The organism is Alloalcanivorax sp. C16-1 (assembly GCF_046507805.1).
GTDB lineage: Bacteria > Pseudomonadota > Gammaproteobacteria > Pseudomonadales > Alcanivoracaceae > Alloalcanivorax.
Genome location: NZ_JBKFTK010000002.1, coordinates 224,450 through 336,654 on the forward strand (window position 1 = coordinate 224,450; position 112,205 = coordinate 336,654).

107 protein-coding genes, 1 tRNA gene and 1 pseudogene (2 of these 109 running past the window's edge) are annotated in these 112,205 nt (G+C 66.8%); 65 read left to right on the forward strand and 44 right to left on the reverse strand.

What is annotated here, in order from left to right; translation table 11 throughout:
* On the forward strand, positions 1–1,238 hold the 3' portion of the coding sequence (locus ACLD0W_RS08225; RefSeq protein WP_410307004.1) for an AmpG family muropeptide MFS transporter. 103 nt of this gene lie to the left of the window's left edge; only the last 1,238 of its 1,341 coding nucleotides appear in the window; its start codon lies beyond the left edge, outside the window; it ends in the stop codon at positions 1,236–1,238.
* Positions 1,239–1,261: 23 nt separating this feature from the next.
* On the opposite strand, the gene ACLD0W_RS08230 is transcribed toward ACLD0W_RS08225, so the two are convergent.
* Complete coding sequence (locus ACLD0W_RS08230) at positions 1,262–1,564, reverse strand: MGMT family protein (RefSeq protein WP_410307005.1); 303 nt, start codon at positions 1,562–1,564, stop codon at positions 1,262–1,264.
* A 26-nt stretch (positions 1,565–1,590) separates the two neighbouring features.
* Positions 1,591–2,352: an SDR family oxidoreductase gene (locus ACLD0W_RS08235; RefSeq protein WP_410307006.1), complete on the reverse strand. Its 762-nt coding sequence runs from the start codon at positions 2,350–2,352 to the stop codon at positions 1,591–1,593.
* 285 nt (positions 2,353–2,637) lie between these two features.
* Between ACLD0W_RS08235 and ACLD0W_RS08240 the strand changes: the two genes are divergently transcribed.
* A complete protein-coding gene (locus tag ACLD0W_RS08240; protein ID WP_138774085.1) occupies positions 2,638–2,928 on the forward strand; it encodes a co-chaperone GroES in 291 nt (96 codons plus the stop codon).
* Positions 2,929–3,019: 91 nt separating this feature from the next.
* Positions 3,020–4,663 carry a chaperonin GroEL gene (gene groL / locus ACLD0W_RS08245; RefSeq protein ID WP_410307007.1) on the forward strand — a complete coding sequence of 548 codons (1,644 nt, stop codon included), beginning with the start codon at positions 3,020–3,022 and terminating at the stop codon, positions 4,661–4,663.
* Positions 4,664–4,736: 73 nt separating this feature from the next.
* Here the strand turns inward: groL and ACLD0W_RS08250 are convergent, their stop codons facing one another.
* Complete coding sequence (locus tag ACLD0W_RS08250; RefSeq protein ID WP_410307008.1) at positions 4,737–6,179, reverse strand: SLC13 family permease; 1,443 nt, start codon at positions 6,177–6,179, stop codon at positions 4,737–4,739.
* A 151-nt stretch (positions 6,180–6,330) separates the two neighbouring features.
* On the opposite strand from ACLD0W_RS08250, the gene rrtA reads away from it, so the two are divergent.
* The 3 genes from rrtA to rimI are packed head-to-tail and all read left to right on the forward strand — an operon-like array spanning position 6,331 to position 8,292.
* Entirely contained in the window at positions 6,331–6,945 is a 615-nt protein-coding gene (rrtA, locus tag ACLD0W_RS08255) for a rhombosortase (RefSeq protein ID WP_410307009.1), read from the forward strand.
* Between the two features lie 43 nt (positions 6,946–6,988).
* Entirely contained in the window at positions 6,989–7,819 is an 831-nt protein-coding gene (locus tag ACLD0W_RS08260; RefSeq protein ID WP_410307010.1) for a hypothetical protein, read from the forward strand.
* Complete coding sequence (gene rimI / locus ACLD0W_RS08265) at positions 7,816–8,292, forward strand: ribosomal protein S18-alanine N-acetyltransferase (protein ID WP_410307011.1); 477 nt, start codon at positions 7,816–7,818, stop codon at positions 8,290–8,292. The genes ACLD0W_RS08260 and rimI overlap by 4 nt, the downstream gene beginning before the upstream one ends.
* Positions 8,293–8,306: 14 nt before the next feature.
* Here the strand turns inward: rimI and ACLD0W_RS08270 are convergent, their stop codons facing one another.
* The 5 genes from ACLD0W_RS08270 to flgA form a co-directional block, all read right to left on the reverse strand.
* Complete coding sequence (locus ACLD0W_RS08270; RefSeq protein WP_410307012.1) at positions 8,307–8,732, reverse strand: hypothetical protein; 426 nt, start codon at positions 8,730–8,732, stop codon at positions 8,307–8,309.
* A gap of 117 nt (positions 8,733–8,849) precedes the next feature.
* Positions 8,850–10,094: an EAL and HDOD domain-containing protein gene (locus ACLD0W_RS08275; protein ID WP_410307013.1), complete on the reverse strand. Its 1,245-nt coding sequence runs from the start codon at positions 10,092–10,094 to the stop codon at positions 8,850–8,852.
* Between the two features lie 25 nt (positions 10,095–10,119).
* Positions 10,120–10,569 carry a flagella synthesis protein FlgN gene (locus ACLD0W_RS08280; protein ID WP_410307014.1) on the reverse strand — a complete coding sequence of 150 codons (450 nt, stop codon included), beginning with the start codon at positions 10,567–10,569 and terminating at the stop codon, positions 10,120–10,122.
* 1 nt (position 10,570) lies between these two features.
* Entirely contained in the window at positions 10,571–10,855 is a 285-nt protein-coding gene (gene flgM / locus ACLD0W_RS08285) for a flagellar biosynthesis anti-sigma factor FlgM (RefSeq protein WP_410307015.1), read from the reverse strand.
* A gap of 110 nt (positions 10,856–10,965) precedes the next feature.
* Entirely contained in the window at positions 10,966–11,661 is a 696-nt protein-coding gene (gene flgA, locus ACLD0W_RS08290) for a flagellar basal body P-ring formation chaperone FlgA (RefSeq protein ID WP_410307016.1), read from the reverse strand.
* A 167-nt stretch (positions 11,662–11,828) separates the two neighbouring features.
* Between flgA and flgB the strand changes: the two genes are divergently transcribed.
* The 11 genes from flgB to flgL are packed head-to-tail and all read left to right on the forward strand — an operon-like array spanning position 11,829 to position 21,836.
* Positions 11,829–12,242: a flagellar basal body rod protein FlgB gene (gene flgB / locus ACLD0W_RS08295; RefSeq protein ID WP_410307017.1), complete on the forward strand. Its 414-nt coding sequence runs from the start codon at positions 11,829–11,831 to the stop codon at positions 12,240–12,242.
* A gap of 24 nt (positions 12,243–12,266) precedes the next feature.
* Positions 12,267–12,674: a flagellar basal body rod protein FlgC gene (gene flgC, locus ACLD0W_RS08300; protein WP_410307018.1), complete on the forward strand. Its 408-nt coding sequence runs from the start codon at positions 12,267–12,269 to the stop codon at positions 12,672–12,674.
* Positions 12,674–13,348 (forward strand): flagellar hook assembly protein FlgD, encoded by a 675-nt coding sequence (flgD, locus tag ACLD0W_RS08305; RefSeq protein ID WP_410307019.1) that lies wholly within the window; start codon positions 12,674–12,676, stop codon positions 13,346–13,348. Before flgC ends, flgD begins: the two co-directional genes overlap by 1 nt.
* A 31-nt stretch (positions 13,349–13,379) precedes the next feature.
* Entirely contained in the window at positions 13,380–14,570 is a 1,191-nt protein-coding gene (gene flgE / locus ACLD0W_RS08310; RefSeq protein ID WP_410307020.1) for a flagellar hook protein FlgE, read from the forward strand.
* 4 nt (positions 14,571–14,574) lie between these two features.
* Positions 14,575–15,315: a flagellar basal body rod protein FlgF gene (locus ACLD0W_RS08315; RefSeq protein WP_410307021.1), complete on the forward strand. Its 741-nt coding sequence runs from the start codon at positions 14,575–14,577 to the stop codon at positions 15,313–15,315.
* 19 nt (positions 15,316–15,334) lie between these two features.
* Positions 15,335–16,117, forward strand: a complete 783-nt coding sequence (gene flgG, locus ACLD0W_RS08320; RefSeq protein WP_410307022.1) for a flagellar basal-body rod protein FlgG — start codon at positions 15,335–15,337, stop codon at positions 16,115–16,117.
* 9 nt (positions 16,118–16,126) lie between these two features.
* Positions 16,127–16,801: a flagellar basal body L-ring protein FlgH gene (locus ACLD0W_RS08325; RefSeq protein ID WP_410307023.1), complete on the forward strand. Its 675-nt coding sequence runs from the start codon at positions 16,127–16,129 to the stop codon at positions 16,799–16,801.
* 51 nt (positions 16,802–16,852) lie between these two features.
* Positions 16,853–17,941, forward strand: coding sequence for a flagellar basal body P-ring protein FlgI (locus ACLD0W_RS08330; protein WP_410307480.1), 1,089 nt, complete (start codon positions 16,853–16,855; stop codon positions 17,939–17,941).
* Positions 17,941–18,924: a flagellar assembly peptidoglycan hydrolase FlgJ gene (gene flgJ / locus ACLD0W_RS08335; protein ID WP_410307024.1), complete on the forward strand. Its 984-nt coding sequence runs from the start codon at positions 17,941–17,943 to the stop codon at positions 18,922–18,924. Before ACLD0W_RS08330 ends, flgJ begins: the two co-directional genes overlap by 1 nt.
* A 52-nt stretch (positions 18,925–18,976) precedes the next feature.
* Positions 18,977–20,596, forward strand: coding sequence for a flagellar hook-associated protein FlgK (gene flgK, locus ACLD0W_RS08340; protein ID WP_410307025.1), 1,620 nt, complete (start codon positions 18,977–18,979; stop codon positions 20,594–20,596).
* A gap of 28 nt (positions 20,597–20,624) precedes the next feature.
* Entirely contained in the window at positions 20,625–21,836 is a 1,212-nt protein-coding gene (gene flgL / locus ACLD0W_RS08345) for a flagellar hook-associated protein FlgL (protein ID WP_410307026.1), read from the forward strand.
* A gap of 6 nt (positions 21,837–21,842) precedes the next feature.
* On the opposite strand, the gene fliR is transcribed toward flgL, so the two are convergent.
* The 13 genes from fliR to fliF form a co-directional block, all read right to left on the reverse strand.
* Entirely contained in the window at positions 21,843–22,628 is a 786-nt protein-coding gene (gene fliR, locus ACLD0W_RS08350; RefSeq protein ID WP_410307027.1) for a flagellar biosynthetic protein FliR, read from the reverse strand.
* Positions 22,625–22,894, reverse strand: coding sequence for a flagellar biosynthesis protein FliQ (gene fliQ / locus ACLD0W_RS08355; RefSeq protein ID WP_410307028.1), 270 nt, complete (start codon positions 22,892–22,894; stop codon positions 22,625–22,627). Before fliQ ends, fliR begins: the two co-directional genes overlap by 4 nt.
* Entirely contained in the window at positions 22,891–23,643 is a 753-nt protein-coding gene (fliP, locus tag ACLD0W_RS08360) for a flagellar type III secretion system pore protein FliP (protein ID WP_410307029.1), read from the reverse strand. Before fliP ends, fliQ begins: the two co-directional genes overlap by 4 nt.
* The gene (fliO, locus tag ACLD0W_RS08365; protein ID WP_410307030.1) at positions 23,640–24,062 is read right to left on the reverse strand and encodes a flagellar biosynthetic protein FliO; all 423 of its coding nucleotides are present in this window, start codon (positions 24,060–24,062) and stop codon (positions 23,640–23,642) included. Before fliO ends, fliP begins: the two co-directional genes overlap by 4 nt.
* Positions 24,059–24,517 (reverse strand): flagellar motor switch protein FliN, encoded by a 459-nt coding sequence (gene fliN, locus ACLD0W_RS08370; RefSeq protein ID WP_410307031.1) that lies wholly within the window; start codon positions 24,515–24,517, stop codon positions 24,059–24,061. Before fliN ends, fliO begins: the two co-directional genes overlap by 4 nt.
* Complete coding sequence (fliM, locus tag ACLD0W_RS08375) at positions 24,510–25,535, reverse strand: flagellar motor switch protein FliM (RefSeq protein WP_410307032.1); 1,026 nt, start codon at positions 25,533–25,535, stop codon at positions 24,510–24,512. Before fliM ends, fliN begins: the two co-directional genes overlap by 8 nt.
* Before the next feature lie 13 nt (positions 25,536–25,548).
* The gene (gene fliL, locus ACLD0W_RS08380; RefSeq protein ID WP_410307033.1) at positions 25,549–26,022 is read right to left on the reverse strand and encodes a flagellar basal body-associated protein FliL; all 474 of its coding nucleotides are present in this window, start codon (positions 26,020–26,022) and stop codon (positions 25,549–25,551) included.
* A gap of 126 nt (positions 26,023–26,148) precedes the next feature.
* Complete coding sequence (locus ACLD0W_RS08385; RefSeq protein ID WP_410307034.1) at positions 26,149–27,297, reverse strand: flagellar hook-length control protein FliK; 1,149 nt, start codon at positions 27,295–27,297, stop codon at positions 26,149–26,151.
* A 21-nt stretch (positions 27,298–27,318) separates the two neighbouring features.
* Positions 27,319–27,762 (reverse strand): flagellar export protein FliJ, encoded by a 444-nt coding sequence (gene fliJ / locus ACLD0W_RS08390; protein WP_410307035.1) that lies wholly within the window; start codon positions 27,760–27,762, stop codon positions 27,319–27,321.
* The gene (gene fliI / locus ACLD0W_RS08395; RefSeq protein ID WP_410307036.1) at positions 27,759–29,135 is read right to left on the reverse strand and encodes a flagellar protein export ATPase FliI; all 1,377 of its coding nucleotides are present in this window, start codon (positions 29,133–29,135) and stop codon (positions 27,759–27,761) included. Before fliI ends, fliJ begins: the two co-directional genes overlap by 4 nt.
* Entirely contained in the window at positions 29,132–29,851 is a 720-nt protein-coding gene (locus ACLD0W_RS08400; protein ID WP_410307037.1) for a flagellar assembly protein FliH, read from the reverse strand. Before ACLD0W_RS08400 ends, fliI begins: the two co-directional genes overlap by 4 nt.
* Entirely contained in the window at positions 29,844–30,839 is a 996-nt protein-coding gene (fliG, locus tag ACLD0W_RS08405; RefSeq protein ID WP_410307038.1) for a flagellar motor switch protein FliG, read from the reverse strand. The genes ACLD0W_RS08400 and fliG overlap by 8 nt, the downstream gene beginning before the upstream one ends.
* The gene (fliF, locus tag ACLD0W_RS08410; RefSeq protein ID WP_410307039.1) at positions 30,832–32,538 is read right to left on the reverse strand and encodes a flagellar basal-body MS-ring/collar protein FliF; all 1,707 of its coding nucleotides are present in this window, start codon (positions 32,536–32,538) and stop codon (positions 30,832–30,834) included. The genes fliG and fliF overlap by 8 nt, the downstream gene beginning before the upstream one ends.
* A gap of 210 nt (positions 32,539–32,748) precedes the next feature.
* Here fliF and fliE point away from each other — a divergent pair, with 210 nt between their 5' ends.
* The gene (fliE, locus tag ACLD0W_RS08415) at positions 32,749–33,090 is read left to right on the forward strand and encodes a flagellar hook-basal body complex protein FliE (protein ID WP_410307040.1); all 342 of its coding nucleotides are present in this window, start codon (positions 32,749–32,751) and stop codon (positions 33,088–33,090) included.
* Positions 33,091–33,111: 21 nt separating this feature from the next.
* Here the strand turns inward: fliE and ACLD0W_RS08420 are convergent, their stop codons facing one another.
* Together ACLD0W_RS08420 and ACLD0W_RS08425 are read right to left on the reverse strand one after the other, a co-directional pair.
* Positions 33,112–33,480: a flagellar protein FlaG gene (locus ACLD0W_RS08420; protein ID WP_410307041.1), complete on the reverse strand. Its 369-nt coding sequence runs from the start codon at positions 33,478–33,480 to the stop codon at positions 33,112–33,114.
* 699 nt (positions 33,481–34,179) lie between these two features.
* Positions 34,180–35,283: a FliC/FljB family flagellin gene (locus ACLD0W_RS08425; protein WP_410307042.1), complete on the reverse strand. Its 1,104-nt coding sequence runs from the start codon at positions 35,281–35,283 to the stop codon at positions 34,180–34,182.
* 210 nt (positions 35,284–35,493) lie between these two features.
* On the opposite strand from ACLD0W_RS08425, the gene ACLD0W_RS08430 reads away from it, so the two are divergent.
* From ACLD0W_RS08430 to ACLD0W_RS08560, 27 genes are all read left to right on the forward strand, one after another.
* Entirely contained in the window at positions 35,494–37,158 is a 1,665-nt protein-coding gene (locus ACLD0W_RS08430) for an HD domain-containing phosphohydrolase (RefSeq protein ID WP_410307043.1), read from the forward strand.
* A gap of 170 nt (positions 37,159–37,328) precedes the next feature.
* Positions 37,329–38,693: a flagellar filament capping protein FliD gene (gene fliD, locus ACLD0W_RS08435; protein ID WP_410307044.1), complete on the forward strand. Its 1,365-nt coding sequence runs from the start codon at positions 37,329–37,331 to the stop codon at positions 38,691–38,693.
* A 24-nt stretch (positions 38,694–38,717) separates the two neighbouring features.
* Positions 38,718–39,143: a flagellar export chaperone FliS gene (fliS, locus tag ACLD0W_RS08440; RefSeq protein ID WP_410307045.1), complete on the forward strand. Its 426-nt coding sequence runs from the start codon at positions 38,718–38,720 to the stop codon at positions 39,141–39,143.
* A complete protein-coding gene (locus tag ACLD0W_RS08445) occupies positions 39,140–39,529 on the forward strand; it encodes a flagellar protein FliT (RefSeq protein ID WP_410307046.1) in 390 nt (129 codons plus the stop codon). The genes fliS and ACLD0W_RS08445 overlap by 4 nt, the downstream gene beginning before the upstream one ends.
* Positions 39,526–40,695, forward strand: coding sequence for a flagellar hook-length control protein FliK (locus ACLD0W_RS08450; RefSeq protein ID WP_410307047.1), 1,170 nt, complete (start codon positions 39,526–39,528; stop codon positions 40,693–40,695). Before ACLD0W_RS08445 ends, ACLD0W_RS08450 begins: the two co-directional genes overlap by 4 nt.
* A complete protein-coding gene (locus ACLD0W_RS08455) occupies positions 40,688–40,984 on the forward strand; it encodes an EscU/YscU/HrcU family type III secretion system export apparatus switch protein (RefSeq protein WP_410307048.1) in 297 nt (98 codons plus the stop codon). Before ACLD0W_RS08450 ends, ACLD0W_RS08455 begins: the two co-directional genes overlap by 8 nt.
* 356 nt (positions 40,985–41,340) lie before the next feature.
* Positions 41,341–41,646, forward strand: coding sequence for a flagellar transcriptional regulator FlhD (gene flhD / locus ACLD0W_RS08460; RefSeq protein ID WP_410307049.1), 306 nt, complete (start codon positions 41,341–41,343; stop codon positions 41,644–41,646).
* 9 nt (positions 41,647–41,655) lie between these two features.
* Complete coding sequence (gene flhC, locus ACLD0W_RS08465; RefSeq protein WP_410307050.1) at positions 41,656–42,201, forward strand: flagellar transcriptional regulator FlhC; 546 nt, start codon at positions 41,656–41,658, stop codon at positions 42,199–42,201.
* 123 nt (positions 42,202–42,324) lie between these two features.
* On the forward strand, positions 42,325–43,200 hold the full coding sequence (motA, locus tag ACLD0W_RS08470) for a flagellar motor stator protein MotA (RefSeq protein ID WP_410307051.1): 876 nt from the start codon (positions 42,325–42,327) through the stop codon (positions 43,198–43,200).
* Complete coding sequence (gene motB, locus ACLD0W_RS08475) at positions 43,197–44,069, forward strand: flagellar motor protein MotB (RefSeq protein WP_410307052.1); 873 nt, start codon at positions 43,197–43,199, stop codon at positions 44,067–44,069. The genes motA and motB overlap by 4 nt, the downstream gene beginning before the upstream one ends.
* A gap of 2 nt (positions 44,070–44,071) precedes the next feature.
* The gene (cheA, locus tag ACLD0W_RS08480; RefSeq protein ID WP_410307053.1) at positions 44,072–46,165 is read left to right on the forward strand and encodes a chemotaxis protein CheA; all 2,094 of its coding nucleotides are present in this window, start codon (positions 44,072–44,074) and stop codon (positions 46,163–46,165) included.
* A complete protein-coding gene (locus ACLD0W_RS08485) occupies positions 46,162–46,659 on the forward strand; it encodes a chemotaxis protein CheW (protein ID WP_410307054.1) in 498 nt (165 codons plus the stop codon). Before cheA ends, ACLD0W_RS08485 begins: the two co-directional genes overlap by 4 nt.
* Positions 46,660–46,672: 13 nt before the next feature.
* Complete coding sequence (locus tag ACLD0W_RS08490) at positions 46,673–48,343, forward strand: methyl-accepting chemotaxis protein (protein WP_410307055.1); 1,671 nt, start codon at positions 46,673–46,675, stop codon at positions 48,341–48,343.
* A 34-nt stretch (positions 48,344–48,377) separates the two neighbouring features.
* Positions 48,378–49,229 carry a CheR family methyltransferase gene (locus ACLD0W_RS08495; RefSeq protein WP_410307481.1) on the forward strand — a complete coding sequence of 284 codons (852 nt, stop codon included), beginning with the start codon at positions 48,378–48,380 and terminating at the stop codon, positions 49,227–49,229.
* An 84-nt stretch (positions 49,230–49,313) separates the two neighbouring features.
* Positions 49,314–50,375: a chemotaxis response regulator protein-glutamate methylesterase gene (locus ACLD0W_RS08500; protein ID WP_410307056.1), complete on the forward strand. Its 1,062-nt coding sequence runs from the start codon at positions 49,314–49,316 to the stop codon at positions 50,373–50,375.
* A gap of 39 nt (positions 50,376–50,414) precedes the next feature.
* The gene (locus ACLD0W_RS08505; RefSeq protein ID WP_410307057.1) at positions 50,415–52,160 is read left to right on the forward strand and encodes a methyl-accepting chemotaxis protein; all 1,746 of its coding nucleotides are present in this window, start codon (positions 50,415–50,417) and stop codon (positions 52,158–52,160) included.
* A 57-nt stretch (positions 52,161–52,217) separates the two neighbouring features.
* Complete coding sequence (gene cheY, locus ACLD0W_RS08510; RefSeq protein WP_262731156.1) at positions 52,218–52,604, forward strand: chemotaxis response regulator CheY; 387 nt, start codon at positions 52,218–52,220, stop codon at positions 52,602–52,604.
* A 33-nt stretch (positions 52,605–52,637) separates the two neighbouring features.
* Entirely contained in the window at positions 52,638–53,330 is a 693-nt protein-coding gene (gene cheZ / locus ACLD0W_RS08515) for a protein phosphatase CheZ (RefSeq protein ID WP_228234729.1), read from the forward strand.
* A gap of 101 nt (positions 53,331–53,431) precedes the next feature.
* Positions 53,432–54,568 carry a flagellar biosynthesis protein FlhB gene (gene flhB, locus ACLD0W_RS08520; RefSeq protein WP_410307058.1) on the forward strand — a complete coding sequence of 379 codons (1,137 nt, stop codon included), beginning with the start codon at positions 53,432–53,434 and terminating at the stop codon, positions 54,566–54,568.
* Complete coding sequence (flhA, locus tag ACLD0W_RS08525; RefSeq protein ID WP_410307059.1) at positions 54,565–56,649, forward strand: flagellar biosynthesis protein FlhA; 2,085 nt, start codon at positions 54,565–54,567, stop codon at positions 56,647–56,649. The genes flhB and flhA overlap by 4 nt, the downstream gene beginning before the upstream one ends.
* A complete protein-coding gene (locus tag ACLD0W_RS08530; protein WP_410307060.1) occupies positions 56,650–58,554 on the forward strand; it encodes a hypothetical protein in 1,905 nt (634 codons plus the stop codon). It begins immediately after the preceding gene.
* Positions 58,551–58,973, forward strand: coding sequence for a flagellar protein FlhE (locus ACLD0W_RS08535; RefSeq protein ID WP_410307061.1), 423 nt, complete (start codon positions 58,551–58,553; stop codon positions 58,971–58,973). Before ACLD0W_RS08530 ends, ACLD0W_RS08535 begins: the two co-directional genes overlap by 4 nt.
* 103 nt (positions 58,974–59,076) lie before the next feature.
* Positions 59,077–59,775: an RNA polymerase sigma factor FliA gene (locus ACLD0W_RS08540; protein WP_410307062.1), complete on the forward strand. Its 699-nt coding sequence runs from the start codon at positions 59,077–59,079 to the stop codon at positions 59,773–59,775.
* Between the two features lie 62 nt (positions 59,776–59,837).
* On the forward strand, positions 59,838–61,418 hold the full coding sequence (locus ACLD0W_RS08545) for a peptide chain release factor 3 (protein WP_410307063.1): 1,581 nt from the start codon (positions 59,838–59,840) through the stop codon (positions 61,416–61,418).
* 278 nt (positions 61,419–61,696) lie between these two features.
* Complete coding sequence (locus tag ACLD0W_RS08550) at positions 61,697–63,175, forward strand: SulP family inorganic anion transporter (protein WP_410307064.1); 1,479 nt, start codon at positions 61,697–61,699, stop codon at positions 63,173–63,175.
* Positions 63,176–63,201: 26 nt separating this feature from the next.
* Positions 63,202–64,047: a universal stress protein gene (locus tag ACLD0W_RS08555; protein WP_410307065.1), complete on the forward strand. Its 846-nt coding sequence runs from the start codon at positions 63,202–63,204 to the stop codon at positions 64,045–64,047.
* A gap of 219 nt (positions 64,048–64,266) precedes the next feature.
* Positions 64,267–65,862 carry an isocitrate lyase gene (locus ACLD0W_RS08560; RefSeq protein WP_410307066.1) on the forward strand — a complete coding sequence of 532 codons (1,596 nt, stop codon included), beginning with the start codon at positions 64,267–64,269 and terminating at the stop codon, positions 65,860–65,862.
* Between the two features lie 73 nt (positions 65,863–65,935).
* Here ACLD0W_RS08560 and ACLD0W_RS08565 read toward each other — a convergent pair whose 3' ends face one another.
* Entirely contained in the window at positions 65,936–66,133 is a 198-nt protein-coding gene (locus ACLD0W_RS08565) for a CsbD family protein (protein WP_410307067.1), read from the reverse strand.
* Between the two features lie 167 nt (positions 66,134–66,300).
* Here ACLD0W_RS08565 and ACLD0W_RS08570 point away from each other — a divergent pair, with 167 nt between their 5' ends.
* On the forward strand, positions 66,301–66,618 hold the full coding sequence (locus tag ACLD0W_RS08570; protein WP_410307068.1) for a hypothetical protein: 318 nt from the start codon (positions 66,301–66,303) through the stop codon (positions 66,616–66,618).
* Here ACLD0W_RS08570 and ACLD0W_RS08575 read toward each other — a convergent pair.
* Together ACLD0W_RS08575 and ACLD0W_RS08580 are read right to left on the reverse strand one after the other, a co-directional pair.
* Positions 66,596–68,056 carry a phospholipase D-like domain-containing protein gene (locus tag ACLD0W_RS08575; protein WP_410307069.1) on the reverse strand — a complete coding sequence of 487 codons (1,461 nt, stop codon included), beginning with the start codon at positions 68,054–68,056 and terminating at the stop codon, positions 66,596–66,598. The two genes, ACLD0W_RS08570 and ACLD0W_RS08575, sit on opposite strands and share 23 nt — an antisense overlap.
* Positions 68,057–68,261: 205 nt before the next feature.
* Positions 68,262–70,805 carry a membrane-bound PQQ-dependent dehydrogenase, glucose/quinate/shikimate family gene (locus ACLD0W_RS08580; RefSeq protein WP_410307070.1) on the reverse strand — a complete coding sequence of 848 codons (2,544 nt, stop codon included), beginning with the start codon at positions 70,803–70,805 and terminating at the stop codon, positions 68,262–68,264.
* A gap of 242 nt (positions 70,806–71,047) precedes the next feature.
* Here ACLD0W_RS08580 and ACLD0W_RS08585 point away from each other — a divergent pair, with 242 nt between their 5' ends.
* Positions 71,048–73,714 (forward strand): DUF6351 family protein, encoded by a 2,667-nt coding sequence (locus ACLD0W_RS08585; RefSeq protein WP_410307071.1) that lies wholly within the window; start codon positions 71,048–71,050, stop codon positions 73,712–73,714.
* A 60-nt stretch (positions 73,715–73,774) separates the two neighbouring features.
* Here ACLD0W_RS08585 and ACLD0W_RS08590 read toward each other — a convergent pair whose 3' ends face one another.
* Together ACLD0W_RS08590 and ACLD0W_RS08595 are read right to left on the reverse strand one after the other, a co-directional pair.
* Positions 73,775–75,577, reverse strand: a complete 1,803-nt coding sequence (locus tag ACLD0W_RS08590; protein WP_410307072.1) for a beta-ketoacyl synthase — start codon at positions 75,575–75,577, stop codon at positions 73,775–73,777.
* A gap of 101 nt (positions 75,578–75,678) precedes the next feature.
* The gene (locus tag ACLD0W_RS08595; RefSeq protein ID WP_410307073.1) at positions 75,679–76,860 is read right to left on the reverse strand and encodes an acetyl-CoA C-acyltransferase; all 1,182 of its coding nucleotides are present in this window, start codon (positions 76,858–76,860) and stop codon (positions 75,679–75,681) included.
* A 267-nt stretch (positions 76,861–77,127) separates the two neighbouring features.
* Between ACLD0W_RS08595 and ACLD0W_RS08600 the strand changes: the two genes are divergently transcribed.
* From ACLD0W_RS08600 to ACLD0W_RS08610, 3 genes are all read left to right on the forward strand, one after another.
* Positions 77,128–77,712, forward strand: coding sequence for a superoxide dismutase (locus ACLD0W_RS08600; RefSeq protein WP_410307074.1), 585 nt, complete (start codon positions 77,128–77,130; stop codon positions 77,710–77,712).
* A gap of 168 nt (positions 77,713–77,880) precedes the next feature.
* Complete coding sequence (locus tag ACLD0W_RS08605) at positions 77,881–78,804, forward strand: hypothetical protein (protein WP_410307075.1); 924 nt, start codon at positions 77,881–77,883, stop codon at positions 78,802–78,804.
* 61 nt (positions 78,805–78,865) lie between these two features.
* Positions 78,866–78,950: transfer RNA gene (locus ACLD0W_RS08610), tRNA-Leu, on the forward strand.
* Positions 78,951–78,956: 6 nt separating this feature from the next.
* Here ACLD0W_RS08610 and ACLD0W_RS08615 read toward each other — a convergent pair.
* Complete coding sequence (locus tag ACLD0W_RS08615; RefSeq protein ID WP_410307076.1) at positions 78,957–79,769, reverse strand: SDR family NAD(P)-dependent oxidoreductase; 813 nt, start codon at positions 79,767–79,769, stop codon at positions 78,957–78,959.
* A 157-nt stretch (positions 79,770–79,926) separates the two neighbouring features.
* Here ACLD0W_RS08615 and zigA point away from each other — a divergent pair, with 157 nt between their 5' ends.
* Positions 79,927–81,138 carry a zinc metallochaperone GTPase ZigA gene (zigA, locus tag ACLD0W_RS08620; RefSeq protein ID WP_410307077.1) on the forward strand — a complete coding sequence of 404 codons (1,212 nt, stop codon included), beginning with the start codon at positions 79,927–79,929 and terminating at the stop codon, positions 81,136–81,138.
* A gap of 86 nt (positions 81,139–81,224) precedes the next feature.
* Complete coding sequence (locus tag ACLD0W_RS08625; RefSeq protein WP_410307078.1) at positions 81,225–81,680, forward strand: transcriptional repressor; 456 nt, start codon at positions 81,225–81,227, stop codon at positions 81,678–81,680.
* On the opposite strand, the gene ACLD0W_RS08630 is transcribed toward ACLD0W_RS08625, so the two are convergent.
* From ACLD0W_RS08630 to egtB, 4 genes are all read right to left on the reverse strand, one after another.
* A complete protein-coding gene (locus ACLD0W_RS08630; RefSeq protein WP_410307079.1) occupies positions 81,681–82,181 on the reverse strand; it encodes a DUF1289 domain-containing protein in 501 nt (166 codons plus the stop codon).
* A gap of 71 nt (positions 82,182–82,252) precedes the next feature.
* Complete coding sequence (locus tag ACLD0W_RS08635; RefSeq protein ID WP_410307080.1) at positions 82,253–82,795, reverse strand: thioesterase family protein; 543 nt, start codon at positions 82,793–82,795, stop codon at positions 82,253–82,255.
* A gap of 63 nt (positions 82,796–82,858) precedes the next feature.
* Complete coding sequence (gene egtD / locus ACLD0W_RS08640; RefSeq protein WP_410307081.1) at positions 82,859–83,845, reverse strand: L-histidine N(alpha)-methyltransferase; 987 nt, start codon at positions 83,843–83,845, stop codon at positions 82,859–82,861.
* Positions 83,817–85,115, reverse strand: coding sequence for an ergothioneine biosynthesis protein EgtB (gene egtB / locus ACLD0W_RS08645; protein ID WP_410307082.1), 1,299 nt, complete (start codon positions 85,113–85,115; stop codon positions 83,817–83,819). Before egtB ends, egtD begins: the two co-directional genes overlap by 29 nt.
* Positions 85,116–85,245: 130 nt before the next feature.
* On the opposite strand from egtB, the gene ACLD0W_RS08650 reads away from it, so the two are divergent.
* Positions 85,246–86,016, forward strand: coding sequence for a 3-hydroxyacyl-CoA dehydrogenase (locus tag ACLD0W_RS08650; RefSeq protein WP_410307083.1), 771 nt, complete (start codon positions 85,246–85,248; stop codon positions 86,014–86,016).
* On the opposite strand, the gene ppnN is transcribed toward ACLD0W_RS08650, so the two are convergent.
* Entirely contained in the window at positions 86,017–87,381 is a 1,365-nt protein-coding gene (gene ppnN, locus ACLD0W_RS08655; protein WP_410307084.1) for a nucleotide 5'-monophosphate nucleosidase PpnN, read from the reverse strand.
* Positions 87,382–87,705: 324 nt separating this feature from the next.
* Entirely contained in the window at positions 87,706–88,809 is a 1,104-nt protein-coding gene (gene dinB / locus ACLD0W_RS08660) for a DNA polymerase IV (RefSeq protein ID WP_410307085.1), read from the reverse strand.
* Positions 88,810–88,942: 133 nt separating this feature from the next.
* On the opposite strand from dinB, the gene ACLD0W_RS08665 reads away from it, so the two are divergent.
* A complete protein-coding gene (locus ACLD0W_RS08665; protein ID WP_410307086.1) occupies positions 88,943–90,601 on the forward strand; it encodes an FAD-dependent monooxygenase in 1,659 nt (552 codons plus the stop codon).
* A 15-nt stretch (positions 90,602–90,616) separates the two neighbouring features.
* Here ACLD0W_RS08665 and ACLD0W_RS08670 read toward each other — a convergent pair whose 3' ends face one another.
* Both ACLD0W_RS08670 and ACLD0W_RS08675 read right to left on the reverse strand, forming a co-directional pair.
* Complete coding sequence (locus ACLD0W_RS08670) at positions 90,617–92,293, reverse strand: trypsin-like serine protease (protein WP_410307087.1); 1,677 nt, start codon at positions 92,291–92,293, stop codon at positions 90,617–90,619.
* Between the two features lie 104 nt (positions 92,294–92,397).
* Positions 92,398–93,354: a GGDEF domain-containing protein gene (locus ACLD0W_RS08675; RefSeq protein ID WP_410307088.1), complete on the reverse strand. Its 957-nt coding sequence runs from the start codon at positions 93,352–93,354 to the stop codon at positions 92,398–92,400.
* 197 nt (positions 93,355–93,551) lie between these two features.
* Here ACLD0W_RS08675 and ppc point away from each other — a divergent pair, with 197 nt between their 5' ends.
* The 4 genes from ppc to ACLD0W_RS08695 all read left to right on the forward strand — a co-directional run bounded on the left by ppc (position 93,552) and on the right by ACLD0W_RS08695 (position 99,092).
* Positions 93,552–96,215, forward strand: a complete 2,664-nt coding sequence (gene ppc / locus ACLD0W_RS08680) for a phosphoenolpyruvate carboxylase (protein ID WP_410307089.1) — start codon at positions 93,552–93,554, stop codon at positions 96,213–96,215.
* Positions 96,216–96,328: 113 nt separating this feature from the next.
* Complete coding sequence (locus ACLD0W_RS08685; RefSeq protein ID WP_410307090.1) at positions 96,329–97,072, forward strand: dienelactone hydrolase family protein; 744 nt, start codon at positions 96,329–96,331, stop codon at positions 97,070–97,072.
* A 268-nt stretch (positions 97,073–97,340) separates the two neighbouring features.
* A complete protein-coding gene (locus tag ACLD0W_RS08690; protein ID WP_410307091.1) occupies positions 97,341–98,033 on the forward strand; it encodes a transposase in 693 nt (230 codons plus the stop codon).
* Positions 98,034–98,393: 360 nt separating this feature from the next.
* Positions 98,394–99,092, forward strand: a complete 699-nt coding sequence (locus ACLD0W_RS08695; protein WP_410307092.1) for a transposase — start codon at positions 98,394–98,396, stop codon at positions 99,090–99,092.
* 53 nt (positions 99,093–99,145) lie between these two features.
* On the opposite strand, the gene ACLD0W_RS08700 is transcribed toward ACLD0W_RS08695, so the two are convergent.
* The 3 genes from ACLD0W_RS08700 to ACLD0W_RS08710 all read right to left on the reverse strand — a co-directional run bounded on the left by ACLD0W_RS08700 (position 99,146) and on the right by ACLD0W_RS08710 (position 100,921).
* Positions 99,146–100,114, reverse strand: coding sequence for an Rpn family recombination-promoting nuclease/putative transposase (locus tag ACLD0W_RS08700; protein ID WP_410307093.1), 969 nt, complete (start codon positions 100,112–100,114; stop codon positions 99,146–99,148).
* Positions 100,115–100,315: 201 nt separating this feature from the next.
* The gene (locus tag ACLD0W_RS08705; RefSeq protein WP_410307094.1) at positions 100,316–100,672 is read right to left on the reverse strand and encodes a type II toxin-antitoxin system HicB family antitoxin; all 357 of its coding nucleotides are present in this window, start codon (positions 100,670–100,672) and stop codon (positions 100,316–100,318) included.
* On the reverse strand, positions 100,673–100,921 hold the full coding sequence (locus ACLD0W_RS08710) for a type II toxin-antitoxin system HicA family toxin (RefSeq protein ID WP_410307095.1): 249 nt from the start codon (positions 100,919–100,921) through the stop codon (positions 100,673–100,675).
* Between the two features lie 592 nt (positions 100,922–101,513).
* Between ACLD0W_RS08710 and ACLD0W_RS08715 the strand changes: the two genes are divergently transcribed.
* Positions 101,514–102,059, forward strand: coding sequence for a hypothetical protein (locus ACLD0W_RS08715; protein ID WP_410307096.1), 546 nt, complete (start codon positions 101,514–101,516; stop codon positions 102,057–102,059).
* Positions 102,060–102,185: 126 nt separating this feature from the next.
* On the forward strand, positions 102,186–102,728 hold the full coding sequence (locus ACLD0W_RS08720; RefSeq protein ID WP_410307097.1) for a hypothetical protein: 543 nt from the start codon (positions 102,186–102,188) through the stop codon (positions 102,726–102,728).
* A gap of 93 nt (positions 102,729–102,821) precedes the next feature.
* Here ACLD0W_RS08720 and ACLD0W_RS08725 read toward each other — a convergent pair whose 3' ends face one another.
* Positions 102,822–106,445: an Ig-like domain-containing protein gene (locus ACLD0W_RS08725; protein ID WP_410307098.1), complete on the reverse strand. Its 3,624-nt coding sequence runs from the start codon at positions 106,443–106,445 to the stop codon at positions 102,822–102,824.
* A 600-nt stretch (positions 106,446–107,045) separates the two neighbouring features.
* On the opposite strand from ACLD0W_RS08725, the gene ACLD0W_RS08730 reads away from it, so the two are divergent.
* Positions 107,046–108,038 carry an Rpn family recombination-promoting nuclease/putative transposase gene (locus ACLD0W_RS08730; RefSeq protein WP_410307099.1) on the forward strand — a complete coding sequence of 331 codons (993 nt, stop codon included), beginning with the start codon at positions 107,046–107,048 and terminating at the stop codon, positions 108,036–108,038.
* Between the two features lie 21 nt (positions 108,039–108,059).
* Here the strand turns inward: ACLD0W_RS08730 and ACLD0W_RS08735 are convergent, their stop codons facing one another.
* The 3 genes and pseudogenes from ACLD0W_RS08735 to ACLD0W_RS08745 form a co-directional block, all read right to left on the reverse strand.
* A complete protein-coding gene (locus ACLD0W_RS08735) occupies positions 108,060–108,359 on the reverse strand; it encodes a hypothetical protein (protein WP_410307100.1) in 300 nt (99 codons plus the stop codon).
* A gap of 17 nt (positions 108,360–108,376) precedes the next feature.
* Entirely contained in the window at positions 108,377–108,715 is a 339-nt protein-coding gene (locus ACLD0W_RS08740; protein WP_204428484.1) for an addiction module antidote protein, read from the reverse strand.
* Positions 108,712–108,975: pseudogene (locus ACLD0W_RS08745) on the reverse strand (type II toxin-antitoxin system RelE/ParE family toxin); the annotation flags it as partial. The gene ACLD0W_RS08740 and the pseudogene ACLD0W_RS08745, both read right to left, overlap by 4 nt.
* A gap of 308 nt (positions 108,976–109,283) precedes the next feature.
* On the opposite strand from ACLD0W_RS08745, the gene ACLD0W_RS08750 reads away from it, so the two are divergent.
* The 4 genes from ACLD0W_RS08750 to ACLD0W_RS08765 form a co-directional block, all read left to right on the forward strand.
* Positions 109,284–110,102: a GNAT family N-acetyltransferase gene (locus ACLD0W_RS08750; RefSeq protein WP_410307101.1), complete on the forward strand. Its 819-nt coding sequence runs from the start codon at positions 109,284–109,286 to the stop codon at positions 110,100–110,102.
* Complete coding sequence (locus ACLD0W_RS08755) at positions 110,099–110,866, forward strand: lysophospholipid acyltransferase family protein (RefSeq protein ID WP_410307102.1); 768 nt, start codon at positions 110,099–110,101, stop codon at positions 110,864–110,866. Before ACLD0W_RS08750 ends, ACLD0W_RS08755 begins: the two co-directional genes overlap by 4 nt.
* A gap of 65 nt (positions 110,867–110,931) precedes the next feature.
* Positions 110,932–111,498 carry an elongation factor P-like protein YeiP gene (yeiP, locus tag ACLD0W_RS08760; protein ID WP_204428478.1) on the forward strand — a complete coding sequence of 189 codons (567 nt, stop codon included), beginning with the start codon at positions 110,932–110,934 and terminating at the stop codon, positions 111,496–111,498.
* Between the two features lie 55 nt (positions 111,499–111,553).
* Positions 111,554–112,205, forward strand: the 5' portion of a protein-coding gene (locus ACLD0W_RS08765) for an aminopeptidase (RefSeq protein WP_410307103.1). The gene runs 344 nt beyond the window's last position; 652 of the gene's 996 nt are visible here — the first part of the coding sequence; its start codon is at positions 111,554–111,556; its stop codon lies beyond the right edge, outside the window.

Genomic DNA, 112,205 nt, shown 5'->3' on the forward strand with positions numbered 1-112,205 from the left:
TGCTGGTGTTCTCCACCCTGTCCGCCTGGCTGGCGGACTCGGACGTGGACCGCGCCGCCATCGGCTACTTCAGCTGGGTGGGGATTCTGTTCTCGATCAAGGTGTTCTGGGCGCCGGTGGTGGACCGCCTCAAGCTGCCGTTGCTGGGGCGCCTGCTGGGGCAGCGGCGCAGCTGGCTGTTGCTGGCCCAGGTGGGCATCGGCCTGTCCCTGTCGGCGATGGCCCTGGTGGAGCCGGTGGGGCACCTGGAACGGTTCGCTCAGCTGGCGTTGCTGGTGGCGTTCTGCTCCGCCACCCAGGACATCTGCATCGACGCCTACCGCATCGACTCCGCCGACCAATCCTTCCAGGGGGCCATGGCGGCCACCTACATTCTTGGCTACCGGGTGGCCATGCTGGTGGCCGGCGCCGGCGCCTTCTACATCGCCAGCTACGATTCCTGGAACGGCGCCTACCAGGTGATGGCCTGGCTGATGGGCGTGGGCGTGCTCACCACCCTGGTGATCCGCGAGCCGGACACCCCGCCCCGGCAAAGCTTCGGGCGCGCCCCGGGCCAGTGGCTGGAAACCGCCCTGATCGCCCCGTTTCGCGACTTCTTCAGCCGCTATGGGATGCTTGCCCTGGGCCTGCTGGCGCTGGTGGCGGTATACCGCATCAGCGACATCACCATGGGCGTGATGGCCAACCCCTTCTACCTGGACATTGGCTACACCAAGAACGAAATCGCCACCGTGGCCAAGTTCTTCGGGTTCTTCATGACCATCCTGGGCTCCGCGGTGGGCGGTCTGGCGGTGCTGCGCTGGGGGCTGGGCCGCTCGATGCTGGTGGGCGCGGTGGGCGTGGCCGCCACCAATGTGCTGTTCGCGGTGATGGCCACCTATTCGCCGGTGACTCAGGTCGCCGTGGAACCCGAGCAGGTGCGCTGGCTGGCGCTGACCTGGCTGGCGGCGGTGATCAGCGCCGACAATCTGTTCGGCGGCTTCGCCAACGTGGCGCTGATCGCCTTTATGTCGAGCCTCACCAACCGCAACTTCAGCGCCACCCAGTTCGCCCTGTTCAGCTCACTGATGACCCTGCCGGGCAAGTTCATCGGCGGCTTTTCCGGCGAGGTGGTCAAGGCCGCCGGCTACCCGACCTTCTTCAACTACGCGGCCCTGCTGGGGGTGCCGGCGATTTTGCTGACCCTGTGGTGGCTGCAACGGCGCCGTTTGGCGGCGGCGGAGCCGGACCGCGGCTGATCCGTTTCAGTCGCGATCCGCTTTCAAGGCACCCAGAAGCAGCGCTTCGGCACCCGATTGCCGACCACCGCCACGCCTTCCTCGGCAAGGCGGCGCAACTGCACCTCGCCGCTGGGCGTGCCGGCCAGCGGCAGGCCGCCGTCGCCGCGGATCACCCGGTGCCAGGGCAGGGTGGAGCCCGCCGGCAGGTTGCCCATCAACCGGCCCACGAACCGTGCGTGGCGCGGCCAGCCCGCCAGCGCCGCCACCTGGCCGTAGCTGGCCACGGTGCCGGCGGGGATGGCGCCGACGATCTGGTACACCGCGTCGCGGAATTCCTGGTTCACAGCAGCACCTGTCCGGCCCGACGCTTCTACCGCAAGCCGCCGTCGGTTTCGATCACCCGGCCGGTGAAGTAGTCGTTCTCGAAGATAAACCGCACCGACAGGGCGATGTGCTCCGGCTCGCCCAGGCGCTTGAGGGGCACGCCGGCCACCAGCCGGTCGCGGGCCTCCGGTTTCATGGCGGCGATCATGTCAGTATTGATGGTGCCCGGCGCCACCACCCCGGTGCGGATGTTGTAGCGCGCCAGCTCCCGGGCCCAGACCTCGGCCATGGCCACCACCCCGGCCTTGGCGGCGGCGTAGTTGGTCTGCCCGAAGCTGCCGTGGCGGGCAATGGACGAGATATTGACGATCACGCCCTCGTCGGCGCCGGTCTCGATCATGTGGCGGGCGGCTTCCCGGCCGCACAGGAACACCCCGGTCAGGTTCACGTCGATCACCGCCTGCCACTGCTGCAGGCTCATGCTGGATTGCAGTTCGCCGTCCTTGTACTTCACCAGCAGGCCGTCGCGGGTGATGCCGGCGTTGTTGACCACCCCGTGCAGGGCGCCGGAATCCGCCACCACCTGCTCGAACAGGGCCACCACCTCTTCCTCCCGGGCCACATTGGCCAGGTAGGCCCGGGCCGCGCCGCCGGCGCGTTCGCACCGGGCCAGGGTCTCGTCCAGGTCGTCTTGGTTCAGGTCCACGCAGGCCAGCCGCGCGCCCCGGGCCGCCAGATTCATGGCGATGGCGCGGCCCAGCCCGCGTCCGGCGCCGGTCACCACCACCACTTTGTTGTTCAGATCCATGGGTCGTTGCTCCTCCGCAAAAGACGGCAGTATGCCTGCGCCGCCGGTGGCGGCCAATGACACCGCCGGCCGCCCTTGAAAGCGACCTTCACGTCCCCCATCTCGCGGGGCACGGTGGCGAGCACCTTTCGGTGCGCCGCCTATTGACTGGCAAGTCGCGGTCACTATGATTAGCACTCAAACCGAGAGAGTGCTAAGGAGCCTCCGGGCAACGCCGCGCAAGCTCCTTTCCGGTTTTCGGGTAATCCCGCTGACCTTTGATTACGACGTTGGAGAATGGAGACCATGAAAATCCGTCCTTTGCATGATCGCGTGCTGGTGCGCCGCGAGGAGGAAGAGACCAAGACCGCCGGTGGTATCGTGCTGCCCGGCTCCGCCGCCGAAAAACCGTCCCGTGGCGAAGTGATCGCCGCCGGCAACGGCAAGATCCAGGACAGCGGCGAAGTGCGCCCCCTGGACGTGAAGGTGGGCGACAAGGTGATCTTCGGTCAGTACTCCGGCAACACCGTGAAGGTGGATGGCGAAGAGCTGCTGATCATGAGCGAAGCCGAGATTCTGGCCGTTATCGAAGGCTGATCGGCCGTCGAAACGAGGCCGCCGGACCGGTTCCGGCCGCGCCGGTGATCAATTGGTACCGGTGACAACGAATTTGCAGAGGTAAGACATAATGGCTAAAGAAGTATTGTTCCGTGATGCCGCCCGCCAACGCATGGCCAAGGGCGTCAACACCCTGGCCGACGCGGTCAAGGTAACCCTGGGCCCGAAAGGCCGTAACGTGGTGCTGGAGAAATCCTTCGGCGCGCCCACCATCACCAAGGACGGCGTGTCCGTGGCCAAGGAAATCGAACTGGAAGACAAGTTCGAGAACATGGGCGCCCAGCTGGTGAAGGAAGTGGCTTCCAAGGCCAACGACGAAGCCGGTGACGGCACCACCACCGCCACCGTACTGGCCCAGTCCATCGTCAACGAAGGTCTGAAGGCGGTTGCCGCCGGCATGAACCCGATGGACCTGAAGCGCGGCATCGACAAGGCCACCGACGCCATCGTCGAGCAGATCAAGTCCCTGTCCACCCCGTGTGACACCACCAAGAGCATCGAGCAGGTGGGCACCATCTCCGCCAACTCCGACAAGTCCGTGGGCGAGATCATTGCCCAGGCCATGGAGAAAGTGGGTCAGGAAGGCGTGATCACCGTCGAGGAAGGCCAGTCCCTGGTCAACGAACTGGAAGTCGTGGAAGGCATGCAGTTCGACCGTGGCTACCTGAGCCCGTACTTCATCAACAACCAGGAAAAGATGCAGGTCGAGCTGGAAGACCCCTACATCCTGCTGGTTGACAAGAAAATCTCCAACATCCGCGAACTGCTGCCGGTACTGGAGAACGTGGCCAAGGCCGGTCGTCCGCTGATGATCATCGCCGAGGACATCGAAGGCGAAGCGCTGGCCACCCTGGTGGTCAACAACATGCGCGGCATCATCAAGTGCGCCGCCGTGAAAGCGCCCGGCTTCGGCGACCGCCGTAAAGCCATGCTGCAGGATCTGGCGATCCTCAGCGGCGGCACCGTGATTTCCGAAGAAGTCGGTCTGAGCCTGGAAAACGTGGCCCTGGAAGACCTGGGTTCCGCCAAGAAGGTCAACATCGACAAGGAAAACACCACCGTGGTGGGCGGTAAAGGCGAGCAGGGCGACATCGACGCCCGTGTCGAGCAAATCCGCAAGGAAATCGACAACTCCTCTTCCGACTACGACCGCGAGAAACTGCAAGAACGCGTGGCCAAACTGGCCGGCGGCGTGGCCGTGATCAAGATCGGTGCCGCCACCGAAGTGGAAATGAAAGAGAAGAAAGCCCGCGTCGACGACGCCCTGCACGCCACCCGTGCGGCCGTTGAAGAAGGCGTGGTGCCCGGCGGCGGCGTGGCCCTGGTGCGCGCCCTGACCAGCATCGGCGACCTGAAAGGTGACAACGAAGAGCAGAACGCCGGCATCGCGCTGGTGATCCGTGCCCTCGAGTCTCCGCTGCGCCAGATCGTCCACAACGCCGGCGGCGAGCCGTCCGTGGTGGTACAGGAAGTCAAGAACGGTTCCGGCAACTACGGCTACAACGCCGCCACCGGCGAGTACGGTGACATGCTGGAAATGGGCATCCTGGACCCCGCCAAGGTAACCCGCTCCGCGCTGCAGGCGGCGGCTTCCATCGCCGGCCTGATGATCACCACCGAAGCCATGGTGGCCGACAAGCCGGAAGAAAACGGCGGCGGCGCCCCGGACATGGGTGGCATGGGCGGTATGGGTGGCATGGGCGGCATGATGTAAGCCTCCCCGGTCACACCGACCCCAATAAAAAACCCCGCTTCGGCGGGGTTTTTTTATGCCTGCCCGTCCGTACCTACATCAACTTCATCAACGGCAGCGCCAGCAGGGTGATCAGTACCGCCGCCACCAGGTTGAGCACGAAGCCGGCGCGGATCATCGACTGGATGCGCATATGGCCGGCGGCGAACACGATGGCGTTGGGGGGCGTGGCCACCGGCATCATAAAGGCGCAGCTGGCGGCCAGGGCCGCCGGCACCGTGGCCAGCAGCGGCGAGATGTCCTGGGACACCGCCAGGGCGCCCAGCAGCGGCAGGAAGGCGGCGGCGGTGGCGGTGTTGGAGGTGACCTCGGTGAGGAACAGGATCACCAGCACCACCAGCCCGATCAATACCAGGATCGGGAAGCCCTCCAGCACCTGCAATTGCTCGGCGATCCATTGCGCCAGGCCGGAGCCGGAGATCGCCGCCGCCAGGGACAGGCCGCCGCCGAACAGCAGCAGCACGCCCCAGGGCAGATTACGGGCCGCTTCCCAGGTGAGCAGGCGTTCGCCGCGGCGGCCGCCGCTGGGCACCAGGAACATCAGCAGGCCGGCGGCGATGGCGATGCCGGTGTCGCTGAGCCAGTCCAGCCCGTAGCGGTTGACCAGCAGGGGGCGGGCGATCCAGGTCAGCGCCGCCAGGGCGAAGATGATCGCCACTCGCTTTTCCGCGCGGCTGATCGGCCCCATTTTGGCCAGTTCGTCGCGGATCATGGTGCCGCTGTCGTCGTTGTCCAGCTTGAAGCCGCCCCGGGTCAGCCACCACCAGGCGATCAGCATCATGGTGACGCTGATCGGCACGCCCACGATCATCCATTGCGCGAAGCCCAGCTCGATGCCCTGATTGTCGCTGAGGTAACCGGCCAGCAGCGAGTTGGGCGGCGTGCCGATCAGGGTGGCCACGCCGCCGATGCTGGCGGCGTAGGCGATGGCCAGCAGCAGGGCGGTGGCGTAGCGGTTCACCTCACGCTCGTCGCCACCGTCCAGCAGGCTGATCACCGACATGCCGATGGGCAGCATCATGATGGCGGTGGCGGTGTTCGACACCCACATGCTGAGAAAGCCGGTGGCGATCATGAAGCCGCCGATCTGCCGGCGCGGCTTGGCGCCGACCAGGCGCAACACGTGCAGGGCGAGGCGCCGGTGCAGGTGCCAGTGCTGCATGGCCAGGCCCAGCAGGAAGCCGCCGAAAAACAGAAACACCACCGGGTTGGCATAGGCGCCGGCGGTGCCGGACATGCCGGCGATGCCCAGCGGCGGCGCCAGGGCCAGCGGCAACAGGGCGGTGGCGGGGATCGGCAGGGCTTCGGTGGCCCACCAGGTGGCCATCAGCAACGCCAGGCCGACACAGTGCCAGGCCGGGTCGGACAGGCCCGCCGGCGCCGGGGCCAGCAGGGTGATCAGCAACCAAAGCGGGCCCAGCCACAGGCCGATGCGGGCGGCCTTGCCGGCGGGGGCGGGGGAGGAATCAGAAGACATGGGAAAATCCGGTTGGCGGTACGGTGTGCCCGGCCGGAACCGGGCGAAGGGCGGGATTTTACCCAAGCCGCGCCGGCAGGTGCAGGGGGGCGTGTCGCGAAATGGGCGGTCGACGCTGCCGACCGGGCAAAAAACCGCGTATCCTGCGGCCATGACGCTACTTGCCCCTCGAGACCCCAAGCTGTGGCCGCACGCGGTCCTGTTCGCCGCGCTGGTGCTGGCGCTGGGGCTGGCCCATGGCTGGGTGAACCCCTGGCTGCGCTACGACCGGGCGGCGCTGTTGGACGGGCAGTTGTGGCGGCTGTTCACCGGCCATCTGGTGCATCTGAATCACTGGCACACGCTGATGAATCTGGCCGGCCTGGGGCTGATCCTGTGGTTTTTCCGGGACCTGCTGGATCGCCGCCGTTTCTGGCTGTGGTTGCTGGTGTGCGCGCCGCTCAGTAGCCTGGCCCTGTTGCTGCTGGACCCCCGGCTGGACTGGTACGTGGGCCTGTCCGGCCTGCTGCAGGGGCTGCTGGTGCTGTGCCTGCTGCTCGGCTGGCGCGGGCACCCGGGGCTGCATTCGCTGGTGCTGGCGGTGGTGGTGGGCCGGCTGATCTGGGAGCAGACGCCGGGCTACGACCTGGATTATCTGCGTGCCTGGATTCACGGCCGGGTGTACGTCAACGCCCATCTCTACGGGGCGCTCAGCGGCGCGCTGCTGGCGGCGGCCATCGGGCTGCGCGCCCGCTTTGCGGGTTCCGCGATACAGCCGCCGGCGTGAATTTGCTAAGCTGCGCGTCTTTCCTTTTTTCGTCGAGCCGACCATGAACGAAGCGCAACGCCAAAGCTACCTGCGGGCCCTGGGGCTGACCCCCTGGGTGGCGCGGGTGCCGCTGCCCGGCGCGGCGCCCAGCGAAGCGCTGGACTGGGAGGCGGAGACCGACCACCGGCCCACGCCCATGGCCGACGCGGTGCCGGCCAGCGCGGTGCCCCGGCCGGCCCGCCAGGAAAGCGCCCCGGCGGAGGTGGCGGAAGCCCCTTCCGCTTTCCGGACGGCTTTGGAAGAGCCCTCAGCGAGTGGAGCGCCCTCAGCGGGTAAAGAGCCCTCAGCGGAACGACAAGCCCCCTCAACGACGAACCCGGAGCCCGCCTCGCGGGACCGGGAGACCGCGCCGGCGAAGCCCGCCGCCGCGGCCGGTGGCGCCCTGGTGTTCACCCTGGAAGTGCATCTGGCCGGCGATACCTGGGTGGCGTTTCAGCAAGAGGACGCCCAGGCGCCGGAGCTGGGCCGGCACACCGGCGCCCTGGCGACGGCGTTGCTGGCGGTGTTCCGGGGCACCCCGGAGCGGCCCCGGCGGTTCTACTGCCCGCTGGCCGGCCAGCCCACGGCGGCGGCGGAAGCCGGCCAGGCCCTGCGTGCCTTCGTCGAGGGGCTGGCCGGCCGTTACGGCGGTGAGCGGGTGCTGCTGTGCCTCGACGAACCGCTGGCCGAGGCGCTGTTCGGCACCGCCCGCTACCAGGGCTTCCGCCTTGGCGAGCGGCCGGCGCTGGTGGTGAGCAGTCTGGAGGAGATGCTCGCCGATCCGGTGCGCCACAAGAGCGCCAGCTGGCGCGCCATGCGCGGCGAGGGCTTCGGCGGAGCCGGCCAGCAATGACCGACGGCCCCTGGGGCGCGCGCCTGCGCGCCCTGACCAGCATTGATCTGGAGCCGGTGCTGGCCATCGAGGCGGCCAGCCAGCCCACCCCCTGGACCCTGGGCAATTTCCGCGACTGTCTGCACAGCGGCTATCGCTGTCAGCTGGCCACCGTGGACGGTGAGCCGGTGGCCTTCATGATCCTCTCCAGCGTGCTCGATGAGAGCCATCTCCTGAACATCGCCGTGACCCCCGCCTGGCAACGGCGCGGCCTGGCCCGCTGGATGCTGCGCCGGGCGCTGGCCGAGGCGGACGCCGCCGGCCATTCGCTGATGTTTCTGGAAGTGCGCGCCGGCAACCGGGCGGCGCGGCGGCTGTACGCGGAACTGGGCTTCGTGGAGACCGGGCGGCGCAAGGGCTACTACCGTACCCCGGGCGAAGAGCGGGAAGACGCGGTGCTGATGATGGTGGAGATCGGCGGCGGCCATAAATAACGCCGCCGGGGGCGTTAGCGGTCCGGGCGGGGGATGCGCCAGCCGTTTTCGCCGCGCTGCAGGTCCAGGCGCCGTTCCTGGCGAAAGGTGTCGCCGGCTTCGAAATTACCGAATTCAATGCGCACCGCGGACAACGCCATCACCATGGCGAACCGGTCCACGGCGTTGCGCGAGTCGTCCTGCTTCACCGCCTTGCTGTAGTCGGAGAGCCCCTGGCGGGCCTCCAGGGTATAGAGCACGTCCAGGGTATACTGGTCTTCATTTTCCTGGGGGTAGGCGTTGACGATCTCCACCTCGGTAACTTCCAGCAGCTCGTCCAGGTGCGCGGTGCGCAGTTCCTGATTGAGGGCCTCGCGGACGGTGCCGTTATCCGGGGTATCGCTGCAGGCGGCCAGCAGGGTCAGCAGCGCCAGCAGGCCGGCGAGAGAAAGCGCGCGCATCGGGCATCCTTGTTATCGCTGTCTTATTATCGGCGCTACTGTAGCACGGCGCCGATGGCCGCACATGGCCCGCCGGCCGGGCCGCCGGCGGCCTGACGGACAACGGCGTCCCGACCGTTATTCCGGAAAGCTCATCGCCTGCTGCACCTGGCGGGCCCAGGCCACGCTGTGCCGGTAGGCCACCTCGTAATAGGCGGGCTCCTTGAGCAGGCGCAGATCGTCGAAGCGGCCGGCCTGGTACGCCTCCACCTCGGTGAGGATTTCCCCGAGCCCACCCTCGCGGGTGAGCAGCGCCGCCTTCACCGGCTGGCTCAGCGGCACCTGCTCCATCAGGTCGTGCATGCTCATGTCCAGCAGGGTGTCCAGCTGGGACAGCAGGCCGACGATAAAATGGTCCACCGGGCTGGATCGGTCGCACAGTTCCGACAGCGTTTCGCACATGCGGCCGCGTACCAGCATGTCCCGGGCCAGGGCCTCCGGTTTATCGGGCACGCCTTCCACCAGAAACAGATTCGCCCAGCGGCGAATTTCGTCCAGGCCGAGCATGGCGATGGCGTGGGAAATGGTGCTCACTTCCCGGCGCAGGCCCACGGCGGCGGAATTGACGGTCTTGAGAATGCGCCAGGTGAGCTGGGCGTCCTTGATGGCGATTTCTTCCAGCCGCGCCGGGGAGGCATCCGGGTTGTGCAGCTCGGACAGCAGTTGCAGCAGCAGCAGTTTGTTGCCGGCGATCTTCTTGCCCTTGACCGGTTCCGGCTTGCTGAGGAAGTCCCCCTGGTAGTAATCGAAGCCCAGTTCCAGGCAGCGCCGGAAGGCGTCCCGGTCGTCCAGATGGTCGGCCAGTTTTTCCACGCCATGGCGGCGCAGGCGCTCGGCGGCGCGTTCCACGGCGGCGGCGTCCAGGGCGCGGGTGTTGACCTTGACGATGTGCATGATGTCGAGCAGCACGTCCAGCTCGTCGTCGTCCGGATCGTAGTCGGCCAGGGCCAGCCGGTAGCCGCGCCGCGCCAGCGCGCGCAGCCGTTCCACCAGGTCCGAGGTCAGCAGCAGCTCGCCGGGTACCTCGAGGATGTACTGCTTGCGAGGCAGCGCCGGCAGGTGCGGCGCCAGCAGCATCTCCTCGGTGACCCGCAAAAAGCTGGGCACCGACTGGATGCGGCCCTTCTGGAACAGGGAGGTGTAGGTGCCGAGAATCACCGGCCCGCTGTGCTCCAGGTCGGCCAGGGAAGCGCCCTGGCCGTTCTCGCCCTGCACCAGCAGTTGCAGCGCGGCCACGTCGTGGCCCCGGGTGTAGACCGGGCGGCACGCCAGCAGCACCTCCAGTTTTTCTTCACTCTCCAGAAGGTCGCGGGTTTTGCTCACGAAAGGGGATTCCTGATGGTCGGGGTCAGGCCCGCTGGTCGAGCCGGCGGCGGTTGCCGCGGGCCTGGCCATCGGGGCCGTACAGGCGTTGCCCGGCCTGCTCCTGAAGCACGTTGAGCAGGCGCTGATTATGTTCCATGCGCACACCGATGACGGTGCCGTTGTCCCGGTTGAGACGGGCCGCCCGCCGGGCGGTGTCGAGAATGCCATGCCAGAGGGCGGCGCAGCCGGCGTCGGCGGCGGCGCGCTGGTCGCCGTCCTGGTCGTCCGGGTAGCCGAGCCGCTGCTGCACCTGTCGCCGCTGCTGCTCGAAGCGTTCCAGCTCCGCCAGGCGCTCCCCCTTGCGGGCGGCCACCCGCGCCAGTTGCTCGCCGTCCACGCGGCCGGCGGCCAGCAGCCGCCGCTCCTGATCAAGCAGCGCCACCAGGTCATCCAGGCGGGCGCGATGGTCGCGCAGGCGCGCCGCCAGGCTCATATCACTGCCCGCCACCGTCGGCGTCGAGCAGATCGCGAACACTGGCGATCAGGCCATCGGCGATGCGGTCGGCGCGGATTTCCAGGGTGCCGTCGGCGATCGCCTGGCGCAGTTCTTCCACCCGGGCGGTGTCGATATCCTGGCCGTCACCGGTGGGCGGGCGCAGATGGGCGATCTCGCCGGCGCCCGGCGCGGCGCGGGTGCCCGCCGCGTCCACCTTGTCGCCGGCCTTGCCCGGCGTTACCGAACCGGGTGAGGTGAGCGGGGAAATATTGTCGATTTTCAAGGGAAAGCCTCCATCACGCGTTCCTCCCGGGTATCGGCCGGTCGCGCCTCAACTTTAACGGTCGCGGGTGACCCGCTTCACATTTTTGCCTGTTCATCGGGTGGTGGCCATCAGTACGACACCCGCGCTTCGCCGGGGCCGGTGACCCGGGCGGTGATCACCCGCCGGTCCGGCAACCGCACCCGCACCTGGCCGCCCAGGCCGGCGTTGTCCAGGGCCTGGCCTTCGCGGGTGATGCGGAAACCGCCACCGCCGGCCACCAGGGTCACCGGCTGGCGCCGTTCGATCAATGGTGGCCGTCGCACCTGGTGGCTCTGCGGGACCACGCCGGCGGCCAGCGGCCGGCGGGTTTCCCACCCCAGCAGCTGGTCCCGGCGCAGCACCGCCTGGTCGGGCAGGGCGGCCAGATCCCCCCGGCGGCGCGCCAGCATGTCGGCGCCGATCACGGTGCCCGCCTCCAGCGGCCGGGCGGTTACCCAATAGTCACCGGTCACCGATACCCGGGCGCGACGATAGCGCACGCTGGCGCCGGCGTCCTGGCAACGCACTCCCACGGTGACCCGGCCGACCAGCGGCTGGCCATGGCCGGGCAGAAAGGCCCGCGCCGCCGGGCAGGGCGGCAGGGTGGCGGTGGCAGGCGCCACCGTGACCTGGACGGTGCCGTCCAGGGGCGCGGCGCGCTGTTCCAGAAACGCCAGCACCACCTCCGCCACCGGATCGCCCGCCGTTGACGGCGGCGCGCACAGCGCCGGCCCGGACAGCAGGCACAGCAGCAGCGTCAGAAAGCGCGGCAGGGAGCAGGGCATGGTCGAACCTCCAGAGGGTGTGCCGATCATCGCTCCATTCTAGAAGCGGGCGGCGCGGGCGAAGAGTCGAAATGGGGGACAAATCGGGGTCTGTTTTCGCCTTTGCCCTGGCGGGCTTGTTGAGACTATGTCAGCGATTCATTCCTTATCCACCGAGGAGACCCGCCATGATCGACCGGCTCACCGCCGCCCTGAACTACGACCAGCAGGCGCTGGGGCTGCGCAATGAACGGCAGAAGGTCCTGGCCAACAACATCGCCAACGCCGACACGCCGGGTTTCAAGGCGCGGGACTTTGATTTCGGCCGGGAACTGTCGCGGGCGATGGGTCCGGGCGGCGCCGGCGACCAGGGTCTGGCGTTGCGTACCACCGCCGCCGGACACCTGGGCGGCCACGGCCCGGCCCGGGCGGTGGACGATCTGCTCTACCGGGTGCCGGACCAGCCGAGCCTGGACGGCAACACCGTGAACATGGACGTGGAGCGGGTGCAGTTCGCCGACAACTCGGTGCGTTACCAGACCGCCCTGACCCTGCTCAACAGCCGCATCCAGGGGCTCAAGTCGGCGATGCAGCCGGAATAACCGGCCACGGCCGAGGAGACCATCATGTCCATGTTTTCGATTTTCGATATTTCCGGCTCGGCGATGAGCGCCCAGGGCCAGCGCATGAACGTCACCGCCAGCAATCTGGCCAACGCGGACAGCGTGGCGGGGCCGGACGGCCAGGCCTATCGCGCCAAGCAGGTGATGTTCGAGGCCCGCGAGCAGAACGGCAGTGGCGTCGGCGGCGTGGCGGTGCGCGGCGTGGTGGAGGACACCTCGCCCATGCGCCTTGAGTACCGTCCGGAGCATCCGCTCGCCGACGACCAGGGCTACGTCACCCTGCCCAACGTGGAACCGGTGCACGAGATGGTCAACATGATCTCTGCGTCGCGTTCCTATCAGGCCAACGTGGAGGTCCTCAACACCAGCAAGCAGCTGATGATGAAGACCCTGACCCTGGGAGAGAACTGATGAGCACCATCGACGCCGCCACCCTGAATACGCTCAACGGCGGCGCGGCCGCCGCCAACCGCGCCTCCGGCGCCGACGACCTGCAGGACAGCTTCATGACCCTGCTGGTGACGCAGCTGCGCAACCAGGACCCCATGAACCCCATGGAAAACGCGGAGATGACCTCCCAGCTGGCGCAGATCAACACGGTCAGCGGCATCCAGGAACTCAACACCACCCTGGCGGCGATCACCGGGCAACTGGACGCCGGCCAGGCGATCCAGGCCGCCGGCCTGATCGGCAAGGGCGTGCTGGTACCCGGCGAACGGGTGCTGGTGGGCGAGGACGGTTCCACCACCCCGTTCGGCGTGGAGCTGGGCCAGGCCGCCGAGGAAGTGCAAATCACCATCCGCAACGAAAACGGCGAGGTGGTGCGCCGCTTCGAACCCTTCGCCCTGGATGCCGGGGTGGAGTCGTTCACCTGGAACGGCGAAATGGACAACGGCGAAACCGCGCCCAAGGGCGCCTACCGGGTGTCCGTGGAAGCGAGCATGGACGGCGAAGCCGTGGACGTCACGCAGCTCAACTATGCCCTGGTGAACGGCGTCAGCCTGGATGCCAAGGGCGGCCCGCGCCTGGATCTGGGCGGTATTTCCGAACCGGTGAGTCTGGCGGACATCCGCCAGATTCTCTGACCCGCATAGCGCAACTCCGAGGAGCAGACAGATGGGTTTTTCACAGGCACTGAGCGGCCTTAACGCCGCCGCCACCAACCTGGACGTGGTCGGCAACAACATCGCCAACTCTCAAACCGTGGGTTTCAAGGGCTCCGGCGCCCAGTTCGCCGACGTCTACACCGGCGCCCTGGCCGGCCAGGGCGTGCGGGTGGCGGCGGTGCTGCAGGATTTCTCCAACGGCACCCTGGAATCCACCGGCCGTAACCTGGATCTGGGCATCAACGGCGGCGGCTTCTTCCGCTTCCAGCAGGGCGAGCAGATCGTCTATTCCCGCAACGGTCAGTTCTCACTGACCGCCGACGGTTATCTGGAAAATGCCCAGGGCGCGCGCCTCACCGGCTTCCCCGCCGGCGTTGGCAGCGGCGGCCAGCCGGAGGTGCTGCAGGTACCCGCCGGATCCATGCCGGCCATGCCCACCAGCGCGGTGCAGGCGTCGTTCAATCTCGACGCCACCAGCGACAGCGTTGATCGCGCCACCGTGCCGTTCGACGCCGCCGACGCCGACAGCTACACCTACGCCAACACCGGTACCGCCTACGATTCCCTGGGCGTGCAGCGCACCATGACCACCTACTTCACCAAGACCGGCGACAACACCTGGGAAGTGCGCGTCTCCGTGGACGGCAACCCGGACAACGCCAACGTGGGGCAGCTGGTGTTCAACGGCAACGGCACCCTGGACGAAGCGGCCAGCGACTACGGCAACTACGGCTTCACCCCGGGCGGCGGCGCCGACGCGCTGAACTTCAGCCTGGACTTCGACGGCACCACCCAGTTCGGCCAGGATTTCGCCCTCGATTCCCTGACCCAGAACGGCTACACCGCCGGTGCCCTGGTGGGCGTCACCTTCGATGAGGTGGGCAACATCATCGGCAACTACTCCAACGAAAAATCCCAGGTGCTGGGCACCATCGCGCTGGCCAATTTCCGCAACCCGGAAGGGCTGGACATGGTCGGCGACAACGCCTGGGTGGAAAGCGGCGCGTCCGGACAGGCGCTGCTGGGCCTGGCCGGTGAAGGGCAATTCGGCAGCCTGGAACCCGGCACCCTGGAAAATTCCAACGTGGATCTGACCTCCGAGCTGGTGGATCTGATCGTTGCCCAGCGCAACTACCAGGCCAACACCCAGACCATCAAGGTGCAGGACGAAGTGCTGCAGAGCGCCGTCAACCTGAGGTAATCCCATGGACCGCATCCTCTACACCGCCATGAGCGGCGCCAAGCAGACCATGGACCGCCAGGCGGTGGTCAGCAACAACCTGGCCAACGCCAGCACCGCCGGCTTCCGCGCCCAGTTGCACGCGCTGCGCGCGGTGCCGGTGCAGGGCGACGGGCTGCTGCCCACGCGCACCTCGGTGATGGCCTCCACGCCGGGGTCGGACTTCAGCACCGGGCCGGTCAATGCCACCGGCCGCGACCTGGACGTGGCGCTGCAGGGCAATGCCTGGCTGGCGGTGCAGGCGGACGGCGGCGGCGAAGCCTATACCCGCCGGGGCGATCTGCAGGTGGACGGCGACGGCGTGCTGAACAGCGCCGGCCGGCCGGTGATCGGCGAGAACGGCCCGATCCTGGTGCCGCTGGGCGCCGCGCTCTCAATGGGCGCCGACGGCACCGTCAGCGCCATCGGCGCCGGCGAGGATCCGGACGCGCTGGTGCGCATCGGCCGCGTCAAGCTGGTGGACGCCGGCGACGCCGGCCTGAGCCGGGGCGAGGACGGCCTGTTCCGCGCCGTCAACGGCAACCCCCTGGGCCGCGACGAAAACGCGCGGCTGGTGTCCGGTGCCCTGGAGGGCAGCAATGTAAGCCCCATCGAAAGCATGGTGGCGATGATCGACAACGGGCGCCGCTACGAAATGCAGATGAAGGTGATCGAGAGCGCCGACCAGAACGACCAGCGGGCCAACAGCCTGCTGTCGATGAACTGAGTAAGCACGAGGAAACGCCATGATCAAATCACTGTGGACGGCGAAAACCGGTCTTGAATCCCAACAGGTGAAGATGGACGTGATCGCCAACAACCTGGCCAACGTCAGCACCAACGGTTTCAAGAAAACCCGCGCCGTGTTCGAGGATCTGCTGTATCAGAACCTGCGTCAGCCCGGCGGCGCCAACGACGTGCAGAACACCCTGCCGTCCGGCATGCAGGTGGGCTCCGGGGTACGCCCGGTGGCCACCGAGCGGTTGCACAGCCAGGGCGGTCTGGAAAACACCGGCAATTCCCGGGACCTGGCCATCAACGGCAAGGGCTTTTTCCAGGTGCGCCTGCCCGACGGCAATATCGCCTACACCCGCGACGGCAGCTTCCAGCTCGACCAGAACGGGCAGATGGTGACCTCCAGCGGTTACCCGCTGGAACCGGCGGTGATCATCCCGGACAACGCCCTGTCGGTGACGGTGGGCAAGGACGGGCTGGTGACCATCACCGAGCCGGGTTCCAACCAGAGCAACGAAGTGGGCCAGCTGACCCTCTCCACCTTCGTCAATCCGGCCGGTCTGGAAAGCGTCGGCGAGAACCTGTACCTGGAAACCACCGCTTCCGGCATGCGCACGGAAACCACCCCGGGCCTGAACGGCGCCGGCAGTCTCTACCAGGCCTATGTGGAAACCTCCAACGTCAATGTGGTGGAGGAGATGGTCAACATGATCCAGACCCAGCGCGCTTACGAGATCAACAGCAAGGCGGTGCAGACCTCCGACGAAATGCTGTCGCGTCTGGCGCAGCTTTGACGGTGACCGATGAAAAGCGTCGTTAGCCTTATCGTCCCGGCCCTGGTCGCGTTGCTGGTGCTGCCCGGCTGCGCCCAGCTGCCACGGCCGTCGGTGGTGGGGGAGCAGGAAAAGGTCGCCATCCCGCAGCCGCCGCCGCCGCAGCCCAACGGTTCCCTGTTCCAGGCCCGGCGCGGTTACCGGCCGCTGTTCGAGGACCGCCAGCCGGTGATGATCGGTGACGTGCTCACCGTGGTGCTCGACGAACAGGTGAGCGCCTCGAAAAATTCGCGCAGCAACGCGAACCGCAACGGCTCGGCGGCGCTCACCCCCACGGCGGTGCCCAAGGGCCTGGAAGACCTGAGCGACTATGGCTTCGACATCGCCGGCGAGAACACCTTCCAGGGCGGCGGTGGCTCCCAGGCGGGCAACACCTTCAGCGGCACCATCACGGTGACCGTGCTGGAGGTGCTCGGCAACGGCAACCTGCGGGTGCGCGGCGAGAAGCAGATTCTGATCAACCAGGGCACCGAGTTCATCCGCTTCTCCGGCGTGGTGGACCCGCTGGAAATCACCGCCGGCAACCGGGTGCTGTCCACCCAGGTGGCGGACGCGCGCATCGAGTACGTGGGCGACGGCTACATCAACGAGGCCCAGACCATGGGTTGGTTGCAGCGCTTCTTCCTGAACATTTCCCCCTTCTGACGGCGAGGCCCGGGCACCATGGCATTTTTCGCGAAACGGTTAGGCCGCTTGATGATGTTCGCCGCCGCCCTGTTGTCGCTGGCGGTGCCGGCGGCGCGCGCCGAATCCCTGCGTGAACTGGCCGACTTCGCCGGTGTGCGCGACAACGTGCTGGTGGGCTACGGCCTGGTGGTGGGGCTCGACGGCAGCGGCGACCAGACCATGCAGACGCCGTTCACCACCCAGAGCCTGAACAACATGTTCAAGCAGCTCGGCATCAGCATTCCGCCGGGCACCAACATGCAGCTGCGCAACGTGGCCGGCGTCATGGTGACCGCCAATCTGCCGCCGTTCGCGGCGCCGGGGCAGCGCATCGACGTGGTGGTGTCCTCGATCGGCAACGCCCGCAGCCTGCGTGGCGGCACCCTGCTGATGACGCCGCTGAAGGGCGCCGACGGCGGCACCTATGCGCTGGCCCAGGGCAACCTGCTGGTGGGCGGGGCCGGCGCCGAGGCCGGCGGCAGCAGCGTGCAGATCAACCAGCAGGCCAGCGGCCGCATCGCCAACGGCGCCCTGGTGGAACGGGAGGTGCCGCTGGCCCTGGGCGAGGCCAACGGCATTCTGGAACTGCAGCTTCGGGACGCGGACTTCGGCACCGCCGAGCGCACCGTGCGCGCCATCAACGCGGAATTCGGCCGCGCCGTGGCCAGCGCCGCCAACGCCCGCACCATCCGTTTGCAAGGTCCCACCAGCGCCGATGAACGGGTGTCGTTCATGGCCCGGGTGGAACGGGTCTATGTGACGCCCACGGAAGCGCCGGCGCGGGTGATCATCAACGCGCGCACCGGCTCGGTGGTGCTGAACGGCCGCGTCACCCTGAAACCGGCGGCGGTGGCCCACGGCAGCCTGTCGGTGGTGATCGATACCCGCTTCGGCGTCAGCCAGCCGGCCCCGTTCGGCGACGGCGACACCGTGGTGGTGCCGGACAGCGACATCAGCATCCGCCAGCAGCCCGGCACCCTGCGCCTGGTGGAAGGCGCCGACCTGATGCAGGTGGTGGATGCCCTCAACGCCCTGGGCGCCACGCCGCAGGACCTGATGTCGATTCTCGAAGCGCTGAAGGCCGCCGGCGCCCTGCGCGCGGAACTGGAGATCATCTGATGATGGGTGGCGATCCGATGCAGGCGCGTTTCGCGCTGGATGTGCAGGGCCTGGAGCGCCTCAAGCAGGGCGCCGCCCGGGACCCGGGCGGTCAGCTGCGCGAGGCCGCCAATCAGTTCGAAGGGCTGTTTCTGCACCGCATGATCCAGGCCATGCGCGACGCGGTGCCCCGTTCCGGGCTCACCGACAGCTCGCAAATGCGCTTCTACGAATCGCTCTACGACCAGCAGTTGTCCCAGCACCTGGCCGGGCGCGGCGTGGGGCTGGCGGATCAGCTGGTGGCGCAACTTTCCAAATACGTGGACAACGGCGACATCGCCCGGGGCACGCCGCGGGCCCTGCCCGGGGTGCCCGCCGCCGCTTCGCCGGCGCCGCCCGCCGCGGCACCGGCGAACGTCACCTCCGCCGGGGAACGCACCGCCGTGGACGCGCCGCGCCCGCCGCTGCGCGCCGCCGCCAATGCGACGGCACCGGCGGGCCGCTCCGCGCCGGAGGCGTTTATCGATGAGCTGCTGACGCCGGCCCGGGACGCGGCCCGTCGCACCGGGGTACCGGCGCCGTTGATCCTGGCCCAGGCGGCTCTGGAAACCGGCTGGGGCCGGCACCGCATCACCACCGAGGACGGTGCCGACAGCCATAACCTGTTCGGCATCAAGGCCGGCGCCGACTGGCGTGGCCGCACCACCGACGTGACCACCCACGAATACATCGACGGCCAGCGGGTCCGGCGCGTGGAACGCTTCCGGGTGTACGACTCCTACCAGGACGCCTTCGCCGACCACGGCCGTCTGCTCACCGGCAACGACCGCTATGCCGGCGTACTGCGCGCCGGCGATAACGGACAGGCCGCCCGCGCCCTGCAGGACGGCGGCTACGCCACCGACCCGGCCTACGCGGACAAGCTGGTGCGGCTGATGGATCAGATCGGCGGCATGACCGGCGATCAGCGCCGGATCGCCGGCGACGCCGCGCCGGCGCGCTAAAGAAACGCCGCCCGCCGCCGATAACGGGCTTAACGGTTAAAGGAAGACGGACATGAGTCTTTTCTCGATTGGTCTGAGCGGTCTCAATGCCGCGCAGAACGCGCTCAACACCACCAGCAACAACATCAGCAATGTCTATACCCCGGGCTACAACCGGGAGCTGACCCTGCTCGGTGAGCGCAACACCAGCGGCGGCGTGCAGGTCAACGACATCCAGCGCCAGTTCGACCAGTACGTGGCCGACCAGCTCAACGCCGCCAACAGCAAGACCAGCGCGCTGCAAAGCTACCAGACCCAGATCAGCCAGATCGACAACCTGCTGGCCGACCAGGACGCCGGCCTGGCGCCGCTGATGCAGAAATTCTTTTCGTCGCTGGAGGATCTCGCCTCCACCCCGTCCGACCCGGCCGCCCGCCAGGGCGTGATGGGCAGCGCCGACACGCTCACCGCCCAGTTCCGCGCGTTCCAGAATTACCTGCAGGACATGCAGAACGGCATCGACGGCAAGATCCGTGACGAGGTCACGCAGATCAACAACACCGCCGACCAGATCGCGTCCCTGAACCGGGAGATCGCCCTGGCCAAAGCCAAGAACGGCGACGCGCCCAACAGTCTGCTCAACCAGCGCGATCAGCTGGTGGCCGACCTGAGCCAGCGGGTGGACGTGCGGCTCACGGTGCAGGAAAGCGGCACCTACAACCTTTCCATCGGCAACGGTCAGCCGATCGTCGCCGGCACCCGCAGTTTTTCCCTGGAAGCGATGACCAGCGCCGGCGACCCCACCCGCACCGTGGTGGGCTACCGGGACTCCGCCGGCAATCTGAACGAACTCAACGAGACCAACCTGGAAGGCGGTTCCCTGGGCGGGCTGTTGCAGTTCCGCCGTGAAACCCTGGACAAGAGCCAGAACCAGATCGGTCAGCTGGCGGTGTCCCTGGCCACCGCCTTCAACGAACAGCACCAGGCCGGCACCGACCTCAACGGCGACCCGGGCCAGGCCCTGTTCGCGGTGGGCGCGCCGCGCGCCTTCGCCCACGAAAACAACAGCGGTGGCGCCGATATCAGCGCCGTCTACGGCGACGTGGACCAGCTCACCGCCAGCGACTACGACCTGGTGGTGACCGACGCCGCCGCCGGCGAATTTCAGATCACTCGCCGCGACACCGGTGAGCGCTTCGCCGCCACCCTGGACGGCGCCGGGCAACTGACGGTGGGTGGCACGGTGGTGACCGTGGCCGACGCCGGCACCCTGGCGGACGGCGACCGCTTTACCCTGCAGCCCACCCGCCAGGCCGCCGCCGATATGGAAAATCTGATTCACGACTCCGGCCGGATCGCCGCCGGCCTGGGCGGCGGCAGCGGCGACAACGAAAACGCCCTGGCCATGCAGAAGCTCCAGGACGCCTTGCTGGTGGGCGGTGCCTCCACGCTCAATGGCGCCTATGCCGCCATGGTCGGCGACGTGGGCAACCGCACCAACATCGTTCAGGCCAACCTGGACGCCCAGGAAGGTCTCAGCGAACAGCTGCGCGCGGTGCAGCAATCCCAGTCCGGGGTCAACCTGGACGAGGAAGCCGCCAACCTGATCCGCTACCAACAGTTTTATCAGGCCAACGCCAAGGTGATTCAGACCGGCGCCACCCTGATGGACGCCATTCTCGGCCTGCGTTAACAACGCCCGCGTCAATAGGGAAACAGCCATGCGCATCAGCACCGTCACCATGTTTGAACAGAGCCTGAGTTCCATGAACCGCCAGCAAGGCGACTTCATGAAGGTCGGCCAGCAGCTGGCCGCCGGGCGCCGGGTGGTGAACCCGTCCGACGATCCCCAAGCCGCTTCCCGGGCGGTGCAGGTCTCCCAGTCTCTGGCGGTTACCCAGCAGTACGGCGATTCCCGGATCAGCGCGCGCAACGCCCTGTCCCAGGAAGAGAGCGTACTGGACAGCGTCGGTGACGCCATCGCCAGCGCCAAGACCCTGATCATCCATGCCGCCAACGACAGCCTCAGCGACGCCGACCGGGACTCCATCGCCAGCCAGCTGCGCGGCATCTACGAAACCGTGATCGGCCAGGCCAACGCCACCGACGGCAATGGCCGCCACCTGTTCGGCGGCTACCAGGACAGCAGCCCGCCGTTCGTTCGCGATGCCGCCGGCAACGTGGACTACGTGGGCGACAGCCAGGTTCGTCAGCAGCAGGTGGACGCCTCCCGGCGCATGCCGGTCTCCGACAATGGCATCACCATTTTCCAGAGCGTGCACAGCAGCGCCGGTTACGTGGCGGAAGCGGACGCCGGCAACGGCGGCGACGTGACCTTTACCGGCCCCAATGTGGTGGACGAGAGCGATCCGGGCTTCGGCCAGGGCTACCGCATCGAATTCCAGGTGGCCGGTGGCGCCACCACCTACACCGTTAATGGCGGCGCCCCGCAGCCCTACGAGGACGGCGCGCCGATCCAGGCGGGCGGTGTGTCGATCACCCTGGATGGTACCCCGGCGGACGGCGACGGCCTGACCATGGACCGCGCCCAGGACATGAACACCGACCTGTTCCGCACCTTCGAGAAAGCGCTGGCGGTGCTTGGCCAGCCGGCCGGCACCGACGCGCAAAAGGCGGCCCGCGACAACACCCTGAGCACGGTGATGCGCGAGTTCGACAACAGCCTGGACAACGTGCTGACGGTGCGCGCCTCGGTGGGCGCCCGCCTCAACGAACTGGACGTGGTGGACGCGGTGGCCGGCAACCGCCAGCTCAACTACACCGAAACCCTGGCCAACCTGACCGGCGATCTCAGCCAGCCCTCCGAATTCGCCGCGGCGGTGTCGGAATACACCCTGCGGCAGGTGGGTCTGCAGGCCGCCCAGAAGGCGTTCGTGGACATCAAGGGCATGACGTTGTTCGACCGGCTGTAGGCGGGCTCAGCCCGCCGCCAGCGCCACCACCAACGCCTGCAGAAAATCCAGCCCCTGGCCGAACAAGCCCTGCAGAAAGCGGCCGAAATCGGTCATCAGCACGGTGAGCAGGAACAGTCCCAGGGTCAGGGAGGTGGGGAAGCCCACCGAGAACACGGTGAGCTGCGGCGCCGAGCGGTTGAGAATGCCCAGGGACAGATTGACGATCAACAGCGGCGCCACCAGCGGCAGCGCCAGCAGCAGCCCGGACACGAAGATGGTGCCGCCGTAGCGCACCAGCATCTCGAAGGCGCCGGGGTTGAGCCCGGCGGTGCCGATGGGCAGGGTGCGGAAGCTGGTGGCCAGGGCGTCGATCACCATCAAATGACCGTTCACCGCCAGAAACATGAGCAGGGTGATCATGTAGAACAGCCGCGACAGGATCATGGTGTTGGCGCCGTCCGGACTGACGAAAGTGGCGAACGCCAGCCCCATCTGCAGACCGATGTACTCGCCGGCCGCCTGCACCGCGGTGAAGGTCACCCGCAACGCCAGCCCCATGGCCACGCCGATCAGAAGCTGCTCCACGATGATGCCGAGCCCGGCCCAGGACCATACCGGCGCCGCCGGCAGGGGCGGCAGCAGCGGCGCCACCACCACGCTGATCAATACCGCCAGGCCCACCTTGACCTGCCGGGGCACGGCGGTGTGGCCGAGCAGTGGCGCCGCCATGAAAAATCCGGACAGCCGCATGAACGGCCACAGAAAGGCGGTCAGCCAGGCGTGCAGTTGGTCGAAGGAAACGTCGATCACTGGATCAGAAACGGAATGTTCTGGAACAGGGTGCGGGTGAAATCGGTGATCAGACTGAGCAGCCAGGGCCCGGTGATCACCACCACCGCGAACACACCGAGAATCTTGGGAATGAACGACAGGGTCATTTCGTTGATCTGGGTGGCGGCCTGGAACAGGCTCACCAGCAGGCCGATGGCCAGTGCCGTGATCAGCAGCGGCGCGCCCAGGTAGAGCGTGGTCATCATCGCCTGGTAGGCGATCGACATAACGGTTTCCGGTGTCATACGAAGAAACTCTGCGCCAGGGAGCCGATGATCAGCTGCCAGCCATCCACCAACACGAACAGCATCAGTTTGAACGGCAGCGAAATGGTGGCCGGCGGTACCATCATCATGCCCAGCGCCATCAGCACGCTGGCCACCACCAGGTCGATGATCAGAAACGGAATGAAAATGGTGAAGCCGATCTGAAAGGCGGTTTTCAGTTCACTGGTGACGAACGCCGGCAGCAGGATGCGCAGGGGCAGATCCTCCGGGCCCTGCAGCGGGCCCACTTCCGCCAGTCGCGCGAACAGGGCGATGTCCGGCTCGCGGGTTTGCGCCAGCATGAATTCCCGGAACGGCTGCACGCCGCGCTCGGCGAATTCGGTGAATTCGATCTCGCCCTGCTCCAACGGCACCCAGGCGCTGTCGTACACACGGTTGAACACCGGCGACATGACGAAGAAAGTGAGGAACAGGGTCAGCCCCAGCAGCACCTGGTTGGGCGGCGCCGCCTGGGTGCCCATGGCGGTGCGCAGCAGGCTGAGCACGATGATGATGCGGGTGAAGCAGGTCATCATCAACAGCATGGCGGGGAGGAACGCCAGGCTGCTGAGCAGCAGCAAGGTTTGCAGCTTGATCGACCATTGCTGGCCGCCGTCGCCGGTGGGCTCGGTGACGATGCCCGGCAGGGCGGCCTGGCTCCAGGCCAGCTGTGGCGCCAGGGCGGCCAGCAGCAGCAGCCAGGGCAGGGCGCGGCGCAGCGCGCTCATCCCCGGCCTCCGCGCAGATTCTGTTTGAGGGCCTGGGCAAAGCGCGCGGAAAACGTCGCGTTCTGGTCCGGAGAGGGCGCGTCCTCGTCCGCCGGCGTGTCCGGCGCCGGATACTGGTGCAGCCGGCTGATCCGGCCGCCGCCCACGCCCAGCACCAGGCGGGTGCCGTCCACGTCCACCACCACCACCCGCTCCTTGGCGCCCACCGCGCGGCTGGCCACCACCGTCAGCAGCCGGGCGTCGCGGCCCTGGCCCGGTGCCAGCCGGCGCAGCAGCCAACCGCACAGCAGGATCACGCCCACCAGCAGCAGCAACACCAGGGCGGTCTTGCCAAGGGCCGCCATGCCCAGCATCGCCTCGCCGCCGCCGGACATGGACACGGCCTGCAGGGCGTTATCGCGGGCGGCGTCGGTGCTCATCGGTTGAGTTTCTGCACGCGCTCGGAGGGCGTCACGATCTCGGTGATGCGGATGCCGTACTTGTCTTCCACCACCACCACTTCGCCCTGCGCCACCAGATAGCCGTTGATCAGAATATCCATGGGTTCGCCGGCCAGGCCGTCCAGCTCGATCACCGAGCCCTGGGCCAGTTCCAGCAGCTGCTTGATGGTGATGCGGGTGCGGCCCAGTTCCACGCTCAGCTTCACCGGGATGTCCATGATCATTTCCAGATCACGGCTGTCGCCGCCGCCGCTGTCCTCTCCCAGGGGTTTGAACACCTGTTCGCCGGCGGCGCGGGCATCGCCGGCCTGTTCCTGCTCGGCCAGGGCCGCCGCCCAGGGATCGTCGTCGCCGCCCGGTTGCGCCTGCTGCTCGGCAAGCGCCTTGTCCCAGTCGTCGTCGGCGTTGTGATCGGGTTTGTTGTCGTCACTCATGGTCAGTGTCCTTGCTCTTCACGAAGCCGGCGGCGGTGGCCGCGTGGGCGTTGGCGTGGTCGATCACGCGCGTGACGCGCAGCGCGCGCTGCTGGTGGCGGCTGCCGTACTCGCACTCCAGCACCGGCACCCCGTCCACGCGGGCGGTGACGGTGTCGGGCAGTTCGATGGGCAGCACGTCGCCGGGCTGCAGCTTCATTACCTGGGAAATACGGCTCGGCACGGTCAGGAACTCGGCCACCAGTTCCACCTGGGACTGGCGGATTTCACCGGCCATGCGATGGCCCCAGGTGTTGTCGCCACCGTCGCGGCTGTCCATCACCGGGTTGTTGAGCTGTTCGCGCAGCGGTTCGATCATCGAGTAGGGCATGCACACCTGGAAATCGCTGGCCAGGTTGCCCACCTCCAGATGGAAGGTGGTGTTGACGATGATTTCGTTGGGCGAGTTGGTGATGTTGGCGAACTTGGCCTGGATCTCCGAGCGCAGGTAGCTGATGTCCAGGGCGTACACGGATTTCCAGGCGTCCTGATAGCCGTCGATGGCCAGGCGCAGAATGCGCTGGATGATGCGCTGTTCGGTGTTGGTGAATTCGCGGCCCTCGGACTTGGTCACGAAGCGGCCGTCACCGCCGAACAGATTGTCCACCACCATGAACACCAGGCTCGGCGGAAACACCATCAGGCCGGTGCCGCGCAGCGGTTTCATGGCGATCAGGTTGAGATTGGTGGGCACCGGCAGATTGCGCGCGAAATCCTTGAAGCTCTGGTAGCGCACCGAATCCACGGTGATGTCGGCGCTGCGCCGGATCAGGTTGAACAGGCTGACCCGGAACTGGCGCGCGAAGCGCTCGTTGATGATGTCCAGGGCGTGCAGGCGCTCGCGGATCACGCGGTGCTGGGACGCGGGATCGTAGGGTTTGGGGCGCTTGTCGCTCTCCGCCGGGGCGTCGTCGTCACCGCCCGGGCCGTTGAGCAGGGCGTCGATCTCTTCCTGGGACAGCAGGTCGTCTTGTGCCATGGCCGGCTCCCGGTTACTGCACGATAAACTCGGTGAACAGCACGTCCTGCACCGCTAGTTCCGGCTGCGAGGCGGTCAGCGGCTCCTCGAACATGGCGGTCACCTGGCGGGCCAGCTCTCGTTTGCCGTCCAGGGTGGCGGCGGTTTCCGCGTTCTGGCTGGACAGCAGCATCAGCAGCCGGCTGCGCAACGGCGGAATGTTGTCGAGCAGATACTGCTCGGTCTTCTCATCGCCCACCTGCAGGGTCAGCCCCACGTACAGCAGACGCTGCCCGCACAGATCGCCCTGCACGTTGACGGTGAACGGTTCCAGCTTGACGAAGCGGGCCGGGGCCGGCGCGGCGCTGACCTGGGCGGTGCGGTTGGCCGGCGGCTCCTGGTCGTCGAACAGCAGAAAAAAAGTCGCCGCCCCCAGGGCGGCCACCAACACCGCGATCAGGGTGATCAGCACCCCCACTTTGCGGGATCGGTTACCGGATTCGGCCATGGTTCGCGTTTTCCTTGCCTGGCAAATGAAACTTCGTGATCGTCAGTATCGGTGTTCGGCGCCCTCCGGCATGGCCGGAAAAGCGGTCGATATTGGGGCTATTTTCGCGGTGACGCCGGCCCGGCCTCAGGCGTACAGATCGACGCCGCCCCGGTCCACCACGGCGGTGGTGGCACGGGGCGTGGCGGCCGCGTCTTCCACCGCTTCACCGGTCAGCGCCGGGCCGCCGCCGCCGGCGCCCGGTTGCCCCTGTCCGTTGGCGTCACCGCCGGCGAACTGGCGCGGCTGGTCACCGACCTGGGCGTCGCCCAGGGCGATGCCCTGCTGGGCCAGGGCCTCGCGCAGCTGCGGCAGGGCCTGCTCCAGGGCGCCGCGCACGGCGGCATGGGCGGAGAAGAAATGGGCCTGGGCACCCTGATCGTCCACTTTCAGAGAGACGCTCATCGGACCCAGGTCGCGGGGATTGAGGTGCAGCTCCATGTGCTGCTCGCCCCGGCGCGCCACACTGACCACCTGCTGGCTCAGTTCCTGGCCCCAGCCGGGGCTGGCCACCGGCGTCTGCAGGGTCACGGTGGTGGACGCCGGGCCGTTGCCGGCGCCCGTGCCGGAGGTCGGGCCGGCGGCGCCGACGGAGGCGGCGGCGCTGGCCGGGGCCGGAGTCTCGGCGGTGGTCCGCACCGGGCCGGCCTCGTCCGGGTTCACCGCCAGGGTGGCCGGGGCGGGCGCCGCCGGCGCCGGGGTGCCGGCTTTCAGGGGCGCGGCGCCATCGTCGGCGGCCGGCGGCGCGGCGGCCGTCGGGACCAGGCCGCTATCGGCACGGCCTTTCACCGGCGCGGCGCGGGTGGCGGCGTCCGTCACCGCACCGGCGGACGTGCTGGGCGGTACCGCCGGTGCCAGGGTGGCCACCAGGGCCGGGTCCGCGGGCACCTCGGCGGTGACCGGGGTGGCCTCATCCTGGCGGGCGTGTTCCGCCAGCGGCGGCGTGTCACCGCTGGCCGGCGCCTCTTCCGCGGAGGCGCGGGGGGCCAGCGGCGCGCGCAGCAGGGCCTCGCCGACCAGCGCGGCGGGCGGTGCCGACGAATCCGGGGCGGGCCGGCCGTCCGCCGCGCCGCCCAGCAGGGTGAGGCCGTCGGTAACCAAGGGGGTGTCCACGGCGGCGCTGGCCAGGGCCGCCTGGAAAGCGCCCTGGACAGAGCCGGAGCCGCTGGCGTCGCGGGCCGGATCGGCGGTGCCGGTGGTGGCCGGTCGGGTGTTGAGCAATGCACTGATGTCCATGGGATCTCCTGATGCCGACCGTTAGCGGGGCCGCCGGGCCACGGCGTTGTTGGTGGTTTCGTCGCTGGCGCGTTGCTCGCGGCGCTGCTCCTGATGGCGGGCCTGGGTCGCCCGGCGCTGGGCCAGGGTGTCGTAGCTGGCCAGCTGACGCTGGCGCTGCTGCCATTGGTCGCGGCTGGCGGCGACCCGTTCGCCCTGTTGCGCCAGGGCGCGGCGCGCCTGCTCGATGGCGTCGTCCAGGGAGCGGATAAAGCGCCGGTAGTCGCCCAGACGGGCGGCGTCGATGCCGGCGTTCATGGCGTCCTGCAACTGGCGGCCGTAATCGAGACGGTACTGTTCCAGGGCTTGCAGCTGGGCGGCGCTCTGCGCCTCGCCGCGGCGTTCGTCGGCCAGCAGGCGGCCGGCCTGGTCGCGGGCTTCCCGGCTTTTGTCGATCAGGGTGTCGAGGGGCGTGGATGCGGTCATGGCAGCAGAGCCTCCAGTGCACGTTGCGCGTCGTCGATGCCGGCCCGGTCACTGATCGCCTGTTGCAGGAAGGCTTCGATCTCCGGGTACAGCTGCACCGCCTGGTCCAGCAGCGGATCGTGGCCGGGGCTGTAGGCGCCGACGCTGATCAGGTCGCGGTTGCGTTGATAGCGGGAGAACAGTTGCTTGAAACGCTGCGCCCGTTGCCACTGGCGAGGGTCGACGATGTGGTTCATGGCGCGGCTGATCGACGCCTCGATGTCGATGGCCGGGTAGTGGCCGGCCTCCGCCAGCCCCCGGGACAGCACCACATGGCCGTCGAGAATGGCGCGGGCGGCGTCGGCGATCGGGTCCTGCTGATCGTCGCCTTCGGTGAGCACGGTGTAGAAGGCGGTGATCGAGCCGCCGCCGCTTTCGCCGTTGCCGGCCCGCTCCACCAGACCGGGCAGCTTGGCGAACACCGACGGCGGATAGCCCTTGGTGGCCGGCGGCTCGCCGATGGCCAGGGCGATCTCCCGCTGGGCCATCGCATAGCGGGTCAGCGAATCCATGATCAGCAGCACGTTGCGACCGGCGTCGCGGAAGTATTCCGCCAGGCGGGTGGCGTAGGCGGCGCCCTGCAGGCGCTGCAGCGGCGAGGTGTCCGCCGGCGCCGCCACCACCACCGCCCGGCGGCGGCCTTCCTCGCCGAGAATGTTGTCGATGAAATCCTTTACCTCGCGGCCCCGTTCGCCGATCAGGCCGACCACGATCACGTCGGCGCTGGTGTAGCGGGCCATCATGCCCAGCAGCACCGACTTGCCCACGCCGGAGCCGGCGAACAGACCCATGCGCTGGCCCCGGCCGATGCTCAGCAGGGTATTCAGGGCGCGGATGCCCACGTCCACCTGGGCGTCGATGGGCGCCCGCGCCAGCGGGTTCAGCGGCGGCGCGGCGAGGGTGTCGTGGGGCGCCTCGTCCACCGGCTCACCGCCGTCCAGGGGGCGGCCGTTGCCGTCCACCACCCGGCCCAGCAGGGTATCGCCCAGGGGGAAGCGGCGCGCGCCGCCGCCGTCCTGACCGAGGGGAAACACCCGTGCGCCCGGGGTCAGGCCGCTGATCTCCGCCAGCGGCATCAGGAACAGTTTGTCGCCGGCGAACCCCACCACCTCGGCCTCGGCGAAGCCGCTGGCGTGGCCGCCGCTGTCGCAGGTCAGTTCGATGCGGCAGCCGCTGCCCAGGGGCACGCGCAGGCCGACCACCTCCAGCACCAGGCCGGTGGCCCGCACCACCCGGCCGCTGGTCAGATAGGGCGGGGCGCCGGCCACCCGCTCGGTGACCCGGGTCAGCGCCTGGCACCAGTGTTGATGGTGGCCATCGGCGGCGGCGTTCACGACGTCGCTCCCGGGTCCGGGTCATCGCTGGCGCGGCGCCGGCGGCGAACGCGGCCGGCCACCGTGGCCCAGCGGCTTTCCCAGGTGGCGTCCAGTTCCCCGGCCGGACTGGTGACCCGGCAGCCGCCGCGGCTGAGCTGGTCGTCCGGGTGCAGTTTCCAGCCCGCCGCGGTCAGTTCCGCGTCCAGCTCCTTTGCCACCAGCGCCAGATCTAGGGGATGCAGCCACAGCCGGGTTTTGCCGTTCAGGCTGGGTTCGTCGTGGATCAATTCGCGGACGATGGTCAGCACCTGGCGGGGCCGGGCGCGCAAGGCCTCGCCGGCCAGTTGCCGCCCGGTGGCCAGGGCCAGCTCCACCAGATGATCGGCCACCTGGCCGTCCAGGTTTTGCAGCGCCTGGCTGAAGCCGCCGGCCAGGGTGGCCAGCGGCGTCAGGATCTCGGCGCGCTGGCGGGCGGTTTCCTGCTCGCCCTGTTGCCGGCCTTCCGCCAGGCCCCGGGCCAGCCCTTCGCGGTGGCCTTCCTCGAAGCCGGCCTGATGGCCCTCGCGCCAGGCTTCCTCGCGCACCTTGGCGCGCAGCGCCCGCAATTCCGACTGATGATCGAAGGTCGGGTCGCCCTGGGCCGGCGCGCTGGGAGCCCGCCGCCGGGGCGCATCCAGCTCCGCCATTTGCCAGGGGCGCCAGCCGCGCCGGTTGGAAGGGGCGGTGTCAGACATAGGTGTCGTCCCCGCCACTCAGCACGATTTCGCCGTTGTCCGCCAGGCGGCGCACCACCTGCAGAATGGCTTTCTGTTCGTTCTCCACCTGCGACACCCGGATCGGGCCGCTGGCTTCCAGGTCCTCGCGCAGCAGGGTGCCGGCGCGGGTCGACATATTGCGCAGGAATTTTTCCTTGAGCGCCTCGTCGCAGCCCTTCAGGGCGATCACCAGGGAGTTGGTGTTGATCTCCTTGAGGATCATCTGGATGCCACGGTCGTCCACGTCCAGCAGGTTCTCGAACAGGAACATCTCGTCGATGATCTTTTGCGCCAGATCCTCGCTGTGGGCGCGCACCGTTTCGATCACCTTCTCCTCGGCGCTGGAGTTCATCAGGTTGAGGATCTCGGCGGCGGTGCGCGCGCCGCCCATCTTGCTGCGCTTGAGGTTCTGGCCGTCGAGCATGCCGCCCAGCACCTCGGTGAGCTCCTGCAGCGCGGCGGGCTGCACGCCACTGAAGGTGGCGATGCGCAGCACCACGTCATTGCGCAGCCGGTCGTCGAAGTACTCCAGCACATCGGCGGCCTGGCGCCGTTCCAGGTGCACCAGGATGGTGGCGATGATCTGCGGGTGCTCGTCGCGGATCATTTCCGAGACCATGTTGGCCTCCATCAGATTGAGCGCGTCGATGCCGGAGTTGGCGCCGTGCTGTTCCAGGATGTCCTCGAGCAGGCTGGAGGCGCGCTCGCTGCCCAGGGCCTTGGTCAGCACCGAGCGGATGTGGTCGCTGGAGTACAGATTCAGGGCCGCGTACTGATCGGATTCGTCGTAGAAGTCGTCCAGGACCTGGCGCATGTCCTCATGGGACACATGGCCCAGGTTGGCCATTTCCTGGCTGATGTCCTGCACTTCGCGGGCGGACAGATGCTTGAACACGTCCGCGGCGCTGTCCTCGTCCAGGGCCAGCAGCAGGATGGCGGCGCGACGGAGATGGGTCAGTTCAGTCATGGCGGTTCATCCAACTGCGTACGATCATGGCCACCATGGCCGGATCTTCCTGGGCCATTTCCTGCAGGTCCTTGAGGTTCTGCTCCTGGGCGCCGTTGTGACGGCGGCGACGACGCGGCGGTGGCGGTTCCGCCTCCTGGTTCGGGTCGGCGCGGTCGGCCTCCGGCCGGGCCGCGTAGGGCGCGGCGGCCACCGGCGCCGGCGCGGCGGTGGCCGGGCGGGGTGCCGGGCGTTGCTCCAGGAAGCGCCGCAGCAGCGGGCGCACCACGAACAGGAACAGCAGCAGGGCGGCCAGGCCCACCAGCAGCCAGCGGCCCAGGGACAGCAGCAAAGTCTGCCAGAACGGATCGCGCCACCAGTCCTGCTGGTCCACGGTATCGGCGTCCTTGGTGAACGGGCTGTTGACCACTTCCAGGCCGTCGCCCCGTTCCTCGGAGAAGCCCATGGCCTGGCGTACCAGTTGGCGGATGCGCTCCAGTTGTTCCGGGTCCAGGGGCTCGCTGATGGCCTGGCCCTGGTCATCGACCGCGTCGCGGTAGTCCACCACCACCGCCACCGACAGCCGGTCCAGCCGCGCCCGTTGATGCTGGACATGGGTGACGTCGCGGTCCACTTCGTAATTGATCACGCTGTCCTGATTCAGTCGCCGCACCGGCGGATCCGCGTCGCCGGTGTCGGCGCCGTCCTGATTCCGCGGCGGATTCTGTACCGGTGAGGGGGCGCTGCCCGGCGGCGTGTTGCTGAGCGCGCCGGGCACGCCGGCGGCCAGCTCGTCGCCGCCACGGTATTGTTCGTTGAGCTGACGGCTGCGCACCGCCGCCGGGTTGCCGTTCTGGTTGGGGCCGTAGCGCTCGCTGGTCTGCTCGCGGCGGGAAAAGTCCACCTGCGCCACCACCTGGGCCCGCACCCGGTCGCGGCCCAGAATCGGCGCCAGAATGCTTTCGATGCGCTGGCGGTAACCGCGCTCCAGATCGCGTACGTAATCGAGCTGGCTGCCGTCGAGACCGCCGGTGCCGCCCTCCGGGCGGGACAGCAGCCGGCCGGCCTGGTCGACCACGGTGACGTCTTCCATGGCCAGTTCCGGCACGCTGCCGGAGACCATATGCACGATGGCGTTGACCTGGCCCTCGCCCAGGGTACGGCCCGGTTCCAGGGTCAGTACCACGGATGCCTTGGCCGGCTCGCGGTCGCGGATGAACACCGACGGTTTGGCCATGGAAAGATGCACGCGGGCCCGGGCCACCGGGCCCAGGGCCTCGATGGAGGCCGCCAGCTCGCCCTGCAGGCCGCGCTGGAAGTTGACCCGTTCGGCGAACTGGCTGATGCCGAACGCCTGCCGGTCCATGATCTCGAAGCCCACGTTGCCGCCCTCGGGCAAGCCCTGTTCGGCGAGCTGCAGGCGCAGCCGGTGGACCTGATCGCCGGGCACCATCAGCGCGCGGCCGCCCTCGGCGAACCGATAGGGCACGGCGCGGCTTTCCAGTTCACCGATGATGCGGCCGCCGTCGGCCTCGCTGAGATTGCTGTAGAGCACCCGGTATTCCGGGGTGCTGGCCCACATCAACAGGGCCGCCACCACGGCGATCACGGCGGCGCCGCCCACCAGCAGGGGCACCAGCGGATTGGCGCGCAGTCGCGCCCAAAGCGCCTCGGCGCCGTTGGCGTTGCCGGACGGCCGGGTGGGGGTGCCGTTACTCATGCGATCCCCCGGATGTGGGTCTGCTGTTCGGGCATTGCTGCGTCTCTGCCGGTAATTCGACGCTTGCCATTATCGGGGGCGGGCGTCCCGGCAAAGGAAAGAAAAGCCCGGCTTTTTGTCGTCAATTGATCGCTTGGCCGAGGGCGGGGCACTGGTAATCTGCTCGCCGTTATCCATCAAGACTCTTTATTGACGACGAGGAGTGCGGCGATGAGCGCACCGGTCACCCCCGCCCTGCAGGCGGCTCTGACACAAATGCGGGACCTGGCCGCCCAGGCCGGCCCGGTGGACGGCGCCCGCGGCGAGCGGTTCAACGCCACCGTGGGGAGCGGCGGCTTCGCCGATGCCCTGCAGAACAGCCTGGAGCGCATCAACCAACTGCAGCAGGATTCCGCCACCCAGGCCCGCGCCTTCCAGGCCGGCGCGCCCGGCGTGGAACTGCACGATGTGATGCTCACCGGCCAGAAGGCCAGCATCGCGTTCGAGATGGGCGTGCAGGTGCGGAACAGGTTGGTGAACGCCTACAAAGACATTATGAATATGCAGGTTTGAAGCAGTTGAAAGGGGCGCGTCTCAGATCTCTTCGCGCAGCAGCAGCCCTTTCACTTCTTCCAGGCGCTGCGAGGCGTTGAGCGCCTCTTCCGGCGGGATCTGACGAATCAGTTCGCCGTTGTCCCGGTCGATCAGGCGGATAACGGTGCGGCCGGAATCCTCGCTGATCTCGAACTGCACGCCGTAACGGCGCAACACCTCATTGATTTGCTGCACCGGTCGCACCAGCTCATCGCCGGACAGGGCGCGGGCCTCGGCGGCGGTGGTGTGGTCCGCGTCCGCGCGTACCGACAGTTGCTGAAGCACCTTCTCCACCCGTTGGCGGGCGGCCAGGTAAGAGAACTGGGACGCCTGCGGCGAGGAGGCGGAACCGTCGATCGGGTAGCTCATGGCGGGGCCTTTGCAATATTTGGCAGTCTCCGATCTGTTATCGACCGCCGCCCGGTGATCTTTAGCGGTAACTCCCGCTCGGTCCGGGGCGCGGGTAAGGGCGCAAAAAAAGGCTTCATCGCGCTTCGGCGGGTAATCGAAGCGGGAGGCCTCTATCCGGGGCGCGGATCTGTGTGGGGGCCTTCCGGGAACGCCGCGAGTACGTCCCTGTAGGCTCCCTGTCAAACGTCCTGTTTGACAGGGTCCCGGAAGGCCCCCACACAGCTCCGCTTCGAGGTAGCGGGACCGTTCCGGGTTCCAACAACGATGAACCGGGGTGGCGGAGGGGGGCGGCTCCGTAGAGCTCATCTTCGAGCTGGCAGGCGCCGATTTTCGCTCCGACAAACGTCTGAAGCGACCGTGGCGCCGAGGATCACTGCTCAGCGGCTCAGGGCGCGACGCCCTTCCGGGACCCTTGAGAACAGGACGTTCGAAAGGGAGCCTACATGGACGTACTCGCGGCGTTCCCGGAAGGGCGTCGCGCCCTGAGTCGCGCCCCGGCTGGAGCGAAATTTCCCGCCGAAGCGCGATGAACCAAAAAAACTCCGGGAGCGTTTTTTGACGTCGCCCGGCGACGGCCCGAAGGGCGTCCGCCAGGGACGGCGGGCGCACAAAAAAAGGGCCCCGAAGGGCCCTTCATGGCGACCGGAGAAGACCGGTTTAGCCGAGCAGGGACAGCACGCCCTGCGGTACCTGGTTGGCCTGGGCCAGAACGGAGGTGCCGGCCTGCTGCAGGATCTGCGCGCGGGTCATGTTGGACACTTCCACCGCGTAGTCGGCATCTTCGATGCGCGAACGGGCCGCGGTCAGGTTGGTTTCGGTGGTGCTCAGGTTGCTGATCGCGGACTCGAAGCGGTTCTGCATGGCACCCAGCTCGGAGCGCAGGCTGTCCACGTCGCTCAGCGCGCCGTCCAGGGAGGCCAGCGGGTTGGCGGTGGCTTCCTGGGAAGCGCCGTCGACCACGTTCAGTTTCTCGCCCAGGGTCACGTCGGCGGTGGGGGCAACGACCGGCGGGCCAGCGGCGCCGTCGGTAACGACGGCGTTGGCCGCGTAGTAGTCATCGCCTACTTTCACGGCGTACTGGTCGTTGCCGTCGGCGTCCTGGTAGGTGGTGAAGTCAGCGGCGGCGACGGTGATCTCTTCACCGTCCTGGGTGAAGGTGATGTCCGCATGGGCTACGGCGGTGGTGGACGAATCCTCCAGAGCGGCAGCGCTCAGGTCGTCGGTGCCCACCGCGCTGGACACGCTGAAGTCGGACAGACCCAGGGTGTCGGAGGTGATGGCTTTCAGGTTCATGGTGATTTGCTCACCGTCGTTGGCGCCGACCTGAATGGAGAATTCAGAGTCGGAGGCCAGTACCTTCACGCCGTTGAAGTTGGTTTCTTCGGAGATGCGGTCGATCTCGTCCAGACGCTGGTTGATCTCGTCCTGGATGGAGGACAGGTCGGACGCGCTGTTGGTGTCGTTCTGAGCCTGAACGGTCAGCTCACGGATGCGCTGCAGGTTGTCGTTCACCTGGTTCAGAGCGCCTTCGGCGGTCTGCGCCACGGAGATACCGTCGTTGGCGTTACGCTGAGCCTGTGCCAGACCGGTGGTCTGGGCGGTCATGCGGTTGGCGATGGCCTGGCCGGCGGCGTCGTCGGCGGCGCTGTTGATGCGCAGGCCGGAGGACAGACGCTCCATGGAGGTCTGCAGGGCGCTCTGGGATTTGCCCAGGTTTTGCTGGCCGATCATGGCCGTGATGTTGGTGTTGATCACTGACATGGCTATGTCCTTCTCTGTGTTCACCGTTTGGGTATGAGAGCAACGGCGCGGGCCGTTACCCCGTTTTTCGGCGGCAAGCCCCCGAGCTTTAGGGTTGGGCGGAAAAAAACGTCTTCACGCGGGGAGTACGGCGACCATGAGGCAATTGCATATAAAGCAGTCAGCCCGGAAGCCGATACACTGGGGCATGCGTGATACGAGGGTTTTTCCATGACGTCTTCCCCCGAGGGGTTTGAGCGGATCGGGCATCCGGGCCGCATCGAGGCATTGCTGACCATCCTGTCCGGCCCCGGTGGCGCGGCGTTGTCGCTGGAGCATCGCGACAGCGATCCGTTGCCGGTGGTGCTGGAATCGTTTCGTCCCGGCCAGCCCCTGCTGCTGGACATCTCCACCCTGGGCGAGCGCATCGGCAAGCTGCGCCGTGGGGTGGGCTTCCGGTTGGTGGGGCAGGGCGAGGGCGGCATGGTGCGCTCGCCGGTGCTCAAGGCCCTGGCCGTGGAGGACACCCAAGGGCGCTGGTGGCTGCGCTGTCCCTATCCGGAGTACCTGGAATGGCAACAGCGCCGCGCCGCCTTCCGCGCCGAACTGCGTCTCGGCATGGAGGCGGCGGTGACGGTGCGCGACCCGGAAAGCGGCGCCAGCAGTCTCGGTGACCTGCGCGACCTGTCGCTCAGCGGCTGTCGGGTGGAGCTGGAAGCCTGCGGCCTGACCGCCGGCCTGGACAGCGACCGGCGACTGGCGCTGGAGATCGCCTTCCCGGATGGCAGCCGCTTCGAGATCGCCGCCCGCTCCCCCCATCAGCGGGTGGACGCGGAGCGGGGCACGGTCACCGTGGGCTTCGCCTTCGAGGACATCGATCAGGAGCGGGAGCGCCGCCTGTGGTTCCTGGTGCGCGAAGTGGAGCGGGAGTCGGCGCGCACCGCCGACGGCCACCGCACCGACCTGGCGCCTTCGTCCCTGTTCCGGCGCGCGGCGCCGGCGCCGCTGCGGGCGCATCCCCGGTCCCGGTTCCCGGTGCCGCCGATGGCGGACCGGCTGGCGCCCTGCGCCGCCTGGCTGGACAACCAGATGCTGACGCTGCGCCAGGGCCACTCCATCGACGGCGCCCAATTGTCCCGTCAGGCGGACCGGCTGCTGGATCTGCAGGAAGAGGACCGGGAAGCCCTGCTGTTCGCCACCCGTTGTCTGGACCGGGAGCCGCTGCTGGTGCGCCATGGCCTGGGCGTGGCGGTGCATCTGCTGGATCTGGCCCGCGCCGAAGCCATGCCCCGGGCCCTGTGCAAGGCCCTGGCGGCGGCGGCCATGGTGCACGATCTGGGCAAGGCATTGCTGCCCCGGGATCTGCTGGCGCTGCCGGTGCTGGACGCGCGCCAGCACCGCTGGTTGCAGGGCCATGTGCCGCTGCTGCAACAGCGACTCGGCGATTGCGGCTGGGTATCCCGGCCGGTGCTGGACGCGGTGGTGGGCGACATCAACGAGCGTCTCGACGGCAGCGGCTACCCCAACCAGCGACGGGGCGACCAGCTCAGCCAGCTGGCCCGGCTGGCGTCGGTGGTGGACGTGATCGACATCCTGTCCCGGCAGCGGCCCGGCCGTGATCCCTGGTCCGTGGGCGCCATCTATGCCTGGCTCGACCGCAATCCGGGCCGCTTCGACGAGCAGTGGGTGAAGCGCTACCGCGACCACTTCGGGGTGTGGCCGGTGGGCAGCCTGGTGCGTTATCCGGATGGGCTGATCGGTCGGGTGGCGGCGTTGGATTCGCGCGGACTGCCGTCGCGCTTGCGGCTGCGCGCGGACGACGGCGGCTGGGTGGACGGCGAAGCCCTGGCGAAAAGAGGCGAGCCGGAGACATCGCTGGCGGCGCCGGCGGATTAGGGCCTGCTCACACTACCTGTATCGCGCCTGCCGGGTGACATCGAGGCTAAAGTTCCGGCGCTATCACGCCGATATCATGGAAAAGCGAGCCTTGCCGGTCTTTATTCCACCGCTACCGGGGCGGGCGATTCGGCGACAATCATTCCCGGAGACTACAGTAAGGAACCCAGATGGCCTCAATTTCCTCCCTGGGCATCGGCTCCGGCCTGGACCTCAACGGGCTGCTTGATCAGCTGGAAGCGTCCGAGCGCCAGCAGCTGACGCCGATCACCCAGAAACAGCAAAGCTATCAGGCGAAGATCTCCGCCTATGGCAAGCTGGAGAGCGCGCTCGCCGCCTTTCAGGAAGCCAGCGAAAAGCTGGCCGACGCCAAGCAATTCCAGGCGGTGAAAAATCAGGTGGGCGGCGACGCGTTGACGGTGGTGCAGGGCGACGACGCGCTCACCGGCAACTACGACATCGAGGTCACCCAGCGCGCGCGGGGCTACAGCATCGCCACCCAGGGCGTGGCCGATCCGGAAGCGCGGCTGGGCGCCGGCAGCCTCAGCATCACGCTGGCCAACGGCGACACCCTGGACCTGACGATCAGCGACAAGAAAAGCTCCCTGGAAAGCATCCGCGACGCCATCAACGAGGCCGGTGGTGGCGTGCAGGCGTCGCTGATGAACGACGGCAGCGGCACGCCCTACCGGCTGGTGCTGTCGTCCTCGGACACCGGCACCGAAGCGGCCATCGCCGAGGTGACCTTCAGCGGCGGGCCCGGCGATGCGCTCAGCCTGGATCCCGCCACCGAGGTGTCGGCGCGCAACGCCGAACTCACCGTCAACGGCATCGCCGTGAGCAGCCAGAGCAACCGGGTGGAGGACGCCATCCAGGGGCTGACGCTGAATCTGGTGGAAACCGGCAGCGCCACCATCGATGTGACCCGCGACAGCTCCGGCATCAAGAAGGCGGTGAAAGGGTTCGTGGACGGCTACAACAAGCTGCAGGAAACCATCGACGGCCTGACCCGCTACGACCAGAAGACCGGCAGCCGGGGCGAGCTGCTCGGTGACACCACCCTGCGTGGCATCGATTCCCAACTGCGCGGGCTGATCGGCGGCGCCCTGCCCGACGGCGAGATGCGCACCCTCAGCGATCTGGGCATCACGCTGACCGTGGACGGCACCCTGGAAATCGACGACGAGGATCTGGACGACGCCCTGGAGAATCATCTCTCCGAGGTGTCCGCCTTCTTCACCGGCGTCGATGGCGCCGATGGTAAAGAACGCAAGGGCCTGGCCACGGGCCTGAAAGAGGCCCTGGCCAGCATCGTCGACGACGGCGGCACCCTGGAAGACGCCACCGAAGGGCTGGAGTCCAGTATCGAGAACCTGCAGGAGCATTACTCCCGCACCGAGGAGCGCATCAACAGCACGCTGGCCCGCTACCGCAAGCAGTTCCAGCAGCTGGACAGCATGATCGCGCAGATGAACTCCACCAGTTCCTATCTCACCCAGCAATTCGATGCCCTGAACGCCCAACTGGGCCAATAACCGCCACGGCGAAGGAAGCACACTATGACAACATCGCGTGGAGCCGCCGCCTACGGCCGCGGTGCCGGGGCCTACGCCCGGGTCGGAGTGGAAAGCGGCGTTCTGTCCGCCAGCCCTCATCAGCTCATTACCCTGCTGTTCGATGGCGCCGCCAGCGCCATTCGCACCGCCGGCATGCACCTGCAGGCCGGACGCGCGGCGGACAAGGGCCAGGCCATTTCCAAGGCGCTGGACATCGTCAACAACGGCCTGCTGGCAGCCCTGGACCGGGAAAAAGGCGGCGAGATCGCCGAGCGGCTGGCGTCGCTCTACGACTACATCGCCCGTCTGCTGCTGCAGGCCAATCTGCGCAATGACCAGGCCAGCCTGGACGAGGCCGGCCGTCTGCTCGCCGACATCGCGTCCGCCTGGCGGGAGATCGAGCCGCGACCATCCCGGGGGGTCGAATGACGCACGCTACCGTCAGCGCCGATCAGGTGATGCGGGTCTACGAAGGCCTGGCACGGCGCACCCTGCATATGGAAACCCTGGCCCGCGAGGGCGACTGGGGCGCGCTGATCGAGGAAGAGAGCCGTTACGTGGTGGACGTGGAATGGCTGGCCCGCTGCGAGGCGGGAGCACGCCTGAGCCGCGCCCAGCAGCAGCGCAAGGCGGCGGTGCTGGCGGGCATCCTGGAGCGCGAACAGACCATCCGCACCTGTCTGTTGACGCGCCGCGACGAGCTGGATCAGTTGATCGGGCTGTCCCGTCGCCAGCGTGATCTGAAGCGCTCCTACGGGCCCCAGGAGGCGGCGGTGCTGGACGGCCGGCCGCGCTTCGAAAAAGGACGTCCGTGAGCGGCATCACGCCGATCCTGGATACCCTGCTCCACCAGGTGCTGGGCAAGCGGGTGGACGTGCCCCTGGCGCGGGAACTGCCGCTGCCGGTGCGACCGCTGCAGCCCGGCCAGGCGCCGCCGGCGGTGCACAGCGACTCGCGCCTGGACCCGCGACCGGCGCCCACCAGCGACAGCGCCCGCGGGGCCGCCACCGGCGAACGCCCCGCCGGCGCGCCGACGACACCGGCCGCGCCGCCGGCGGGGGGCTCCACGCGCACCCATTTCAGTGCCGCCGCCCGCACCATCGGCGACCTGCTCAGCCAGTATCCGGCGCCGCCTTCGGCGCTGCGGCCGTCCGCGCCGCTGCTGGCCGTGGGCGAGGCCGCGCCCGCCGAGGTGGCCGCCCGCCTGCGCGGCAGCCTGGAGCACAGCGGTCTGTTCTACGAGTCCCATCTGCAAGGCTGGTTTCGAGGTGAGCGCAGCCTGGAACAGCTGGCCCGGGAGCCGCAGATGCGTCTGTTCCGGGACGCCCTGGCCGGCGCCGGCCTGACACCGGCTCCGGCTCGGGAACGCTCCGGCGCCGCGCCGGCGTCTTCGCCCCCGTTGCCTTCCGCCTCCGCGCCCGCCGCTTCACCACCTGCCGCTCCGTCCCAGTCCGCTTCGGGGCTCTCCGCGCCGGCCTCGCCGCTGTCTTCGGCGAGCGCCGAGGCCGGCCTGGACGACGGGGGGCGGCCCGCCGGCGACGCCGAGCGCGGCGCCCGGCCGCTGTTGCCCGAGGGGCATCGGGAAGCGCTGCACGGCGTGCTGCGTCATCAGCTGGAGCTGCTGGCCACGCCGGTGCTGCGCTGGGAAGGGGACGTCTGGTCCGGTCTGTTCATGGCTCTGGTGGTGCAGGTTCCGCCCCGTGACACGCCGCCCCGCGGGCAGTCCGACGGCGGCGGCTCCCGGTCGGACGACGAGCCGGCGCCGCCCTGGCGCTCTGAACTGACCCTGAGCCTCGCCACCCTGGGCGAGGTGCGGGTGCGGTTGGCGCTCACCGGCCAGCGCCTGGATCTGGATCTGACCGCCACCGAGGACACCGCCCGGCGGCTGCGCGCCGGCGGCCAGCGTTTGCGCGAGCGCCTGGCGCCGCTCATGGAGGAGGGCGTCACCCTGACCATTCACGAGAGCCGCGACCATGACTGAGCGCGACCCCCAGGACACTCAGCGCCGGCGCGCTGTGGCGCTCACCTACCGGGACGGCGAACAGGCCCCCCGGGTGCTGGCGCGCGGTTACGGCGAACTGGCCGAGCGCATTATCGCCGAGGCCCATCGCCATCAGGTGTTCGTCCACGACGCGCCGGAACTGGTGGCGCTGCTGATGCAGCTCGACGTGGACGCCTGCATCCCGCCCTCGCTTTATCAGGTGATCGCGGAGCTGCTGGTGTGGGTGCGGGACCTGGAAGACCGGGAGAACGCCCGCGCTCCCCGCTGAACGACCCCTCTTTCTTCGTACTGGAGTGCCACTGAAAAGTACGAATAAGTCAACCGACTCCCCCAAATGAATATTGTGATCAGATTCACATAAATGGCTGTTTGTGTGATTTTGTTCACAATAAAGTATGAGCATAGGGTGAATGTTGTGATACGTTTCAATCACAACATCAACAAACTGCACACTTATTAACTAGTTTGTAACTGGTAATAAAGTATTGGTTAACGGTAAAGAGCGGATTTGGTGGGCGTTTCGTCACGACGGACCAGAGGACGACGCCCGGGGGCCAGCGCTCATTCACCATGGGAATCGGGGAATCATCCTCGGTTTGGGGTCACCGAAGGAGCAACGCAGTCATGAACATCGACCATGTTCTCAATGAAATCCAGGACCTGAATCTGTCCTACATGCTGCTGGCGCAGCGGCTTCTCAATGAGGATTTCACCACCGGCCTGTTCCGGCTCAAGATCGACGAAGCCCTGGGCAAGGTCCTGGTGTCGCTGTCCGCCAAACAGCTGGCTCGCATGGCGCGTACCAATCAGCTGCTGTTTCGTCTGCATCTGGACGATGCCGGGCAGGTCAGTGAGCTGACCCGGGAAAAGCGTGAGCAGGGCCTGGGCCAGACCCACGCCTCGCTGCTCATGGCCGCCTGTCAGTACTGAGGGGGGCACATGACGGAGAAGAGTCTGGTTGACGAGATGCACCAAGTGCAACTCGCCATCGAACTGATTGAACTGGGGGCCCGACTGCAGGTGCTGGAGTCGGAGATCGAGCTGAGTCGTGGCCGGCTGATCCGGCTGTACAAGGAGGTGCGCGGCGCGTCGCCGCCGAAGGGCATGCTGCCGTTCTCCACCGACTGGTTCATCACCTGGCTGCCGAACATCCATTCGTCGTTGTTCTACGGCTACTACCGGCAGCTCACCGAGCAGTACGGCTGCGCGCGCATGGAAGGCTTCGTCAAGGCCTACCGCCTGTATCTGGAGCAGGTGGCTCTGGACGAGGCGGAGCCGGTGCTGGGGCTGACCCGGGCCTGGACGCTGGTGCGCTTTTTCGAGAGCGATCTGTTTGAACTGTCCGCCTGCACCTGCTGTGGTGGCCGGTTCGTCAATCATGCCCACACGCCCAGCCAGGATTTCGTGTGTGGCATCTGCCAGCCGCCCTCCCGGGCCGGCAAGACCCGCAAGAAGCCCGCCGCCGACAAGGTCGCGAACGCCTGATCGGCGGCCCCGCCCCCGGGCGCCCGAAAGCGGGCGTCCGACCGTAAAAATCCCTCAAGCCCCACGCCCTTCTGCCGATAGGGAAGGTAATGCGAGTCACCCCCGGCAGGAAGGACACCCGTTGTGCTGATACCTCTTGGCTTTCTTATCGTCGCGATCTCTGTATTCGGCGGTTTCTCCCTGGCGGGCGGCAGCCTGGGGCCGCTCTATCAGCCGACGGAAATCCTGATGATCGTGGGCGCGGCCATCGGTGCCTTCGTGGCCGCCAACAACGGTAAGGCGATCAAGGCCACGTTCCGTTCCGCGAGCCGCCTGAAACGCACCAAGCGCTACGATAAAAGCATCTACATGGAATTGATGGCGCTGCAGTACCAGCTGCTGACCAAGATGCGTCGCGAGGGCGTGCTGGGCGTCGAGAAGGACATCGAGAACCCCCAGGAAAGCGTGCTGTTTACCAGCTATCCGCGCATTGCCGAGGATCCCCTGATCATGGGGTTCCTGACCGACTACCTGCGTCTGATGGTGAGCGGCAGCGTCGATCCCATGGAGCTGGACGAACTGATGACCCATGAGATCGAGGCGTTCGAACATGAAGCGCACATCCCCGCCGACGCCCTGATGAAGGTGGGCGACGCGCTGCCGGCGTTCGGCATCGTGGCGGCGGTACTGGGGGTGGTGAAGGCGCTGGCCTCGGCGGATTCCGGCGCCGGCGAAATGGGCATCATGATCGCCCACGCGCTGGTGGGGACCTTTCTCGGCATTCTGCTGGCCTACGGCTTCGTCAATCCGGTGGCCAGCCGCATCGACCGGCAGGTGGCGGAAGGGGTGAAGATGCTGCAGTGCGTGCGCGTCACCCTGCTCGCCAATCTGAACGGCTACGCGCCCCAGCTGGCCGTGGAGTTTGGTCGCAAGGCCCTGCACAGCGCCGAACGTCCGTCCTTCGATGAACTGGAGGAGCATGTGCGTTCGGCCCGCGTGGGAGGCGGCGGAGAGGGATGAGCAGCCCACGTCGCGCCATCGTCATTCGCCGGCCCCGGCGTGTGCACGCGGCCCATCATGGCGGCGCCTGGAAGATCGCGCTGGCGGACTTCATGACCGCCCTGATGGCGCTGTTCCTGGTGCTGTGGATTCTGTCCACCGCCACGCCGTCGGAACTGCAAGGGCTGGCGGAATACTTCCGCACCCCGCTCAAGGTGGCGCTCACCAATGGCGACCGCAATTCCGCCAGTACCAATGTGATTCCCGGCGGCGGCGCCGACCCGGCCCACTCCGACGGGGAGCGGGCGCGCATCGACCTGAAACGGCAGAGCCGTCCGGCGCAGGAACGCCAGCGGTTCATTGATCTGCGCCAGCGCATCGAGACGGTGATCCAGGCGGACCCGAACCTGCGCGAACTGCGCGACCAGATGCGCTTCGAGATGACCGAGGAAGGGCTGCGCGTGCAACTGATGGATACCGACCGCCAGCCCATGTTCGAGCTGGGCAGCGACCGGGTATCGGCGGCCATGCGTCGCCTGCTGCGCACCCTGGCGCCGCTGCTCAATGACGTTCCCAACCGCCTCAGCATCAGCGGCCACACCGACAGCCTGCGCTATGCCCGGGGCGACAGCGGTTACAGCAACTGGGAATTGTCCAGCGACCGCGCCAATGCTTCGCGTCGTGTGCTGGTGGCCGGCGGCCTGGACAACGACAAATTGCTGCGCGTCACCGGCATGGGTGACCGCGTGCCGGTGCCGGGCAGCAATCCCGGCGACGCGGTCAACCGGCGCATCACCCTGGTGGTGCTGTCCGATCGCGCCGCCGCGCGTTTGCAGGCGGGCAGCCGCCCGGACGTCATTGATCTTCCTTCGCAAGGGATTCCGGACTGACCATGGATATCACCGATTTCTACGACACCTTTTTCGAGGAAGCCGACGAGTTGCTGGCGGAGATGGAAACCCATCTCCTCGACCTGGACGTGGATCAGCCGGACCAGGAGCGGCTCAACGCGATTTTCCGCGCGGCTCACTCGATCAAGGGCGGCGCCGGCACCTTCGGGTTCGAAGCGCTGCAACGCACCACCCACCTGCTGGAAAACCTGCTCGACCACGCGCGCCGCGGCGAACTGCAGCTGCGCCGTGACATCGTCGACACCTTTCTGGAAGCCAAAGACATGCTGAACGACCAACTGGACGCCTATCGACAGGGCGGCGAACCCGACCCGGAGGCCCTGGAGCGGATCTGCGAGACCCTGCGGCGGCTGGCCCTGGAAGAGATCGGTGAGAACGCCGGCGTGGACGTGTCGGGCGCCGCCGCGCCGGGCGCCACCGCGTCCGCCGCGCCGCCGCCCGCGCCGCCGACCGAGGTGCCGGCGCCGGCCGCCGGCGGCCGCTTCCGAATGGCGCTGCTGGGCGTCGCCGAGAAGGACCGCAACCTGCTGATCGAGGAGCTGGGCCAGCTCGGCGACATCGAGGATCAGGACGGTGACGAGGCCGAGTACCGGGTGACACTGAACAGTTCGCTGAGCGCCGACGACATCGAGGCGGTGATGTGCTTCATCGTCGAGCCCGAACAATTGTCGATCCAGGCCCTGGGCGCGCCGGACCACGGCGGTAGCGAGCAGCCCGACGCCGGCGCCGTGGAAGAAACGGCCGCCGTGGAACGGAACAGCGTCACGGACCCGGCGGGCGCGGCCGCGCCCGCCGCCGCCGCCAAGCCCCCGGCCACTGAGAAGAAAGCCGCCAAACCCCAGGCCACCGGCGAGTCCACCTCGATCCGCGTGCCGGTGGCCAAGGTCGATCAGATCATCAACCTGGTGGGCGAGCTGATCATCACTCAGTCCATGCTCAATCAGGTGGCCGAGGATTCCGATACCGTCAAGGACGGCGCCCTGGTCACCGGGCTCAACCTGCTGCAGCGCACCGCCCGGGATCTTCAGGAGGCGGTGATGTCGGTGCGCATGGTGCCGATGGATTATGTGTTCAGCCGCTTCCCGCGCCTGGTGCGTGATCTGGCCAGCAAGCTTGGCAAGGACGTGGAGCTGGTCACCGAAGGCAAATCCACGGAACTGGATAAGGGCCTCACCGAACGCATTATCGACCCGCTTACCCACCTGGTGCGCAACAGTCTGGACCATGGCATCGAGACACCGGACCGGCGCGAGGCCGCCGGCAAGCCGCGCACCGGGCGGCTGACCCTGTCCGCCCAGCATCAGGGCGGCAACATTCTGATCGAAGTGGCCGACGACGGCGGCGGTCTCAACCGCGAACGGATTCTCGCCAAGGCGCGCAGCAATGGCCTGGCGGTGTCGGACGCCATGGGCGACGACGAGGTCTGGCAGCTGATCTTCGCGCCGGGCTTCTCCACCGCCGAGGAGGTCAGCGACGTGTCCGGCCGGGGCGTGGGCATGGACGTGGTCAAGCGCAACATCCAGGCCATGGGCGGCCATGTGGAAATCCTGTCCCAGCCGGGCCAGGGCACCACCACCCGCATCGTGCTGCCGCTGACCCTGGCGATCCTCGATGGCATGTCGATCCGCGTCGGCCGCGAGATGTTCATTCTGCCGGTCAGCGCGGTGATCGAATCGCTGCAACCGGGGACCGACGATCTCTATTCCCTGGCCGGTGGCGACACCTTGCTGAAGGTGCGCGAGGACTACCTGCCGGTGGTGGCGGTGCATCACGCCATGGACGTGGCCGGCGCCATCACCGACCCGACCCGCGCCATCGCCGTGATCGTGCAGGGCGAGGGCCGCCGCTACGCGGTGCTGGTGGACGATCTGGTGGGCCAGCAGCAGGTGGTGGTGAAGAACCTGGAAACCAATTACCGCAAGGTGCCCGGCGTGTCCGCGGCCACCATTCTCGGCGATGGCAGCGTGGCGTTGATTCTTGACGTCACCGACCTGCACCGGCTCGCCCAGAGCAAAAAAGACAACCGTATTTTCGGGACCCGGTCCCCGCTCGCAGAGGAGGTAGAACCGTCATGAGCAACGCCACCGCTTTGCATCACACCGTCGCCGCGGAAGCCGGCAGCCAGGAATTCCTGGTGTTTTCCCTGGGCGATGAAGAGTACGCCATCGATATCCTCAAGGTGCAGGAGATCCGTGGCTACGACAACGTCACCCGCATCGCCAATGCGCCGGATTTCATCAAGGGCGTGGCCAACCTGCGCGGCGTGATCGTGCCGATCGTGGATCTGCGCATCAAGTTCCGGCTGGCCGAGGCCAACTACGACGAGCAGACCGTGGTGATCGTGGTCAACATCGCCGAGCGGGTGGTGGGCATCGTCGTCGACCGGGTCTCCGACGTGATGACGCTTACCGCCGAGCAGCGCAAACCGGCGCCGGAGTTCGGCCTGTCCCTGCCGCTGGATTACATCCACGGCCTGGGCAACCTGGACGACCGCATGCTGGTGCTGGTGGACATCGAGAAGCTGCTGACCAGCGAGGAAATGGCGCTGGTGGAAGAAGCCGGCGAGTAAAAGGAGATTCGGCATGCGTGACAATCAGCCGGTGACGCAGCGGGAGTACACGCTCAATGGCGAGGACTTCCTGATTTCGCGCACCAACCTGCGCGGGCGTATCACCTACGCCAATCCCGCCTTCGTCCAGGTCAGCGGCTTCAGCAACGAGGAGCTGGTGGGCTCGCCGCACAATATCGTGCGTCATCCGGACATGCCGGAGGCGGCCTTCGAGAACATGTGGTCGTGCATCAAGAACGGCGACATTTGGATCGGGTTGGTCAAGAACCGGCGCAAGAACGGCGATCATTACTGGGTGCGCGCCCACGTGACCCCGGTGGTGGAAGACGGCGAGATTGTCGGCTTCGTATCGGTGCGCTTGAAAGCGGACCAAGGGTCCATCGACGCGGCGGAACGGGACTACGCACTGATCCGCGAAGGGCAGGGGCGGCATCTGTATCTGCACAAAGGCGAGGTGCGCCGGCGTGGCGCGCTGGCCGCCCTGCGCCGCTGGAACCCGGGCTCGGTGAGCAGCCGCATGGGCTTTTTGTTCGCGTTCGCCGCGGTGCTGCTGCTGGGCGCCACCGGCCTGGGTCTGTTCGCGCTCAGCGAGGCGGGCGCGGCGCGGGCGGCGGTGCTGCGGCCGGCGCTGATCGCGCTGGCGGTGCTGGGCGTACCGCTGTTCGGTCTGGCCCTGTGGCACACCACCCGCTCGGTGCTGGCCCCGGTGCTGGCGGCGGGCAAATTCACCCTGCAAATCGCCGCCGGCAATCTGGCGGCGCGGCCGCCGGCACGCCGGGGCGGTGAACTGGGCATGCTGGTGATGGGGCTCAAGCTGATGCGCCGCAGCCTGGGCAGCATCGTCGGCCACGTGCACCACGGCATGACCGTGGTGGCACCGGCGGCCCGTGACATCGCCGAAGGCAACGAGGACCTGTCGTCCCGTTCCGAGCAGCAGGCCAGCTCGCTGCAGCAGACCGCCGCCAGCATGGAGCAGATGACCGCCACCGTCAGCCAGAACGCGGACAACGCCCGCCAGGCCAGCTCGCTGGCCTCGGACGCTTCCCGGGTGGTGGCGGAAAGCGGCGAAGTGATGGGGCAGGTGGTGGACACCATGGGGCGCATCACCGGCAGCGCCGAAAAGATGACGGTGATCATCGGCACCATCGACTCGATTGCCTTCCAGACCAATATTCTCGCGCTCAACGCCTCGGTGGAAGCGGCCCGCGCCGGTGAACACGGCAGGGGGTTCGCGGTGGTGGCCCAGGAGGTGCGCAATCTGGCCGGCCGTTCCGCCGACGCCGCGCGCGAGATCCGCGCCCTGATCGACGGCTCCGGCCGCGAGATTGAAAGCGGCGCCCAGCTGGTGCGGCGCGCCGAGCAGGCCATCGGCACGGTGGTGACCTCGGTGACCCGGGTCAACGACATCATGGGCGATATCCGCGCCGCCTCCGAGGAGCAAAACACCGGCATCGTGCAGATCAATCAGGCGGTGGCGCAGATGGACGCGGTGACCCGGCAGAACGCGGATCGGGTGCAGGCGTCCGCCCGCGCCGCCGCCTCCCTGGAAAACCAGGTGACCCTGCTGACCCATTCCATGGGCGTATTCCGCTTGCAGGGCGGCGAGGAACTGGCCGTGGCGCGCTCCTCCGGGCAGCCGTCCAGGTCCCGCCGCGCCCCGCGACCGGAATCGGTCGAATCATGAACGAAGAGGCTGACTCTTGAGCGACCCCAAAGCGGTGCTGAAAGCAGGGGAACGCCGCCCGGCGGAAACCGGCGCGCCGGAACGCGATCTGGAATTTCGCGACGCGGATTTCGAGCGTATCCGCGCGCTGATTTACCAGCGCGCCGGCATCGTGCTGGCCGACCACAAGCGAGACATGGTCTACAGCCGGGTGGGCCGGCGCGTGCGCAAGCACGGCCTGCACCGTTTCCAGGATTACCTGGCGCGGCTGGAGCGCGACCCGGACGGGGCCGAGAACGAAGCGTTCACCAATACGCTGACCACCAACCTGACGGCGTTTTTCCGTGAGGCGCACCACTTCCGGCTGCTGGCGGATCATCTGCTCGGCCGTGGCGGTCCGGTACGCATCTGGAGCGCCGGCGCCTCCACCGGCGAGGAGCCCTATTCCATCGCCATGACCCTGCTGGAAGTGCTGGGCGACCGCGCCGACATCGAGGTGCTGGCCACCGACATCGACACCGATGCGCTGGACCGCGCCCGCCTGGGCGTCTATTCCCTGGAGCAGATCAACAAGCTCGACGAGCACCGCCGCAAGCGCTTTTTCCAGCGCGGCAGCGGGCGCCGGGCCGGGTATGCCCGGGTGCGCCCGGAGGTGGCCGCGCGGGTGCGCTTCGAGCCCCTCAACCTGGTGGCCCCGGGCTGGCGGGTGTCGCCGCCGTTCGACGCGATTTTCTGTCGCAACGTGATGATTTATTTCGACCGCACCACCCAGGCTCGCATCCTGGAGCGTTTCGCGCCGCTGCTGAAACGGGACGGCCTGCTGTTCGCCGGCCATTCCGAGAGCTTTTCCTATATCAGTGACCGTTTCCGGCTGCGTGGCCAGACGGTTTACGTGCCCAACCATTAAAGATCACGACGCCGTCGCCGATAGTCTGGAACAAGGAAGACACCGGGCGCGCGACGCCGGCGTCGTGACAGGGGGAGACCGACCTTGGGCGGGACCAAGATAAGAGTGCTGTGCGTCGATGACTCGGCACTGATCCGCGACCTGATGAGCGAGATCATCAACAGCCAGGACGATATGGAAGTGGTGGCGGTGGCGCCGGACCCGCTGGTGGCCCGCGATCTGATCAAGCGCCATGCCCCGGACGTGCTGACCCTGGACGTGGAAATGCCGCGCATGGATGGCCTGGATTTTCTCGAGCGGCTGATGCGGCTGCGCCCGATGCCAGTGCTGATGGTGTCGTCGCTGACCCAGGCCGGCTCCGAGGTGACCCTGCGCGCTCTGGAACTGGGCGCGGTGGATTTTTTGCAGAAGCCGGCCTTGGGCATCCGCACCGGCATGCTGGAATACGGCGAGCGCATCGCCGAGAAAGTACGCGCCGCCGCCCAGTCGCGGCCGCGCCGGCTGGCGCCCCGGGGCGGTGAGCGGAAGGCGGCGCTGCGCCCGGTGATGGTGTCCAGCGAGAAGCTGGTGATCCTGGGCGCCTCCACCGGCGGGCCGGAAGCGATCCGTCAGGTGTTGGAACCGTTGCCGCCCAACTCGCCGGCGATTCTGATCGCCCAGCATATGCCCGGTGGCTTCACCCGCTCGTTCGCCCAGCGCCTGGACCGGCTTTGCCAGGTATCGGTGAAGGAAGCCGAGGACGGCGAGCGGGTGCTGCCCGGCCACGTTTACATCGCCCCCGGCGAGCAGCATCTGAAGCTGGTGCGCAGCGGCGCCAACTATGTGGTGCGGCTGGATGACGGCGCGCCGGTGAATCGCCACCGCCCGTCGGTGGACGTGCTGTTCCACTCGGCGGCGCAGCAGGCCGGCGCCAACGCCATCGGCGTGCTGCTCACCGGCATGGGCAAGGACGGCGCCGACGGCTTGCTGGCGATGCGCCGCGCCGGCGCCCACACCCTGGCCCAGGATCAGGAAACGTCACTGGTGTTCGGCATGCCGCGGGAAGCCATTGCCCGCGACGCGGCCACCGAGGTTCTGCCACTGGATCGCATGGCGGAACGCATGATGGCGCTGGTCGCCGCCTCCGGGCGCGCCCAGCGGGTGTAACAAGAAGATAACGGACTCCCTGAATAGAGGAACGCTGGAATGTTCAAAATCCCTCGTAATCTGAAGCTCAATACGGCGGTGGCCGGCGCCCTTATTCTCTGCGCCCTGATGATCGCCGTGCTGGTGGCGATCCGCTTTGTCACCAACCGCATGGTGGACGACTCCATCCGCACCCTGAACACCGTCAACGTGGAACAGCTCAACCAGATCAGCCGCGCCACCACGCTGCTCAACCAGGCGCGTATCGAGATGGATCTGGCCGCCGACTACCTGGACATGGGCATGCGCATGATCGCCGCCGACCAGGTGCAGAACGTGGGCGACCTGCTGGACCGCTCCCAGGCCCGTTTCGATCAGTTCTCCGCGTCCGAGCAACTGAACGAGACCGGCGCCGAGCTGGCCGGTGAACTGACCACCGCCTACTCGCGGGTGGTGGAGCTCAGCCGCCAGCAGAAAACCAGTCTGGAAAGCGGCAGCCTCAGCGATTACCGTGCCCTGCGCCAGCAGTTGCTGGGCCCGGGCACCAACCTGAACAAGCGCCTCACCGACTTCACCCGCTACGCCGACGAGCGCGGGGTGGAGATCATGGCCACCTACCGGGAACAGTCGAAAATGCTGGCGATGGTCGCGCTGGCGGCGCTGGCCCTGGCGGCGCTGGTGATGCTGCTGATCTACGTGGGGCTGCGCAAGATCGTGGTGCAGCCGCTGGACAAGGCGGTACGCACCCTTCAGCGCATTGCCCGGGCGGACCTGTCCGAGCGCATCGAAGTCTACGGTCGCAACGAAGTGGGCCAACTGTTCCGAGCCATGCGTGATGTGCAGGACAGCCTCGGCAAGATCGTCGACGACGTGCGCGCCAGCAGCAACTCGATTCTGGTGGGCAGTTCCGAGATCGCCCGCGGCAACGCCGACCTGTCCTCGCGCACCGAACAGCAGGCCGCCTCCCTGGAGGAGACCGCCACCAGCATGGAAGAGCTCACCGCCACCGTGAAGCAGAACGCGGACAACGCCCGCCAGGCCAGCAGCCTGGCCAACGACGCCTCCGGCACCGCGTCCCGGGGCGGCGACGTGATGCAGCAGGTCAACACCAAGATGCAGGGCATCAAGGAAAGCTCCCGCAAGGTGGCCGACATCACCGGCATGATCGACTCCATCGCCTTCCAGACCAACATCCTGGCGCTCAACGCCTCGGTGGAAGCGGCCCGGGCCGGCGAGCAGGGCCGCGGCTTCGCGGTGGTGGCCGGTGAAGTGCGCAACCTAGCCGGCAGCAGCGCCGACGCCGCCCGCGAAATCAAGCAACTGATCGAGCGGTCCGCCGGGGAAGTTCAGGAAGGCTCCGATCTGGTGGAGCAGGCCGGCGAGACCATGAAGGAAGTGGTGGCCGCGGTGAAACGGGTCACCGACATCATGGACGAGATCTCCGCCGCCTCCCAGGAACAGAGCGGTGGCATCGAGCAGGTCAGCCAGGCGGTCAGCCAGATGGACGAGGTCACCCAGCAGAACGCGTCCCTGGTGGAAGAGGCCAGCGCCGCGGCGGCCTCCCTGGAAGAGCAGGCGAAACGTCTGGAACAGGCGGTGGCGATCTTCCGACTCTCCGAGGACCACGACAAGGTGGCGCCGGTGATGACCCCGGACGAGGTGCCGCTGGTGGAGGACCTGGACGAGGAGCCGGAGGCGAAAGAGGAAACCCCCGCGCCGCGCGCCCCCCGCGCGACCGGCCGGCCCGCCACCCGGGAGCCGCGCCGCGAGCCGGTCACCACCGAGGATGACTGGGAAGAATTCTGATCCAACCCCAATCGCGCCGGGCCGCCGCCCGGCGCTCCGACGCAGTGAGAGGAAAACATGGATAAGGGCATGAGTATTCTGGTGGTGGACGACTTTCCCACCATGCGCCGCATCGTTCGCAGCCTGCTCAAGGAGCTCGGCTTCACCAACGTGGACGAGGCCGAGGACGGCCAGGAAGCCCTGACCAAACTGAAAGGCGGCGGTTTCGACTTCGTGGTCTCGGACTGGAACATGCCCAACCTGGACGGTCTGGAGATGCTCAAACAGATCCGCGCCGACGAATCGATGAAGTCCCTGCCGGTGCTGATGGTGACCGCCGAAGCGAAGAAGGACAACATCGTGGCGGCCGCCCAGGCCGGCGCCAATGGCTACATCGTCAAACCGTTCACCGCGGTGACGCTGGAGGAAAAGCTCAACAAGATTTTCGAGAAGCTGGGCAAATAACCGCCCCGTGCCTGCGATCGAGGAGAAGCGATTATGAGTGGTGAAGCGCGGTCCGTTACCGGCGAACCGGGGCACAACGACGATCTGGTGCAGCGCATCGGCCAGCTGACCCGAATGTTGCGGGAAAGCATGCGTGAACTGGGGCTCGACAAGGAAGTGGAAAAAGCCGCCGAGGCGATCCCCGATGCCCGGGCGCGACTTAATTACGTGGCATCGATGACCGAGCAGGCAGCGGAGCGGGCGCTCAACGCCGTGGACCGTGCCCAGCCGCTGCAGGACGAAATGGAACGCGGCGCCCAGGCCCTCGATGAGAAATGGAACGCCTGGTTCCAGCAGCCGCTGGAATTGGACGACGCCCGCGAACTGGTCACCGAGACCCGCCAGTACCTGGGCGCGGTACCGGCCATGGCCCGGGACACCAGCAAGGAACTGCTGGAGATCATGATGGCCCAGGACTTCCAGGACCTGACCGGCCAGGTGATCAAGAAGATGATGGAAGTGATCCAGGAAGTGGAGCGGCAGCTGCTGCAGGTGCTGCTGGAGAGCGTGCCCGAGGGCGAGGAGCGCGAGGCCATGCGCGAGCGCATGGACAACCGCACCGCCGAGGACGCCCGCCGCCGCGAGCAGGCCGGCCTGATGAACGGCCCGCAGATCAAGCCGGACGGCGAGGACATCGTCAGCAGCCAGGACCAGGTGGACGACCTGCTGGACGAACTGGGCTTCTAGCCTGGAATAGCCGCCCATAGCGGTCGCTTATCGGCGGTTTGGTCCGCGCCGGCCTGACCGACAATGCTTCGCGAGAGAAACTGCGCGCGGAAGCCGTCGTCATGGCCGACGAGACCGAAGATCAGGAAAAGACCGAAGAGGCCACGCCCCGAAAGCGGGAGAAAGCCCGTGAAGACGGGCAGGTGGCCCGTTCCCGGGAACTCACCACGGTGCTGCTGCTGTTCGCCGGGGTGGGTGGCCTGTGGGGGCTGGGTCCGGCCCTGTTCGACCGGGTCGGCACGGTAATGGAGCAGGCGTTTCTGTTCGACCGCCAGCAGGCGTTCGACAGCACCGTGATGCTGGTGCACGCCGGCGATCTGGGCGCCCGCGCCCTGTTCGGGCTGCTGCCCCTGTTCCTGCTGCTGGCGGTCACCGCCCTGATCGCCCCCAATCTGCTGGGCGGTTTTCTGATTTCCGCCAAATCCCTCAAGCCCCAGGCCAGCAAGCTCAATCCCATCAAGGGTCTGAAGCGGCAGTTTTCCTCCCAGGCCCTGGCGGAGCTGGCCAAGGCGATCGCCAAGGCCACCCTGGTGGGGCTGGTGGCGGTGAGCTTCATGATCGCCCACCGGGGCGAATTCATGTCGTTGATGGACCAGCCCCTGCAGCAGGCCCTGGCCGATGCGCTGCGCATGGCGGCCCTGGCCTGCGGGCTGATGGTGCTGTCGCTGATCGCGGTGATCCTGATCGACGTGCCCTACCAGCTGTGGAGCACCGCCAAGAAGCTGCGCATGAGCAAGGAAGAGGTCAAGCGCGAGCACAAGGAAAGCGAGGGCGACCCCCATTTGAAGGCCAAGATTCGCGGCCAGCAGCAGGCCATGGCCCGCAACCGCATGATGAGCCAGGTGCCGGACGCGGATGTGATCGTCACCAACCCCACCCATTACGCGGTGGCGCTGAAGTACGAGGAGCAACGCATGAACGCCCCGCGCGTGGTGGCCAAGGGCGCCGACGCGGTGGCGGCGCGCATCCGTGAGCTGGGCGCCGAACACGCGGTGCCGCTGCTGGAAGCGCCGCCGCTGGCGCGCTCCCTGTATCGTCACGTGGACCTGGACCGGGAGATCCCCGGGGCGCTGTACACCGCCGTGGCGGAAGTGCTGGTGTGGGCGTTCCGCCTCAAGCGCGCCCGGGAGGAGGGCGGTGAGACCCCGGCCTCGCCGGCGGACCTGACCGTGCCGGCGGAACTGGAGGTGGCCCCGTGAAGGCGCTCGCCCAGTATCTGGGCCCGGCGCGCGGGCTGGCCGGCGTGGACGGCAAGGTGCTGGCCGGCCCGCTGCTGATCCTGGTGATCATGGCGATGCTGATCCTGCCGCTGCCGCCGTTCGCCCTGGATCTGTTCTTTACCTTCAACATCGCCCTGTCGCTGATGGTGCTGCTGGTCAGCATGTTCACCCTGCGCGCCCTGGATTTCGCCGCCTTTCCCGCCGTGCTGCTGTTCACCACCCTGCTGCGGCTGGCGCTGAACGTGGCCTCCACCCGGGTGGTGCTGATGGAAGGCCACGAGGGCGGCGCCGCCGCCGGCAAGGTGATCGAGGCGTTCGGCCAGTTCCTGGTGGGCGGCAATTTCGCCGTCGGGCTGGTGGTGTTCCTGATTCTGGTGGTGATCAACTTCATGGTGATCACCAAGGGCGCGGGGCGCATCGCCGAGGTGGGCGCGCGCTTCATGCTGGACGCCATGCCGGGCAAGCAGATGGCCATCGACGCCGACCTCAACGCCGGCCTGATCGGCGAGGAAGAGGCCAAAACCCGCCGCGCCGAGGTGGCCCAGGAGGCGGATTTCTACGGCTCCATGGACGGCGCCAGCAAGTTCGTGCGCGGCGACGCGGTGGCCGGTCTGGTGATCATGGCGGTGAACATCATCGGCGGCCTGATCATCGGCATGATGCAGCACGATCTGTCCTTCGCCGACGCCGGCCGCACCTACACGCTGCTGACCATCGGCGACGGCCTGGTGGCGCAGATCCCGGCCCTGGTGATCTCCACCGCCGCCGGCGTCACCGTGTCCCGGGTCAACACCGAGCAGGACGTGGGCCAGCAGATGATCGACCAGCTGCTGGTCAACCCCAAGGTGCTGTTCCTGTCCGCCGGCGTGCTCGGCCTGCTGGGCATGGTGCCGGGCATGCCCAACTTCGTGTTCCTGCTGTTCACCGGCCTGCTGGCCGGCGCCGGCTGGTGGCTGAGCCGCCGCCACGACCGCCAGCTCGCCGAGGAGCAGATCCAGGCCCAGGCCGCCCCGGCCCAGCCGGAGGCGCCGGAGGCCAGCTGGGATGACGTGCAGCTGATCGACACCCTGGGCCTGGAAGTGGGGCACCGGATCATTCCGCTGGTGGATTACCGCCAGCAGGGCGAGCTGCTCGGCCGCATCAAGAGCGTGCGCAAGAAGTTCGCCCAGGACGTGGGCTTCCTGCCGCCGGTGGTGCACATCCGCGACAACCTGGAGCTGGGCGCCAACGATTACGTGATTACCCTGAAGGGCGCGGAGGTGGGCCGGGGCCAGGCGTTCGCCGGCCAGTGGCTGGCCATCAACCCGGGGCAGGTGAGCGGCGAAGTCACCGGCACGCCCACCCGCGACCCGGCGTTCGGCCTGCCGGCGGTGTGGATCGACGAGGGCCAGCGCGAGCAGGCCCAGGTGTACGGCTATACGGTGGTGGACGCCAGCACCGTGGTGGCCACCCATCTCAACCATTTGCTGCACGCCCATTCCGGCGAAATGCTGGGCCGCCAGGAGGTGCAGCGGCTGCTCGACAAACTGGGCGAGGACGGCAAGAGCCTGGTGGAGGACGTGGTGCCCAAGCGGGTGTCGCTCACCACCCTGCAGCGCATTCTGCAGAGCTTGCTGGACGAGGACGTGTCGATCCGCGACCTGCGCACCATCCTCGACACCCTGGCGGAGCACGCCGCCGGCGACGGCGACAACGCCCACGACCTTACCGCCCGGGTGCGCCTGGCCCTGGGCCGCGCCATCACTTCCCAGTGGTTCCCGGGCCGCGACGAGCTGCGCGTGATCGGCCTGGACGACCGCCTGGAGCAGGTGCTGGGTCAGGCCCTCAACGGTGGCGGCGCCCTGGAACCGGGCCTGGCCGACACTCTGATGAACCAGGCCGCCGACGCCCTGGAGCGCCAGGAGAACGCCGGCGACCCGCCGGTGCTGGTGGTGCCCCACGGGCTGCGCCCCTTGCTGGCGAGCTTCCTGCGCCGCCGCCTCAAGCATCTGGCGGTGCTGTCCCAGGCGGAAATCCCCGACGACCGCCATCTGCGCGTCACCCAGTTGATCGGAGGCTAGATGCAGCGTTTCACCGGCAGCAACCAGCGCGAAGCCATGGGCCGGGTGCGCGCCGCCCTGGGCGACGACGCCCTGATTCTGGCCAACCGCCGCACCGCCGACGGCGTGGAAATCCTGGCGGTGCTGGAGGAGGCCCCGGCGGCCGAACCGGCGCCATCGCGGCCGGCGGCGCGCCTTCAGCCGCCGACGGACGCCACCGAACAGTTGCTGCGTGAAGTGCGCGATCTGCGCGCCCGCCTGGAGCGGGCCGAAACCGGCCCGGATTCGACGCCGGCGCGCCTGGCCCGGCGCCTGGCCGGGGCCGGTTTCAGCAACGCGCTGTGCGATGACCTGCTGGCCGGCTGGCCCGGGGACGCCGGCGCCGCCGACGGCGACGCCTGGCTGCATCGTCAGCTGGCCCGCCGGCTGCCGGCGGGCGACGGGCTGGAACGGGGCGGCGTACTGGTGCTGCTGGGCCCGGCGGGCATCGGCAAGACCAGCCTGGCGTTGAAGCTGGCGCGCCACTATGGCGGCCGCACGCGCCTGTGGTACGAGGACGAGCCGGCGCCGGCCCGGCAACGGGCCGCCGAGGCCCTGGGCCTGAGCTGGCAACCGCTGGATCTGGACCGGGGCTCGGTGTTCGCCGGCGGCGGCCTGGCCATCGTCGACACCCGTGGACGCGGCCTGCGTGATCCGGATCTGGGCACCGTGCTGCGCCGCCTGGGGGGTAACGCCCGGCCGCTGTTGCTGCTGCCCGCCGGCGCCGGCCGCGACGCCCTGGAAGAAACCGTGGCGGTCTACCAGGGGCTGGCCCGGGCCGCCGGCGCGCCGTTGCGCGACGCCGTGATCGCCCGCCGCGACGACGGCGGCCCCCTGGGGCCGCTGCTCGACGTGGCCGTGCGCCGGGATCTGTGCCTGCATTACCTGAGCAGCGGCCAGAATCCGGAGGATCTGCACCCGGCCCCTGCCCGGGCGCTGGTGGAAGACGCGCTGGCCTCCACCGCCGTGGCCGGGGCCCCGGCCCGGGTCGGCGACCGCCGCTGGGCGGACCGGCTGCTGGACCAGAGCCGTGCCCTGGACGCGGCCACCCGCCTGCTGCGCGAGGGCGTGCCCGCGTTTCGCGGGCTGCTCGATGACGGCGCCGCCGACGGCCTGACCACCCTGGCCCCGGAGGTAATGGTGCACGGCGCCGCCGATGCCGGCCTGCGGCTGGCGCTGGACGCCGCCGGTCTGCCGCTGGGCCCGACCCGGGCGGAAGGCGACGGGGGCCGGCTGCTGCCGGCGCTGCCCGACGCCGCCCTCTGGCATCGCCTGGGCGAGCGCCACTGGCTGGCCGCCGTGCGCGGCAGCGCCCGGGTATGGCGTCGCAGCGACCGCCTCACCCTGGCCGACTGCCAGGCCGAGGCGCGCCCCTGGGACAGCCGCCTGCTGCGCCATCGCGGCCGCGCCGTGCAGGTGCGGCTGCGTCGCCTGGACGTGGCCGCGCCCCTGGCCGGGGGCGGCGAGGCGCCACTCAGCGCCCGCCTGTGCGCCTGGTTCGGCACCGTCCACGATCTGGACAGCGGCGCCGTGATCGGCCGCCGCTACTGGCTGGCCCCGGACGACCAGGACCGGGAGCGCACCCTGGCCCTGCTGCTGGCCTCGCTCAGCGCCGAGGCGCTGCCGGCCCTGGAACGTCGTGCCCGGCAGGCCCTGGAAGAGGAGGGCGTGGCGCTGCCGGAGGCCGCCGGCCTGCTGGCGGCCCTGGCCCTGCGCCTGGATCTGGACGATGGCGACTGGGCCCTGGACGCCCGTGGCCAGCTGCTGGCGCTGCTCGGTGGCCGCCGGCGCCGCAAGCCGGAAACCCTGCTGGACGGTCTGCTGGCGTTGCTGCGGGCCCGCCACAGTCTGCGCGCGCTGGGCCGGGACCTGGCGCCGGCGCCGTGAGCGCCGGACGGGCAGGGCGGGGCCGGTGGCTGCTGCCGCCGCTGCTGTTGGGGCTGGCCGCCGCCGCCGGCGCCGCCACCGTCAGTTGGACCGCCTCACCGGCGGCGGTGCGGGTGGCCGGCCCGGACCGCGACTACCACAGCGTCGCCCTGACGCCGCCAGCCGCTGGGTTCGCCCCGGCACGTTTCAGCTGGGCGTACCGGGTAACCGGCGGCCCGCCGCCCCGGGCCTGGTTGTGCCAGGCGGACCACTGCGTGCGGCTGCCCGGCGCCCGGGGTCGGGCCCCGGCGCCGCCACGCTGGCGCGCCGACGCGCCGTTGCGGTTCCGCTTTCGCCTGGTCGACGGCGCCGCCCCGGTGCGGGTGGAACGGTTGCGGCTGACGGTGACCGGTCCGGTGGCGGGGCAAAGCGGCGAATAGCCCACCGCAACCTCGCTTATTCACCGCATCCGCTGGCCCGCTCGGGCCGAATAATGACGGTTATCGGAAACACTCCCGGAATCATGAGGAGGCCGGCGATTCCATGTACACGGCTCAGGGAAAAATCGACCAGAACGCCTTGCTGGAACAGCACTTGCCGGCGGTACGCCGCCAGGCGCTGGCGTTGCAGGTGAAGCTGCCGTCCGGCATCGACCTGGACGACCTGATCCAGGCCGGTACCGTCGGCCTGCTGGACGCCCTGCGCCGCTTCGACGCCAACGCCGGCGCCAGCTTCGCCACCTTCGCCAGCCAGCGCATCCGCGGCGCCATGATCGACGAGCTGCGCACCCGCGACTGGCTGCCGCGCAGCGTGCGCCGCAACGCCCGCGCTCTGGATCAGTGTGTGCACCGCCTGGAACAGCGCCTGGGGCGCCCCGCCGAGGAGCGGGAAATCGCCGCCGAGATGGGCATGGACCTGGCCGAATACCAGCAACTGCTCACCGACACCAACAACGGCTATCTGCTGCCCTACGAAGAGATGGTGGAGGAAAAGGGCGAGCCGGAGGCCGGCAGCGGCGCGCCGCTCAATCCGTTCGCGGCGTTGATGGAAGGGGAGCGCCGCGAGCAGCTTACCGCCGCCATCGACACCCTGCCGCAGCGGGAAAAGCTGCTGCTGGCGCTGTATTACCAGGAGGAACTCAACCTCAAGGAAATCGGCGCCGTGCTCGGCGTTACCGAATCCCGGGTCTGCCAGCTGCACAGCCAGGCGATCAGCCGCCTGCGTGCGCGCCTTGCCGGCTAGGCGCTTCTACAAGAATGCTTCGGTCAGGCGTACAATGCGCGCCGACGCAGACCGAGGCTTGTATGAACCCCAGCGACGAGATCCACAAACGGCGCACCTTCGCCATCATCTCCCACCCGGACGCCGGTAAGACCACCATCACCGAAAAGCTGCTGCTGTACGGCAACCAGATTCGTATGGCCGGTACCGTGAAGGGTAAGAAGAGCGGCCTGCACGCCACCTCCGACTGGATGGAGATGGAGAAGGAACGGGGCATTTCCGTGACCACCTCGGTGATGCAGTTCCCCTATGCGGACGCCACCGTGAACCTGCTCGACACCCCCGGCCACGCCGACTTCTCCGAGGACACCTACCGCACCCTGACGGCGGTGGACTCGGCGTTGATGGTGATCGACGCCGCCAAGGGCGTGGAGGAGCGTACCGTCAAGCTGATGGAGGTGTGCCGGCTGCGCGACACGCCGATCCTCACCTTCATCAACAAGCTGGACCGGGACGTGCGCGATCCCATCGAGGTGCTCGACGAGATCGAGGACGTGCTCAAGATCGAGTGCGCGCCGGTGACCTGGCCGATCGGCATGGGCAAGAGCTTCAAGGGCGTCTACAACCTGCTGCGCGACACCACCGTGCTGTACAAAACCGGCCAGGGCCACACCATCCAGGACGTGCGCGAGGTGAAGGGTCTGAACAACCCGGAGCTGGATCAGGCGGTGGGCGCCGACTACGCCCAGGAGCTGCGCGATACCCTGGAACTGGTGCAGGGCGCCAGCCACGATTTCGACCTGGAACGGTTCCGCGCCGGCCAGCTCACCCCGGTGTTCTTCGGCACCGCCCTGGGCAACTTCGGCGTCGACCATATGCTCGACGGCCTGGTGGAGTGGGCGCCGGCGCCGCTGCCCCGGGACGGCGGCGAGCGCCAGGTGCAGCCGGATGAGGCCAAGATGACCGGCTTCGTGTTCAAGATCCAGGCCAACATGGACCCGCGCCACCGGGATCGCATCGCCTTCCTGCGCATCTGCTCCGGCCGCTACCACAAGGGCATCAAGCTCAAGCAATGCCGCACCGGCAAGGACCTGCGTCTGGGCGACGCGCTCACCTTCCTGGCCGGCGAGCGGGACAACGTGGAAGAGGCGTTCGCCGGTGACATCATCGGCCTGCACAACCACGGCACCATCCAGATCGGCGACACCTTCACCGAGGGCGAGGACCTGCGCTTCACCGGCATTCCGCACTTCGCCCCGGAGCTGTTCCAGCGCGTGGTGCTGAACGATCCGCTGAAGAGCAAGCAGCTGCACAAGGGCCTGACCCAGCTGGCCGAGGAGGGCGCCACCCAGGTGTTCTTCCCGTTGCGCAACAACGACGTGGTGCTGGGCGCCGTGGGCACCCTGCAGTTCGACGTGGTGGCGGCGCGCCTGAAAGGGGAGTACGGCGTCGACTGCCGCTACGAACCGGTGAGCGTGAGCACCGCCCGCTGGGTGGAGGCGGACAGCGACCGGGAGCTGGAGAACTTCGAGCGCAAGGCCTACGACCACCTGGCGCGGGACGGCGCCGGTCACCTCACCTACCTGGCGCCCACCCGCGTTAACCTGCAGCTGGCCCGGGAGCGTCACCCGGAGATCCGCTTCCGCGAGACCCGGGAGATCTGATCGTCGCGCACGCGGCGGTCGCCCGGCCCCGGTCGCGGGGCCGGGGGCGCTGTGCTAGACTCGCCGCCTTCTCAGGCACCGACCCCGATTTCGATATGTCCATGGCGTCCAATCCGCCCTAGCGTTCCCACCCCCCGATCACCCTGAGTGATCCCGTCGGCCGTCTTCCGTGACGGCGTACCCCCGGCCGCTCCGGCCGTCATTGTTGTTGCTTATGGTTTGCCGCGTCGGCGCGCCCGTCGCGTTTCGTGCTTCTTTGTGATTAGAAGGATTCCGTTTTGCTGCCGTTGAAAGAAAACTGGTTTTCCAATGTCCGGGGCGACGTGCTCTCCGGCCTGGTCGTGGCGCTGGCGCTGATCCCGGAGGCCATCGCCTTCTCGATCATCGCCGAGGTGGACCCCAAGGTGGGGCTCTATGCGTCGTTCTGCATCGCGGTGGTGACCGCCTTCGCCGGTGGGAGGCCGGGGATGATTTCCGCCGCCACCGGGGCCATGGCGCTGCTGATGGTGACCCTGGTGCGCGAGCACGGCCTTCAATATCTGCTGGCCGCCACCATTCTCACCGGGGTGCTGCAGATCGTGTTCGGCATCTTCAAGCTGGCCACGGTGATGCGTTTCGTGTCGCGCTCGGTGGTCACCGGTTTCGTCAACGCCCTGGCGATCCTGATCTTCATGGCGCAGATTCCGGAGCTGCTCGGCGTCACCTGGCACGTCTACGCCATGACCGCCGCCGGCCTGGGCATCATCTATCTGTTCCCGCTGCTGACCCGGGCGGTGCCATCGCCGCTGGTGTGCATTCTGGTGCTCACCGCCGTGGCGGTGTACTTCGGGCTGGAGATGCCCACCGTGGGCGACAAGGGCGAGCTGCCGGACAGCCTGCCGGTGTTCCTGCTGCCGGACATTCCCCTGTCCCTGGAGACCCTGCGCATCATTTTCCCGGTGTCGCTGACCATGGCGGTGGTGGGCCTGCTGGAATCCATGATGACCGCCACCATCGTCGACGACCTGACCGACACCGACAGCGACAAGCACCGCGAGTGCCGGGGCCAGGGCATGGCCAACATCGCCTCCGGCTTCCTCGGTGGCATGGCCGGCTGCGCCATGATCGGCCAGTCGGTGATCAACATGAAATCCGGCGGCCGCACCCGCCTGTCCACCCTGATCGCCGGTGTTGTGCTGCTGGTGCTGGTGGTGTTTCTGGGGGACTGGGTGTCACGCATTCCCATGGCCGCCCTGGTGGCGGTGATGATCATGGTGTCCATCGGTACCTTCAGCTGGGAGTCGATTCTCAACCTGCGCCGTCATCCGCCCAGCAGCAGCGTGGTGATGCTGGTGACCGTGGCGGTCACCGTGTTCACCCATAACCTGGCCCTCGGCGTGGGCGTCGGTGTGTTGCTCAGTGCGTTGTTCTACGCCAACAAGGTGGGCCGGGTGTTCTATGTGACCAGTGAAGCGGACGACGCCGGCTATCAGCGCCATTACCAGGTGGTGGGGCAGGTGTTCTTCACCTCCGCGGACCCTTTCCTGGCCGCCTTCGACTACAAGGAAGGCCTGCAAAAGGTGACCATCGACGTGCACCGCGCCCGCTTCTGGGACATCACCGCCATCGGCGCCCTGGATAAGGCGGTGATCAAATTCCGTCGCGAGGGCACCGAGGTGGAAGTGATCGGCCTGGACCAGGCCAGCGCCACCCTGGTGGACAAATACGCCGTTCACGACAAGCCGGACGCGGTGGAAAAAATCATGGGCGGCCACTGAGCCGCCCCGGGATTCGAGGATCGACCATGAGTCATGTGATTGCCTGCATCGACGGGTCCGCCGCGGCGGAGACCCTGTGTGACCACGCCGCCTGGGCGGCCCGCCGTCTGGACGCGCCGCTGATGCTGCTGCACGTTCTGGACGAAGAGCGCTACCCCAGCGACCCCAATCTGAGCGGCAGCATCGGCCTGGGCACCCGGGAGGCCCTGCTCAAGGAACTGGCGGACCTGGACGCGCGCCGTAACCGGCTGGCCCTGGAGCAGGGCCGGGCCCTGCTGGACGCGGCCGCGGAACGGCTGGTGGCCGCCGACCACCCGGCGCCGGTGCTGCGCCAGCGCCATGGCAAGCTGCTGGACGCGGTGCGCGAGCTGAGCGACCAGACCCGGCTGCTGGTGATCGGCAAGCAGGGCACCGGGCACACCGGTGTCCAGCAGATCGGCGACAACGTGGAGAAGCTGATCCGTGGCGTGGAGCGGCCGGTGCTGATGGCGGTGGGGCCGTTCCGGGAGCCCGCCGCGCTGATGCTGGCCTACGACAACAGCCCGTCCATGCGCGAGGGCGTGCGCCTGCTTGCCAGCAGCCCGCTGCTGCGCGGCCTGGCCTGCCATCTGGTGCAGGTGAACGGCGCCGAGGCCGACCGGGACGATCTGGACCAGGCGGCGGCGCGCCTGGAGAACAGCGGCCATCCGGTGACGGTGGCGACCCTGAACGGCAATGTGGAAGCGGAGCTGCACCGTTACCAGGAAGCCCACCACCTGGATCTGGTGGTGATGGGCGCCTACGGCCATTCGAGGATCCGCGAATTTCTGATCGGCAGCACCACCGACCGCCTGATCCGCCATGCCGGTGTGCCCCATCTAATCCTGCGCTGAGGAGCCCGCGGCGAGGGTGACCGGCGGGTCGCCGGCGCCCGTGGCCCGGGGCCTCCGGGCGTTTTCGCCGCTAAGTGCCCGTTTTCGATAAACATTCATAAGGAAAATACCGGCTATCATCGATATTGATTGTTTTTATAAAAAGCCGGCTCCTAGAATGCGCGCAATCGGTGGCGGCGGCGTCGTCGATGTTCATTCTTCTACTGACAAGGATCGACCATGTCACAGTACCTGAAAGAGATCGAAGCACTGAGCTCCGTGGTTGGCGCCAATAAGACCTGGCACGACATCAACCCGGAATCCGCTGTTCGCATGCGCCTGCAGAACCGCTTCAAGACCCATCTGGACATCGCCAAGTACAACGCCAAGATCATGCGCGAGGACATGGCCGCCTATGACGCGGACAACTCCAAGTACACGCAGTCCCTGGGTTGCTGGCACGGTTTCATCGGTCAGCAGAAGATGATTTCCATCAAGAAGCACTTCGGTGCCACCAAGGGCAAGTACCTGTACCTGTCCGGCTGGATGGTCGCCGCGCTGCGTTCCGAGTTCGGTCCGCTGCCCGACCAGTCCATGCACGAAAAAACCGTGGTCGCCGATCTGATCCGCGAGCTGTACACCTTCCTCAAGCAAGCCGACGCCTGGGAACTGAACCACCTGTTCCGCGCCCTGGACGACGCCAAGGCCGCCGGTGACGACGCCAAGCAGAAGGAAATCATCGGCAAGATCGACAACTTCGAAACCCACGTGGTGCCGATCATCGCCGACATCGACGCCGGCTTCGGTAACCCGGAAGCCACCTACCTGCTGGCCAAGAAGCTGATCGAAGCCGGTGCCTGCTGCATCCAGATCGAGAACCAGGTGTCCGACGAGAAGCAGTGCGGCCACCAGGACGGTAAAGTGACCGTTCCCCATGCCGACTTCATCGCCAAGCTGAACGCCGTTCGCTACGCGTTTCTGGAGCTGGGCGTGGACGACGGCGTGATCGTTGCCCGTACCGACTCCGAAGGCGCCGGTCTCACCAAGCAGATCGCCGTGTCCACCGAGGAAGGTGACCTGGCCGACCAGTACAACGCGTTCCTGGAAGGCGAGGAAATCACCGACCCGTCCCAGACCGCCAATGGCGACGTGCTGGTGAAAACCAACGGCAAGCTGATCAAGCCGACCAAACTGAGCAGCGGCCTGTTCCAGTTCCGTCGTGACTCCAACATCGACCGCGTGGTTCTGGACTGTGTCACCAGCCTGCGCAACGGTGCCGACCTGCTGTGGATCGAAACCCCGACCCCGAACGTGGCTCACATCAAGCACATGGTCGACCGCATCCGTGAGCAGGAGCCGAGCGCCAAGCTGGTGTACAACAACAGCCCGTCGTTCAACTGGACCCTGAACTTCCGCCAGCAGGTGTTCGATGCCTGGAGCGAGGAAGGCAAGGACGTGTCCGGTTACGACCGCGCCGCGCTGATGAACGAGAAGTACGACGACAGCGAGCTGGCCGACGTGGCCGACGAGTGGGCCAAGGAGTTCCAGGCCAAGGCCGCCCGCGAAGCCGGTGTATTCCACCACCTGATCACGCTGCCGACCTACCACACCGCCGCGCTGTCCACCGACCTGCTGGTGGAAGGCTACTTCGGCGAGGAAGGCATGCTGGCCTACGCCAAGGGCGTTCAGCGTCAGGAAATCCGCCGTGGCATCGCCACCGTGAAGCACCAGGACATGGCCGGTTCCAACATCGGTGATGACCACAAAGAGTACTTCTCCGGTGAAGCCGCGCTGAAAGCCGGTGGTAAGGACAACACCATGAACCAGTTCGGCTAACAACCGGTTCGGTGTTAAATAAAAAGGGCGGGACCGCAAGGTCCCGCCCTTTTTTTGTTTGCGCGCTGGCGTTTTAGTATTTGCCCAGCCAGTCGTCCGCTTGACGCTCGGCGTCCTCGCGGGTGGAGCCGTAACGCTCCTGGATCTTACCCACCAGCTTGTCCTTGCGTCCTTCGATCTGCTTGAGATCGTCGTCGGTGAGCTTGCCCCAGTTCTTCTTGGCGTCGCCCATCAGTTGTTTCCACTTGCCTTTCAAGGTATCGCTGTTCATTGCTGACTCCATGCTTAACGGCGAATTGGAGAACCCAGTATGCGCTGGTTCGCCGCGTTTCGAAGCCATGGCCCGCCACATTTAGCGTTCTTTTAAGAAGTTTACACTCGTTCCGGTTTTTGCCGGGGCCGGGCACGGGCTTGCCGGACGCGGGTCCGGGCTCCATCATGGGCGCCTTTCACGGCGAGGGCACAAGCATGGCGGCGGTACTGGCGGGCGGTCTGATCATGATCTGGCTGGCATTGAGCGGCGCGCGGGCGCTGCTGGCGGCGGGGTCCGTGACGCTGCACCGGAATGCGGCGGTGATCGCGCCTTTGCTGCTGGCGGCCCTGGAAACGCCCCTGTTTCTGCTGGCGGTGCCCGCCGGCGACCTGCTGCCGGAGCCCCAGCGCTGGCCGGTGGCCTGGGCCCTGGTGGCCCTGGCCTGGCTGATCAACGGCGCGGTGGCCGCCCGGCGCTGGTTCAGAACGTCGACCAGCCGGTGAATTCCATCACCCGGTACAACCCCTTCCGCCACACCGAATCGTCCTGGTAGGCCGTGTAGGGCAGGCTGAACAGGCGGCCGTCCGCGTTGCTCCAGCGCCGTTCGAACAGGGCGCGGGCGGCGGCCATGGCCGGGTGGTCGGCGGCGGCGCGCAGTGCCATGCTGGTCTCCAGATTCAGGTTGTCCAGGTTGCGCCGCGTGTAGTTGGCGGAGCCGGCGATCAGCAGTGGCCGGCGGCCGTCGCGCAGCAGCATCTTGGTGTGGCATTGCTCGCCGTGGGTGGCGCACCAGCGTATCGCCACGCCTTCGGCGTGCAGTTCCGACGCCACCTGGCGGTTGGGCACGCCGTTCTTTTCGCGACCGAAGGCGTCCTTGTTCGGATCCAGCAGCAGCCGCACCGTCACCCCCCGTTGCCGGGCCCGGGCCAGGGCCTCCACCAGCGGCCGGTGGGACAGATAGAACACGCCCACGTCCAGCCGGTCGCCTTCTCCGGCTTCGTTCACCGCCGTCAGCAAAGCGTCGCGGATGGCGCCTTCGGTGAGCACCCGCAGGGTCGGCTCGTGGTCCGTGCCGGCGCCGTCGCGGACCGCCGGCGGGGTGGGCCAGTTGTCCCCCAGCCGGGCGCCGGAGAAGGCCGCCACCGCCAATTCCGATTGCAGCAGGTCCAGCGCCGCCGCGCCGCTGAAGCGCAGCGCGATATTGGAATGGGCGCTGCTGGCGTCGTGGGCGTTGGCGGAGGTGACCAGACCGGTCCAGCGGTCGCCTTCGTCCACCACCAGGGTTTTGCGGTGGTTGGCCTTGAAGTTGATCAGCGACAGATAGGTGCGCAGGGTGACCTTGCCGTCGCCGGTGGGGTTGGGCAGCCAGCCGCCGTCGCTGTCGTTGCCGAACCACTGGCAGCATAGCCGCCATAACCCGGACCACACCGGATTGGAATCGCGCAGCCGGGTCAGATCGGTGAACACCACCTCCACGCCGGCGTCGCGCAGCCGCTGCAGATGGGGCGCGTCGACGCCGCCATAGAGCGTATTGAACGGATCGGTGATCAGCACCGCGCGCACGTGCGGGCGCGCCTGCTTACGCGCCACCAGGGCGTCGGTGAGCTGTTCGCTGAGCGGTCTCAGGTTGCCGGTGGTGGCGCCGGCCATGTCGTTGTAGAGAAACATGTCCACCACGATCAGCCGGTCCGCCTGGCCGATCAGCCGGAAGAATTCGTCGAAGATCGCCTGCTTATGATGACGCTCCGGGTCGTCACCGGCGTCCTGGTTCACCCAGGTGTCGTCGGCCAGCACCGCCACGTCCTCCGCCGCCCGCACCGGCCAGGCCCGGCCCACCTCCTCGGGCAGCGGTTTATAACGGTGGTAAAGGGCGGTGAGCAGCCAGGCGGAGAGCAAAACCAGAAGTAGCAGGCGCAGGGGACGGGAGCGGTGTTTGGGCATTGGCATCGGCGGCAGGCAACGGGATCGGGCGTTCAGGATACAGGATGCAACGTCAGGGCGTGGAGTCGGGCGAGTTGAAAGTTAAAAGTTAAAAGGTCGTGGCCGGCAACGGTGGGTGCCGGCCCGTCTTTCGTCGGGCGCGGGCACGGCCCGGTCGCTTCAGCCGGCCTGGCCCGCGTTTTAACTTTTAACCTTGAACTTTTAACTATTCCTCCGGCAACGCGTAGGTAATGACGTAATCCCCGCTGGGCGTTTCCATGAAATGGTGCCCGGTGGCGACGATCATCAAATACTGGCGGCCGTCCGCTTCGTAGACCAGTGGATTGGCCTGGCCGCCGGCGGGCAGCACGTCCTGCCAGACCGTTTCGCCGGTGTCGATGTCGATGGCGCGGATCAGGTCGTCGGTGGCGGCGGCGATAAAGATCAGGCCGCCGGCGGTGACCACGGCGCCGCCGTTATTGGGCGTGCCGATGGTGAACGGCAGGCCGCTGCGGATGCCCCAGGGGCCGTTGGCGCGGGCGGTGCCGAAGGGCCGGTCCCACAGGGTGTCGCCGGTTTTCACGTCCACCGCGCGGATGCCGCCGTAGGGCGGCTGTTTGCACAGCAGGCCGGTCCATTTGACGCGCCAGCCGGCGTTGACGTCGATGGCGTAGGGGGTGCCCGCCTGCGGGTCGCCCTGGCCCTCGGCGCCGCCGTGGTCGCGGCCCTGCATTTCCTCGCGCGGCACCCAGCCGTATTCATCGGCTTTTTCCCGGGGCACCAGCCGGTTGTAGTTGGGGGTGATGTTGTAGTTGGCGATCATCACGCCCCGGTTCGGATCCAGGGCCACGCTGCCCCAGTCGGAACCGCCGTTGTAGCCGGTGAACTCGATCCACGGGCGGTCGGCGTTGGGCGGCGTGTACATGCCCCGGTAGTCCGCCTGGCGGTACTGAATGCGGCAGTACATCTGGTCGAAGGGCGTCATGCCCCACATGTCCTGTTCGGTCAGATCCGGTTGCTTGAGCGTGTGATAGTTGGAGAACGGCTGGGTGGCGCTGCGCTGTTCCGGCTCGGCGCCGCCCTGGGGCACCGGCCGCTCCTCGATGTCCACCAGCGGCTCGCCGGTACGCCGGTTGAACACGTACACCTCGCCCTGTTTGGTGGGCAACAGCAGCGCCGGCACCGGACCGTCGTCGGTGGGAAAGTCCAGCAGGGTGGGCTGGGAACCCAGGTCATAGTCCCACACGTCCTTGTGCGCCACCTGGAAATGCCACACCGGTTTGCCGGTGGTCACGTCGATGGCCACCAGGGAGGTGCCCCATTCGTTTTCCGCGTCGCTGCGCGGCGTGCTCCAGTAATCGGCGGCGGAATTGCCCATCGGCAGATAGACCAGGCCCAGCCGGTTGTCGCCCACCGCCGTGGTCCACATGTTCGGGGAGCCACGGGTGTAGGTGGCATCGCCGGTAAGCGGCTCGCTGCGATCCGGGCGGCCCGCGTCCCAGGCCCACTTCAGTTCCCCGGTGACCGCGTCGAACGCCTTGATCACCCCGGAGGGCGCGTCGCGGCGCTGGCCGTCCAGCACCTGGTGGCCGGTGACCACGGTGTCGCGCACGATCACCGGCGCGGAGTTGATGGACACGTAACCGGGCGGGGTGTCGCCCATGTTCTTCTTGATGTCCACCTCGCCGTTGGCGCCGAAGCCGGTGCAGGGTTTGCCGGTGTCGGCGTCCAGCGCCAGGATGCGGCCGTCCAGGGTGCCGGAGAAAATCCGCGCCTGGCAGGTGTCGGCGGCGACTTCGGTGTCGTCGTTGGCGGCCACTTGCTCGGCCACTTCGGTGGGGGCCGGCCGGTTATCGCCCGGCACCGCGTCGTCATCGGCACCGTCGTCGTTATCGGCGGACCGCCCGGCGTTGTCGTCTTGCGCCCCGGCCCGGTCCGCCGGCACCTGGTAGTAGGTCACCCCCCGGCAGGCGGCGGTATAGGGGATGGCGTCCTTGGACACCCGCGGGTCGTAGCGCCAGTTCTCGGCGCCGCTGGCGGCGTCCAGGGAAATCACGATATTGCGCGAGGTGCACAGGAACACGTCGTCGCCCACCTTCAGCGGCGTGGTCTCGGCGCCCCAGCGCTCGTCCAGCAGGTCGCCGGTGCGATAGGTCCAGGCCCGCTTCAGCTGCGTTACGTTGTCCCGGTTGATCTGGTCCAGGGCGGCGTAGCGCTGGGCGCTGTGCCCGCCGCCGTAGGCCGGCCAGTCGCCCCGGGCCGGGTCGTCGGCGGCCTGGTCCTGGCCCACGTCGGTGCCCAGGGCGGCGCTGTCCGGTCCCGGCACCGGGTTCGGGTGGGTGCTGCCGAAGGGCACGAAGATCAGGCCGAAGCCGACCGCCACCGCCACCACCAGCAGCCCGGCCACGCCGTAGCTGGCGCCGCGCCCGAAGCCGTCGCGCACCCGGGGCGCCACCAGGGCGACCAGCACCGCCAGGCCGATAATGACGTCCATGCGCGGAATCCAGCCCCAGATGTGGGTGCCGGCCTCCCACAGGGTCCACAACACCGTGCCCAGAAAGACCAGCGCATAGAGCGCCACGCCGGCGCGGCGGGCGGCGATCAGCAGGGCGCCGGAGAGCAGCAGGCCGAGCCCGGCGATCAGGTAGTACCCGCTGCCACCCAAGGACGCCAGCCAGGCGCCCCCGGCCACATAGGCCAGGCCGAACAGGGCCACCAGCAGACCGACCAGAATCAGGGGCAGATCCCGTTTGCGAGGGGTTTCAGCCATGGGGCACTCCTTCCGTTTTTGTTGCGGGCGTCCTTTGCCAGCCACTGTAACCAGGAAAGAGAGTCAACACCTTATACGTTTCTGTGGGGTTCCCGGTTTTTTACGCCTTTTTAAATTTGCCGGTAACACAGTGGTAACGGACGTAACGGGGCAACAACGATTGCGCAATAGTGTTCGTATCCACCGCTGCGCACACTGAAGACGGGCCGGAACACCGGCTTCCATCTTCGGGAGACATAACAATGAAAAAAACGACCACGGCCGCCCTGTTGGCGGCTTTGTTGGCGCTCACCGCCTGTGGCGGCGGGGGCGGTTCCTCCGGCGGCGGCAGTGTCGGCGGAGGCGGTGGCACCCCAAATCCCTCTGAACCGGAACCGCAACCCGAGGCCGGCGAGGGCCGCATCCAGGTGCTGTCCAACCGCGCCGATCTGATCAGCGGCGGCGACGCCCTGATCCGCGTGGAAGCGGACGACCCGGCCAATCTGCGCGGCGCGCGCCTGCTGGTGGACGGCGAGCCGGCCCGGGCGGAACTGGTGGCGGACGGGCAGGGCGCCCTCAAGGGGCTGGTCAGCGGCCTGGCCCTGGGCGAGAACCGCCTGCGGGTGGTACTGGCCGACGACACCGTGCTCGACCGCACGGTGATCAACCACCCCAATGGCGGGCCGGTGTTTTCCGGGCCGCAGATCCAGCCCTGGCGCTGCACCAATGACGCGGCGGTGGACGCGCAGTGCAATCAGCCGGCGGAATACCGCTTCAAGTACGTGCCCGCCGATCGCCTGCGAGCGCTGATCACCGGCTTCGACCCGATGAACCCGGGTCTGCCCGCCAGCTTCCTGGACTACGACCCGGACCAGCCACCGCCGGCCGGCGACATCGCCACGGTGACCACCGACGAAGGCGTGGAAGTGCCGTTTATCGTGCGCGTGGAAGAGGGCGTGCAGAACCGCGACCGTTACCAGATCATGGCCCTTTACCGGCCCGGTCAGCCGTGGACCGCCACCGCGCCCCAGGACCAGTGGAACGGCAAGCTGCTGATCCACCACGGCGGCAACGTGGGCGTCAGCTTCGCCATGGGCGAGCCGCCCAACGGCGATATCGCCGGCACCGCCCCGGACGGCGCCGAGCTGCTGCTGGGCGACAGCATCAGCGTGGCCCTGGGCCGCGGTTTCATGACCCTCTCCACCGCCCAGGCCAATCTCGGGCACAACGTCAATCTGGTCACCGCCGCCGAATCCCTGATGATGGCCAAGGAGCGGATCGTCGAGCAGTACGGGGAACTGCGCTACACCATCGGCACCGGCTGCTCCGGCGGCGCCATCGCCCAGCAGCACGTGGCCAACGCCTACCCGGGCATTTACCAGGGGCTGATCGTGCAGTGCTCCTACCCGGACGTGTGGACCACCGCCACCCAGTTCGCCGACTACAACCTGCTGAGCCGTTATTTCGGCAACCGGATCCCGGAAGGGCCCGAGGACTTCGTCTCGGTGGTCAGCCGGCTGCTCGGTTCCGGCGTGATCCCGGTGGCGCAATGGTCCGCTTTCTATGGCCATCTGCCGCTTAACCCGGTGCTCTCCGATCTGGCGTTCTTTCCGTCCGCTTCCCCGGACCAGGCCGATTGCCCCGGGCTGGAGGAGGGCGTCACCGTTTACGACAGGGAGAGCGCGCCGGACGGCCTGCGTTGCGGCCTGCTCGATTACATGAAGAACCAGTTCGGCACCCGCCCGCCGGAAGTGTGGAGCCCCAACGAATCGCTGCTGTCGCGCGGCTTCACCGGCATTCCGCTGGACAATACCGGCGTGCAGTACGGGCTGCGGGCCCTGCAACAAGGGCTGATCAGCGGCGACCAGTTCATCAACCTGAACCGGGACATCGGCGGCCTGGACGTGGACATCGATCCGCAGCCGGCGCGCACGGTGGCCGACCCGCGAACCCTGGAAAACGCCTACCGCACCGGCGCCATCAACACCGCCGAGCACCTGGGTAATGTGCCGATCATCGACCTGCGCGGGCCGGACCCGGGCCTGGCCCATGACGCCTACCATTCCTGGCAAATGCGCGCCCGCCTGGAAGCCGCCCAGGGCCACGCCGACAATCAGGTGATCTGGTACGGCGCCTTCCCGCTGGCCGGTGACACCGTCTACACCACCGAGGCGTTGCTGGTGATGGACCGCTGGCTGGCCGACATCGAAGCGGACCACGGCGACGCGCCGGTGGCCGACAAGGTGGTGATGCACAAACCGATCCAGGCCCGCGACCGCTGCCTGTCGGTGTCGTCGCTGCTGGGCGCGGACGGACCCATCGTGCCGTTCACCGGCAACCTGCTGTATCCGGACCCGATCCTGCCCGGCCTGGACCTGAGCCTGCTGCCGCCGCCGCCCTCGGAACTGGGCGTGGTGGTGGACGCGGTCACCGGACAATTGTGTGGTCTGGACGTGGACGGGCTGGTGGACACGGTGGGTGGATCCCTGGGCCTGGACGGCCTGCTGGGCCCGATTCTCAACCCGCTGCTGGGGCTGGCGGACCCGCTGCTGGCGCTGACCGATCCGGTGGTGGACCTGCAGCAACTGCTGGTGCAGACCCGCTTCGGCACGCCGCGCACGGTGGCCGGCGATGAGGTCACCACCCTCACCAATAAATGCGCCCTGCGACCGGTGGACCCGGCGGATTACCCGGTGAACCCGCTTACCGGCGTATTCAACTCCGAGACCTTCGCGGCCCGCGTCAGTGAGATCTTTCCGGATGGCGTCTGCGACTACTCACAACCGCCGGTGGGCCGGGTGCCGACCCTGACCTGGCTGAGCTACGGCGACGCCGACCGGGTGATCACCGGCGGCGAACCGCTGGACGACGACGAAGCCGGGGATTCCCGGAGCGGCTGGGCCGCCCCGGCGTTTCAGGTAGGGATGTAAAGGCTATCGCGGCTGAAGCCGCTCCTACGGCACCCTGTGTAGGAGCGACTTCAGTCGCGATCAGCGGTAGTCGTCGAAGCCGCTGTCGTCCTTGAACGTCAGCGGCTGCGCCCAACCCGGCAGGCGGATGTCCTTATCGGTGACGGTCAGATCGTCGCCGTTCAGCACGCCGTCGTTGAAGTGGTACTCCGGCACCACCTGGCCGGCCAGGGCGCGGCGGTCGTAGTCCGCCGCCGCCTCGCGGGTGGCGGTGCTGCGGTCGCGCCAGGCGTCCAGGGCCCGGTCGCCGTGGCGGCGGGCCAGCAGGTCGGTGGTGCGTTCCGGCGACAGCACCACGGCGGTGGCGTTGTTGCCGCCGAAGCCCTTGGAGTTGAGCAGCGCCGCCGACGGGCGCAGCTCGCGGTGCTCCCGGGACAGGGAAAGGCGGTCGGCGTGCAGATCGTCGGCGAACCGGTCCACGGTGGCGATGCCCGGCAGCAGGCCGTTGCTGAAGGTGCCCAGGGTGGCGGCCAGCTGGTCGCCGCCGGCGCTGCCCAGGGAGTGCCCCACGTAGGCTTTGATTGCCGCCACCGGCCAGTCGCGGATGCCGAAGGCCTCCGCCACCTGATTGATCACATGGGATTCGGTGACCCGGTTCTGCGGGGTGCCGGTGCCGTGGGCGTGCACCAGGGTTTCCTGGCGCAGCGCGTCCTCGCCGATCAGCTGGCGCACCAGGTGGGCGCTGCGCGCCAGGGTCAGATAGTTGCCGATGCCCGGCGAGGAGATCGATTTCTTGGCGCCGTCGGCGTGCACGAACACGTCCGGCACGGCGCCGAGAATGTCGGCGCCCAGTTCCAGCGCCAGCTCATCGTCCATCAGCACCGCGAACTGGGCGGACTCCGCCATGGTGAAGCCGCAGTTGTCGCCGAACGGCCGGCAGGCGCGGCGCAGGTCCGGACGGTCGGCGCCGTCCAGCGCCGCCAGGGCGTCGTCCTCGGCCAGCGCGCCCATGGCGCGATAGCCTTCCATCACTTCCGGTACCAGCGGCGCCTCGCTGGTGCCCACCACCACCAGCCGCGCACGGCGGTTGCGAATGGCGTGCACCGCGCGCTCCAGGTTATAGAGGAAGGTGGCGCAGGCGCCCAGCAGCCCGCCGGTGCCGCCGGCGCTGCGCAGCACATAGGCATTGATGAAGTCGGCGGTCATTTCGCCGAGCCCCAGCGGACATTGCTTGGAGGTGGTGCGCTGGCCCAGGGCCGGCGCGCGCATCATCCCGCCCAGGCCGGCGTCGTCCAGCTGGGCCATGGCGTTGGAGGCGAACACCGCCACCTGATCCGGGGCCAGCCGGCCGCGCAATTGTTCCCAGGGAATGCCGAGCATGCCGAACGCATCGCTGACGCCATAGATGGCCATCTGCAGGGCGCGGGGATGGTTGCGCGAGGCATACAGGGCGGCCGGGTCGAAGCCGTCCGGCAACTGGCCGGCGGCGCTCACCCGGCGGGCGATGGGCGTGGGCACGCGCAGGCCGGCGCCGGCGGGCACCGTGACGCGGCTGCGCTGGCGGTTGAGGGCCTCCACGCGCCAGCCTTCCGGCAGCGGATCGGGAAGATCCAGGTTGCGCATTTCCAGGGTCACCGGCCCGTCGCTGTGGCCGTTCACCGCCAGGTTCAGGCGCCGGTCCGCCGGCAGACCGCGGATCAGGGTGCCGTTGAGCAGAGCGTCCCGCCCGGTGGTGCCGGTCAGCGCCGCCAGGGCCCCCAGGGTGCTGTCCTGCCGGGCCGGTTCCAGGGCATCGAACACCAAACGGCGAAAGCCATGATGCAGGGACGTGCGGCCGGCGGCATTGATGCCACCCATGGCGGTAATGACGGGCAGGGCGGACATAGAACTCCCCAGAATGTGACTGAACGGTCGATTCTAGGCGTCCGCGACACTTTTGCGTATTGGTCAGAGGGGTTGATGTTGCAACGGGATATTACGGGCCCTCAGATCAGCTCCACCGCCACCGCCGTGGCTTCGCCGCCGCCGATGCACAGGCTGGCCACGCCGCGCCGGCCGCCGGTGCGCTTGAGCGCATGGATCAGCGTCAGGATGATGCGCGAGCCGGTGGAGCCGATGGGGTGGCCCAGGGCGCAGGCGCCGCCGTGGATGTTGAGCTTGTCGTGGGGGATGCCCAGATCCTGCATCGGCATCATCGCCACCATGGCGAAGGCTTCGTTGATCTCGAACAGGTCCACGTCGGCCACGCTCCAGCCCACTTTTTTCAGCAGTTTTTCGGTGGCGCCGATGGGGGCGATGGTGAACTCTCCCGGGTGGCGGCTGTTGGTGGCGTGGCCGAGCAGCCGCGCCAGTGGTTTCAGGCCGCGCTGTTCGGCCACGCTTTCGCGGGCCAGCACCAGCGCCGAGGCGCCGTCGGAAATGGAGCTGGCGTTGGCGGCGGTGACGGTGCCGTCTTTCTTGAACGCCGGCTTCAGGCCGGGAATCTTGTCGATATTGGCGTTGCCGGGTTGCTCGTCGGTGTCCACCACGGTTTCGCCTTTGCGCGTTTGCACCGTCACCGGCACGATCTCATCGGCGAACCAGCCGTTGGCGATGGCCGCCTGGGCGCGCTTCAGGGATTCGATGGCGAAGGCGTCCATTTGCTCGCGGGTGATGCCGCGTTGGTCCGCCACGTCCTGGGCGAAGGCGCCCATCAGCCGGCCGGTCTCCGCGTCTTCCAGGCCGTCCAGGAACATATGGTCGAACACCTGGCCGTGGCCCATGCGGTAACCGGCGCGGGCTTTGTCCAGCACGTAGGGCGCGTTGCTCATGGATTCCATGCCGCCGCTGACCACGATGTCGTGGCTGCCGGCCTTGATCATGTCGTGGCAGAACATGGTGGCGCGCATGCCGGAGCCGCACAGCTTGTTGATGGTGGTGGCGCCGGTGCCGTCGGGCAGGCCGGCCAGACGCATGGCCTGGCGGGCCGGACCCTGTTTCAGGCCGGCGGGCAGCACGCAGCCCATCACCACGTCCTCGATATCGGCGGCGTCCAGGCCGGCGCGGGCCACCGCCTCGCGGATGCTGGCGGCGCCCAGTTGCGGGGCGCTCATCGGTGCCAGCGCACCCTGGAAGCCACCCATGGCGGTGCGCGCCCCGTTGACGATAACGACGGAATCGTTGGCCATGTCATTTCTCCGCGATAACAAAGTGGGTGATGAAAAAACGCGGCCATTCTACTTGAGATACCCGGCCGGGTCCCCCATGTGGGTTTTTGAATACATACCCGCGAATTTATGGAAAAAGCAATCATTCTCAACAATGGGTCAAATCGCGTAAAACGTACCGCATACAGGGGCCTGGCCTCAGTGGTTCGCGGTTAAGCTGCTTGTTATGATGCTGCCGAAATTCGCAGTCCGAATGCTAAATTCGACCAACCGTCAGGGGAATTGACCATGGCTTTTGAACTTCCGCCGCTTCCGTATGAGAAAGACGCTCTCGAACCGCACATTTCCGCGGAGACCCTCGAGTACCACCACGGCAAGCACCACAACGCCTACGTCACCAAGCTCAACGACATGATCAAGGGCACCGATGACGAAGGGAAATCCCTGGAAGAGATCATCAAGAGCGCCAAAGGTGGTCTGTTCAACCAGGCGGCCCAGGTCTGGAACCACACCTTCTACTGGAACAGCCTGAGCCCGAACGGCGGTGGCGAGCCCACCGGCGCCCTGGCCGACGCCATCAACAAGAAGTTCGGTTCCTTCGACAAGTTCAAGGAAGAGTTTGAAGCCAAGGGTGCTGGCAACTTCGGTTCCGGCTGGACCTGGCTGGTGAAAACCTCCGATGGCGGCGTGGACATCGTCAACACCGACGACGCCGACACCCCGATCGCCCACGACAACGGCCATACGCCGCTGATGACCGTGGACGTGTGGGAGCACGCCTACTACATCGACTACCGCAATGCCCGTCCCAAGTATCTGTCTTCCATCTGGAACCTGATCAACTGGGACTTCGCGGCCAAGAACTTCGGGTAGGGAACCTCCGGACACTCCCCATCACCCGTTCCGCGGCCGCCGCTGGCGGCCGCTCTCCCTTCCCTGGAACTTTCCTCTGTCTTTTTCGCACCAAGCCCCCACCACCGTGCGCCGATCCCGGCGGGCGGGTAACATGCGTGTTTTCTCACTTCGCACAGGAATTCGCCAATGACCCAAGAGCGTGACGTGAAACTGGGTGATATCGACGACGTGAACGTGGACGAACCCCGGCGCCGGCCCGCCGGCGAGGACCGTCCGCCCCGCGGCGGCGGTGGCGGTTCGGGTGGTAATGGCGGAGGCCGGGGTGGCAACGGCGGCGGGCGCGGCGAACGGCCGGCCCCGCGCCGGGCGCCGCCGCCGCGCCGCGACGAAGGCGGCGGCTCCGGCGGCTGGATCATCCTGACCCTGGTGCTGGCCGTGGTGCTGGCGGTAGCGTGCACTTACTTCTACCGGGAGATCAGCAGCCTGCAGGGGCAAATGGAAAGCCGCATGGGCCTGTCCTCCGAGCAACTGGAGAACCTGCAGGCCCGGCTCTCCGCCACCGACGAGTCCCTGGACCAGTCCTCCGGCAAGCTGCGCGGCACGCTCAGCGAGCACAGCAAGGCCATCGACACCAACAGCGCCGAGATCCGCAAGCTCTGGGACCTGAGCAACAAACGCAACAAGGATCTGATTGAGGAAAACCAGAAGAACCTGGCCAGCGTCCAGAAAAGCCTCAAGGACAACGAGAGCGCCACCGCCGCCCTCAAGAAAACCGTGGACGGCTACGACCAGAGCATCAAGCAGGCCCGTGACCAGATCGCCGACCTGCAGAAGAAGGTGGACAGCGCGGTCAAGGCGGTCAATGACGCCAACGGCCAGTGGCGTACCCAGCTCAGCCAGCTGGAAACCCAGGTGGATGTGGTGGTCGACACCGTCAAACAGCTGGAGCAGCAGAACCAGACCCAGAAACAGGCCCTGGCCAAACTGCAAAGCAACCAGGCCGGCACCGACCAGCTCAACCAACGTCTTTCCAATATCGAGGACGCCATCAAGGCCTTCGACCAGTACCGGCTGCAGGTCAACAACCGGCTGGATCGCATCGAGCAGTAACCCGACCCGGGGGATACCCACCAGTGGTATTCCCCCGGCCGGCTGCTACAATGGCGCGCCTGCGCCAGTGGTGGAATTGGTAGACACGTCAGGTTTAGGTCCTGATGCCGCAAGGTGTGGGGGTTCAAGTCCCTCCTGGCGCACCATTCGTTTTATCCCTCCCTGTTTCCTTTCAGTTTCGCCTTGAGGCGCTTGTCCATGCGCCGGAAAAACGGCTGGGTGTATTTCACCGCCGGGCCGGGCACCGCCGCCAGCACCAGGCTGCCCACCGTGCCCAGGGGGCTGCCCACTCGCGCCGGCCGGTCGCGCAGCGCCTTGAGCAGCCAGCCGGCGGCGTCCTCCACCTTCATCATGCGCATGTGCTTGTAGATCGAGGTGCGGCTGGACATGGGCGTGCGCACCATGGGGAAGTAGACCATGGTGGCGCGGATGCCCTTGTGGCCGAGCTCCGCGTTCAGCGAACGGGAATAGGATTCCAGCGCCGCCTTGCTGGCCAGATAGGCGGAAAACAACGGGATCGGCACCTGGGCGGAGAGGGTGGAAGCGTTGACCACGTGGCCGTGGCCCTGCTCCAGAAAGCGCGGGATCAGCCCCATGGTCATGCGCAGGGCACCGAAGTAATTGAGCTGCATGGTGCGCTCGTAGTCGTGGATGCGGTCCAGGGCGTCGACGATCGGGCGGCGGATGGAGTGGGCGGCGTTGTTGACCAGGGCGTCCACCCGCGGGTGCTCGGCAAGCAGGGCGTCCAGGGCGGTGTCGATGCTGTCCGGGTGGGTCAGGTCGGCGGGGTAGATCCAGGCACGGCCTCCCTCGGCATGGATATCGGCCTGCACGCGGGCCAGTTCCTCTTCGCGGCGGGCCACCAGGCACAGCCGGGCGCCCCGGCGCGCCAGTTGCCGGGCGGCTTCCTCGCCGATGCCGCTGGAGGCGCCGGTCAGCACGATGGTTTTGCCGTTGAAGCTCATGGAAGGTCTCCGTGGTGGGCGTGCAAACGACCATGTTGACCGGCGCGGCGGGGAAAGAAAATGACCCGGTCCACGATGTGAGGTTGCCTGTCTCTTGCCTTTTTATTGTTACGTTATAACATATTCATCCCCAAGTGCTTTGCCCGGGAGATTTCCCATGACCGACCCCCGCCTGCCGGTGACCGTGCTGTCCGGCTTTCTTGGCGCCGGCAAGACCACGGTGCTGAACCATATCCTCAATAATCGTGACGGCCGCCGGGTGGCGGTGATCGTCAACGACATGAGCGAGATCAACATCGACGCCAGCCTGGTGAACCAGCAGGTGAGCCTGAATCGCGCCGAGGAAAAACTGGTGGAGATGAGCAATGGCTGCATCTGCTGCACCCTGCGCGAGGACCTGCTGCTGGAGGTGCGGCGGCTGGCCGCCGAGGGCCGCTTCGATTACCTGGTGATCGAGTCCACCGGCATTTCCGAGCCGCTGCCGGTGGCCGAGACCTTCACCTTCGAGGACGAGGACGGCCAGAGCCTGTCGTCGGTGGCGCGCCTGGACACCCTGGTGACCGTGGTGGACGGCGCCAATTTCGCCAACGATTACCAGCGCGCCGCCGAGCTGCGCGACACCGGCGAGAGCCTGGGCGAGGACGACGAGCGTAATGTGGCGGACCTGCTGGTGGACCAGATCGAGTTCTGCGATGTGCTGCTGGTGAGCAAAACCGACCTGATCGACGAGGCGCAACAGCGCACGGTGATGGGCATGCTGCGCGCCCTGAACCCCGAGGCGGAGATCGTGCCGATCCGCCAGGGCGCGGTGCCCCTGGATAAGGTGCTGAATACCGGCCGCTTCGACTTCGAGCGTGCCAGCCTGGCGCCGGGCTGGCTCAAGGAGATGCGCGGCGAGCACACCCCGGAGACCGAGGAATACGGTATTTCCAGCTTCACCTATACGGCCCGGCGACCGTTCCATCCGCGCCGCTTCCACGATTTTCTGCATCGTGAGTGGGACAACGGCAAGCTGCTGCGCTCCAAGGGCTACTTCTGGCTGGCTACCCGACCGCAACTGGCCGGCACCTGGAGCCAGGCCGGCGGCATCGCCCACCACGGCGTGGCGGGCTTTTTCTGGAAGGCGGTGCCGGAAGCCCGCTGGCCGGAGGACGCGGAAACGGTGGCCTTTATCCGCGAAAAGTGGGTGGAGCCGTTTGGTGACATGCGCCAGGAACTGGTGTTCATCGGCCAGAACATGGATCCGGCGATCACCCGGGCGGCGCTGGATGCCTGCCTGCTCAGCGAGGCGGAGACCCTGGCCGGGCCGGACCATTGGCGCACCCTGGACGACCCCTTTCCGGACTGGGGGCTGGCCGAGGCGGTATGAACAACGCCGGTGACCGGATAATATAACGTCGCGCCGGGTGCCTGCCCGGCGCCACCCATCCTGAGACGGGCCCGGCGGGAGTAAAGATGGCGGACAACCGGCAAGCACAATTGGACATCGCGCAGCGGCGCTGCGAGGCCCGGGGCCTGCGGCTGACCCCGCAACGGCGCCAGGTGATGGCGTTGCTGCTCGGTCATGAAGCGCCGGTCAGCGCCTACGACCTGCTCGACGAACTGCAGCGCGAGCACCAGCCCGGCGCCAAGCCGCCCACCATCTATCGGGCCTTGGATTTTCTGGTGTCCGCCGGCCTGGCCCACCGGCTGGCGTCCACCAACCGTTACCTGGCCTGCGACCATCTGGCCTGCGACCACGGCCACGAGGCCGGTACCCTGTTTCTGGTCTGTGACGGGTGTGGCGTGGTGCGCGAGGCGCCCATGGACAACCCGCTGCGCCGGCAGTTGAACCGCAGTCTGGACCGGGAAGGCTTCCACGCCGACGCCCAGCCGCTGGAGATGCACGGCCGCTGCGATCGCTGTGGCTAGCTAGAACAGTCCCTTTTCCCGCGCCGCGTGGCGCACCAGCTCGCCGGTAATGCCCACCGGCCGTCCGAAGGAGCGGTCGTAATGCGCCTGGTTGAGGGCGTGGCATTCCTTGCTGATGCGGTCGTACAGTTCCCGGGGCGCCAGCCCTTCGGCGTCGGGCAGGGCGCGCAGGCCGAACACGGCGTAATCGATGCGCTGGCGGCCGGCGGCCTTGAGCAGTTCCGGCACCCAGCCCTCCGGGGACAGCTGGGTCTGGTACCGCAGGTTCTGGTAGTCCAACTGCGCCGCCAGGGCGTCGGCGTCCACCACCTGGAAATAATTGCCCACCACCAGGGTCAGCAACTGGTCCAGGCGCCGCCAGACCAGCCGTTTCTGTTCCTCGGAGTAAGCGTTCCAGTCCACCACTTCATGGCTGAAGCGGCGGCAGCCGCGACAGACGGTGTCGCCGAAAACGGTGGAACAGACGCCGATGCAGGGGGTGCCGATGCGGGATTTACTCATGGGCGGATTGTAACGGTGAAGCGGGGGGCGGTCGACGGTATCGTGCCCCGCGCCCCCGCCGGCGCCGCGCGTCAGCCGCGAAGGGCCTCGCCGTCCCGCTCGGTGAGGCTGCGTTTTTTCTGCAGCAGGGTTTTCCAGTCTTCCACGTACTCCGGCAGGGGCGGCGAGGCGCGGTTCAGGCCGGTCATTTCCTGAAACGCCGGCGGGCTGATCGGCTTGCCGCCGTACATATGCGCCAGCCGGTGCAGGGCATGGGTGTGCAGCTTGCGCTGGGATTCGAAGCGCTGGTCGTAGTAGGTGTACTTGTCGTCCCAGCCGAGCAGGCGGGTGTGCACCTCGAAGCGCTGGTAGGGGCGCAGCTCGCGGATGTAGGCGATCTCGGTGTTGGCCACCACGGTACTGGCGCGGGCGGTGACCGTGCGGTGCAACAAACCGGTGACCACCGCGTGCTCCAGCCGGCAGCGGTCCATGATTTTCACGTATTTACCGGTGTTGAGCTGCAGGTTCAGGTCGATGTCCAGCAGCCCGACCCGGAATTCCAGGCTGACCACGTCGAACAGGTCGTGGGTGGGCGGCCGTTTGCGGCGCCGCGCCGCGTTGATCAGTTCCAGCATGAATGGTCGTTCCTTCCCCGGGCGCCGGCACGGCCGGCGCGATACTTCCAGCAGGATACAGGATCAGGCCGCCCGGGCCAGATGGATGCTGAACAGATTATCATCGTCCACCCAGCTGGACAGGGGTGTGAAGCCGGCGCCGATCAGCTCCCGGGAAAAGCCCTCCACGGTGAACTTGTAGGAGTTCTCGGTATGAATGCGGCTGCCCGCCGGCAACTCGATGCGCTGGTCGCCCACGGTGACGGACTGGTCCCGGAGGCATTCCAGATGCATTTCGATACGGTGCAGGGTTTCGTTGTAGAACGCCCGGTGGGCGAACGCCTCCGGGTCGAAGCCACAGCCCAGGCGCTGGTTCAGATGGTGCAGGGCGTTGAGATTGAAGGCGGCGGTGTGGCCGGCGGCGTCGTTGTAGGCGGCATTGAGGCGGGCCGGGTCCTTCTGCAGGTCGGCGCCGATCAGCAGGTAGCCCCGGTCGCTGGCCAGGTGCCGCAGGCCGCGCAGAAAGTCGCCCCGGGCCGCCGGCTCGAAGTTGCCGATGGTGGAGCCGGGGAAGAACACCAGCCGCGGCCGGCCGCCATCGTCGGCGGGAAAGCTGAGCGCCTGGGAATAGTCCGCGCACACCGCGTGGAACCGCACCGCCGGGTAGCGCGGCGCCAGCGCCCGGGTGGCGTCGAGCAGGCATTCCCGGGAAATCTCCAGGGGCATATAGCCGCCGGGCCGCCAGCGGTCCAGGAGGATACGCACTTTCTCGCAGCCGCCGGCGCCGGGTTCGGCGATCACCAGATCCGGCCCCAGGTCCGACCCCAGCGCCGCGGCCATGGCGTCGGCGTGGTCGGCCAGCAGCGATGCCTCGGTGCGGGTCGGGTAATACTCCGGGGTGCGGGTGATGGCGTCGAACAGGGCCGAGCCGCGTTCGTCGTAGAAGTATTTGGGGTCCAGGGTGGGCCGCGGCGCCGACAGCGAGGCGGCCACCTCCCGGGCGGCGTCGGTCATCGGTGGCTGCAGATCCAGGAAGGTCAGGTTAGGCAAGAGTTGTTGCGGACGGGCCACGGGGCGCCTCCATGCTCTGGGCCAGACGAACGCCGCTGAATTGCCAGCGCAGATGAGGTTGGAAGAAATTGCGGTAGCTGGCGCGCAGATGGTCCCGGTGGCTGACGCAGGACCCGCCGCGCAGCACCATCTGGTTGCTCATGAATTTGCCGTTGTATTCGCCCACGGCGCCGGCCGCCGGCGCGAAGCCGGGGTAGGGCAGATAGGCGCTGCCGGTCCACTCCCAGACGTCGCCGAACAGTTGCAGCGGCGCGTCGGCCGGGTCGCCGGCGGCGGCCACCGAGGGGTGGAAGCGGCCATTGCCGACGAAGCCACCGGTCACCGGCCGGCCGGCGGCGGCGTGTTCCCATTCCGCTTCGGTGGGCAGGCGCTTGCCGCACCAGCGGGCGAAGGCCTCCGCCTCGTAGTAATTGAGGTGGGCCACCGGCTCGTGAAGCTGGATCGGTCGCCGCCCGGCCAGGGTGTAGTACTCCGGGGCGCCGTCCTCCAGGAACCAGTACAGCGGCGCGGTGGCGCCGCTGGCGCGCACCCAGTCCCAGCCGTCGGACAGCCACAGCTCCGGGCGCCGGTAGCCGCCGTCATCGATGAACGCCAGATACTCGGCGCAGGTGCTGGGGCGGTTGGCCAGGGCGAAGGGCTCCAGCCACTGGCGGTGGCGGGGAGTCTCGTTGTCGAAATAGAAGCCGTCGGTGGCGCCGATTTCCACCAGGCCACCGGGATGGTTCAGCCAGCGGAATTCCGCCGCCCGGGCGCCGTCGTCGTCCCGGGGCCGGTACACCGGCCACAGCGGGTTATAGGAAAAACTGTGCTTGATGTCGGTGAGCAGCAATTCCTGGTGCTGCTGCTCGTGCTCGATGCCCAGCGCCACCAGGGCCAGCAGGTCCGGGTCGTCCTCGCCGGCCAGCAGGTCCTGCATGGCCTCGTCCACCTGGGCGCGCCAGCGTCGCACCGTGTCGATGCCGGGGCGCGACAGCAGATGCCGTTGCGGACGCGGGTACTGGGCGCCCACGCCGTTGTAATAGCTGTTGAACAGGTACTCGAAGCGCTCGTCGAAGGGCCGGTAACCGGACAGCCTCGGTTTGAGGATAAAGGTCTCGAAGAACCAGGTGGTGTGCGCCAGGTGCCAGCGCGGCGGGCTCACCTCGGGGCAGGCCTGCAGGCCCATGTCCTCCACACTCAGCGGTTCGCACAGGGTTTCGCTGAAACGGCGGGTCTCCGCCAGGCGCGCGGCCAGGCCCGATTCCCGTGGCTGGCTGTCAGGCTGACTCATAGGATTCTTTCCTTGCTCCCAGGTGGGGTATCACCAGAATGCGCACGGCGTTGAGCGGAAGCAACAATGTCGGGCGGCTTGACCTTCGTTATAGTCGGGTTTTGCGTTTTTTTACCGACAAGGAGAGAGTATGAACATCCAGGGTAAAGTCGCCGTGATCACCGGGGCCGCCTCCGGCCTGGGCCGCGCCACCGCCGAGGCGCTGATCGCCAAGGGCGGCAAGGTGATGATTCTGGACCGGGACGAGGAGAAGGGCGCCCGGGCCGCCGCCGAGCTGGGCGAGGCCGCTGCCTTCGTGGCCACCGACGTGACCGACGAAGCCTCGGTGAAAGCCGCCATCGACGCCACCCGGGACCGGTTCGGGGCACTCCATCTGTGCGTCAACTGCGCCGGCGTGGGCTCCGCCATGAAGACCGTGGGCCGGGACAACCAGCCCCACGATCTGGGCGTGTTCAACATGGTGGTGCAAATCAACCTGATCGGCACCTTCAACGTGGCCCGCCTGTCGGCGGCGCTGATGGCCGAGAACGAACCCGGCGACGACAACGAGCGCGGCGTGATCGTCAATACCGCCTCGGTGGCCGCCTTCGACGGCCAGGTGGGGCAGGTGGCCTACGCCGCCACCAAGGGCGGCGTGGTCGGCATGACCCTGCCCATGGCCCGGGACCTGGCCCAGTTCGGCATCCGCGTGAACACCATCGCTCCGGGCATCTTCAACACGCCGCTGATGAACGCCGCCCCGGACAAGGTGAAAATGCCGCTGATCGAAATGACCCAGTTCCCGAAACGCCTGGGCGATCCACCGGAATACGCCGCCCTGGTCTGCCATATGGTCGAGAACACCTTCCTCAACGGTGAGACCATTCGGCTGGACGGCGGCATCCGCATGCAGCCGCGCTGATCACTCCAACACGTAGCAGGGCTCGTAGTGGCTGCCCGGCAGCTTCATGCGGCTCTGCGCCACGAACGACTGCAGCAGCACGTCCAGCTGGGCCATCAGGCCCGGTTCGGCGGTGAGGCGGTAGGGGCCGTGTTCCTCGATGGCCTGGATGCCGGTTTCCTTGACGTTGCCGGCGACGATGCCGGAGAAGGCGCGGCGCAGGTTGGCCGCCAGGTCGAACACCGGCAGTTCCTTGTGCAGCGCCAGCGCGGCCATCGCTTCGTGGGTGGGGTGGAAGGGGCGCTGAAAGTCCACCGGCACCGACAGGCGCCAGTTGTAGTAGAACGCATCGTCCTGCTCGCGGCGGTATTCGGTGAGCTTGCGCACGCCGTCGCGCACCGCCAGGGCCACCGCCTCCGGGTCGTCGACGATGATCCGGTAGCGCTTGGCGGCGTCGTCGCCCAGGGCATAGCGGATAAAGGTGTCGATCTGGCGGAAGTATTCGGCGCTGTGGGCCGGGCCGGTGAAAATCACCGGCAGCGGAATATCCTGGTTGTCCGGGTGCAGCAGCACGCCCAGCAGGTACAGGATCTCCTCGGTGGTGCCGACGCCGCCGGGGAACACGATGATGCTGTGGGCGATGCGCAGGAACGCCTCCAGCCGCTTCTCGATGTCCGGCATGATCACCAGCTCATTGACGATCGGGTTGGGGGCTTCGGCGGCGATGATGCCCGGCTCGGAGATCCCCAGATAGCGGCCCTTGCGGTTGCGCTGCTTGGCGTGGGCCACGTGGGCGCCTTTCATCGGGCCCTTCATGGCGCCCGGGCCGCAGCCGGTGCAGATGTCCAGGCCGCGCAGGCCGAGCTGGTAGCCCACGCTCTTGGAGTAGTCGTACTCTTCCCGCGAGATGGAATGGCCGCCCCAGCACACCACCAGGTTGGGGCGTTCGCCGGCGTGCAGGGTGCCGGCGTTGCGCAGGATGTGGAACACCGCGTTGGAGATGCCCTCGGTGCTGTCCAGATCGAAGCGGCCGCCGTGCTGGATTTCGTTGGCCACGTAGACGATGTCGCGCAGCACCGCCGACAGGTGCTCGCGGATGCCCCGGATCATGCGGCCGTCCACGAAGGCGCCGGCGGGGGCATTGTCCAGCTTGAGCATCAGGCCCCGGTCTTCCTGGATCACCTGGATCTCGAAGTCCTTGTAGGTTTCCAGGACCTGGCGGCTGTCGTCGGTGGGGGTGCCGGCGTTCAGCACCGCCAGGGCGCAGCGCCGCAGCAGATCATGCAGGCCCTTGGTGGAGGTGTCGCGCAGGCGCTCCACTTCTTGCTGGCTGAGCACTTCCAGGCTGCCTTCCGGGGCGACGATGGTGGATACGGTGGCGGTCATAACAATCCTAGTCAGAAGCGATACAGGGCGAAGCATACAGGCGGGCCGGGGATTGACGGAAATCAGTTTTTACAGGATTTCATCCCCACTCCACCGTTCGCCGGATGCCAAACGGCGCCCACTTGGGTCACTATGATCACATCAGCGTGAAAGCCCCGGAGAGTGGCATGTTGCTCAAGTACCTCAATCAACTGGACGACGCGGTGCGCGAACTGGCCACCCATCCCGGCCCGGACGCGATCACCCGGCGCGACGAGAGCGTGCGCGTGCTGGAGGATTATCTGAACACCCAGATGGAGCCGGTGGCCCGGCGCGGTCGCGAGATCATGCGCCAGTGCCTGGCCCGCGCCGATCACGCAGGGCCCGCGCCCGTTCCTCCGGAAACAGGTCGGCCTGGAGCGGCTCTTTCAGGTCCTTGAGGCGCACCCCCACGCCCAGTAGCCGGGCCGGCGCCGGGTGTCGCTCCCACAGCTGCGTCAGCAGCCGCTCGAACGGTGCCCGTTCCACCCGTTCCCCGCCCTGGTCGGCGCTGACGATGCGAAAGTCGTTGTAGCGCACCTTCACCGTCAGCCCCTGAATAATGTAATGCGCGTCCAGCCGGGCGATGCGTTGCTCCAGCCGTTCCAGAAGATCGTCCAGCTCGCGCAGCCAATCGGTCAGGTTGCGCTTGTCTTCGTGGTAGGTCTTCTCCACGCTCACCGACTTGCGCCGCCGGCTGGTCTGCACCGGGCGGTCGTCCTCGCCCCGGGCCAGGTGATAGAGCCGCTCGCCGAAGCTGCCGAAATGGTGGGCCAGATCGAGCCGGCCGAGCCGCTGCAGATCCCCGCAGGTCTGCACCCCCAATGCCGCCAGCTTGTCCTCGGTGACCCGGCCCACCCCGGAAATGCGCTTCACCGGCAGCGTGGCCACGAACGTCTCGACCCGGTCCGGGGGAATCACGAACAGCCCGTCCGGCTTGTTCCAGTCGCTGGCCACCTTGGCGAGAAACTTGTTCGGCGCCACCCCGGCGGAGACGGTGATGCCCAGGGTGGTGCGCACCTTCTGACGGATCGCCTCGGCGATGCGGGTGGCGCTGTTGGCGTGCAGCGGGCTCTCCGACACATCCAGAAACGCTTCGTCCAGGGACAGGGGCTCGATAATGTTGGTAAAGGTGCGAAAAATATCCTGAATCTGCCCGGACACCCGGCGGTATTTGTCGAAGTCCGGGCGCAGAATCACCAGTTCGGGGCACAGCCGCAGTGCCTGGGAAGACGCCATCGCCGAGCGCACCCCGAAATCCCGGGCCGGATAATTGCAGGTGGCGATCACGCCGCGCCGGTTCGGGTCGCCGCCCACCGCCACCGGACGGCCGCGCAGGCGCGGGTCGTCGCGCACCTCCACGGCGGCGTAGAAACAATCACAATCCACGTGGATGATTTTGCGGCTCACAGTACAGTGGGAAGATCGCGGCTACGGTGAATGTGGCGACAGTGCAGTTAAGGAGTCCATCGCGAATGACAGCGTTTCATCAGACCAGGCGGCCAGGCGCCATGGTATCACTGTTTCGGGTAACGGCATGGTCATGAACACCGGTTCCACCGCCCCCAAGGTGCTGATCGTCGGCGCCGGCCCTACCGGGCTGACCCTGGGCATCAATCTGCTGCGCGCCGGCGTGCCCTGCCGGGTGATCGACAAGCTGCCGGAGCGGCTGCCACATTCACGGGCCCTGGGGCTGCACGCCCGCACCCTGGAGATTTTCGACGCCATGGGGGTGCTGGAGGCGGTGCGCGCCGAGGCCCGGCCGCTGGCGCGGATCCGCGTGCACGGCGAAAAAGGCCCGTTGCTGGACCTGGAGTTCGGCGATCTGACCTCGCCGTTTCCGGAACTGCTGTGCTGCCCGCAGCCGCGCCTGGAAGCGGTGCTGGAGCAGCGCTACCGGCGCCTTGGCGGCGAGCTGTGGCGCGGCGCCGAACTGCTGGAAGCCAGCCAGGACGGCTCCGGGGTCACCGCGGTGGTGCGCCATGACGGCCAGGAGACGGTGCTCGGCACCCAGCTGCTGGTGGGGGCCGACGGCGCCCATTCCCGGGTCCGCGAACTGCTGGGGCTGCCGTTCGAGGGCCACGACTACCGGGAACATTTTCTGCTCGCCGACGTGGACTGGACACCCACGGACCTGGACGACGACGCCTTCCACGGTTTCATGCTGGCGGACGGCAATCTGGCGGCGATTCCCATGCCCGAGGGCTGGCGGCTGGTGATCAGCGAGAACGGCGACCCGGACGAGGAGGACGGCGAACCCCGGCTGGAGGCTTTCCAGGAGCGCCTGCGCGCGGCCCTGGGCGCGCAGGTGCCGGTGCCGGAGCGGGCCCGCTGGATGAGCCGGTTCACCATTCAGCGGCGGCTGGTCAGCCATTACCGGCGCAACCGTATTCTGCTCGCCGGCGACGCCTGCCATGTGCAAAGCCCGCTGGGGGCCCAGGGCATGAACACCGGCATTGGCGACGCCTTCAACCTGGCCTGGAAGCTGGTGCTGTTTTGTCGGGGCTATGGCGGCGGCAAGCTGCTGGACAGCTACCAGCAGGAACGCCGGCCGGTGGCCGAGGATATGCTGCGCGGCGTGGATGCCCTGTCGCGGGCTTCGCTGGTGCGTGCCCGGGCGCTGCGCGGCGCCCGCGATTCACTGATCAAGCTGGCCGGCGGTCGCCCGCAGATGACTCGCCGGCTGGTGCGTCGCGCCAGCCAACTGGATGTGCATTATCGGCACTCGCCGCTGGTGGACGCCGGCCCGGACGCGGAGATGGGCTGGCGCCACCAAGGGCCCTTGCCCGGTGACCGGGTGCCCGATGCCGCCCTGGTGTCCCAGCGGGACGGCGGCGAGCGGCGGGTGCAGGCATTGCTGCGCCAGCCGCTGCATCATCTGCTGGTGCAGCTGGGCGAGGAACCGGACCACCGCTCGCGGGTGATCCTGCACGCGCTGTTGTCGCGGCTGCCGGATGAATACCTGAATGAGCTGCGGGTCACGGTGATCAGCCGTGGCGACCTGGAGCTGGACCCGCCCCAGGGGGCCATGGCCCGGGCGGTCCACCTGTGGCGGGATGAACACGGCGCCTTCGAGGCGGCGTTCGGCGACGCCAGCCGCCTGTGGCTGATGCGCCCGGACGGCCACCTGGCCTACCGGGCGCCGCTCACCGACGCGGACTATCTGTTCGCTTATCTGGAGCGGATGCTGCGTGGTGGTTGATCGCGGCGTACCGTTTCAGCCGCGATAGCGCGCCGCCGCCAGCAACGCCAGCAGCATCCCCATCCATCCCAGTGCGCCACCGCCGCCACCACCGCCGTCGGCCGCGCCACTCGCCGTGGAGGCGGTGTAGGTGAGCGGCAGGGTGGTGTCGTTGTTGTCGGTGGGGAAGTCGCCGCCATTGGCGGCCACGGTCAGGCCCAGGTCGTCTTCCTGGAGCGTGCCGGTTACCAGCGTCAGGGTGAAATCGGTGCTCTGGTCGGCGCCAAGATCGCCCACCCGGCACACCGTGTCGCAGGGCACGGAGCTGTTCCTGATGGTGGTGCCGGCGGGCAGCGACGGCGTCACCGTCACCTGGCTGGCGTCGGCGCCGCTGACGGTGCTCAGGTTGCGCACCGTCACCTGGACGTCGGCCACGCCTTGGTCGTTGCCGTCGCGGCTGGAGGCGATGATGCGGGCGCTCACCGCCAGGTCCGCCTGATCGGAGAAAATCAGCGTCAGCTCGTGGCGGTTATTCTTGATTCGGTATTCTTCCTGGTCGGCGCCGGCGTCCAGCGTCAGGGTGGCCAGCGCCGGCGTCGTGAGACCATTGTAGCTGGCGCTCAGCGCCACCTGATCGGTGCGGTTGAGCAGCGTGGTGCCCAGGGTACCGGAGGCGGTGTAGCAGGGGTTGTTGAACAGCGTGCAGCTTTGCCCGCCCAGACGTACGTCCAGATCACCGCCATCGCTCACCGCGATGCTGGCGCCGGTGACGGTGTTGCTCTGGCTGCGGTTGGCCAGGGTCAGGGTACGGGAAACGGTGCCCGCCGCCGCCGCGTACAGTCGCTCGCCGGTGTTCTCCAGGGCCAGGTCCACCAGCGGATCGCCGGCATCGGCGGTGGCCGCTTCCACGAAGCCGATCTGGCTGCTCAGATTGGTGTACACCGAGGGCAGCTCGTCGGCGCAGTTAACCTGGCCGTAGCTGGTCAGGCCAACCACGTAGGGGTCGCTGTCCCGGCCGATGAACAGGGGGCCGCCGCTGTCGCCGATGCAGGTGTCCTGTTGCTGGCCGTCCAGGGGGTTCAGTTCGTCGGCGCACACCATGGTGGCGCTGTTGAAATTGCCGCTGCCCCATTGGTTCAGGCAGGTGCCGGTGGGCACATAGTCCAGCTGGACTTCCTGCAGCCGGGCGGCCGGGGTGTTGCCGCCGGGCCGGGTCACGCCCCAGCCCAGGGCGGTCAGGGCCTCATCCCGCTCGGCGGCGGAGCGGCTCTGCAGATCCTGGAACTGCGTGCTACCGATCAGGCTGGGGCGCTCGCCCATGGCCGGGCCGTTGATGCGCACCAGGGCGATGTCGTTGTCGAACTCGCGGCCCTGGGTGCGGCGGAAGTTGTCCGGCACGTAGAGCGCGGTCCCGGTGTAGCGAGTGCCGCGATCCAGAAACACGCTTCCCAGCAACACCTCAATGGACTGCGCGGCCACCCGCTGGTCGTTGTCGGTGGTGACACAATGCCCGGCGGTCACCACCCAGTTCGGCGCCAGATGGGAGCCGCCGCACAGGCCGAATTCCCCGGGCGCGAACGCCACATCGACCTGAGCCATCCACGGCCATTCCCCGGCGGGGGCGGCTTCACCGCCGATGATGCGTGGCTGGGCCTGCTGGCCCCAGGCCGGTGCGCACAGCGCGCCGAGCAGCGCGATCCAATATGGCTTCATGATGGCTTCCCCGATCTTTGACTCAGCCACGAGGATACGTCACGGCGGGCGGCATCGTGTGAGGAAATGGTTACGCTTTGGTTACGTCCGGCGTCGCACCCGGTTCAGGTCAGCGGCGAGGCGTGGGCCAGCCAGTGGGCGTCGTCGCTGCGGGTGCGCGGCATGGCGGTCTGCAGATGATGAAGGGCCTGCTCCAGGGCGGCGTTGGCGCTGTGCAGGGTCATCACCGCCGCGCGCAGGCCCGGCCGCGCCTGGCGCAGATCGGCGAGCACCTTCTCGGCGGCGCCGGCGGCGGTGCAGGGCAGCAGCAGCGCCAGATGGTCCTCGTCATAGCGGGCCACGATGTCGCTACGGCGCAGGCGCTGACCGACCGTGTCCGCCAGGGCGTTGAGGTCCTCGTCGTGCACCAGCACCAGGGTCAGCGGCGACGACAGGCGGTCGTGCAGGGGAATCAACCAACCGGCGGTGCTGCTCAGGGCGGCGCGGCTGATAAAGCCGGTCTGCGGATCGCGCCAGGCGTTCTCCATGGACTGCCGGGCCAGCACCTGGTTACGCCAGATCATCAGCCCGAAATACAGCATGCAGACGGTGAGCGCGGCCAGCAGGAACAGGCTGGCGGAGGCGGCCGGGTCGAACGGATTGCCGGCCTCGCCGTAGCTGATGCGGATCGGCATGACGATCACCAGCACCACCTCGGCGGCGGCGAGCATCACCAGGAACCGCTTCAGGCCGTGCAGCAGGCCGTTGCTGAGCACGGCCAGGAACAGCAGGGCCATGGTCGGCGGCGGCTCGCCGGCGTCGATCAGGATCACGATGCCGAGGATCACCAGGTCCAGCAGCGAGGCGAGCAGGGCGGCGTGGGGAAGGCGCGCCACCAGGAACACCAGCTGCAGACCCAGATAGGTGCCGGCCAGCACCCAGGGCGTGACCGCCGGCAGGGTGAAGAAGAACGCCGAGGAATGATTGAAATAGATCACCGCCAGCACGGCGAACAACGCCCTCGCGACGTATTGCAGGATAATCACGCCCTGCTCCGTGGACATGCGGCTCGGGGTTTCCATGGCGGTTGACGTTCCTCGGTTTGCTGGGCGCTATGTTGCTTCACCCCCGGTACGGAATAAAGATACCGGTTTGACGATTGTTGTAAAAAAGCGCTTCACGGTCGAGCCCGGGCCGTGCGGGCAGTATGGAATGCAGTAGCATGCACCATTCGGTAGCAAAAATTGATGGCCGGGAGCTGAGCAGAATGGGGAGTGACATGGATCAGGACCAACACGCGCCGCTGCGCGAAGATGTGCGCCTGCTGGGCGAGGAGCTGGGCGCGGTGCTCCGCGAGCAGGCCGGTGAACGGCTTTACGACACCGTGGAAACGATCCGCCAGGCGGCGGTGGAAAGCCGCTCCCAGGGCGAGGTGGAACTGGCGCGCCTGCGCGAGCTGCTGGGCCCCCTGGACGACGCCACCCTGCTGGAAGTGGCGCGCGCCTTCAGCCAGTTCCTGAACCTGGCCAACATCGCCGAGCAGCACCACCGGGAACGGCTGCACCGCCGCCATGAACGCTATCCCGGCGATCCGGACACCGACCAGGGCCTGCGCCAGGTGCTGGCAAAGCTGAAAGAGCAGGGCGTGCCGGCGGAGCGCATCCGCGACACCCTGACGCCGTTGTCCGTGGAGCTGGTGCTCACCGCCCACCCCACCGAGGTGACCCGGCGCACCCTGATTCGTAAATACGACCAGATGGCCGATCTGCTGGCCGAGCGCGACCGCCCGGATCTGACCACGGAGGAAGAACACGGCCTGCGCCAGCGCCTGCGTGAGCTGATCCTGTCCGCCTGGAGCACCGATGAGATCCGCCGCGAGCGGCCCACCCCGGTGGACGAGGCCAAGTGGGGCTTCGCGGTGATCGAGCAGTCCCTGTGGCGTGCCGTGCCGCGGGTCATGCGCGACATCGAGGCGGAACTGGCCCTGGCCGGGCTGGACACGCCGCCGTCCGCCTGGGTGCCGATCCGCTTCGCCTCCTGGATGGGCGGCGACCGCGACGGCAACCCCAACGTCACCGCCACGGTTACCCGCGAGGTGCTGCTGCTGGCCCGCTGGATGGCCGCCGATCTGTATCTGCGCGACGTGGAAAACCTGCTTGCCGATCTGTCCATGCACCGCGCCAGCGACGAACTGCTGGCGCGCACCGGCCCCAGCCACGAACCCTACCGGGTGGTACTGCGGGACGTGCGCGACCGCCTCAAGATCACCCGCCGGCGCATGGAGGCCCTGGTGGAAGGGCGGCCGGTGCCGGACGGTGAAGGCTTTACCGAAGGCCGCCAGTTGCTCGACGAACTGCTGCTGATCGACCGCTCCCTGCGCGAGGTGGGCCTGGCGGCCATCGCCGACGGTGAGCTCAAGGACACCCTGCGCCGCCTGAACTGCTTTGGCATCACCCTGCTGTGCCTGGACGTGCGTCAGGAATCCACCCGCCATACCGCCGCCCTGGACGCCATCACCCGTTACCTGGGCCTGGGCGGCTACGGCGACTGGGACGAAGCGCAGAAGCAGGCGTTCCTGCTCAAGGAACTGGAAAGCCGCCGGCCGCTGGTGGACGACGCCTTCTACCGGGCGGACCTGTGCGACGGCGACGTGCGCGAGGTGCTGGAGACCTGCAAGGTGATCGCCGAGCAGGGTCCGGAAGGCCTGGGCGCCTATGTGATTTCCATGGCACGCGGGCCCTCGGACGTGCTCGCCGTGATGCTGCTGCAGAAGATCGCCGGGGTGCGCAACCCGATGCGCGTGGTGCCGCTGTTCGAAACCCTGGACGATCTGAACAACGCCGGCGACACCATGACCGCGCTGCTCGACATTCCGCTCTACCGGCAGCGGGTGAGTGACGGCCAGGAAGTGATGATCGGCTATTCCGACTCGGCCAAGGACGCCGGCTTTCTCGGCGCCGCCTGGGCGCAGTTCAGCGCCCAGGAAAAACTCACCGGCCTGTTCCGCGATCACGGTGTGCCGCTGACCCTGTTCCACGGTCGCGGCGGCTCCATCTCGCGGGGCGGTTCGCCCACCCGCATGGCGCTGCTGTCGCAGCCCCCCGGTTCGGTGGCCGGCCGCATCCGGGTCACCGAACAGGGCGAGGTGATCCGTTTCAAATACGGGCGTCCGTCGGTGGCCGCCTACAATCTGGAGCAGTACGTGGCCGCCACCCTGGAGGCCACCCTGCTGCCACCGGGCGAACCCGAGGACGCCTGGCGCCGACAGATGCAGAAGCTCACCGACGTGTCGGTGCAGGGCTACCGGCAGGTGGTGCGCGACGATCCGGCGCTGGTGGGTTACCTGCGCACCGTCACCCCGGAAACCGAACTGAGCCGCCTGGCCCTGGGCAGCCGCCCGGCGCGCCGCAAACCCGGCGGCGGGGTGGAGACCCTGCGCGCCATTCCCTGGGTGTTCGCCTGGACCCAGATCCGCCTGATGCTGCCCGCCTGGCTGGGCACCGGCGCCGCCCTGGAGGCGGCCCTGGACAGCGACGACGAGACCGCGCTGGTGCGCCAGATGGCGGAGCGCTGGCCGTTCTTCCAGGGCGTGGTGGACATGCTGGAGATGGTGCTCGCCAAGGCCGACCCGCGGGTGGCGGCCTGGTACGAGGAACGCCTCACCGACGCCCCGGACCTGAAGCGCCTGGGCGATACCTTGCGCCAGCGGCTGGCGGCCAGCGTGGACGCCCTGCACCGGCTGACCGATCGCGAGGACCTGCTGGTCAACAACCCGGTGATGAGCTGGTCGATCCGCGTGCGCGACCCTTACACCGACCCGCTGCACCTGCTGCAGGCGGAGCTGATGGCGCGCCTGCGCGGCCGCGACGGCGACGACGTGCTGGAAAGCGCGCTGATGGTGACCATCGCCGGCATCGCCGCGGGCATGCGCAACACCGGCTGACCGGGTCGCGGCCGGAGCCGCCATCCGCCGTTCGGGCCAATCGGCGCGCACCGTCTGGCGTGCGGCGGAAACGGCGCTACTCTCGGGGAAAATAACCCGATCGAGGAGCCGTCATGACCGCCCAGCCCCTGCTCACCCACGTCGTCCTGCCGGACGGGTACCGTATGCGTGCCCGCTGGTACCGGCCCGCAAGCAACAACGGCCTGAACGCGGCGGTGATCGTGATCCACGATATCTTCGGCTTCACCGAGGACCAGGCGCGCATCGCCGAACGACTGGCCGACAACGGCTACCCGGTGCTGGCGCCGGACCTCTACGACCGCCCCGGCATCCGCGCTCTGTGCGTGGCGCGTACCCTGCGCGACCATGAGCGCGGCCACGGCGACGCCTTTGACCACCTGGAAGCCTGCCGTCACTGGGTGCTGGAACAGGACGACGAACCGGTTGAGGCAGTGGCGATGATGGGCTTCTGCATGGGCGGTCGCTTCGCGTTGCTGTTCGCCGCCCGGGGCGGGCTCAAAGTGGTGGCGCCGTTCTACGGCGGCGTGCCCCGGCGCGCCGAAGCGCTGACCGGCATCTGCCCGGTGGTGGGCGGCTGGGGCAAGAAAGACCTGATCTACGGCGGCCACGGCGAACGTCTCGCCCGCCATCTGGATGAGCTGGGCGTCCCCCATGACGTCAAAACCTACCCGGACGCCGGCCATTCCTACATGAACGATCACCAAACCTTCTACTTCAAACGGCTGGGGGACTACAGCCCGTTGCGTGCTCGCTATGAACCGGATGCCGCCGAGGACAGCTGGCGGCGCGTCCTGACATTTTTCAGGAATACCCTGTCGGAACGTCAACACTCGTAAACATGGTTGTTTGAAAGCCGCATGGTTGCCGGATTTTTCTGGACTACTCAGAGCCAGTGGTGTGCGCTTTCCTGTTTTTTCTGAAAATTATCAATGTGCTTTTATGCTATAAAAAACAATTTTAATAAATCCGTCCCCTTTTTTTGTGAGCCAGCCGTTAGTCTAAAAAAGGGGACGTAGTCATTTTAAAAATGTTTCATTTAATTTATTTCCCGGATATTTGCCGTTAGACTGGCGTCCAACAAAAAGAGAGAAATCGAGGGAGAGAATGCCGAGGAAGAGGCGCGTTGTTCTTCCGGGTTACCCCCATCATATTCTTCATCGAGGCCACAATCGTCAGGCCGTATTCAAAGAAGAAGAAGACTACTCCAAGTATCTGGCGGACGTTAAAGAGCTGAAGCGGAGCTTTGGGCTTGACGTATATGCATGGTGCCTGTTGCCCAACGAAGTACATCTACTGGTAAACCCCGGCGATGACGCCGCGGCCATGGGGGAGTTCATGAAATCCCTGGCCGCGCGCATGACCCGTTTCCGCAATGCCCGCGAAGCCCGTCGCGGCACCTTGTGGGAAAGCCGCTATCGCTCCAGCCCCGTGCAGGAAAGCTGGATGCTGCCCTGTGTGCGTTTTCTTGAAACCCTGCCGGTGCGGGAAGAATGGGTTCCCAGCGCGGACGGCTACCGTTGGACCAGCCTTGCCGAACGGCTCGGGCCGGTCGGCACCGGCATACTGGACGTGGTGCCCGGCTGGCTGACGCTGGGCGCTGACGAAGCGCGCCGCCGCCAGGCCTACACCACCTATTTAAACGCGCCGGCTCCGGAATGGGAGCAGGATCTGATCCGCAATGCGGTGGAGCGCAACCAGCTCACCGGCGACGCCAATTTCGCCGACGAAGTCGAAGCCCTTACCGGTAATCGCATCAGCAATCGCGGCCGTGGCCGTCCCCCCAAAAAAGACCCTTGAAAGGGTCTGTCCTCTGATAAAAAGTCAATATACGCGTCGAGCAGATTGAGAAAATAGTGACTTTTTTTGTGAAAATTTTGAATCTCAAAGAAAATCAATAAGTTATAAAAATAGGACCGGGATATTTTTTGCCGTTGTAAATTTGTTTTCTTATCCAGCGTCGCTAAACTGCTAGGTAAGGAGAGCGTGAAGACCGACCCGGTCGCGCTGTCCTGAAAAGCACAACGTCAACAAGAAAACCGAAATCAACAATAAGGGCCATGCCCACCCAGGCCGGCTCGCCCGCCGTGGCGAGAAAGGCCGCACGGGCCCGGCCCGTGCCATTGGAATCGTGCTCAGGGCCAGGCCCAGGGAGGGTTTATGTCGGGGAAGGGACGTCTGGTGCTGCCAGGCTATTCACACTACGTGCAAATGCGCGGCCACAACGGTGAGGCCATTTTCCATACCGCCTGGGATTATCGGCGGTTTCTGACCTTGATGGGCGAGGCGCGCATTCGTCACCACGTGGACGTTCAGGCCTGGTGCCTGCTGCCCAACGAGGTGCACCTGCTGGTGTCGCCGCGCCATTCGAAGAGCAATCTCACCGCCCTGATGCGTCACCTGGGCATGGTTTACACCCGCACCTACAACAGCTGCCACGGCCGCACCGGCAGCCCCTGGCAGGGCCCTTACCGCAGCAGTCTGGTGCAAAACGGGCACTGGCGCCTGGCATGCCTGCGCTACATCGAAACCCTGCCGGTGCGCCTGGGCCTGAGCTGCTCGGTGAAACTGCACCCCTGGATCAGCTGGCGGGCGCGGCTGGCCCACGAATGGTACGTGGACCACGATACGGATTATCTGGAACTGGCCGACACCGACGCGGAACGACGCGAACGCTACCGCGGCTTCCTGGCCATGGGGGTGGACCCCAAGGAAGCGGAGTTGATCGAAACCCAGCTGCGTCGCGGCCAGCTGATCGGCAACCCGGGCTTCGTCGACGAAATCGAGGCGCTTACCGGCCGCCGAATTGAATCCCGTGGCCCGGGGCGGCCACCCAAGAAGAAAAAGAAGAAGAAGTAAACGGCGGGCGGTCGGCGGGTACCCGTTGACCGCACAGGCACCCGTACCACCCGTCAGGTGAACAGGTCGTCGAGGCTCCTGGCATCCAGGATACGATCGGCCCAGGTCGCCAGCTCTTCTTCGGAGGCGCTCTGCAGCCGCAGGTTGAGGTGGGCGGGCAGCTCGCCGAAGCGACGTTGTATCTGCCGCGCCACCAGGGCGCGTTCGCCTTCCAGACGGCCCTGTGCCATACCGCGCGCCACGCCTTGCTCCAAACCCACCAAGCGCTGGCGCTCCTTCCATTCCTCGAAACGGTTGCTGATCATCTCGTAGGCCTCCTGCATATCCTGAAAGTCGGGAAATACCTCGCCGGGGAACCAGCGCGGCAGCCGACGGTGCAGCAAGGTGAGAAAGGCCCGGCGCAGGCTGGCCAGCTCCGGCCCTGCCAGCCACTTTATCAAACGCGCCAACACGGTCGCCACTTCGTCCGAGGAGCGGTGGTGTTCCAGTCGGAACAGAGCGGCTACCAAATTACTATCATGGCCCAAAAGGTCCAGGTCGCAGGCGCCTTCATCGATCAGCAGAAAACGCTGTTCGGGCTGAAAATCCTCCAGGTCCGGCGGTGGCGTCTCGATCAATGGGCCCAGTCGGGTGGACGCGCGCCAGCGGCGTTCGCCGTTATAGAGTACGACCGGCAACACCGCCGGCAGCCGGCGCCCGGTACCGAGCGCGCCTCGCCGGGCCAGGTCCTGATGCAGCAGGCCGGTGTAGACGAGGACCCGCAAAGCCATGAATGGGTCCACCGACGACTGGAACTCCAGCAATAGATAAAGAGGCCGGCGGTCCTCGCGGCGGCAAAGGCGCCAGACCGCATCACCATGCCGGCCACGCAGATCATCGCTGACATGGCCATCGTGCAACTTCTGTAAGGAATGCAGATCCAGGCGTGTGAGCCACGTCGGGGGCAGGAAGCCGGCAAGCAGGTCACGCACCATCCGGTCATGGGCAAACAGCAGCTTGTAACTGGTGTCGTGCTCATCCATAAGCAACGCTCCTACTTAGACTGAAAGAGCACCAGGATACCGCGCCGGCAGCGCCGGGGCTGTGCGACAACACGGACAGAATATGTAGGAAAAGAACGATGCAGGGAGGAAGCCTTGGCGCCGCGCTACCGGTTTTCCCGTACACGGGCTGGGAGGCGCAGAGCTAATACTCGATTTTTGCCGTCTTGACCCAAAATGTCCCTACCGCGGATGTCGGGCCGTTCGTTGCGCCAGGTAGCGCGTTAATGCTTTGCGAACCAGGTCGTTCAGGGACGCGCCTTCCGAGGTGGCGACCCGCGCCGCCGCCAGGTGAAGGTCATGGCCGACACGAACATTGAACGAACCCTTACAGGGTTTCTCAGGTGGGACGCCGCCCTGTTCGCAGTCGCGCAGATAATCCTCCACGGCATGGCGAAACGCCTTTTCCAATGCGGTGACCGTTTTCGCTTCATAGTTGATCAGCGCCTGGATGTAGAGCACCTTGCCGTACAGACAGTTGTCTTCGGTGCTCGCCTCGACTGACCCGTAGTAACCTTGATGCTGCAGTACCGTAGCCATTCAGATCAGCCCTCCATCCTCTAGTTTCTCGATAATCTGTCGCCGCGCATAGCGCTTCAATTCATTGCCAGGGTGTGGACGATGCAGGTTGATCAACTGGCGCGAATTGCCATTGGTGAATTTGACGCGCGAGCCGCGGCCTTCTTGCCGCCTGTAACCTAATCTGCCGAGCAGTGTCTCCAGGTCCTCCCAAGTAAATGTCCTTTCGAGCGAGAGTAAGCGAAGGATCAGGCGGTCCGTGCTGACCATGAATGCGCTCCATTTTGCAACTATATTTAGTTGCTAGTCAAGGAAAGTATTCGGAGAGACAGTAGCAAAATGTAGAGGAGCTGCATGTAGGAGAACGGCTTTGTTTTTCGTGCGATAAGCGCTATGCCTTATGTCGGCCGCGCGCGCCGTAAACCGATATACGTTGCGCCGGTAACGGGCAATAGAACCCTGGCGGGCGTTACGTTCCGGAACAGGAAGGCGCGGGTAAAGATCGCCATGTATTAAAGCAGAAGCTTTATATCACCAGATCAAATAAAGAAAACGCCGCCTTGTCCGTCCCCTTTTAAGAAAATCCCCAATCTGGCACCCGCGTTCCCGAAAAATAACTCTGAGTACTTTTTATAAGTGATTGAAAGTGCGCATTAACATTGTAACTGGAAAAATAAACCCCGGTGGGCGGGGTGTAATCCATTGTGTGGGCTTGCGTGATCTTTGTAATTTGGAGGTGCCGAAGGGATCGACTCCGACCGAGAAGGGAAGTTCCCATTTTCTCTTTCGGATCGGAGCGGCTCGGGAGGCTTGCCAAATTGTCCAGAAGGACAACAACAAAATAGGTTAAAGGAGAATGACCATGAAAACGCAAATCCTGAAATCAAGCATGCTGGCTCTGGCCGGCGCCGTGGCGATCGCTGCCGCTGGGAGTGCAAGTGCTATGTCGCCGCCGTACGCGATGTGTAATTACAAGGGCGAAAGCACGCTAACGTTTGGCGGTAGCCAGTCCACCTGCTGGCTGACCCTGGCCACCAAGGTGAACTGTGCCGGCGACGTTGAGATTGTCGCTGCCGGCCCGGTCGCCGGCGATGCAACCTGTCCGTTCTTGTTCGTGGGGAATTTTCCCTGGACGGGTAACGCGGCTGCGATTATCGCCGGCGGCGCTACCATCAACACTGATGCCAATGGCCTTGGTATTACGTCGGTGAACGATGCGGCCGGGTCACCGCTGGCGGGCGGGCTTCTGAATGGCGTTGGCGGCTCCACCTCAACCGCCGTGGCCTGTGATACCGGCTCTACCGTCAACGTTCCGGACCAGGTTCCCGTGAGTGGCACCTTTTCCTACACTGGCGCCGCCTTCAATGCGGCTGGCCTGGATAACAAAGGCTGTACGCTGGTGCCCTGAACGATGGGCGATGAAGCGTGATTTTTATTACTTCTGAATACCTTGCCCTCACAATGTGAGGGCTTTTTCTTTATAGGGTAGAAATCACGATTTGGCTGATTGCTATAAATTGAAGGAGAGGTTGTGATGAAAATAATAAAATTCCTAAATTATGCTATTTTCCCATTCTTGGGGGTGATTGGTTTTGTCGGTGTTGTAAATGCCATGCCCGCGCCGTATGCAATGTGCGCTTATCAGGGGGAGGTTACGTGGTCATTCGGTGGGTCGAGTTTTTCGTGCAATGCGTTATTAAGTGCAAAAGTCAACTGTTCGGGCGACATGGAGATTGTTGCGGCAGGCTTTGTGGTTGGCAATGCGCCTTGTCCCTTTTTGTTTTTCGGGAATTTCCCTTGGGCGTCTAATGTTGCAGCGATTATCGCCGGGGGGGCGACTATTAATACTGACGCGAACGGCTATGGCATCACCTCCGTTAACGATGCTGCAGGTTCTCCATTTGCCGGTGGCCTGCTGAATGGGGTGGGGGGATCCACATCTTCAGCGGTCGCCTGTGATACGGGATCAACGGTCAATGTGCCGGATTCGATTCCGATTAGCGGAATTTTTTCCTATACCGGCGCAACTCTTGGCGCAACAGGCCTGGCTAACCTCGGTTGCACACCGGTCTTTTGAAATAGGCTGATTTCAAGGTGATCTTGAATCAGTGTTGCTAACGATAAAGCCCTCGGTTTTCGAGGGCTTTATCATTTGGGGGCCGCTGTCTGATTACTTGATGGGTTCAGAAACGTATCGAATGTGGGTGCCGCCTGCCGGCACCACCAGATCCACGGAAAGGACCGGAGCATTTACCCGCTGTTCAATCACCACATCGCTGGTGCTCCACTGTTCGGCGAGCATACGCCCGTCGTCCATGAAAGAAATGGGGCCTGTCAGCGCCATTTCCACCGGGTAGCTGTAGAGGTTGTGATGGGCGGTGCCGACTACGTTTTTGATTTCAGTAAGATCGGTGACCAGATAGGGCGCGTCCAGATAGAGAGGAACGGAAGCGCTAAGCTCGGGGCCGTTCGGACCTGCGCCGATAAATGCTTCGATAGGCCCGCCGTCCACATAGCGCATACGCATCAACTGGTACCCGGTTTCAGCTACGTTTTCCCCACGAGCACCCTTAAGCGGGCCCTTAAGGAAAGCACGGAACGAGGTGGTGACAATCTGGCCGGGATGAATCAGCACTTTCAGATCATCACCGACGGTTTCGTCCGTCACTTCGGCGAAAAGCGCCCCATTCAGGTAGGTGAATTTTTCGCGCGGACATTCAGCCGGTATTCCCCGGTAACAGGTACGGCGCTGTTCGAAGCCGGGGAAAAACTCCTGTTCCCCCGCGACGTCACAACCGGTCTGATCCGGGTATGGTTCATAGTCGTCAAAGCCACAGCCGACCAGCAACCCCGATGACGCGCCGGGATCAGCGATCTGCACACCCGGTCCGGCTGCACCGTTGATAGAGAAACCTCTTTCGGCGACTTCCTCAAGGCTTTTGTCTCCCATGTCCCGGCTCAGAATTTTGGCGCTGTTCGGTGGCGGCTTAACACCGTTCGGGTCCATGGGCACACCGTTCCGGTCGACCAGATCCGCCGTCGACGGGTCGGGTTGCCAGTTGATGTGGCCGGTTTCGTTCACGGTGTATTCGGGGAAGCGAATAAAATTCCAGGATATTCCGCCGATGACTTGTTGACTGCCGTTTGTTTTGTTCGTGTAAACGGGGGCGGGGCCTCTCACATAAGGTGAGCTGTCATTAAAAAGGTTTGCATTGGCATCAATCGAATCCGCCAGACGAAGCAATTGAAGCACCGTATCGCTTGACGCATCACCGCGGAAATACTGCACCAGATCCGGGCCGCCGCCGGTTAGCGAGGGGGATTCTTCTTCCCAATAGTAGGGCCGGTAAGGAAAGCCAAAAGGTTGATTGGGGCTATCACCTTTATCATGGATCGACACTTGCGATAAAAGCTGCGTTTGTAACGGCAGGCCCTCCTCGGAACACATCGCCGTGGCCACATCACACAGTGGGCCCGTGGGGTTGGCGGCTTGTGCTTCCGTGGGCATGTTGATGTCGCCGTTTGAGGCGAGTTCATAGCGGTAAAGCGTGTCTTCCTGCCACGGATTGGAGGGCATGAAACGCAGCGTATCGCCACTCAGCGTGAGAGAGCCCTCCACCTCGGCGGCGATCTGGTCCTGGTCATCGATTTGGTAAACGTGAAAGGTGCGGCCGAGCTCAACGCTGGCGGGGTCCATATCCTTGCTGAAGACGACGACGATAGGGCGGTTGGCCGGCATTTGGGCGACAGGCAGAAGATCGTCGCTTTCCGGTACCTGATCGACCTGATCAGCGGGCAGGTTCGTCAGGTTGTCCGGATCCACGGATTCCGGCTGGATGCCACCTTCACAGCGGCCCTGGATTCCATTCGCCAGGTTTTGTTCATCGGTACTTAGGGCGCAAGGGAAGCCCGGGTAGACGGCCAGCAGAAACGGTGATTTCTTCGGTACTGCCTGGTCCGCCTCGGCGACCCGCCAGGGCATGGCCGTGGTAAAGCCCTTGGCGTAGGAATCCCGGCGGTCCGCAAACGTTTTTAACGAAAACGTCTCATCAAAACTCTCCACCCAAGGCTCCCCACTCAAATCCGTGATGCCCGGATCGATGGACACCTGGTACTCCAGGCTGGGCCCGGTTTCGGTGGGGTGCTCCAGCGGTTGCGCCGGGCGGATGACGATGGCGCCGCCGTCCACGGTGACGGTGGTGTCCATTTCGGTCTGGGTGCCGCCTTCATTCTTATAGAGGTGTACCTTGCCGGTCACCGTGTCCCGCTCCAGCGGCTCGCTGAAGTTGAGGATGATCGGGTCGGTGGGTTTGATCATGGCCGTTTTGTCCAGGCCGGTGGCGCCGTCCTCGCCGAAGGTCCAGCTTTGCAGGGTGGGCGCGGCGTCGTCGACGCTGCCCGGGGGCGCGTTGGTCTGGTCCGGGTAGGATTGCAGCTGGAAGCTCAGCAGGCCGTGGGCGAATTCCTGGCCCAGCACGTCCGGTTCCACCATGGAGACCGCGTCCAGGTTGAGCACGCCGGCGTCGGTGTCCACCTCGGCCATGCCCACCAGTTCGATGTGCAGCAGGTCTTGGGTGAAGCCGCCGTTGGCTTCCGGGTTTTCGGTGGCGATGGCCACGTCCATGAACAGCCGGATCTGGCGCAGGGCGTCGTCCCGGGTGCTGTAGGGGTTGCTGGTGAGGTAGCCGGTGGCGTCGCTCAGGAAGTGCATCTTCACTTTGCCGGAGCTGATGCCCGCGGGCACCGCGCCGCCGATCATCACATCGATGTTGGAGCCGGTGAGCAGGGTGTTGCGCGGCACGCGGATCGGGGTGACGAACGGGTAGACCACGGAGCTGGCCAGTTCCGCCGCCACGTTGCCCTCGGATTGGGTGGCGCTGTCGTTGCCCAGCAGGGTGGAGTTCACCGGTACCTGGTTGATCGGTTTGCCGGTCAGGCGCGAGGTGCCGTCGCCGGTGCCGGCGTCGCCGGGCACGGTGACTTTCTGCACCAGGATCGCCGGTTCCCCGTCCGGTGAGGAGTCCTTGGGCGTGAAGCGGATGTTTTCGCCGTCCAGCGGCAGGCCGTAGGTGCTGGCCAGGCCGTCTTCCAGGTAGAGGCGGTATTCCTCGCCGGGGGTCAGGTAGTCGGGCACCGGGTCCACGGTCATATAAGGACCGTCCACCAGCAGGCGCGCTTCCACCAGGTCGCCCTCACTGTCCACGATGCGCACGTTGCCGGTTTCGCCGTAGGTGGCGGTGGCCGGGTCGATGGGCTGCGAGAACTGATAGCGGAAGGTGGAGAAATCCATCACCGGTTCCTGGGTGCCGCCGTCCGGGTAACGGCGGTTCAGGGCGAACTGTTCGCTGGTGATGGTTTCGCTGCGCGGGCCGCGTTGGGCGGCGCGCGTGGTGAAGGTGAGGTTGTCCACGCCGTTATCGAGCTGCAGGGTCTGCAGATCCACCCGGTATTCGGTGTGGGCGGCCAGGTCCTGGCCGGGCTGCAGCAGCAGGGTGCGGCCGTCGGTGCCCACCGGGGTGGCGGTGAAAGCCACGGTGTCGCCGGTGTCCACCCGGGTCAGGGTGACGTCGTTTTCCACGGCGCTGGCGTCGACCCGGTCGGTGAAGCGCAGCACCACGGGCGCCGGCGTGGCGATTTCGGTCTGGCCGTCGGCCGGGTAGGCGAACGTCAGTTCGCGCGTCGCGGGCTCACCGCCGCGGCCCGCCGGTGAATCACCGCCACCGCCGCCGCAGGCGGCCAGCAGCGACGCGGACAGCAGCAGCACGCTGGATTTTTTGAGAAAAACGGCTCTCATGGGTGTCAATCTCCAATTATTTTTATGGCTCGGTTTTTGTGCTGATAACGGTTCTGTTCGACCTTTTTTTCTAGTAATCAGGAGGGGCCATCGGGAGCGTGGCATCGGAGAGCCTGCGGCCAGCCGAAAGCCGAATTAATCGCAAAAAGAGGAAAACGACGTTTTCGCAAGGGTTCGATGGGCTAACCGCTTGTTTTTCCGAGCGCGGGCGAGCACTAGTGAAAAGGGGACAGAGACCATTGGGCCAAAATATTGGCAGTGTCCGAAAATGACCGACCGGTTTTTCCGCAGATAGTAAACAGCAGGGCGGCTTCCTTTTACCGTTATTTTCTGTCCCCTTTTTATTTTAGGAAAGGGGACGGAAAATATTCGGTCAGAAGTAAAAAGGGGACAGATAACAGCGGCCCGGAATTGCGAAAAGTCGCTTCAAACGCCGGCGGAATGCATTTTTATTAAAATCTTGCTTACGGCGCCGTTCCGCGAAGTCTTACGGGCTTTTCAGCCTTTTCCCACAGATTCCGTCCGTTCGGTAGGACGGTGGTCTCGGCGCCCGCCACGCACACTGGGTCCACCTTGTCAGGCGGTTCAGGAGCGTTGCTTATGGATGAGCACGACACCAGTTACAAGCTATTGTTTGCCCACGACCGAATGGTGCGGGACCTGCTGATCGGATTCCTGCCGGCGGAGTGGGTGGCTTCGCTCAACCTGGAGTCTTTGCAAAAGTTGAACGGCAGCTATGTCACGGAGGACTTGCGCGGCCGGCATGGTGACGCGGTCTGGCGCGTGCGGTGGGGGGATGATTGGTTGTATGTGTATCTGCTGCTGGAGTTTCAGTCGTCGGTGGATCGTTTCATGGCGCTGCGCATCCTGGTGTACACGGGGTTACTGCATCAGGATCTGATCCGCCAGGGTGAACTCGGCGCCGGACGCCGATTGCCGCCGGTACTGCCCATCGTTTTATACAACGGAGAGCGGCGCTGGCGCGCGCCCACCCGTCTGCGGCCCTTGATCCACGTGCCGCCGGCGGGTCTGGAGTCATTCCAGCCCGATCAGTCCTTTCTGCTGATTGATGAGGGCGCTTACCAATCGGATCCGCCGGCGCCATTGGATAATCTGGTTGCCGCTCTGTTCCGGCTTGAGCATCACCGCTCGTCGGGCGAAGTGGCGACCGTGCTTGAGCGTTTGGTAAAGTGGCTGTCGGACCCGGAACAGGCGCCCTTGCGCCGTGATTATCTGATCTGGTTGCGGCGCCGGCTGCCACGCTGGTTTCCCGGCGAAGTCTTCCCCGAGTTTCGGGATCTGCAAGAGGTGTACGAAATGATCGACAACCGCTTCGCGGAATGGAAGGAGCAGCAGCGCCGGGAGGGCGTGTTGCAGGGTGTGGCGCAAGGGCGTGAGCAAGGCCTGGAGCAGGGCATGGAGCAAGGGCGCGCCGTGGAAGCCCGGCGCCTGCTCGGGCGCCTGTTGGCGAGACGCTTCGGGCCGGTGTCCGACGATCTCCAGGCCCGGTTGGACGCGGCGGATACCGGTCAGCTGGAGCTGTGGGTCGAGCGATTGCTGGACGTCGACACCCTGGACGACGTCTTCCGATAAACGGGCGGGTGGCGTACCCGGTCAGGGACCGCGCCACCAGCGTCGCCACCAGGCCCGTCCGTTCCGTTCTTTTTTCTTCTTGCGCAGGCCCACGTGGGCGCCGTCGCAGTGCGGCGGTCGGCTGGTGGCGCCGCAGCCGCAGAACAGCACGATCTCTTCCTTGCCGGCGGTGTAGGTCAGCCGGTCCTCCGCCGGACAGCGACCGTCGGTGCAGAATGGCGCCGCGTCGCTGTGCCCGCAGCGGCACCAGTGACGGGTCTCGCCGGGCCGCATCTTCACCGGCTGCGGATAACGCGGCGCCGCCGGCTGTTCATCGCGCATAATGAGTCTTCCTTGCGTTAACCCGCGTCCACGCGAGAGGTGGCCTCGACCACCGAAAGCCGCATTCCCACGGCGTGTAGCACCGCGAGCAAGGTTTTTAGTGTGGGATTGCCCGTCGGCGACAGAGCCCTGTATAGCGCCTCGCGAGCGATACCGGATTCGCGAGCAATCTGTGCCATTCCGCCATAGGCTTCGGCGATATCGCGCAGGGCGAGCAAGCCGGCACCCCGATGGCTGGGATCGTCCAGTTCTTCCAACGCCGCCTGAAGATACTCCAGCGCGAAGGCGCGACTGGCTCGCAGTTCCGCGATGGTCGCGTCCGTGTGGGAGACGGACGCCGCGACAGAAGGGTTCATAGGTTTCTCCTTTGCCAATCTTCCCAGTAAACGCGCGCCCGCCGGATGTCGCTGCGCTGGCTGCTCTTGTCGCCGGCGCAAAGCAGGATCACCAGATTCGTGCCGTGCTGACCGAAATAAAGACGGTAGCCAGGACCGGTCGGGTCGCGCAGTTCATGGAGACCGCCGCCGAGGGCGCGGGTGTCGCCAAACAAGCCGGCTGCCAGACGGCGCAGGCGAATTTCCAGCCTGGCTCGACCACGAGGATCCCGAAGACGCTTGAACCAGGCGGTGACGGGACGCGGCCCGCGGCGGTCCGGTAACGATACAGTTCGATCATACCTGCTTGCCTTTGTAACTTAAAGGTTACTGGCCGGCACTTGCCATATTGGGCGAGGCCGTGGAGCACAGGATGAGCCGGGGCACGGTCGGGCTGTATCGGAGGAGTCGGATTCGATCTGTAGGAAAATGGCCAGGGCGATTGTAAGCCCGACCTGCACGATGGCTTGTCGCCGGATGGTCACGGGGTTGTCACGGGACCGCAATGGAGGGCTTCCAGACTGGCGGAAAAATCAGCCTGGAGCTCGTTATGCTTGCGCACGCCGCTGGAAGGATCAAAGCTCTGCGCCCGCCGTTTCTGGTCCGGTCCCGGGAGCGGGACCTGGAAGGCGGGAGCCGGTTCAGCGCCTATTTCACCCGCTCACGGCGGGAGATTCTCAAGGCGCAACGGTTGCGCTACCGGATTTTCTCCGAGGAGTACGGGGCCAGCTTCCATGCTCCGTTCGGCCTCGACCGGGACCGCTTCGACCGGCATTGCCTGCATCTGGTGGTGCGCGATAACCAGAGCGGCGAGCTGGTGGGCTACACCCGGGTGCTGCCGGGCGAGCGATTGACGCGCACCGGTGGCTTCTATTCCGCCGGCGAGTTCCATATGCCGCTGGTGGAGCGTCTGGATGGCCGGGTGGCCGAGATCGGCCGCACCTGCATTCACCCGGAACATCGCGGCGGCGCGGTGATCACGGTACTCTGGGCCCGTCTGGCCCGGTATATGCTTGAAAATGAAGTGCGCTATTTGATCGGCTGCGCCAGCGTGGCCCTGGGCGAGGGCTACAACGTGGCGGCCATCGACCGGCGCATTCGCGAGGCGCACCTGGCGCCGGCGGCGCTGCGAGTAACGCCGCGCTGCCGGCTGGAGCCGGTGCCCGGCGACGCGCTGGCCGAGCGGGGCGTGAAGATGCCGCCGCTGCTCAAGGCCTACCTGCGCATGGGCGCCCGGGTGTGCGGCGAGCCGTGCTGGGATCCGGACTTCAACTGTCTGGACTATTTTATTCTGATGGAGGTGGACCGCCTGCCGGCGCGCTACGTGCAGCATTTTCTGCAGCCCGCCGAGGCGGTGGCAATGGTATGACCGAACCGGATCTGTCCGCGCCCGCCGGGGCGCTGGCCGGGCCACGGGTGCTGGCACGGCGCCTGTGGCGGGCGCTGCGCGTGGTGGTGCATCTGCTGGCCGGGGTGGCCGAGGCGCTGTGGCGGCGGGCCGCCCGCGACCCGCACCGGGCCGAGATTCTGCATGCCAAGCAGCGCTGGTGCCTGCGGCTGTTGAGCATTCTCGGCGTGGAGCTGCGCGTGCACGGGGCGCTGCGCGGCGGCCCGGTGTTCCTGGTGGCCAACCATGTGTCGTGGCTGGACATTCCGGTGATCGCGGCGGCCCGACCCTGCCATTTTCTGTCCAAGGCGGAGGTGGCGGGGTGGCCGGTGATCGGCTGGCTGGCGCGCTCCGTGGGCACCCTGTTCATCCATCGGGGCGGTGGCGAGTCGCGGCAGAAAGCCGAGGAAATCCGCGCCCATCTGGCGCGGGGCCGCAGTATTCTGGTGTTTCCGGAGGGCACCACCACCGACGGCACCGGCGTGCGCCGTTTTTTTCCGCCGCTGTTCGTGGCCGCCGAGCACGCCACCGTGCAGACCGTGGCGGTGCGCTATCGGGACGAGGCGGGCCGGGTGGATACCGGGCTGGCGTTCATCGGTGACGACGAATTCCATCACAACCTGTGGCGGCTGATGGGCCGGGAGCGGGTGGTGGTCGACCTCACTTTCGGCACCCCGGTGCCCGCCGCCGCCGCCCGGGAGCGGGCCCGCGCCGCCCGCGAGCAGATCGCCGCCGCCCTCGCCTGAAGCGGTACACCGGCCGCCCGCTCCTACGGTAATATGGCCACCCTTTCCCCGCATGAGGATGGTCCGTGACCCGTGCCAGCGAATTGAAGAAATCCGATGTGATCGAACACAACGGCGGCCTGTTCGTGATCCGCCAGATCGACGTGCAGTCGCCCTCCGCGCGGGGCGCCGCCACCCTGTACCGGGTGCGCGCCCAGCAGGTGGGCGGCGGTTCCAAGTTCGAGGAGCGCTACAAGGGCGACGAGGACGTGACCACGGTGTCGTTGCAGCGCCGGCCGGTGCATTTTTCCTATGTGGACGGCGACGACTACGTGTTCATGGACGATGAGGACTTCTCCCAGTATCCGCTCAAGGGCGAGGACATCGCCGACGAACTGCCGTTCATCACCGAGCAGGGCGACGGCGTGGTGGCGCTGCGGGTGGGCGAGGCGGTGATCGGCCTGGAGCTGCCTGCCTCGGTGGTGCTGACCATCACCGAAACCGCCCCGGCCATGAAGGCCGCCTCCGCCAGCGCCCGCACCAAGCCCGCCACCCTGGAAACCGGCCTGGTGGTGCAGGTGCCGGAGTACCTGCAGGAAGGCGAGAAGGTAAAGATCAACACCGCGGAACGGAAATTCATGTCCCGTGCCTGATCAGCTCCAAGCTTCAAGCCACGGGCTGCAACCGCGCCGTGGGCCCGGAACGGGCTTGAAGCTTGCGGCTTGTAGCCTGTGGCTGCTTTTGTCCGGCTGCCAGGTGGGCTATTACGGCCAGGCCATCAAGGGCCATTTCAGCCTGATGCACCAGCGCCAGCCGGTGGCCCGGGTGGTGGCCGATCCGGCCACGCCGGCGCCGGTGCGCCGGCAGCTGCTGCTGGCCGGCGATGTGCTGGACTTCGCGGATCGGGAACTGGCGCTGCCGGCGGAGGACGTCTACCGCACCTATGTGCCGCTGGAGCGCGATGCGGTGGTCTGGAACGTGCAGGCGGCGCCCCGTTTCTCGCTGACGCCGAAGACCTGGTGCTATCCGCTGCTGGGGTGCCTGAGTTACCGCGGCTATTTCCGGGAGGCGGCGGCCCGCGCCGAGGCCCGCAAGCTGGCCGAGGCGGGCTGGGACACGGACGTGGGCGGCGCCATCGCCTATTCCACCCTGGGCTGGTTCGAGGACCCGCTGACCACGCCCATGATCGACCGCTCCGGGCCGTCGCTGGTGGAGCTGGTGCTGCACGAACTGGTGCACCGGCGGCTGTACATTCGCGACGACACCCGCTTCAACGAATCCCTGGCCACCATGGTGGCCCGGGAAGGCACCCTGCGTTACCTGGCCCACCACGACCTGAACGTGGATCTGGCCTGGTGGC

Excerpts from the sequence above, each read along its gene's own strand:
- ACLD0W_RS08235 (WP_410307006.1), bottom strand. The coding sequence starts at position 2,352 with ATGGATCTGAACAACAAAGTGGTGGTGGTGACCGGCGCCGGACGCGGG.
- ACLD0W_RS08240 (WP_138774085.1), top strand. The coding sequence starts at position 2,638 with ATGAAAATCCGTCCTTTGCATGATCGCGTGCTGGTGCGCCGCGAGGAG.
- groL (WP_410307007.1), top strand. The coding sequence starts at position 3,020 with ATGGCTAAAGAAGTATTGTTCCGTGATGCCGCCCGCCAACGCATGGCC.
- ACLD0W_RS08250 (WP_410307008.1), bottom strand. The coding sequence starts at position 6,179 with ATGTCTTCTGATTCCTCCCCCGCCCCCGCCGGCAAGGCCGCCCGCATC.
- rrtA (WP_410307009.1), top strand. The coding sequence starts at position 6,331 with ATGACGCTACTTGCCCCTCGAGACCCCAAGCTGTGGCCGCACGCGGTC.
- ACLD0W_RS08260 (WP_410307010.1), top strand. The coding sequence starts at position 6,989 with ATGAACGAAGCGCAACGCCAAAGCTACCTGCGGGCCCTGGGGCTGACC.
- rimI (WP_410307011.1), top strand. The coding sequence starts at position 7,816 with ATGACCGACGGCCCCTGGGGCGCGCGCCTGCGCGCCCTGACCAGCATT.
- ACLD0W_RS08270 (WP_410307012.1), bottom strand. The coding sequence starts at position 8,732 with ATGCGCGCGCTTTCTCTCGCCGGCCTGCTGGCGCTGCTGACCCTGCTG.
- ACLD0W_RS08280 (WP_410307014.1), bottom strand. The coding sequence starts at position 10,569 with ATGAGCCTGGCGGCGCGCCTGCGCGACCATCGCGCCCGCCTGGATGAC.
- flgA (WP_410307016.1), bottom strand. The coding sequence starts at position 11,661 with ATGCCCTGCTCCCTGCCGCGCTTTCTGACGCTGCTGCTGTGCCTGCTG.
- flgB (WP_410307017.1), top strand. The coding sequence starts at position 11,829 with ATGATCGACCGGCTCACCGCCGCCCTGAACTACGACCAGCAGGCGCTG.
- flgC (WP_410307018.1), top strand. The coding sequence starts at position 12,267 with ATGTCCATGTTTTCGATTTTCGATATTTCCGGCTCGGCGATGAGCGCC.
- flgD (WP_410307019.1), top strand. The coding sequence starts at position 12,674 with ATGAGCACCATCGACGCCGCCACCCTGAATACGCTCAACGGCGGCGCG.
- flgE (WP_410307020.1), top strand. The coding sequence starts at position 13,380 with ATGGGTTTTTCACAGGCACTGAGCGGCCTTAACGCCGCCGCCACCAAC.
- ACLD0W_RS08315 (WP_410307021.1), top strand. The coding sequence starts at position 14,575 with ATGGACCGCATCCTCTACACCGCCATGAGCGGCGCCAAGCAGACCATG.
- flgG (WP_410307022.1), top strand. The coding sequence starts at position 15,335 with ATGATCAAATCACTGTGGACGGCGAAAACCGGTCTTGAATCCCAACAG.
- ACLD0W_RS08325 (WP_410307023.1), top strand. The coding sequence starts at position 16,127 with ATGAAAAGCGTCGTTAGCCTTATCGTCCCGGCCCTGGTCGCGTTGCTG.
- ACLD0W_RS08330 (WP_410307480.1), top strand. The coding sequence starts at position 16,853 with ATGATGTTCGCCGCCGCCCTGTTGTCGCTGGCGGTGCCGGCGGCGCGC.
- flgJ (WP_410307024.1), top strand. The coding sequence starts at position 17,941 with ATGATGGGTGGCGATCCGATGCAGGCGCGTTTCGCGCTGGATGTGCAG.
- flgK (WP_410307025.1), top strand. The coding sequence starts at position 18,977 with ATGAGTCTTTTCTCGATTGGTCTGAGCGGTCTCAATGCCGCGCAGAAC.
- flgL (WP_410307026.1), top strand. The coding sequence starts at position 20,625 with ATGCGCATCAGCACCGTCACCATGTTTGAACAGAGCCTGAGTTCCATG.
- fliQ (WP_410307028.1), bottom strand. The coding sequence starts at position 22,894 with ATGACACCGGAAACCGTTATGTCGATCGCCTACCAGGCGATGATGACC.
- fliP (WP_410307029.1), bottom strand. The coding sequence starts at position 23,643 with ATGAGCGCGCTGCGCCGCGCCCTGCCCTGGCTGCTGCTGCTGGCCGCC.
- fliO (WP_410307030.1), bottom strand. The coding sequence starts at position 24,062 with ATGAGCACCGACGCCGCCCGCGATAACGCCCTGCAGGCCGTGTCCATG.
- fliN (WP_410307031.1), bottom strand. The coding sequence starts at position 24,517 with ATGAGTGACGACAACAAACCCGATCACAACGCCGACGACGACTGGGAC.
- fliM (WP_410307032.1), bottom strand. The coding sequence starts at position 25,535 with ATGGCACAAGACGACCTGCTGTCCCAGGAAGAGATCGACGCCCTGCTC.
- fliL (WP_410307033.1), bottom strand. The coding sequence starts at position 26,022 with ATGGCCGAATCCGGTAACCGATCCCGCAAAGTGGGGGTGCTGATCACC.
- ACLD0W_RS08385 (WP_410307034.1), bottom strand. The coding sequence starts at position 27,297 with ATGGACATCAGTGCATTGCTCAACACCCGACCGGCCACCACCGGCACC.
- fliJ (WP_410307035.1), bottom strand. The coding sequence starts at position 27,762 with ATGACCGCATCCACGCCCCTCGACACCCTGATCGACAAAAGCCGGGAA.
- ACLD0W_RS08400 (WP_410307037.1), bottom strand. The coding sequence starts at position 29,851 with ATGTCTGACACCGCCCCTTCCAACCGGCGCGGCTGGCGCCCCTGGCAA.
- fliG (WP_410307038.1), bottom strand. The coding sequence starts at position 30,839 with ATGACTGAACTGACCCATCTCCGTCGCGCCGCCATCCTGCTGCTGGCC.
- fliF (WP_410307039.1), bottom strand. The coding sequence starts at position 32,538 with ATGAGTAACGGCACCCCCACCCGGCCGTCCGGCAACGCCAACGGCGCC.
- fliE (WP_410307040.1), top strand. The coding sequence starts at position 32,749 with ATGAGCGCACCGGTCACCCCCGCCCTGCAGGCGGCTCTGACACAAATG.
- ACLD0W_RS08420 (WP_410307041.1), bottom strand. The coding sequence starts at position 33,480 with ATGAGCTACCCGATCGACGGTTCCGCCTCCTCGCCGCAGGCGTCCCAG.
- ACLD0W_RS08425 (WP_410307042.1), bottom strand. The coding sequence starts at position 35,283 with ATGTCAGTGATCAACACCAACATCACGGCCATGATCGGCCAGCAAAAC.
- ACLD0W_RS08430 (WP_410307043.1), top strand. The coding sequence starts at position 35,494 with ATGACGTCTTCCCCCGAGGGGTTTGAGCGGATCGGGCATCCGGGCCGC.
- fliD (WP_410307044.1), top strand. The coding sequence starts at position 37,329 with ATGGCCTCAATTTCCTCCCTGGGCATCGGCTCCGGCCTGGACCTCAAC.
- fliS (WP_410307045.1), top strand. The coding sequence starts at position 38,718 with ATGACAACATCGCGTGGAGCCGCCGCCTACGGCCGCGGTGCCGGGGCC.
- ACLD0W_RS08445 (WP_410307046.1), top strand. The coding sequence starts at position 39,140 with ATGACGCACGCTACCGTCAGCGCCGATCAGGTGATGCGGGTCTACGAA.
- ACLD0W_RS08455 (WP_410307048.1), top strand. The coding sequence starts at position 40,688 with ATGACTGAGCGCGACCCCCAGGACACTCAGCGCCGGCGCGCTGTGGCG.
- flhD (WP_410307049.1), top strand. The coding sequence starts at position 41,341 with ATGAACATCGACCATGTTCTCAATGAAATCCAGGACCTGAATCTGTCC.
- flhC (WP_410307050.1), top strand. The coding sequence starts at position 41,656 with ATGACGGAGAAGAGTCTGGTTGACGAGATGCACCAAGTGCAACTCGCC.
- motB (WP_410307052.1), top strand. The coding sequence starts at position 43,197 with ATGAGCAGCCCACGTCGCGCCATCGTCATTCGCCGGCCCCGGCGTGTG.
- cheA (WP_410307053.1), top strand. The coding sequence starts at position 44,072 with ATGGATATCACCGATTTCTACGACACCTTTTTCGAGGAAGCCGACGAG.
- ACLD0W_RS08485 (WP_410307054.1), top strand. The coding sequence starts at position 46,162 with ATGAGCAACGCCACCGCTTTGCATCACACCGTCGCCGCGGAAGCCGGC.
- ACLD0W_RS08490 (WP_410307055.1), top strand. The coding sequence starts at position 46,673 with ATGCGTGACAATCAGCCGGTGACGCAGCGGGAGTACACGCTCAATGGC.
- ACLD0W_RS08505 (WP_410307057.1), top strand. The coding sequence starts at position 50,415 with ATGTTCAAAATCCCTCGTAATCTGAAGCTCAATACGGCGGTGGCCGGC.
- cheY (WP_262731156.1), top strand. The coding sequence starts at position 52,218 with ATGGATAAGGGCATGAGTATTCTGGTGGTGGACGACTTTCCCACCATG.
- cheZ (WP_228234729.1), top strand. The coding sequence starts at position 52,638 with ATGAGTGGTGAAGCGCGGTCCGTTACCGGCGAACCGGGGCACAACGAC.
- flhB (WP_410307058.1), top strand. The coding sequence starts at position 53,432 with ATGGCCGACGAGACCGAAGATCAGGAAAAGACCGAAGAGGCCACGCCC.
- ACLD0W_RS08530 (WP_410307060.1), top strand. The coding sequence starts at position 56,650 with ATGCAGCGTTTCACCGGCAGCAACCAGCGCGAAGCCATGGGCCGGGTG.
- ACLD0W_RS08540 (WP_410307062.1), top strand. The coding sequence starts at position 59,077 with ATGTACACGGCTCAGGGAAAAATCGACCAGAACGCCTTGCTGGAACAG.
- ACLD0W_RS08545 (WP_410307063.1), top strand. The coding sequence starts at position 59,838 with ATGAACCCCAGCGACGAGATCCACAAACGGCGCACCTTCGCCATCATC.
- ACLD0W_RS08555 (WP_410307065.1), top strand. The coding sequence starts at position 63,202 with ATGAGTCATGTGATTGCCTGCATCGACGGGTCCGCCGCGGCGGAGACC.
- ACLD0W_RS08560 (WP_410307066.1), top strand. The coding sequence starts at position 64,267 with ATGTCACAGTACCTGAAAGAGATCGAAGCACTGAGCTCCGTGGTTGGC.
- ACLD0W_RS08565 (WP_410307067.1), bottom strand. The coding sequence starts at position 66,133 with ATGAACAGCGATACCTTGAAAGGCAAGTGGAAACAACTGATGGGCGAC.
- ACLD0W_RS08570 (WP_410307068.1), top strand. The coding sequence starts at position 66,301 with ATGGGCGCCTTTCACGGCGAGGGCACAAGCATGGCGGCGGTACTGGCG.
- ACLD0W_RS08575 (WP_410307069.1), bottom strand. The coding sequence starts at position 68,056 with ATGCCCAAACACCGCTCCCGTCCCCTGCGCCTGCTACTTCTGGTTTTG.
- ACLD0W_RS08580 (WP_410307070.1), bottom strand. The coding sequence starts at position 70,805 with ATGGCTGAAACCCCTCGCAAACGGGATCTGCCCCTGATTCTGGTCGGT.
- ACLD0W_RS08585 (WP_410307071.1), top strand. The coding sequence starts at position 71,048 with ATGAAAAAAACGACCACGGCCGCCCTGTTGGCGGCTTTGTTGGCGCTC.
- ACLD0W_RS08590 (WP_410307072.1), bottom strand. The coding sequence starts at position 75,577 with ATGTCCGCCCTGCCCGTCATTACCGCCATGGGTGGCATCAATGCCGCC.
- ACLD0W_RS08595 (WP_410307073.1), bottom strand. The coding sequence starts at position 76,860 with ATGGCCAACGATTCCGTCGTTATCGTCAACGGGGCGCGCACCGCCATG.
- ACLD0W_RS08600 (WP_410307074.1), top strand. The coding sequence starts at position 77,128 with ATGGCTTTTGAACTTCCGCCGCTTCCGTATGAGAAAGACGCTCTCGAA.
- ACLD0W_RS08605 (WP_410307075.1), top strand. The coding sequence starts at position 77,881 with ATGACCCAAGAGCGTGACGTGAAACTGGGTGATATCGACGACGTGAAC.
- ACLD0W_RS08615 (WP_410307076.1), bottom strand. The coding sequence starts at position 79,769 with ATGAGCTTCAACGGCAAAACCATCGTGCTGACCGGCGCCTCCAGCGGC.
- zigA (WP_410307077.1), top strand. The coding sequence starts at position 79,927 with ATGACCGACCCCCGCCTGCCGGTGACCGTGCTGTCCGGCTTTCTTGGC.
- ACLD0W_RS08625 (WP_410307078.1), top strand. The coding sequence starts at position 81,225 with ATGGCGGACAACCGGCAAGCACAATTGGACATCGCGCAGCGGCGCTGC.
- ACLD0W_RS08630 (WP_410307079.1), bottom strand. The coding sequence starts at position 82,181 with ATGAGTAAATCCCGCATCGGCACCCCCTGCATCGGCGTCTGTTCCACC.
- ACLD0W_RS08635 (WP_410307080.1), bottom strand. The coding sequence starts at position 82,795 with ATGCTGGAACTGATCAACGCGGCGCGGCGCCGCAAACGGCCGCCCACC.
- egtB (WP_410307082.1), bottom strand. The coding sequence starts at position 85,115 with ATGAGTCAGCCTGACAGCCAGCCACGGGAATCGGGCCTGGCCGCGCGC.
- ACLD0W_RS08650 (WP_410307083.1), top strand. The coding sequence starts at position 85,246 with ATGAACATCCAGGGTAAAGTCGCCGTGATCACCGGGGCCGCCTCCGGC.
- ppnN (WP_410307084.1), bottom strand. The coding sequence starts at position 87,381 with ATGACCGCCACCGTATCCACCATCGTCGCCCCGGAAGGCAGCCTGGAA.
- ACLD0W_RS08665 (WP_410307086.1), top strand. The coding sequence starts at position 88,943 with ATGAACACCGGTTCCACCGCCCCCAAGGTGCTGATCGTCGGCGCCGGC.
- ACLD0W_RS08670 (WP_410307087.1), bottom strand. The coding sequence starts at position 92,293 with ATGAAGCCATATTGGATCGCGCTGCTCGGCGCGCTGTGCGCACCGGCC.
- ACLD0W_RS08675 (WP_410307088.1), bottom strand. The coding sequence starts at position 93,354 with ATGGAAACCCCGAGCCGCATGTCCACGGAGCAGGGCGTGATTATCCTG.
- ppc (WP_410307089.1), top strand. The coding sequence starts at position 93,552 with ATGGATCAGGACCAACACGCGCCGCTGCGCGAAGATGTGCGCCTGCTG.
- ACLD0W_RS08685 (WP_410307090.1), top strand. The coding sequence starts at position 96,329 with ATGACCGCCCAGCCCCTGCTCACCCACGTCGTCCTGCCGGACGGGTAC.
- ACLD0W_RS08690 (WP_410307091.1), top strand. The coding sequence starts at position 97,341 with ATGCCGAGGAAGAGGCGCGTTGTTCTTCCGGGTTACCCCCATCATATT.
- ACLD0W_RS08695 (WP_410307092.1), top strand. The coding sequence starts at position 98,394 with ATGTCGGGGAAGGGACGTCTGGTGCTGCCAGGCTATTCACACTACGTG.
- ACLD0W_RS08700 (WP_410307093.1), bottom strand. The coding sequence starts at position 100,114 with ATGGATGAGCACGACACCAGTTACAAGCTGCTGTTTGCCCATGACCGG.
- ACLD0W_RS08705 (WP_410307094.1), bottom strand. The coding sequence starts at position 100,672 with ATGGCTACGGTACTGCAGCATCAAGGTTACTACGGGTCAGTCGAGGCG.
- ACLD0W_RS08710 (WP_410307095.1), bottom strand. The coding sequence starts at position 100,921 with ATGGTCAGCACGGACCGCCTGATCCTTCGCTTACTCTCGCTCGAAAGG.
- ACLD0W_RS08715 (WP_410307096.1), top strand. The coding sequence starts at position 101,514 with ATGAAAACGCAAATCCTGAAATCAAGCATGCTGGCTCTGGCCGGCGCC.
- ACLD0W_RS08720 (WP_410307097.1), top strand. The coding sequence starts at position 102,186 with ATGAAAATAATAAAATTCCTAAATTATGCTATTTTCCCATTCTTGGGG.
- ACLD0W_RS08725 (WP_410307098.1), bottom strand. The coding sequence starts at position 106,445 with ATGAGAGCCGTTTTTCTCAAAAAATCCAGCGTGCTGCTGCTGTCCGCG.
- ACLD0W_RS08730 (WP_410307099.1), top strand. The coding sequence starts at position 107,046 with ATGGATGAGCACGACACCAGTTACAAGCTATTGTTTGCCCACGACCGA.
- ACLD0W_RS08735 (WP_410307100.1), bottom strand. The coding sequence starts at position 108,359 with ATGCGCGATGAACAGCCGGCGGCGCCGCGTTATCCGCAGCCGGTGAAG.
- ACLD0W_RS08740 (WP_204428484.1), bottom strand. The coding sequence starts at position 108,715 with ATGAACCCTTCTGTCGCGGCGTCCGTCTCCCACACGGACGCGACCATC.
- ACLD0W_RS08750 (WP_410307101.1), top strand. The coding sequence starts at position 109,284 with ATGCTTGCGCACGCCGCTGGAAGGATCAAAGCTCTGCGCCCGCCGTTT.
- ACLD0W_RS08755 (WP_410307102.1), top strand. The coding sequence starts at position 110,099 with ATGACCGAACCGGATCTGTCCGCGCCCGCCGGGGCGCTGGCCGGGCCA.